This window comes from Halomonas sp. M4R1S46, from assembly GCF_025725685.1.
GTDB lineage: Bacteria > Pseudomonadota > Gammaproteobacteria > Pseudomonadales > Halomonadaceae > Halomonas.
In genome coordinates this window covers 1-112533 of record NZ_CP107008.1, presented here as the reverse complement: position 1 = coordinate 112533, position 112533 = coordinate 1, and the positions used below count along the sequence as shown (strand labels likewise).

General features: G+C 69.5%; 106 protein-coding genes and 1 other RNA gene (1 of these 107 only partly in view). 41 read left to right on the top strand and 66 right to left on the bottom strand.

Features of this window, described 5'->3' with window-relative positions:
• Positions 1–879, top strand: partial view of a uracil-xanthine permease family protein gene (locus OCT48_RS00535; protein ID WP_263590866.1) — the 3' portion only. Its footprint begins 519 nt before the window's first position; the window shows 879 of its 1398 coding nt (coding positions 520–1398); its start codon lies beyond the left edge, outside the window; it ends in the stop codon at positions 877–879.
• Positions 880–895: 16 nt separating this feature from the next.
• Here OCT48_RS00535 and OCT48_RS00530 read toward each other — a convergent pair whose 3' ends face one another.
• Positions 896–2839: an ABC-F family ATP-binding cassette domain-containing protein gene (locus OCT48_RS00530; protein ID WP_263590865.1), complete on the bottom strand. Its 1944-nt coding sequence runs from the start codon at positions 2837–2839 to the stop codon at positions 896–898.
• A gap of 53 nt (positions 2840–2892) precedes the next feature.
• Here OCT48_RS00530 and OCT48_RS00525 point away from each other — a divergent pair, with 53 nt between their 5' ends.
• From OCT48_RS00525 to OCT48_RS00495, 7 genes are all read left to right on the top strand, one after another.
• Positions 2893–3420, top strand: a complete 528-nt coding sequence (locus OCT48_RS00525; RefSeq protein WP_263590864.1) for a TIGR02444 family protein — start codon at positions 2893–2895, stop codon at positions 3418–3420.
• Between the two features lie 86 nt (positions 3421–3506).
• Positions 3507–4535, top strand: a complete 1029-nt coding sequence (gene dctP / locus OCT48_RS00520; protein ID WP_263590863.1) for a TRAP transporter substrate-binding protein DctP — start codon at positions 3507–3509, stop codon at positions 4533–4535.
• Between the two features lie 187 nt (positions 4536–4722).
• Entirely contained in the window at positions 4723–5301 is a 579-nt protein-coding gene (locus tag OCT48_RS00515; protein WP_263590862.1) for a TRAP transporter small permease, read from the top strand.
• A 30-nt stretch (positions 5302–5331) separates the two neighbouring features.
• Positions 5332–6615, top strand: a complete 1284-nt coding sequence (locus tag OCT48_RS00510; RefSeq protein ID WP_263590861.1) for a TRAP transporter large permease — start codon at positions 5332–5334, stop codon at positions 6613–6615.
• A 198-nt stretch (positions 6616–6813) separates the two neighbouring features.
• Positions 6814–7257, top strand: a complete 444-nt coding sequence (locus OCT48_RS00505; RefSeq protein ID WP_263590860.1) for a universal stress protein — start codon at positions 6814–6816, stop codon at positions 7255–7257.
• 138 nt (positions 7258–7395) lie between these two features.
• Positions 7396–8115: an FKBP-type peptidyl-prolyl cis-trans isomerase gene (locus OCT48_RS00500; protein ID WP_263590859.1), complete on the top strand. Its 720-nt coding sequence runs from the start codon at positions 7396–7398 to the stop codon at positions 8113–8115.
• 10 nt (positions 8116–8125) lie between these two features.
• The gene (locus tag OCT48_RS00495) at positions 8126–9169 is read left to right on the top strand and encodes a PHB depolymerase family esterase (RefSeq protein ID WP_263590858.1); all 1044 of its coding nucleotides are present in this window, start codon (positions 8126–8128) and stop codon (positions 9167–9169) included.
• Positions 9170–9186: 17 nt separating this feature from the next.
• Here OCT48_RS00495 and OCT48_RS00490 read toward each other — a convergent pair whose 3' ends face one another.
• Together OCT48_RS00490 and OCT48_RS00485 are read right to left on the bottom strand one after the other, a co-directional pair.
• Positions 9187–9783, bottom strand: a complete 597-nt coding sequence (locus OCT48_RS00490) for an SCO family protein (RefSeq protein ID WP_263590857.1) — start codon at positions 9781–9783, stop codon at positions 9187–9189.
• Positions 9780–10286, bottom strand: coding sequence for a hypothetical protein (locus tag OCT48_RS00485; RefSeq protein ID WP_263590856.1), 507 nt, complete (start codon positions 10284–10286; stop codon positions 9780–9782). Before OCT48_RS00485 ends, OCT48_RS00490 begins: the two co-directional genes overlap by 4 nt.
• Positions 10287–10396: 110 nt before the next feature.
• Here OCT48_RS00485 and OCT48_RS00480 point away from each other — a divergent pair, with 110 nt between their 5' ends.
• Positions 10397–11311 carry an AEC family transporter gene (locus tag OCT48_RS00480; RefSeq protein WP_263590855.1) on the top strand — a complete coding sequence of 305 codons (915 nt, stop codon included), beginning with the start codon at positions 10397–10399 and terminating at the stop codon, positions 11309–11311.
• A 180-nt stretch (positions 11312–11491) separates the two neighbouring features.
• Here the strand turns inward: OCT48_RS00480 and OCT48_RS00475 are convergent, their stop codons facing one another.
• Positions 11492–12376 carry a LysR substrate-binding domain-containing protein gene (locus tag OCT48_RS00475; protein WP_263590854.1) on the bottom strand — a complete coding sequence of 295 codons (885 nt, stop codon included), beginning with the start codon at positions 12374–12376 and terminating at the stop codon, positions 11492–11494.
• A 93-nt stretch (positions 12377–12469) separates the two neighbouring features.
• Here OCT48_RS00475 and OCT48_RS00470 point away from each other — a divergent pair, with 93 nt between their 5' ends.
• Complete coding sequence (locus OCT48_RS00470; RefSeq protein WP_263590853.1) at positions 12470–13528, top strand: DMT family transporter; 1059 nt, start codon at positions 12470–12472, stop codon at positions 13526–13528.
• On the opposite strand, the gene trmB is transcribed toward OCT48_RS00470, so the two are convergent.
• Genes trmB through thiS form a run of 3 tightly spaced genes read right to left on the bottom strand, consistent with a single transcriptional unit; the run spans position 13455 to position 15286 of the window.
• Positions 13455–14210 carry a tRNA (guanosine(46)-N7)-methyltransferase TrmB gene (trmB, locus tag OCT48_RS00465; protein ID WP_263590852.1) on the bottom strand — a complete coding sequence of 252 codons (756 nt, stop codon included), beginning with the start codon at positions 14208–14210 and terminating at the stop codon, positions 13455–13457. The genes OCT48_RS00470 and trmB overlap by 74 nt on opposite strands.
• Positions 14211–14239: 29 nt before the next feature.
• On the bottom strand, positions 14240–15037 hold the full coding sequence (locus OCT48_RS00460) for a thiazole synthase (protein ID WP_263590851.1): 798 nt from the start codon (positions 15035–15037) through the stop codon (positions 14240–14242).
• Positions 15038–15085: 48 nt separating this feature from the next.
• Positions 15086–15286 carry a sulfur carrier protein ThiS gene (gene thiS, locus OCT48_RS00455; RefSeq protein WP_183383013.1) on the bottom strand — a complete coding sequence of 67 codons (201 nt, stop codon included), beginning with the start codon at positions 15284–15286 and terminating at the stop codon, positions 15086–15088.
• Between the two features lie 98 nt (positions 15287–15384).
• On the opposite strand from thiS, the gene OCT48_RS00450 reads away from it, so the two are divergent.
• The gene (locus OCT48_RS00450; protein WP_263590850.1) at positions 15385–15786 is read left to right on the top strand and encodes a DUF423 domain-containing protein; all 402 of its coding nucleotides are present in this window, start codon (positions 15385–15387) and stop codon (positions 15784–15786) included.
• Positions 15787–15870: 84 nt separating this feature from the next.
• Here the strand turns inward: OCT48_RS00450 and OCT48_RS00445 are convergent, their stop codons facing one another.
• Both OCT48_RS00445 and OCT48_RS00440 read right to left on the bottom strand, forming a co-directional pair.
• Positions 15871–16284 (bottom strand): PaaI family thioesterase, encoded by a 414-nt coding sequence (locus OCT48_RS00445; protein WP_183383015.1) that lies wholly within the window; start codon positions 16282–16284, stop codon positions 15871–15873.
• Positions 16285–16499: 215 nt separating this feature from the next.
• Positions 16500–18686: a malate synthase G gene (locus tag OCT48_RS00440; RefSeq protein WP_263590849.1), complete on the bottom strand. Its 2187-nt coding sequence runs from the start codon at positions 18684–18686 to the stop codon at positions 16500–16502.
• A gap of 239 nt (positions 18687–18925) precedes the next feature.
• Between OCT48_RS00440 and OCT48_RS00435 the strand changes: the two genes are divergently transcribed.
• On the top strand, positions 18926–19918 hold the full coding sequence (locus tag OCT48_RS00435; RefSeq protein WP_263590848.1) for an alpha/beta hydrolase: 993 nt from the start codon (positions 18926–18928) through the stop codon (positions 19916–19918).
• Positions 19915–20400 carry a hypothetical protein gene (locus tag OCT48_RS00430; RefSeq protein WP_263590847.1) on the top strand — a complete coding sequence of 162 codons (486 nt, stop codon included), beginning with the start codon at positions 19915–19917 and terminating at the stop codon, positions 20398–20400. Before OCT48_RS00435 ends, OCT48_RS00430 begins: the two co-directional genes overlap by 4 nt.
• A gap of 16 nt (positions 20401–20416) precedes the next feature.
• Here OCT48_RS00430 and OCT48_RS00425 read toward each other — a convergent pair whose 3' ends face one another.
• Together OCT48_RS00425 and OCT48_RS00420 are read right to left on the bottom strand one after the other, a co-directional pair.
• Positions 20417–21922: a YifB family Mg chelatase-like AAA ATPase gene (locus OCT48_RS00425; protein WP_263590846.1), complete on the bottom strand. Its 1506-nt coding sequence runs from the start codon at positions 21920–21922 to the stop codon at positions 20417–20419.
• A gap of 64 nt (positions 21923–21986) precedes the next feature.
• On the bottom strand, positions 21987–22334 hold the full coding sequence (locus OCT48_RS00420) for an accessory factor UbiK family protein (RefSeq protein ID WP_263590845.1): 348 nt from the start codon (positions 22332–22334) through the stop codon (positions 21987–21989).
• 296 nt (positions 22335–22630) lie between these two features.
• Here OCT48_RS00420 and OCT48_RS00415 point away from each other — a divergent pair, with 296 nt between their 5' ends.
• The 3 genes from OCT48_RS00415 to glnK all read left to right on the top strand — a co-directional run bounded on the left by OCT48_RS00415 (position 22631) and on the right by glnK (position 24808).
• Positions 22631–22969, top strand: a complete 339-nt coding sequence (locus OCT48_RS00415; protein WP_263590844.1) for a P-II family nitrogen regulator — start codon at positions 22631–22633, stop codon at positions 22967–22969.
• Between the two features lie 37 nt (positions 22970–23006).
• Positions 23007–24326 carry an ammonium transporter gene (locus OCT48_RS00410; RefSeq protein ID WP_263590843.1) on the top strand — a complete coding sequence of 440 codons (1320 nt, stop codon included), beginning with the start codon at positions 23007–23009 and terminating at the stop codon, positions 24324–24326.
• 143 nt (positions 24327–24469) lie between these two features.
• On the top strand, positions 24470–24808 hold the full coding sequence (gene glnK / locus OCT48_RS00405; RefSeq protein WP_183383023.1) for a P-II family nitrogen regulator: 339 nt from the start codon (positions 24470–24472) through the stop codon (positions 24806–24808).
• 191 nt (positions 24809–24999) lie between these two features.
• On the opposite strand, the gene OCT48_RS00400 is transcribed toward glnK, so the two are convergent.
• The 22 genes from OCT48_RS00400 to OCT48_RS00295 all read right to left on the bottom strand — a co-directional run bounded on the left by OCT48_RS00400 (position 25000) and on the right by OCT48_RS00295 (position 47821).
• Entirely contained in the window at positions 25000–26214 is a 1215-nt protein-coding gene (locus OCT48_RS00400) for a porin (RefSeq protein WP_263590842.1), read from the bottom strand.
• 137 nt (positions 26215–26351) lie between these two features.
• Positions 26352–27986, bottom strand: a complete 1635-nt coding sequence (locus tag OCT48_RS00395) for a thiamine pyrophosphate-binding protein (RefSeq protein WP_318152538.1) — start codon at positions 27984–27986, stop codon at positions 26352–26354.
• 28 nt (positions 27987–28014) lie between these two features.
• On the bottom strand, positions 28015–29481 hold the full coding sequence (locus OCT48_RS00390) for an aldehyde dehydrogenase (RefSeq protein WP_263590841.1): 1467 nt from the start codon (positions 29479–29481) through the stop codon (positions 28015–28017).
• Positions 29482–29496: 15 nt separating this feature from the next.
• Positions 29497–30291, bottom strand: coding sequence for an aspartate dehydrogenase (locus OCT48_RS00385; protein WP_263590840.1), 795 nt, complete (start codon positions 30289–30291; stop codon positions 29497–29499).
• Positions 30292–30307: 16 nt separating this feature from the next.
• Complete coding sequence (locus OCT48_RS00380) at positions 30308–31102, bottom strand: SDR family oxidoreductase (protein ID WP_263590839.1); 795 nt, start codon at positions 31100–31102, stop codon at positions 30308–30310.
• Complete coding sequence (locus OCT48_RS00375) at positions 31099–31947, bottom strand: alpha/beta fold hydrolase (protein WP_263590838.1); 849 nt, start codon at positions 31945–31947, stop codon at positions 31099–31101. Before OCT48_RS00375 ends, OCT48_RS00380 begins: the two co-directional genes overlap by 4 nt.
• A gap of 11 nt (positions 31948–31958) precedes the next feature.
• A complete protein-coding gene (locus OCT48_RS00370; RefSeq protein WP_263590837.1) occupies positions 31959–32483 on the bottom strand; it encodes a cupin domain-containing protein in 525 nt (174 codons plus the stop codon).
• A gap of 163 nt (positions 32484–32646) precedes the next feature.
• Entirely contained in the window at positions 32647–33576 is a 930-nt protein-coding gene (locus OCT48_RS00365; protein WP_263590836.1) for a VOC family protein, read from the bottom strand.
• Positions 33577–33742: 166 nt separating this feature from the next.
• A complete protein-coding gene (locus OCT48_RS00360) occupies positions 33743–34555 on the bottom strand; it encodes an IclR family transcriptional regulator (RefSeq protein WP_263590835.1) in 813 nt (270 codons plus the stop codon).
• Positions 34556–34887: 332 nt separating this feature from the next.
• The gene (locus OCT48_RS00355; RefSeq protein WP_263590834.1) at positions 34888–36465 is read right to left on the bottom strand and encodes a sulfatase; all 1578 of its coding nucleotides are present in this window, start codon (positions 36463–36465) and stop codon (positions 34888–34890) included.
• A 62-nt stretch (positions 36466–36527) separates the two neighbouring features.
• Positions 36528–37844 (bottom strand): TRAP transporter large permease, encoded by a 1317-nt coding sequence (locus tag OCT48_RS00350; protein ID WP_263590833.1) that lies wholly within the window; start codon positions 37842–37844, stop codon positions 36528–36530.
• 46 nt (positions 37845–37890) lie between these two features.
• Complete coding sequence (locus tag OCT48_RS00345; protein WP_263590832.1) at positions 37891–38403, bottom strand: TRAP transporter small permease; 513 nt, start codon at positions 38401–38403, stop codon at positions 37891–37893.
• Positions 38404–38469: 66 nt separating this feature from the next.
• Positions 38470–39447, bottom strand: a complete 978-nt coding sequence (gene dctP, locus OCT48_RS00340; RefSeq protein ID WP_263590831.1) for a TRAP transporter substrate-binding protein DctP — start codon at positions 39445–39447, stop codon at positions 38470–38472.
• Positions 39448–39501: 54 nt separating this feature from the next.
• Positions 39502–40629 carry an FAD-dependent monooxygenase gene (locus OCT48_RS00335; RefSeq protein WP_263590830.1) on the bottom strand — a complete coding sequence of 376 codons (1128 nt, stop codon included), beginning with the start codon at positions 40627–40629 and terminating at the stop codon, positions 39502–39504.
• A gap of 219 nt (positions 40630–40848) precedes the next feature.
• Entirely contained in the window at positions 40849–42123 is a 1275-nt protein-coding gene (locus OCT48_RS00330) for an MFS transporter (protein WP_263590829.1), read from the bottom strand.
• A gap of 47 nt (positions 42124–42170) precedes the next feature.
• On the bottom strand, positions 42171–43376 hold the full coding sequence (locus tag OCT48_RS00325) for an NAD(P)/FAD-dependent oxidoreductase (RefSeq protein WP_263590828.1): 1206 nt from the start codon (positions 43374–43376) through the stop codon (positions 42171–42173).
• Positions 43377–43386: 10 nt separating this feature from the next.
• Positions 43387–44142: an SDR family oxidoreductase gene (locus OCT48_RS00320; protein ID WP_263590827.1), complete on the bottom strand. Its 756-nt coding sequence runs from the start codon at positions 44140–44142 to the stop codon at positions 43387–43389.
• Between the two features lies 1 nt (position 44143).
• Positions 44144–45175: an aromatic ring-hydroxylating oxygenase subunit alpha gene (locus tag OCT48_RS00315; protein ID WP_263590826.1), complete on the bottom strand. Its 1032-nt coding sequence runs from the start codon at positions 45173–45175 to the stop codon at positions 44144–44146.
• Positions 45176–45228: 53 nt separating this feature from the next.
• Positions 45229–45534 (bottom strand): recombinase-like helix-turn-helix domain-containing protein, encoded by a 306-nt coding sequence (locus tag OCT48_RS00310; protein ID WP_263590825.1) that lies wholly within the window; start codon positions 45532–45534, stop codon positions 45229–45231.
• Between the two features lie 3 nt (positions 45535–45537).
• On the bottom strand, positions 45538–45855 hold the full coding sequence (nirD, locus tag OCT48_RS00305; protein WP_263590824.1) for a nitrite reductase small subunit NirD: 318 nt from the start codon (positions 45853–45855) through the stop codon (positions 45538–45540).
• Between the two features lie 219 nt (positions 45856–46074).
• Positions 46075–46854, bottom strand: a complete 780-nt coding sequence (locus OCT48_RS00300; RefSeq protein WP_263590823.1) for a GntR family transcriptional regulator — start codon at positions 46852–46854, stop codon at positions 46075–46077.
• A 190-nt stretch (positions 46855–47044) separates the two neighbouring features.
• Entirely contained in the window at positions 47045–47821 is a 777-nt protein-coding gene (locus OCT48_RS00295) for a ferredoxin--NADP reductase (RefSeq protein WP_263590822.1), read from the bottom strand.
• Between the two features lie 143 nt (positions 47822–47964).
• Between OCT48_RS00295 and OCT48_RS00290 the strand changes: the two genes are divergently transcribed.
• Positions 47965–48891, top strand: coding sequence for a LysR family transcriptional regulator (locus OCT48_RS00290; protein ID WP_263590821.1), 927 nt, complete (start codon positions 47965–47967; stop codon positions 48889–48891).
• A gap of 83 nt (positions 48892–48974) precedes the next feature.
• Here the strand turns inward: OCT48_RS00290 and OCT48_RS00285 are convergent, their stop codons facing one another.
• Complete coding sequence (locus OCT48_RS00285; protein ID WP_263590820.1) at positions 48975–49403, bottom strand: host attachment protein; 429 nt, start codon at positions 49401–49403, stop codon at positions 48975–48977.
• A 225-nt stretch (positions 49404–49628) separates the two neighbouring features.
• Here OCT48_RS00285 and OCT48_RS00280 point away from each other — a divergent pair, with 225 nt between their 5' ends.
• On the top strand, positions 49629–50120 hold the full coding sequence (locus tag OCT48_RS00280; RefSeq protein ID WP_263590819.1) for a hypothetical protein: 492 nt from the start codon (positions 49629–49631) through the stop codon (positions 50118–50120).
• A gap of 62 nt (positions 50121–50182) precedes the next feature.
• Here OCT48_RS00280 and speE read toward each other — a convergent pair whose 3' ends face one another.
• From speE to hemE, 3 genes are all read right to left on the bottom strand, one after another.
• Positions 50183–51046: a polyamine aminopropyltransferase gene (gene speE / locus OCT48_RS00275; RefSeq protein ID WP_263590818.1), complete on the bottom strand. Its 864-nt coding sequence runs from the start codon at positions 51044–51046 to the stop codon at positions 50183–50185.
• Between the two features lie 67 nt (positions 51047–51113).
• A complete protein-coding gene (locus OCT48_RS00270) occupies positions 51114–51494 on the bottom strand; it encodes a VanZ family protein (protein WP_263590817.1) in 381 nt (126 codons plus the stop codon).
• Positions 51487–52563, bottom strand: coding sequence for a uroporphyrinogen decarboxylase (gene hemE, locus OCT48_RS00265; RefSeq protein WP_263590816.1), 1077 nt, complete (start codon positions 52561–52563; stop codon positions 51487–51489). The genes OCT48_RS00270 and hemE overlap by 8 nt, the downstream gene beginning before the upstream one ends.
• A gap of 140 nt (positions 52564–52703) precedes the next feature.
• Between hemE and ribA the strand changes: the two genes are divergently transcribed.
• Entirely contained in the window at positions 52704–53339 is a 636-nt protein-coding gene (gene ribA, locus OCT48_RS00260; protein WP_263590815.1) for a GTP cyclohydrolase II, read from the top strand.
• 214 nt (positions 53340–53553) lie between these two features.
• Positions 53554–54228 (top strand): PAQR family membrane homeostasis protein TrhA, encoded by a 675-nt coding sequence (gene trhA, locus OCT48_RS00255; protein ID WP_263590814.1) that lies wholly within the window; start codon positions 53554–53556, stop codon positions 54226–54228.
• Positions 54229–54323: 95 nt separating this feature from the next.
• Here the strand turns inward: trhA and OCT48_RS00250 are convergent, their stop codons facing one another.
• From OCT48_RS00250 to OCT48_RS00230, 5 genes are all read right to left on the bottom strand, one after another.
• On the bottom strand, positions 54324–55877 hold the full coding sequence (locus OCT48_RS00250; protein ID WP_263590813.1) for a Na+/H+ antiporter NhaC family protein: 1554 nt from the start codon (positions 55875–55877) through the stop codon (positions 54324–54326).
• A 253-nt stretch (positions 55878–56130) separates the two neighbouring features.
• The gene (gene djlA / locus OCT48_RS00245; RefSeq protein ID WP_263590812.1) at positions 56131–56892 is read right to left on the bottom strand and encodes a co-chaperone DjlA; all 762 of its coding nucleotides are present in this window, start codon (positions 56890–56892) and stop codon (positions 56131–56133) included.
• A gap of 25 nt (positions 56893–56917) precedes the next feature.
• A complete protein-coding gene (dxs, locus tag OCT48_RS00240; protein WP_263590811.1) occupies positions 56918–58837 on the bottom strand; it encodes a 1-deoxy-D-xylulose-5-phosphate synthase in 1920 nt (639 codons plus the stop codon).
• A 43-nt stretch (positions 58838–58880) separates the two neighbouring features.
• Positions 58881–59753, bottom strand: a complete 873-nt coding sequence (locus tag OCT48_RS00235; RefSeq protein WP_263592548.1) for a farnesyl diphosphate synthase — start codon at positions 59751–59753, stop codon at positions 58881–58883.
• A 1-nt stretch (position 59754) separates the two neighbouring features.
• Positions 59755–60039 carry an exodeoxyribonuclease VII small subunit gene (locus tag OCT48_RS00230; RefSeq protein WP_183383054.1) on the bottom strand — a complete coding sequence of 95 codons (285 nt, stop codon included), beginning with the start codon at positions 60037–60039 and terminating at the stop codon, positions 59755–59757.
• A 286-nt stretch (positions 60040–60325) separates the two neighbouring features.
• Between OCT48_RS00230 and serA the strand changes: the two genes are divergently transcribed.
• The 5 genes from serA (at position 60326) to OCT48_RS00205 (ending at position 66689) form a co-directional block, all read left to right on the top strand.
• Positions 60326–61576 (top strand): phosphoglycerate dehydrogenase, encoded by a 1251-nt coding sequence (gene serA / locus OCT48_RS00225; RefSeq protein ID WP_263590810.1) that lies wholly within the window; start codon positions 60326–60328, stop codon positions 61574–61576.
• 119 nt (positions 61577–61695) lie between these two features.
• On the top strand, positions 61696–62613 hold the full coding sequence (locus OCT48_RS00220) for a DMT family transporter (protein ID WP_263590809.1): 918 nt from the start codon (positions 61696–61698) through the stop codon (positions 62611–62613).
• Between the two features lie 185 nt (positions 62614–62798).
• The gene (locus OCT48_RS00215) at positions 62799–64154 is read left to right on the top strand and encodes an 8-oxoguanine deaminase (protein ID WP_263590808.1); all 1356 of its coding nucleotides are present in this window, start codon (positions 62799–62801) and stop codon (positions 64152–64154) included.
• A 51-nt stretch (positions 64155–64205) separates the two neighbouring features.
• Positions 64206–65552, top strand: a complete 1347-nt coding sequence (locus tag OCT48_RS00210) for a uracil-xanthine permease family protein (protein ID WP_263590807.1) — start codon at positions 64206–64208, stop codon at positions 65550–65552.
• Between the two features lie 300 nt (positions 65553–65852).
• Positions 65853–66689, top strand: a complete 837-nt coding sequence (locus OCT48_RS00205) for an IclR family transcriptional regulator (protein ID WP_263590806.1) — start codon at positions 65853–65855, stop codon at positions 66687–66689.
• A 96-nt stretch (positions 66690–66785) separates the two neighbouring features.
• On the opposite strand, the gene OCT48_RS00200 is transcribed toward OCT48_RS00205, so the two are convergent.
• Positions 66786–67622, bottom strand: coding sequence for a LysR family transcriptional regulator (locus OCT48_RS00200; protein WP_263590805.1), 837 nt, complete (start codon positions 67620–67622; stop codon positions 66786–66788).
• A gap of 252 nt (positions 67623–67874) precedes the next feature.
• Here OCT48_RS00200 and OCT48_RS00195 point away from each other — a divergent pair, with 252 nt between their 5' ends.
• Together OCT48_RS00195 and OCT48_RS00190 are read left to right on the top strand one after the other, a co-directional pair.
• Positions 67875–69638: a SulP family inorganic anion transporter gene (locus OCT48_RS00195; RefSeq protein WP_263590804.1), complete on the top strand. Its 1764-nt coding sequence runs from the start codon at positions 67875–67877 to the stop codon at positions 69636–69638.
• 142 nt (positions 69639–69780) lie between these two features.
• Positions 69781–70809 (top strand): aspartate carbamoyltransferase, encoded by a 1029-nt coding sequence (locus OCT48_RS00190; RefSeq protein ID WP_263590803.1) that lies wholly within the window; start codon positions 69781–69783, stop codon positions 70807–70809.
• A 77-nt stretch (positions 70810–70886) separates the two neighbouring features.
• Here OCT48_RS00190 and ruvX read toward each other — a convergent pair whose 3' ends face one another.
• The 8 genes from ruvX to OCT48_RS00150 form a co-directional block, all read right to left on the bottom strand.
• Complete coding sequence (ruvX, locus tag OCT48_RS00185; RefSeq protein WP_263590802.1) at positions 70887–71333, bottom strand: Holliday junction resolvase RuvX; 447 nt, start codon at positions 71331–71333, stop codon at positions 70887–70889.
• Positions 71333–71890: a YqgE/AlgH family protein gene (locus tag OCT48_RS00180; RefSeq protein ID WP_263590801.1), complete on the bottom strand. Its 558-nt coding sequence runs from the start codon at positions 71888–71890 to the stop codon at positions 71333–71335. The genes ruvX and OCT48_RS00180 overlap by 1 nt, the downstream gene beginning before the upstream one ends.
• Positions 71891–71907: 17 nt before the next feature.
• Complete coding sequence (locus tag OCT48_RS00175; protein ID WP_263590800.1) at positions 71908–72831, bottom strand: TonB family protein; 924 nt, start codon at positions 72829–72831, stop codon at positions 71908–71910.
• 16 nt (positions 72832–72847) lie between these two features.
• Complete coding sequence (gene gshB, locus OCT48_RS00170; RefSeq protein WP_263590799.1) at positions 72848–73819, bottom strand: glutathione synthase; 972 nt, start codon at positions 73817–73819, stop codon at positions 72848–72850.
• A 318-nt stretch (positions 73820–74137) separates the two neighbouring features.
• Entirely contained in the window at positions 74138–74806 is a 669-nt protein-coding gene (locus OCT48_RS00165; protein WP_263592547.1) for a S1 RNA-binding domain-containing protein, read from the bottom strand.
• A 113-nt stretch (positions 74807–74919) separates the two neighbouring features.
• Positions 74920–75651 (bottom strand): 16S rRNA (uracil(1498)-N(3))-methyltransferase, encoded by a 732-nt coding sequence (locus OCT48_RS00160; protein ID WP_263590798.1) that lies wholly within the window; start codon positions 75649–75651, stop codon positions 74920–74922.
• Between the two features lie 243 nt (positions 75652–75894).
• A complete protein-coding gene (gene secB, locus OCT48_RS00155; protein ID WP_263590797.1) occupies positions 75895–76413 on the bottom strand; it encodes a protein-export chaperone SecB in 519 nt (172 codons plus the stop codon).
• A 53-nt stretch (positions 76414–76466) separates the two neighbouring features.
• A complete protein-coding gene (locus OCT48_RS00150) occupies positions 76467–76889 on the bottom strand; it encodes a rhodanese-like domain-containing protein (protein WP_263590796.1) in 423 nt (140 codons plus the stop codon).
• A gap of 212 nt (positions 76890–77101) precedes the next feature.
• Between OCT48_RS00150 and gpmI the strand changes: the two genes are divergently transcribed.
• From gpmI to OCT48_RS00135, 3 genes are all read left to right on the top strand, one after another.
• Positions 77102–78676 (top strand): 2,3-bisphosphoglycerate-independent phosphoglycerate mutase, encoded by a 1575-nt coding sequence (gene gpmI, locus OCT48_RS00145; RefSeq protein WP_263590795.1) that lies wholly within the window; start codon positions 77102–77104, stop codon positions 78674–78676.
• A gap of 5 nt (positions 78677–78681) precedes the next feature.
• Complete coding sequence (locus OCT48_RS00140; protein WP_318152537.1) at positions 78682–79833, top strand: murein hydrolase activator EnvC family protein; 1152 nt, start codon at positions 78682–78684, stop codon at positions 79831–79833.
• A gap of 176 nt (positions 79834–80009) precedes the next feature.
• Complete coding sequence (locus OCT48_RS00135) at positions 80010–81332, top strand: S41 family peptidase (RefSeq protein ID WP_263590793.1); 1323 nt, start codon at positions 80010–80012, stop codon at positions 81330–81332.
• 78 nt (positions 81333–81410) lie between these two features.
• Here OCT48_RS00135 and OCT48_RS00130 read toward each other — a convergent pair whose 3' ends face one another.
• The 4 genes from OCT48_RS00130 to OCT48_RS00115 all read right to left on the bottom strand — a co-directional run bounded on the left by OCT48_RS00130 (position 81411) and on the right by OCT48_RS00115 (position 85918).
• Entirely contained in the window at positions 81411–82664 is a 1254-nt protein-coding gene (locus OCT48_RS00130; protein WP_263590792.1) for a UbiH/UbiF/VisC/COQ6 family ubiquinone biosynthesis hydroxylase, read from the bottom strand.
• Entirely contained in the window at positions 82661–83884 is a 1224-nt protein-coding gene (ubiH, locus tag OCT48_RS00125) for a 2-octaprenyl-6-methoxyphenyl hydroxylase (RefSeq protein WP_263590791.1), read from the bottom strand. Before ubiH ends, OCT48_RS00130 begins: the two co-directional genes overlap by 4 nt.
• 64 nt (positions 83885–83948) lie before the next feature.
• Positions 83949–85286: an aminopeptidase P N-terminal domain-containing protein gene (locus OCT48_RS00120; protein WP_263590790.1), complete on the bottom strand. Its 1338-nt coding sequence runs from the start codon at positions 85284–85286 to the stop codon at positions 83949–83951.
• A gap of 50 nt (positions 85287–85336) precedes the next feature.
• Complete coding sequence (locus OCT48_RS00115; protein ID WP_263590789.1) at positions 85337–85918, bottom strand: UPF0149 family protein; 582 nt, start codon at positions 85916–85918, stop codon at positions 85337–85339.
• 155 nt (positions 85919–86073) lie between these two features.
• On the opposite strand from OCT48_RS00115, the gene OCT48_RS00110 reads away from it, so the two are divergent.
• The 3 genes from OCT48_RS00110 (at position 86074) to OCT48_RS00100 (ending at position 87244) form a co-directional block, all read left to right on the top strand.
• Complete coding sequence (locus OCT48_RS00110; protein ID WP_263590788.1) at positions 86074–86373, top strand: cell division protein ZapA; 300 nt, start codon at positions 86074–86076, stop codon at positions 86371–86373.
• 45 nt (positions 86374–86418) lie between these two features.
• Positions 86419–86603, top strand: a non-coding RNA gene (gene ssrS, locus OCT48_RS00105) — 6S RNA.
• 8 nt (positions 86604–86611) lie between these two features.
• Positions 86612–87244, top strand: coding sequence for a 5-formyltetrahydrofolate cyclo-ligase (locus OCT48_RS00100; RefSeq protein WP_263590787.1), 633 nt, complete (start codon positions 86612–86614; stop codon positions 87242–87244).
• 357 nt (positions 87245–87601) lie between these two features.
• On the opposite strand, the gene ilvA is transcribed toward OCT48_RS00100, so the two are convergent.
• The gene (ilvA, locus tag OCT48_RS00095; protein WP_263590786.1) at positions 87602–89116 is read right to left on the bottom strand and encodes a threonine ammonia-lyase, biosynthetic; all 1515 of its coding nucleotides are present in this window, start codon (positions 89114–89116) and stop codon (positions 87602–87604) included.
• Between the two features lie 154 nt (positions 89117–89270).
• On the opposite strand from ilvA, the gene rpiA reads away from it, so the two are divergent.
• On the top strand, positions 89271–89945 hold the full coding sequence (gene rpiA / locus OCT48_RS00090) for a ribose-5-phosphate isomerase RpiA (RefSeq protein ID WP_263590785.1): 675 nt from the start codon (positions 89271–89273) through the stop codon (positions 89943–89945).
• A 4-nt stretch (positions 89946–89949) separates the two neighbouring features.
• On the opposite strand, the gene waaA is transcribed toward rpiA, so the two are convergent.
• Genes waaA through OCT48_RS00075 form a run of 3 tightly spaced genes read right to left on the bottom strand, consistent with a single transcriptional unit; the run spans position 89950 to position 93765 of the window.
• On the bottom strand, positions 89950–91248 hold the full coding sequence (gene waaA, locus OCT48_RS00085; protein ID WP_263590784.1) for a lipid IV(A) 3-deoxy-D-manno-octulosonic acid transferase: 1299 nt from the start codon (positions 91246–91248) through the stop codon (positions 89950–89952).
• On the bottom strand, positions 91248–92678 hold the full coding sequence (gene hldE / locus OCT48_RS00080; RefSeq protein WP_263590783.1) for a bifunctional D-glycero-beta-D-manno-heptose-7-phosphate kinase/D-glycero-beta-D-manno-heptose 1-phosphate adenylyltransferase HldE: 1431 nt from the start codon (positions 92676–92678) through the stop codon (positions 91248–91250). Before hldE ends, waaA begins: the two co-directional genes overlap by 1 nt.
• Complete coding sequence (locus OCT48_RS00075) at positions 92668–93765, bottom strand: glycosyltransferase family 9 protein (RefSeq protein WP_263590782.1); 1098 nt, start codon at positions 93763–93765, stop codon at positions 92668–92670. The genes hldE and OCT48_RS00075 overlap by 11 nt, the downstream gene beginning before the upstream one ends.
• Here OCT48_RS00075 and OCT48_RS00070 point away from each other — a divergent pair.
• On the top strand, positions 93764–94480 hold the full coding sequence (locus OCT48_RS00070) for a 3-deoxy-D-manno-octulosonic acid kinase (RefSeq protein ID WP_263590781.1): 717 nt from the start codon (positions 93764–93766) through the stop codon (positions 94478–94480). The genes OCT48_RS00075 and OCT48_RS00070 overlap by 2 nt on opposite strands.
• Positions 94481–94549: 69 nt before the next feature.
• Here OCT48_RS00070 and OCT48_RS00065 read toward each other — a convergent pair whose 3' ends face one another.
• Complete coding sequence (locus OCT48_RS00065) at positions 94550–95683, bottom strand: glycosyltransferase family 4 protein (RefSeq protein ID WP_263590780.1); 1134 nt, start codon at positions 95681–95683, stop codon at positions 94550–94552.
• A gap of 37 nt (positions 95684–95720) precedes the next feature.
• Here OCT48_RS00065 and OCT48_RS00060 point away from each other — a divergent pair, with 37 nt between their 5' ends.
• Genes OCT48_RS00060 through OCT48_RS00050 form a run of 3 tightly spaced genes read left to right on the top strand, consistent with a single transcriptional unit; the run spans position 95721 to position 99236 of the window.
• Positions 95721–96809: a glycosyltransferase family 9 protein gene (locus OCT48_RS00060; protein ID WP_263590779.1), complete on the top strand. Its 1089-nt coding sequence runs from the start codon at positions 95721–95723 to the stop codon at positions 96807–96809.
• Positions 96806–97579 carry a glycosyltransferase family 2 protein gene (locus tag OCT48_RS00055; protein WP_263590778.1) on the top strand — a complete coding sequence of 258 codons (774 nt, stop codon included), beginning with the start codon at positions 96806–96808 and terminating at the stop codon, positions 97577–97579. The genes OCT48_RS00060 and OCT48_RS00055 overlap by 4 nt, the downstream gene beginning before the upstream one ends.
• Positions 97572–99236, top strand: coding sequence for a sulfatase-like hydrolase/transferase (locus tag OCT48_RS00050; protein ID WP_263590777.1), 1665 nt, complete (start codon positions 97572–97574; stop codon positions 99234–99236). The genes OCT48_RS00055 and OCT48_RS00050 overlap by 8 nt, the downstream gene beginning before the upstream one ends.
• Here OCT48_RS00050 and waaF read toward each other — a convergent pair.
• Both waaF and rfaD read right to left on the bottom strand, forming a co-directional pair.
• Positions 99187–100200, bottom strand: coding sequence for a lipopolysaccharide heptosyltransferase II (gene waaF / locus OCT48_RS00045; RefSeq protein WP_263590776.1), 1014 nt, complete (start codon positions 100198–100200; stop codon positions 99187–99189). The genes OCT48_RS00050 and waaF overlap by 50 nt on opposite strands.
• Positions 100193–101149, bottom strand: a complete 957-nt coding sequence (gene rfaD / locus OCT48_RS00040; protein WP_263590775.1) for an ADP-glyceromanno-heptose 6-epimerase — start codon at positions 101147–101149, stop codon at positions 100193–100195. The genes waaF and rfaD overlap by 8 nt, the downstream gene beginning before the upstream one ends.
• 272 nt (positions 101150–101421) lie before the next feature.
• Here rfaD and glyQ point away from each other — a divergent pair, with 272 nt between their 5' ends.
• The 3 genes from glyQ to gmhB all read left to right on the top strand — a co-directional run bounded on the left by glyQ (position 101422) and on the right by gmhB (position 105189).
• A complete protein-coding gene (gene glyQ / locus OCT48_RS00035) occupies positions 101422–102369 on the top strand; it encodes a glycine--tRNA ligase subunit alpha (protein ID WP_263590774.1) in 948 nt (315 codons plus the stop codon).
• A 1-nt stretch (position 102370) separates the two neighbouring features.
• The gene (gene glyS, locus OCT48_RS00030; protein WP_263590773.1) at positions 102371–104437 is read left to right on the top strand and encodes a glycine--tRNA ligase subunit beta; all 2067 of its coding nucleotides are present in this window, start codon (positions 102371–102373) and stop codon (positions 104435–104437) included.
• Between the two features lie 203 nt (positions 104438–104640).
• Positions 104641–105189 (top strand): D-glycero-beta-D-manno-heptose 1,7-bisphosphate 7-phosphatase, encoded by a 549-nt coding sequence (gene gmhB / locus OCT48_RS00025; protein ID WP_263590772.1) that lies wholly within the window; start codon positions 104641–104643, stop codon positions 105187–105189.
• A gap of 781 nt (positions 105190–105970) precedes the next feature.
• Here the strand turns inward: gmhB and gyrB are convergent.
• The 4 genes from gyrB to dnaA form a co-directional block, all read right to left on the bottom strand.
• The gene (gene gyrB / locus OCT48_RS00020; RefSeq protein WP_263590771.1) at positions 105971–108391 is read right to left on the bottom strand and encodes a DNA topoisomerase (ATP-hydrolyzing) subunit B; all 2421 of its coding nucleotides are present in this window, start codon (positions 108389–108391) and stop codon (positions 105971–105973) included.
• A gap of 11 nt (positions 108392–108402) precedes the next feature.
• The gene (recF, locus tag OCT48_RS00015) at positions 108403–109518 is read right to left on the bottom strand and encodes a DNA replication/repair protein RecF (protein ID WP_263590770.1); all 1116 of its coding nucleotides are present in this window, start codon (positions 109516–109518) and stop codon (positions 108403–108405) included.
• Positions 109519–109556: 38 nt separating this feature from the next.
• Complete coding sequence (gene dnaN, locus OCT48_RS00010) at positions 109557–110660, bottom strand: DNA polymerase III subunit beta (protein ID WP_263590769.1); 1104 nt, start codon at positions 110658–110660, stop codon at positions 109557–109559.
• A gap of 70 nt (positions 110661–110730) precedes the next feature.
• The gene (gene dnaA / locus OCT48_RS00005) at positions 110731–112188 is read right to left on the bottom strand and encodes a chromosomal replication initiator protein DnaA (RefSeq protein WP_263590768.1); all 1458 of its coding nucleotides are present in this window, start codon (positions 112186–112188) and stop codon (positions 110731–110733) included.
• Between the last annotated feature and the right edge of the window lie 345 nt (positions 112189–112533).

Here is a 112533-nt window from a genome sequence, read left to right as displayed (position 1 = left end):
TGGCAGGTGGCGGGGGTGACCCTGGGGGTGGTGCTGGTCGTCTCGCAGTTCGCCCGGGGCTTCCTCAAGCTCTCGGCGATCATCTGCGGCATCCTGGTGGGCTACGGCCTGGCCCTGGCGATGGGCATGGTGGACTTCTCGCCGGTCCACGAGGCCGCCTGGTTCAGCGCCCCACGGCTGCTGCCCTTCGAGCTGGCCTTCCATCCCGCGGCCATCGTCTCGCTGGTGATCATCTGCGTGATCAACTCGGTGCAGACCATCGGCGATCTCTCGGCCACCACGGTGGGCGGCATGGACCGCGAGCTGGGCCGCAAGGAGCTCTCCGGCGGCCTGCTGGGCAATGGCCTGTGCACCACCCTGGGCTCGCTGTTCGGGGCCCTGCCCACCGCCTCCTACAGCCAGAACGTCGGCATCGTGGCGATGACCAAGGTGATCAGTCGCACCGTGCTGGCCCTGGCGGCGGCCTTCATGCTGCTGGCGGGGCTGGTGCCCAAGTTCGGCGCAATGATGACCACCATTCCCTACCCGGTGCTGGGCGGGGCCACCGTCACGGTGTTCGGCATGATCACCATGACCGGCATCCAGCTGCTGACCCGGGACGAGCTGTCGTCGCGCAACATCACCATCGCCAGCCTGGCCCTGGCGCTGAGCCTGGGCATCTATGCCGCGCCGGAGGCCATCGCCGGCTTCCCGGAGATGGTCCGGCTGGTCATCGGCGGCTCGCCGATCGTGGTGGCGGCGCTGGTCGCGATCACCCTGAACCTGGTGTTGCCCCGCAAGAGCCTCGACGACGAGCGCCGCGAGCGCGAGGACATCGCCGAGCAGATGCAGGCATCGCCCGAGGCGACGGGAGGCCAGCAGCGCAAGGCCTCGTCCTGAGCCGCGCCGCTTCCGGTCAGGGCGCCTGGAGCTCGGCGGCCAGCCGCTCCAGGGCCTCCTCCGCGGCCAGCCACTCCTGCTCGAGGGCCTCGAGCCGCGCGGCCAGCTCGCCCTGCTCGGCGAGGCGCGCGGTGAGCTCGTCCTTGCGCGCCTCGTCGGTGTAGAGCTCGGCCTCGGCCAGGCTCGCCTCCACGCCGGCCAGGGCCTGCTGCACCGTCTCCATCTCGCGCTCGGCCCGGTCGCGGTCGCGCTTGAGGGGCCGGAGCTTCTCGCGCAGCTCGGCGGCGGCCCGACGCGCCGCCTTGCGATCCTCCCGGGGCGCCTCGCCGGCGTCCTGGCGCTCGGCCTTCTCCACCCGCGCCTCGCGGCGCTCCTGCTCGAGGCGCGTCTTGAGCCAGGCCCGGTAGTCGTCCAGGTCGCCGTCGAAGGGGGTCACGCGGTGGTCGGCCACCCGCCAGAACTCGTCCACCGTGGCCCGCAGCAGGTGCCGGTCGTGGGAGACCACGATCACCGTGCCCTCGAAGCTCGCCAGCGCCTCGGTGAGCGCCTCGCGCATCTCCAGGTCCAGGTGGTTGGTGGGCTCGTCGAGCAGCAGCAGGTTGGGCTTCTGCCAGGCCACCAGGGCCAGCGCCAGCCGGGCCTTCTCGCCGCCGGAGAAGCGTGCCACGTCCGCGAAGACGTCGTCGCCGTGGAAGCCGAAGCCGCCCAGGAAGTTGCGGATATCGAGGTCGGCGGCCCGCGGGGAGAGCCGCTGGACGTGCATGAAGGGGGTGGCCGAGAGATCCAGGCTCTCCAGCTGGTGCTGGGCGAAGTAGCCGATGGCCAGGTGCTCGCCGGGCACCCGGCGCCCGGCCAGCAGCGGCAGCTCACCGGTCAGCGACTTGATCAGGGTCGACTTGCCGGCGCCGTTGGGTCCCAGCAGGCCGATGCGCTGGCCCGGCTGGAGGGCCAGCCTGACGTGGTCGAGCTGCACGGTGTCGCCGTCCTCGCCGGCATAGCCGAGCGCGGCCTCGTCCAGCACCAGCAGGGGATGGGAGGTCCTGTCGGCGGCGGGGATGGTGAAGTGGAAGGGCGAGTCGGCGTGGGCCACGGCGATGTCGCCCATGCGCTCGAGCATCTTCAGCCGGCTCTGGGCCTGGCGGGCCTTGGTGGCCTTGTAGCGGAAGCGCGCCACGAAGCGCTCGATCTCCTCCTTGCGGGCCTGTTGCTTGGCGGCCTCGGCCTGCTGCAGGGCCAGCTTCTCGGCGCGGGTGCGCTCGAAGGTCGAATAGTTGCCCCGATAGAGCACCAGGCGGCGACGATCGAAGTGCACGATATGGTCGCAGACGGCGTCGAGGAAGTCGCGGTCGTGGGAGATCAGCAGCAGGGTCCCGGGATAGCGGGTCAGCCACTGCTCCAGCCACAGCAGGGCGTCGAGGTCCAGGTGGTTGGTGGGCTCGTCGAGCAGCAGCACGTCGGAGGGCATGAAGAGGGTGCGCGCCAGGTTGACGCGCATCCGCCAGCCACCGGAGAAGTCCGCCAGCGGGCGGTCCAGGTCGGCCTGGCCGAAACCCAGCCCGACCAGCAGCTGAGCCGCCCGGGCCGGGGCGCTGTAGCCATCCAGCGCCTCGATGGCACCGTGCAGTTCCGCCTCGCGATGATCGTCGCCGCGGGCCCGGGCCGCCTCCAGGGCCGCCTCGGTGTCGCGCAGGACCCGGTCGCCGTCGAGCACGTAATCGAGGATGCTGCGCTCCAGCGCCTCCACCTCCTGGGCCATATGGGCGATGCGCTGGCCCCCGCTCATCTCCAGCTCGCCGCGGTCCGGGGCGAGCGCACCGAGCAGCAGGCCGAACAGGCTCGACTTGCCGGCACCGTTGGGCCCCACGATGCCCGCCTTGTGACCGGCATGCAGGGTCAGGTCGGCGTCCTCGAACAGCGCTTGGGTGCCGCGTTGCAGGGAAACTTGGCGCAGTGCGATCATGCAGGCTCCACTCTGATGCGTGAGGCTGCCGCCATGGCGACGACAACCGTGTCATGACCGACGATTCTACCGAATTGCCGTCGACTCTGCGGTCCCGCCTGGCCAACAGCCCGCTGTGGGACTTCGCCCTGGCCCTCTATGGCCGCCCAGGAGTCGAGACCGCCTGCCTGCACCTCCAGGACGACGCCGGCATCGACGTGACCGAGCTGCTCTGGCGCTGCTGGCTCTATCGGCACGGCCTGGCGACCGGCGAGGCTCCCGAGGCGGTCGGCCGCTGGCAGGCCGAGGTCACGGCACCGCTGCGCCGGCTGCGCCGTGCCCTGAAGGACGAGGCGCGTCACCGGGCGGGGGTCGCCGCCCTGCGCGAGCGCCTCAAGGCGTGCGAACTCGATGCCGAGCGCGAGGCGCTCGTCCGCCTCGAGGAACACAGCCTCGCCGGCCACGCCCTGCGCCCCCTCTCGCAGCCCGTCCCGGGACTCGAAACCGTCCTGCCTCTTGTTTCGCAACTACAGAAAAAATCGCATCTTTTTGCCTTGAGAACGTTGGAAGGCCAGCTTGACCCCTCCTGCCCCCCCAGCTAGCCTGAATTCACCTGCAACAATAAAACCATCGTTTACGCCGGGCGATATCACCTTGATTCTCCGGCCATATCAGCAGAGGAAGCTATATGAAGACGTCACACAAGCTGTTGGCCACCGCCGGCATCGGCGCCGTGGTACTGGGCATGTCCTCCGCCGCCTATGCGGACAACTGGCGCTATGCCCATGAGGAGTACGAGGGTGATGTACAGGACGTTTTCGCCCAGGAATTCAAGCGCTACGTGGAGGAAAACTCCGACCACAGCGTACAGGTCTACCGCTTCGGTGAGCTCGGCGAGTCCGACGACATCATGGAGCAGACCCAGAACGGCATCCTGCAGTTCGTCAACCAGTCACCCGGCTTCACCGGCTCCCTCATCCCCGCGGCGCAGATCTTCTTCATCCCCTACCTGATGCCCACCGACATGGAGACGGTGCTTCAGTTCTTCGACGAGAGCAAGGCCATCAACGAGATGTTCCCTGAGCTCTACGCCGAGCATGGCCTGAAGCTGCTCAAGATGTATCCGGAAGGCGAGATGGTGGTCACCGCCGACGAGCCAATCACCGAGCCCGCGGACTTCGACAACAAGAAGATCCGCGTGATGACCAACCCGCTGCTCGCCGAGACCTACAACGCCTTCGGCGCCACCGCCACGCCGCTGCCCTGGGGCGAGGTCTACGGCGGTCTGCAGACCGGCATCATCGACGGCCAGGAGAACCCGATCTTCTGGATCGAGTCCGGCGGCCTCTACGAGGTCTCCCCGCACCTGACCTTCACCGGGCATGGCTGGTTCACCACCGCCATGATGGCCAACCTGGACTTCTACGAGGGCCTCTCCGAGGAGGACCAGCAACTGGTGCAGGACGCATCCGACGCGGCCTATGACCACACCATCGAGCACATCCAGGGCCTGGCCGAGGAATCGCTGGCCAAGATCCAGGAGGCCTCCGACGAGGTCACGGTGACGCGCCTCACCGACGAGCAGATCCAGGCCTTCAAGGAGCGCGCGCCCCAGGTCGAGGACAAGTTCCTCGAGATGACCGGCGAGGACGGCAAGGCGCTGCTCGAGCAGTTCAAGGCCGACCTCGAGGCCGTGGAGGGGCAGGATCAGGGCTGATCCCGGCCCACGGCCGCCAAGCACCCACGGGAGGGGGCAGCCAAGCTGCCCCCGCTTTGTTTCCGGCCCCCGTCCATCAGCGTTCACGCAACGTTGATCCCGCGGGTGCCCCGACACGACGCGAGCCATTACGCTGCTCGACAGGGATGCCGGTTTTCCGCCATGTCCGCTGCAAGGGAGTACGGCCATGACCGACGAAGATTCCGAGAAGCACTACCGCTCCGGACTGCCGGGGTTCCTCGGCACCATCGATACCTTCATCAGCAAGGTCGAGGCGGTCATCCTCGCCGTGGGCGTGCTGTTGATGGCCACCAATACCATCACCAACGTCTTCGGCCGCTTCGTGCTCGGCTCCAGCATCTTCTTTTCCGGCGAGATCAACCGCATCCTGATCATCATGATCACCTTCGCCGGTATCGGCTATGCGGCGCGCCACGGCCGCCATATCCGCATGTCGGCGATCTACGATGCCCTGCCGGTGGGCGGCCGCCGGGCCCTGATGATCGTGATCTCGCTGTTCACCTCCCTGGTGATGTTCTTCCTGCTGTATTACTCGGTCATCTATATCCTTGACCTCTACGACAAGGGGCGCATCCTGCCGGCCCTGGGCTTCCCCATCTTCATCATCTATGTCTGGGTCCCCCTGGGCTTCCTGATCACCGGTATCCAGTACCTGCTCACCGCCATCAAGAACATGACATCCCACGATGTCTACCTGTCGACCACGGTAGTCGACGGCTACAAGGATACGGAAACGGAAGTCTGACGCAGGGCCCGGTGCCCAGGAGAGCACACCATGACAACCATAATGGTCACCACCATGATCGCCCTGCTGCTGCTGGGCTTTCCGATGATGATCCCGCTGATCACGGCGGCGGTCATCGGCTTCTACATGATGTTCAACGGCCTCGGGCAGATGGACACCCTGATCCAGCAGATGATGGCGGGCATTCGGCCGGCCTCGCTGATCGCGGTGCCCATGTTCATCCTCGCCGCCGACATCATGACCCGCGGCCAGTCGGCGGACCGGCTGATCAACATGGTGATGTCCTTCATCGGCCACGTGAAGGGCGGCCTGGCGGTCAGCACCGCGGCCTCCTGCACCCTGTTCGGTGCCGTCTCCGGCTCCACCCAGGCCACCGTGGTGGCGGTGGGCTCGCCGCTGCGCCCGAAGATGCTCAAGGCCGGCTATTCGGATTCCTTCACCCTGGCGCTGATCATCAACTCCAGCGATATCGCCTTCCTGATCCCGCCCAGCATCGGCATGATCATCTACGGGGTCATCTCCGGCACCTCCATCGGCGAGCTGTTCATCGCCGGCATCGGGCCGGGGCTGCTGATCCTGTTGATGTTCTCCGTCTACTGCGTGATCTATGCGCTGGTGCGCGACGTGCCCACCGAGCCCAGGTCCAACTGGCGCGAGCGCCTGAGTGCGGTACGCATGGCCCTCTGGCCGCTGGGCTTCCCGGTGATCATCGTCGGCGGCATCTATGGCGGCATCTTCAGCCCCACCGAGGCGGCCGCGGCCTGCGTGCTCTACGCCATCCTGCTGGAGTTCGTCGTCTTCCGTTCCCTGAAGGTGGGCGACATCTACGCCATCGCCAAGTCCACCGGCCTGATCACCGCCGTGGTGTTCATCCTGGTGGCGGTGGGCAACGGCTTCTCCTGGATCATCTCCTTCGCCCAGATCCCCCAGGCGATCCTCGAGGCCGTGGGCATCAACGAGGCGGGGCCCACCGGGGTACTGATCGCGATCTGTATCGCCTTCTTCGTGGCCTGCATGTTCGTCGACCCCATCGTGGTCATCCTGGTGCTGACCCCGATCTTCGCCCCGGCCGTGGAAGCCACCGGCCTGGATCCGGTGCTGGTCGGCATCCTGATCACCCTGCAGGTGGCCATCGGCTCGGCGACGCCGCCCTTCGGCTGCGATATCTTCACCGCCATCGCCATCTTCAAGCGGCCCTACCTGGACGTGATCAAGGGGACGCCGCCGTTCGTCTTCCTGCTGATCCTGGCCGCGGCCCTGCTGATCATGTTCCCGCAGATCGCCCTGTTCCTGCGCGATCTGGCCTTTCGGTAGCTGACCCTAAGCTTTGTCTGAAAAGTCGGCGAGCGATGGCCAGACAAGGCAAAAATCGGCGATAAGACAGACCGGGCTCGCGTGCGAGTTTACGCGGTGTAAATGAGTACTTTGACCGGGCTCGCGCACGAGCCGATTTTTAACGCCGGATGGGCGAGCGCAGGCAGTTTTCAGACAAAGCGTAGGAGGGAGGCGACGATGTTCCATCGGATCATGGTGCCGGTCGACGGCTCCAAGGGCGCCATCAAGGCGCTGGACAAGGCCGTCGGTCTGCAACGGCTCACCGGCGCCGAGCTCTACCTGCTGTGCGTGTTCAAGCACCACAGTCTGCTGGAGGCCTCGCTCTCCATGGTGCGGCCCGAGAAGCTCGAACTGCCCGACGACGTGCTCAAGGTGTACGCCACCGAGATCGCGGTGCAGGCCAAGGCCCATGCCACCGAGCTCGGGGTGCCGGCGGACAGGATCCGCGCCTTCGTCAAGGGTGGCCGCCCCTCCCGTACCATCGTGCGCTTCGCCCGCAAGCGGGAGTGCGACCTGATCGTGATCGGCGCCCAGGGCACCAACGGCGAAAAGGGCCTGCTGCTGGGCAGCGTCGCCCAGCGGGTCGCCGGCTCTGCCCACTGCCCCACCCTGGTCGTCTGAGTCCTTGCCCCCATCGTTGCTCCGACGTCGGGCCGGTTCCGCTTCCGTGCGGCGGATGCGGAACCGGCCCGGCCCTGTTAGAGTCCCAGAGATTCCTCACACCCATGGCGCCAAGGCGCCGGAGCTCAAGGTTTTTTCATGAAGAGACTGCTGACTACCGCTTCCCTGACGGCCCTGCTGACCGCCGCCCCGCTGGCCCTGGCCGCCGCGCCCGAGACCGACGAGGAGCGACTGGGCTACAGCCTCGGCGTGACCCTCGGCAAGAGCATCCAGCAGGATGTCGAGGACCTGGACATCAATACCTTTACCCAGGCCATCCGCGATGTCTTCGAGGGCAACGAGCTGGCCATGAGCGACGAGGAGATGGCCGCCGCCCTGAGCCAGTTCCAGCAGCAGGCCATGGAGGCTCGCGCCGCCGAGGCCGAGCAGAAGGCCGAGGCCAACAAGGCCGAGGGCCAGGCCTACCTCGACGAGAACGCCGAGCAGGACGGCGTGACCGTCACCGACTCCGGCCTGCAGTATCGCGAGCTCGAGTCCGGCGACGGCGCCACGCCCGGTGCCGACGACACCGTCGAGGTCCACTACGAGGGCCAGTTGATCGACGGCACCGTCTTCGACAGCTCCTACGAGCGCGGCGAGCCGGTCAGCTTCCGGGTCGGCCAGGTCATCGAGGGCTGGCAGGAAGCCCTGCAGCTGATGAGCGTAGGCGACACCTGGGAGGTCGTGATCCCCTCCGAGCTGGCCTACGGTGCCCAGGGGCAGGGCCCCATCGGTCCCCACGAGACCCTGGTGTTCAAGGTCGAGCTCCTCGACGTGACCCCCGCTGACGAGGCGCAAAGCAACAGCGGCGAAGGGTGATGCGACGCGCATGAAGCTCAAGACCGCGTTGCTGGCGGCCGGCCTCTGCCTGGGGCCGGCCGCCTCGCTTCAGGCCCAGGAAACGCCGGCCGCGCTGCCCGCCCTGGCCGTCAGCACCGAGGCGGCGAGCGTGATCGGCGTCTCCGCCGGCGGCTACATGGCCACCCAGCTCGCCGTGGCCTGGCCGTCGCGCTTCAGCGGACTCGGCGTGGTGGCGGCCGGGCCCTGGGCCTGTGCCCGGGGCGAGCTCGGCCGGGCCCTGGGCCAGTGCATGTTCACCCGCCTCGGCCCTCCCGACCTGGCGGCCATCCAGGCACGCCACCGCGACTACCTGTCCCGCGACCTGGTCGGCGCCCCCGAGGCGCTGGCCGACCTGCGCGTCTTCGTCTGGCACGGCGACGCCGACCAAACCGTCGATCCGTCCCTAGGCCGAGCCCTGGTCGATCAGTTCGAGGACTGGCTGGCGGCGCCGGACCGGCAGCTGCGGTACCGGGAAGGCGAGGGCGCGGCCCATGGCTGGCCGGTCGGCGCCGAGAGCGACGCCCCGGCGAGGACCCTGGCGGGCTGCGGCGAGGGCGGCGGCAGCCACCTGCTGGCCTGCGACCCGGCTATCGCCGAGGCGGCGCTGACCTGGCTGCACGGCGCGCCGTCGGCCGGCGCGCCGGGCGAGGCCGGCGGCCGGCTGGTGCGCTTCGATCAGTCGGACTTCGATGCCCGGGGCCTCGCCGATAGCGGTTACCTGTTCATCCCGGCGGGCTGCGAGGTGGGCGGCTGCGCGCTGACCGTGGCCCTGCACGGCTGCGAGATGAGCGCGGCGGAGGGCGACGAGGCCTTCGTCCGTTACGGCGGCCTGAACGATTGGGCGGCCGCCGACCGGCGGGTGGTGCTCTATCCCCAGGTGGCGGCGAGCCTCGCCAACCCCAAGGCCTGCTGGGACTGGTGGGGCTATGCCGAGAGCGCCTGGCAGCTCGACCCGCTGCACGACTCCCGCCGGGGCAGCCAGGTCGAGGCCCTGATGGGCATGGTCGACCGGCTGCAGGCCAACGCCGACTGAGCCGGCCGGGCCGCGGTTCAGCCCTCGCCGAGCTCCGCGTCGAGGGCCGCCTCGAGCGGTCCCGGGGTCGGGGAATGCAGGACCCGACGGCGAATCTCGCCGTCGCGGTCCACCAGGTACAGCGAGGCGCTGTGGTCGACGGTATAGGCCATGGCCGACTCCGGCGTCTCGACCTTGCGCCACACCACGCCGTAGCGCTCGGCGATCTCCTCGAGTTGGGCCTGGCTGCCGGTGGCGCCGATGAAGTCCTCACCGAAGTAGGCCAGGTATTCCTCCAGCCGGGCCAGGGTGTCGCGCTCGGGGTCCACGGAGACCATCAGCGGCACCACCCGGTCGCGTCGCTCGGGGGACATCCGCTGGCGCACCTGGCGCACCACGGCCAGGCTCATGGGACAGACGTCCGGGCACCAGGTATAGCCGAAGAACACCACCGCCAACTGGTCATCCTCCAGCTGGCTCAGGGAGAAATCGCCCCGGGTCGAGGGCAGCTCGATGGGCCCGCCGGCGGGCAGCCCCGCGTCGCGGCCGGCCTGCTGCTGGTAGGCCCACAGGCCACCGACCGCCAGCAGCAGGGCGACCCCCGCCCCCATCACGTGTCGCCATCGTCGTGTCATGGTGCCTTCCTCGTTACCTCGAAGTCGAACCAGCTTCCCAGGCCTCCCCGGGGCGTGTCCACCACCACCCGGGCGCGCCAGGGCATCACCGCCTCGGTACACAGCGCGACCTTCCCCTCGCCGCGGAACACCCCGCCACCGGCCGCCGCGAGGGGAAAGCGGTGAAGCCCCATGTCCATGTCGCGGCCGTCGAAGGTCACCACCGCGGCCTCGGCCGACGCCCCCGCCAGCTGCACCTCGAGGGGCAGCACCGTCAGGGCCTGGATGGGCCCCTTGCCGGCGAGGTCCAGGGTCAGCGTGACGCCATCCCCGAGGTCGGTCCGGCAGGGCCCGGCCTGGAGATCGCAGGACGTCGACGGCGGTGTCCACCGGACATCGTCACCGTCCAGGGAATGCCGCAGCAGGTACCACAGCGCCACGCCCAGGGTCAGCAGGGTCGTGACGATCAGCAGGCGCAGCAACGGCGGTCGCAAGGCGCGCTCGGCAGGGGCGGAAGGGGACATGGCGGTGAAGCGACGCCTCCGTCGGTGGCAGGATAGACTGGATCTTATCAGTATTCGCCCGGGCCGCCGTGTGCACGGATGTCGCAGGGCCGAGTCGACGAGGAGGCGTCATGGACGGCGTGGCACAGGCCCTGGGCCCATTGTTCCTGTTGATCCTGCTGGGGGCGGTCCTGGCCCGGCTCCAGCAGCCCGGCGGCGACTTCTGGCCGCGCATGGAGCGGCTGATCTACTTCCTGCTGTTCCCCGCCATGCTGGTCGCCACCCTGGCCGAGGCCGATATCCGCCAGGTCCCGGTGGGCCGGCTCGCCCTGGCCCTGCTCGGGGCGATCGGCGTGCTCGGCCTCTCGCTGTGGCGCCTGCGCCATCGCCTGGGGCTGGCCGCACCGGCCTTCACCTCGGTCTTCCAGGGGGGGCTGCGGTTCAACACCTATGTGGGCGTGGCCGGGGCCGCGGCCCTGCATGGCCAGGCCGGCGCCACGGTGGCCGCGGTGGCCGTGGCCCTGATGGTGCCGGCGATCAACGTGCTGTGCGTCGCGACCTTCATCGCCGCCGGCACCCTGGGGGCGGCCGGGCTCGGGGCCAGCCTCGCCGCCCTGGCACGCAACCCACTGATCCTGGCCTGCCTGGCCGGCATCGCCCTGAACCTCTCCGGCATCGGGCTGCCCGGCTGGAGCCAGGACACGGTGGCCCTGCTGGGCCGGGCGGCGCTGCCCCTCGGCCTGGTGGCGGTCGGCGTCGCCCTGCGTCCCCCGGCCCTGCTGCGCCGCGACCGGGGCGTCTGGGCCGCCAACCTGGTCAAGCTGGTGCTGATGCCCGCGGCGGTGCTGGTCCTGGCGCTGCTGCTCGACCTCGACCCGGTGAGCCGCGACGTGGCCCTGCTGTTCGCCGCCCTGCCTACCGCCACCTCGGCCTATATCCTGGCCCGCCAGTTGGGCGGCGACGCCGAGCTCATGGCCGCCCTGATCACCGGCCAGACCCTGCTCGCCATGCTGACCCTGCCGCTCTGGCTGCACCTCGCCGGCTAGGCAAATAAAAAAAGTTCTCGTTTACATTGACGCGATGAATGAGAACGATTTACTCTTGGCACATGGCGTTGATGAGGCGCCATCCCGGTCAGGGAGCTTGCCAGCCCCTGTCCCGGTTTCTCCTCCTCATTGCTAGTCACGGTCTTTTCGCCGCCCTCCGGGGCGGCTTTCTTTTTTCCGTCATTCGCGCCGCCCCAGGCGCTGCTTCAGCAGCTCGCCCAGCGCCTCCACCGCCGGCCAGGAGGCGGCGGTCACCTGTCGCCCGTAGTGCAGCTGGGCCTCGCAGGCCGGTAGCGGCGGCAGGCCCTCGGCCTCGCCCAGCTCGCGCATGGCCGGCGTCAGCCGGTCCCGCTCCAGGATGCTCACGGCCAGCCCGGCTTCCACGGCCGTCTCCACCGCATGGATGCTGGTACTGGTGAACACCGCGTGCCAGGGACGGCCGATGGCCTCCAGGGCCTCGAGCCCCAGGTGGCGATAGGGGCAGTCCACCGGGTGCAGGGCCAGCGGCAGCGGCTGATCCGGCGCCAGGGCCAGCTCCCGGGCCCCCGCCCAGACCGGGGTGGTGCGCCACAGCGGCTCGCCCCCGACCAGACGATGCGGACGATCCAGAGCCACGATCAGCGACAGCTCCCCCCGCTCCAGCCGCCTCGCCAGGTCGCCGCTGGTGGCGGTCACCGCCTCCAGCACCACGTCCGGGTGGCGGGCCAGGAAGTCCGGCAAAAGCCGCCCGACCAGTCGGCTGGCATAGTCCTCCGGCAGGCCGAAGCGCACCCGGCCACTCAGGCCCCGGCCACTGATCCGGGCCACCAGGCCGTCATGGTGGCGCAGCAGCTCCCGGGCCTCGCCGAGCAGCGTCTCGCCGGCGGCCGTGGGCGTCATGCCGCGGGGCCCGCGCAGCAACAGGCGCGTGCCCAGCCGCGCCTCGAGCCGCTTGATCTGCATGCTCAGGGCGCTGACCGTGCGATGGCGCTGCTCGGCGGCCGCGGCCAGGGAGCCGAGGCGTGCCACCACCACGAAACTGCGCAGGGCCTCCAGGTCCAGGGTGTCCGAGGAGACTTCAGCCATATTGAACGCTCGCTGAAAAAAGTTTCGATTCCCGAAAGACTCTAGGCGCCCCAGACTCTCCCCACAAGTCACCGAATGTCTCGGGGAGGTCCCATGCGCGCCTTCACACGCCTGTCGCTAACGGGGTGGCCGCGGCCGGGTGCCGCACCACTGGGCGGCCTCGTCGTGGCCGTCGGCTTCGTGCTGTGCTGGAGCAGCGGCTTCGTGGGCAGTCGCCTGGCCGTGGCCGTCGACACGCCGGCCCTGTCGCTCTATGCCTGGCGCTTCGCGCTGGCCACCCTGCTGGCGGGCTGCTGGTGGGCGCTGCGGCCCCCCCGGCGCCGGGGGCCGGGCCTGTCGCCCCGCGCCCTGGCCCGCGACGCCCTGGTCGGCAGCCTGACGGTGGGCGCCTACCTGCTGGCCATGCTGCTGGCGGTGGAGGCCGGCGTCAGCGCCGGCGTGGCGGCCCTGATCGGCGCCCTGCAACCCCTGGCGGCCACCACCCTGGCCGGCTGGTGGCTGGGCGAGCGCGCGCGTCCGGCCCAGTGGCTGGGCATGTCGGTGGCGACCCTGGGGGCCGGCTTGAGCGTACTGGACGACCTGCAGGGCGTGGGCGGCGCGCCGGCCTGGGCCTACGGCCTGCCGCTGCTGGCGGTGGTGGCCGTGAGCCTGGGCAGCGTGCTGGGCGCCCGGCGGCCGGCGGCTCTGGGAATGGAGGCGCGGCTGACCAGCCAGCTGGCGGCGGCGACGGTGGTGTTCTGGGTCGCCGCCGTGGCGCGCCAGGGAGACTGGCCGGCGCCACCGCCCCTCACCCTGGACACGCTGACGGCGCTGGCCTGGCTGATCCTGCTCGCCACCTTCGGCGGCTACGGCTTCTTCATCGAGAGCCTGCGCCGCTTCGGGGTGAGCCACAGCGCCGCGCTGGTCGCCCTGACCCCGGCGGTGACCCTGGGCTGGACGGCCCTGCTGTTCGGGGAGTGGCCGGGCGGGCTCGGCATCGCCGGCATGGGCCTGGGACTGCTCGGCGCCGGCGCCGCCCTGGTCGCGGGTCGGCCGCGGGGCCGCGGGGCCGGCGGCCACGCCGGCACCGGAAGCCCGCTCAGTCGACGCGGCGGTAGATCAGATCCCAGACCCCGTGCCCCAGCCGCTCGCCGCGGGCCTCGAACTTGGTGAGGGGACGAAAGGCGGGACGCGGCACGTAGGGGGCGGTCTCCGGCGAGGCGGTGTTGGCATAGCCCGGCGCGCCGTCCATGACCCCCGCCATCCACTCGGCGTAGGCCTCCCAGTCGGTGGCCATGTGCAGGGTGCCGCCGGGCTTGAGCCGGGTGCGCACCAGGGCGACGAAGGCCGGCTGGACGATGCGCCGCTTGTGGTGCTTCTTCTTCGGCCAGGGATCGGGGAAGAACAGCTGCAGGGTATCGAGGCTGGCCTCGGGCAGGCAGTGCTCGAGCACCGCCAGGGCATCCTCACGATAGACGCGCAGGTTGGTCAGGCCGCGCTTGTCGGCCTCGTCGAGCAGCTTGCCGACCCCGGGGGCGTGCACCTCGATGCCGATGAAGTCGGTGTCGGGATGGGTCTCGGCCTGCTCGACCAGCGAGGCGCCCATGCCGAAGCCGATCTCCACCACCCGCGGGGCCTGGCGACCGAAGAGGGCGTCGAGGTCCTGGCGGCCGTCGGCGAGCGTCAGTCCCAGCCGCGGCCAGACCTCCTCGAGGCCCCGGGTCTGGGCGGCGGTCATGCGCCCGGCGCGCAGCACATAACTCTTGATGCCCCGGCGATGCAGCGGAGCGTCGGGGCCTTCCGGGCCGGTGGTCGAGGCGGTGTCGTCGTGGTGCGGTGCGTTCATGCGCGGCATCGGATCTCGTGGGTCAGGGGAAGAAGGCGTCAGGCGTTGATACGGCCCGCCAGGGGCGAGGACGGGTCGGCGCTCTGGCGGCGCGGCATGCGCCCGGCCAGGAAGGCCTCGCGGCCGGCCTGGACGGCCTGCTTCATGGCGCTGGCCATCAGCAGCGGCTGTCGGGCATGGGCGATGGCGGAGTTCATCAGCACCCCGTCGCAGCCCAGCTCCATGGCCAGGGCCGCCTCGGAGGCGGTGCCGATGCCCGCATCCACCAGCACCGGCACGCCGGCCTGCTCGATGATCAGGCGAAGGTTGTGGGGGTTCTGGATGCCATGGCCGGAGCCGATCAGCGAGCCCAGCGGCATCACGGCGCAGCAGCCCAGGCGCTCCAGCTCGCGGGCGACGATGGGGTCGTCGCTGGTATAGACCATCACGTCGAAGCCGTCGTTGACCAGCGTCTCGGTGGCGGCCAGCGTCTCCACCACGTTGGGATAGAGGGTGGTGTCGTCCCCCAGCACCTCGAGCTTGACCAGGTTGTGGCCGTCGAGGAGCTCGCGGGCCAGCCGGCAGGTCCGCACCGCATCCTTGGCGGTATAGCACCCGGCGGTGTTGGGCAGCAGGGTGTAGCGCTCCGGCGAGACGACGTCGAGCAGGTTCGGCGCCGCGGCATCCTGCCCCAGATTGGTGCGCCGCACCGCGAAGGTCACCACCTCGGCGCCACTCGCGGCGATGGCCTCACCGGTCTCGTCGAAGTCGCGGTACTTGCCGGTGCCCACCAGCAGGCGCGAGGTGAATTCGCGGCCGGCGATGCGCAGCGGCGCGTCCTGGAAGAAGTCGGTCATGGTTGTCGTGCTCCTGTGGATCCTGGTTCGCGGGACCGCCTCGGCGCGTCAGCCGCCACCGATGGCGTGGACGATCTCGACCCGGTCACCCTCGGCCAGGCGCGTCTCGGCGTGGACGCTCCTGGGCACGATCTCCTCGTTGACCTCCACGGCGATGCGGCGGCCGGTCAGGCCGAGGGACTCGACCAGCCGGGCCACCGAGGCATCGGCCTCCAGGGTGCGGGCCTCGCCATTGAGCTGGATCTGCATGGCATCCTCTCCGGGGCTGCGGATTCGCGGGCCCACATTGTAGCGCCTCAGGGCCGGGCCGGGTACGGTAACCACGAGACGATCGCAGGAGACCCGAGATGCAGGACCGACCCTGGTGGCTGGCGGCGGCGCTGTCCGGCGCCCTGATGGTGATGGCCGGCGCCTTCGGCGCCCATGCCCTGGAGGGCAGCCTGGCCCCGCGGCTGGTGGCGGCCGTCGAGACCGGGGTGCGCTATCAGGCCTGGCACAGCCTGGCGATGCTCGGGGTGCTGGCCTGGCGCGCCGCCTGCCCGCGCCCCGGTCAGCGCCTGGCCCTGGGCCTGTGGGCGGCGGGCATGCTGCTGTTCTCGGGCTCGCTGTACGCCCTGGCCCTGTCGGGCCTGGCAGGCCTCGGCCTGGTCACCCCGCTGGGCGGCGTGCTGCTGATCGGCGGCTGGCTGGCGCTGGCCGTCTGTGTCCTCCGCGCGCCCAGCGTCAGTGCTGGTTCTCGGGAGCGCTGATTCATGTCGCGAGCGAAGAGGGGCCGGGACGCCTAGTCTGGCCGCCGCCGGAGCGCAGCCATCGAATCAGTGTTTCCCCAAGGCTCAGTCGCCGTCCGGCAGGACATAGGTCGCCGTGACCAGGGCCACCGGGGCCTCGTCGCCGGCGGAGAACAGCTGGACCTCGCCCACCGCCAGGCGCCGCCCCAGCTTGAGCAGCCGCGCGTTGGCGATGATGTCGCGGTCGCCCCGCGGACGACGCAGGAAGCGACAGTGCAGGTCACTGGTCACCGCCATCGGCTCGGGACCGACCTGGGCCAGGATCGCCACATAGAGGCAGACATCGGCGAGCCCCATCAGGGTGGGACCGGACACGCTGGCGCCGGGACGCAGGTGCTCGTCCTCGATGGCCAGGCTCATGGTGGCCCGCATCTCGTCGATGCCCTCGATGGTGCCGGAACGCTGGGGGAAGACCTCGTCGAGGAAGTCCTCGATGGCGGCGGCGGTCATCACGGTCATGGGGCGCTCCCTGCGGCAGTGGACGATGGTCCCCAAGATAGCCCAGCTGGCCGGCCGCGCACAGTCGCCACGAGCCACGAGCCACGAGCCACGAGCCACGAGCCACGAGCCACGAGCCACGAGCCACGAGCCACGAGCCACGAGCCACGAGCCACGAGCCACGAGCCACGAGCCACGAATATCAGGGTATCCCTCTACTCGCAGCCCGCCCGCGATTATCCCGCCTTGTGCACCGCGCGCCAGTGATGCAGCAGCGGCTCGGTGTAACCGGCAGGCTGCTCGAGCCCCTTGAAGATCAGGTCCGAGGCGGCCTGGAAGGCGTGGGAAGCGGAGAAGTCGGCGCTCATCGGCGTGTAGTCCGGATCACCGGCGTTCTGCTCGTCCACTACCTTGGCCATGCGTTCCAGGGTCGCCCGGACCCGGTCGGCATCCACCACGCCATGGTGCAGCCAGTTGGCCACGTGCTGGCTGGAGATGCGCAGGGTGGCGCGGTCCTCCATCAGGCCCACGTCATGGATGTCCGGCACCTTGGAGCAGCCCACGCCGTGCTCGACCCAGCGCACCACGTAGCCGAGGATGCCCTGGCAGTTGTTGTCGAGCTCCTGCTGGATCTCCTCGTCGGACCAGGTCGGGTTCTCGGCCACCGGCACGGTGAGCAGGTCGTCGAGGAGCTGTCCACGCAGGGCATGCTCACCCTGGGCCTCCAGCTCGCGCTGCACCTCGGCCACGTTGACCTGGTGATAGTGCAGGGCGTGCAGGGTGGCGGCGGTGGGCGACGGCACCCAGGCGGTGTTGGCGCCGGCCTTGGGATGGCCGATCTTCTGCTCCAGCATGGCGGCCATCAGGTCCGGCATGGCCCACATGCCCTTGCCGATCTGGGCGTGGCCGCGCAGGCCACAGGCCAGGCCGACCTGGACGTTGCTGCGCTCGTAGGCGCCGATCCAGGCGCTGTTCTTCATGTCGCCCTTGCGGATCATCGGCCCGGCTTCCATGACGGTGTGCATCTCGTCGCCGGTACGATCGAGGAAGCCGGTGTTGATGAACACCACCCGCGAGGTCGCCTCGTTGAGGCAGGCCTTGAGGTTGACCGAGGTGCGGCGCTCCTCGTCCATGATGCCCATCTTGAGGGTGTCCCGGCGCATGCCCAGCAGGTCCTCGACGCGGCCGAACAGCTCGTTGGCGAAGGCCACTTCGCGGGGGCCGTGCATCTTCGGCTTGACGATGTACACCGAGCCCTGGCGGGAGTTGCGCGGCTGCCCCGCGTCCTTCTGCAGGTCGTGCAGGGCGACCAGGCTGGTGACGATGCCGTCGAGGATGCCCTCGGGTAGCTCGTTGCCCTCGGCATCGAGCACCGCCGGGGTGGTCATCAGGTGGCCGACGTTGCGCACGAACAGCAGGGCGCGGCCCGGCAGGATCACCTCGCCGCCCTGGGGGTCGGTCCAGGTCCGGTCGCCGTGCAGGCGGCGGGTGAAGGACTTGCCGCCCTTCTCGATCTGCTCCTCGAGGTCGCCCTTCATCAGGCCCAACCAGTTGGCGTAGACGCCGACCTTGTCCTCGGCGTCCACCGCGGCCACGGAATCCTCGCAGTCCATGATGGCGGTCAGCGCAGCCTCGACGACCACGTCCTTGACCCCCGCCGGGTCGGTCTTGCCGATGGGGTGCCCGGCATCGACCTGGATCTCCAGGTGCAGGCCATGGTTGACCAGCAGGATGGCGGAGGGCGCGGCGGCCTCGCCCTGGTAGCCGACCAGCTTGCCCGGCTCCTTGAGGCCGGTCTCGCGACCGCCGTCCAGGGTCACCGTGAGATGGCCGTCACGCAGGGCGTACTTCACCGCCTCGCGGTGCGAGCCGGTCGCCAGCGGCGCGGCGCGGTCGAGCACGCCACGGGCGTAGGCGATGACCTTCTCCGCCCGCTTGGGGTTGAAGCTCTCGCCCCTCTCGGCGCCGCCCTCCTCGGCGATGGCATCGGTGCCGTAGAGGGCATCGTAGAGGCTGCCCCAGCGGGCATTGGCGGCATTCAGGGCATAGCGGGCGTTGTTGACCGGCACCACCAGTTGCGGGCCGGCCTGCACGGCGATCTCGCGGTCGACATCGGTGGTGGTGACCTCGACCTTGGCAGGCGCCTGCTCGAGGTAGCCGACCCGCTCGAGGTAGCCGCGGTAGGCCGGCATGTCACGGATCGGGCCCGGGTTCTCGCGGTGCCAGGTGTCGAGCTCCCCTTGCAGGCGGTCACGCTCGGCGAGCAGTTCGCGGTTCTTCGGTGTCAGATCATGAAACAGGGCGTCCACGCCGCGCCAGAAGTCGTCGGGGTCGACCCCCGTGCCCGGCAGGGCCTGCTCGTTGATGAAACGGTCCAGCTCGGCGGCCACCTGGAGACGGTGGCGGGTGATGCGTTGGGTCATGGGGTCGTTCTCCTATGCGTGGCGATCCGGCGTCCCCTGGCACCGAACAGCCGGACAGGGAAAGGTGACTGCGTAATGACAATTTTGTGGAAATTGCTTCCACATGTAAACCCGAAGCCGGCGGACATCCCCGCAGGGTAGACCAAAAGACGAGAGCCGGTAGTCTGACTCCCGACATTAATGAACAGTGGTTCCGCCCTCGGCAAGGCGCTAGCATGGGAGTCATTGCGGAGGACTCGATGAGCGATTTCAGCCCCCTTCAGGCCCTGGGCACGATTGCTCCGGCCGACCGAACCGGCCAGGAGCTCGAGCGCTACCTCGGGCACTATGGCCTGGCGCCACTGCTGGCCGAGCACGTGGGGCTCTACGTAGGCTACGTGGACGCCCACGGCTTCCGCCTCTGGACCCAGGTGTGGAGCCCGCCGGCCCCCATCGGCACGGCCTTCGTGGTGCATGGCTACTATGACCACCTGGGGCTGTATCGTCATCTGCTCGAGTGCCTGCTCGATCGCGGCTGGCGGGTGGTGCTCTGGGACCTGCCGGGCCACGGGCTGTCGAGCGGCGCGCGGGCCTCCATCGGCGACTTCGACGACTACGGCGACTGCCTGCGCAGCCTGCAACACTACCTGGCAGCCCGGGACCTGGTGCCCCAGCCGTGGCTCGGCATCGGCCAGAGTACCGGGGCGGCGATACTGGCCACCGACGCGCTGCGCCGGGGCGACGACGGCCATTGGGCCGGCCTGGCCCTGCTCGCCCCCCTGGTGCGCCCCTGGGGCTGGTCCCAGTCGAGCTGGCTGCACCGCCTGGTGGGCCCCTTCGTCCGCTCGGTCCCGCGCCGCTTCCGCGACAATTCCACGGACAGCGACTTCGCCACCTTCCTGCGCGAGGGGGACCCGCTGCAACCGGACCGCCTGGCCATGGAGTGGGTGGACGCCATGCGGCGCTGGATGCCCCAGCTGCTGTCCCTGCCGGCCAGCCCGGTGCCGACCCTGATCCTGCAGGGCGAGCAGGACCTGACCGTGGACTGGGAGTGGAACCTCGAGGTACTGGAAAGCAAGTTTCCCAACGCCGAGATTCACCGCCACCCCGAGGCCCGCCACCACCTGGTCAACGAGGCCGAGCCGATCCGACGGGTGCTGTTCGAGGCGCTGGAAGGCTTCATCGCCGGCCTCGAGCCCCGTTGCGTCGACCGATCGGCGCTTTCGCCGAGCCGGAGGGGCTCGGCCCCATGACGCGACGCCTGCTCCCCCTGGCGCTGCTGTTCCTGCTGCTCGTCGGCTGCGCCGCTCCCCCGGAAGCCCCCCAGAGCGTGCGCCAGGCGCTGCTGGGGCTCGGCAAGCGGGCCGCCGAGGAAGTGGCGACGTCACCGGCCCTGCCCCGCCCCACCGCCGACCAGGTCCTGCTGCTGGCCATGCCCGAGGTCGACCCCGACCTCCAGCTGGACGACACGCGCCTGCTCGAGAGCCTGAGCCGGGCCCTGCTCGGCATCGACCAGGGCCCCCAGGTCCTCGACTGGCGGCCGGCCCTGTCCGAGGGCGCCGGCCACAACCAGTGGCGCCTGGACAGCCGGCTGATCGCCAGCGGCCCGCGATTGACGCTGTCCGACCGGCAACTGCTGCCCTACCGGCTGCAGCTGACCCTGCGCCGTCCCGGCAGCGAGACGGCGCTCTGGGAGTCCCACATCGACGGCGCCCTGGACGCCTCCGCCCTCTGAGCGACGCCCCGCGCCCTCAGCCGCCGCTGAGCAGCCGATCCAGCTGGCGATAGCCGATGGCCTCGATCAACTGCTCGCGGCCGGGGTGCGGCAGCCCGGCCAGGTCGGCCAGGGTCAGGGCCACCCGCAGCACCCGGTGGTAGGCTCGGGCCGAGAGCCTGAGCCGCTCCAGCACGCCGGCCAGCCAGGCCCGGTCGCCGGGGTCGAGGGCGCAGGCGCGCTCCAGCTCGCCCCCCGCCAGATGGGCATTGAGCGCGCCCCGGGCCAGCTGGCGCTCGCGGGCCGCCAGCACCCGGGCCCGTACCGTCGCCGAGCCCTCCCCGGGCTCCCGGGAGGTCAGCTGCTCGGGCGGCAATGCCGGCACCTCCACCTGCAGGTCGATGCGATCCAGCAGCGGTCCCGACAGGCGCGCCTGATAGCGCTGGATCTGGGCCGCGGTGCACCGGCAGGCCTGGCGGGGATCCCCCAGGTGGCCGCAGGGGCAGGGATTCATCGCCGCCACCAGTTGGAAGCGTGCCGGGTAGCAGCGCTCGTGATTGGCCCGGGCGATGTGGATCCGTCCGGACTCCATGGGCTCGCGCATCACCTCCAGCACCTGGCGGGAGAACTCCGGCAGCTCGTCGAGGAACAGCACCCCGTGGTGGGCCAGGGAGATCTCCCCGGGCCGCGGTCGCGAGCCGCCGCCGACCAGGGCCACCGCGCTGGCGGTGTGGTGCGGCGCGCGGAAGGGCCGGCGACCCCACTGCTCGCGCAGCGGCAGGCCGGTCACCGAGCGCACCGCCGCCACCTCGAGGGCCTCGTCCTCGCCGAGCGGCGGCAGGATGCCCGGCAGCCGGCTGGCCAGCATGGTCTTGCCGGTGCCGGGCGGGCCGGCGAACAGCAGGTTGTGCCCCCCGGCCGCCGCCACCTCCAGCGCCCGCCGCGCCTGGTGCTGGCCGCGCACCTCGCACAGGTCGGCCCCCGGCGCCTCGCTGACCGCTGGCCGCCCCAGCCGGTGGGCAGGGATGGGCGTCTGGCCCAGCAGGTGGGCCACCACCTCGAGCAGGTGGGCGGCGGGCAGTACCTCGAGCTCGCCGGCCAGCGCCGCCTCGTCGGCGTTGGCGACGGGCACGATCAGCCGGCGCCCGGCGCGCCGTGTCGCCAGGGCCAGGGGCAGCACGCCGGTCACCGGCCGCAGGACCCCGTCCAGGGCCAGCTCGCCCACACACTCGGTGGCCTCGAGGGCCTCGGCGGGCACCTGGCCGGAGGCCACCAGCAGGCCCAGGGCGATGGGCAGGTCGAAGCGCCCGCCGTCCTTGGGCAGGTCGGCGGGTGCCAGGTTGAGGGTGATGCGTCGCAGGGGGAAGTCGAAGCCGGCATTGACCAGGGCACTGCGCACCCGCTCGCGGCTCTCCTTGACCGCGGCCTCCGGCAGCCCGACCAGGGTGATGCCGGGCAGGCCGTTGGCCAGGTGCACCTCCACCAGGACCTCGGGGGCCTCGAGGCCGAGGCCGGCCCGGGTGCGAATGATTGCCAGCGTCATCGGCGGTCCCTCGCGCGTTGTCTGCCCTCAGGCTAGACCAGCGCCGACGGGACCGCTCGATGGCTCAACGGCCGGGCTCGCCGGCGCCGGCATCCTCCTCGGGCGCGGCGGGGGTGTCCGGGGCCTCGATGGCCGGGGCCGGCGCCTCACCGTCGGCCGCCGGCCGGGAGGTCTCCAGCGCCTCCTCCAGGGCCGCGACCTGCTTCTCCAGGGCCTCGACCCGGCCACGGGTGCGCTGCAGCACGTCCATCAGGATGTCGAAGTCCTCACGAGACACCAGCTCCAGGCGGTCGAAGGCGCCCCGCACGACCTGCTGGATGCCCTTCTGCACCTCCTCGGGGGCCTGGGACGCGCCCTGCAGGCGTTCGCCGATCTGCTGAGCCAGTCGACTGATGCGATCTTGGCTGACCATGGTGTCTCTCCTGAACGATGGTGGGATGGCTGTCTGACAGGATACGCAAGGCGCTCGCGGTGCGCATTCCCCCCTACTCGCCTCTTCATGGCGCAGTTCCGCTGCGCACCGGCACCAAGACGGTGCATCACGGTCCCCGTCATGCCCCGGAGCCCCCGTGACCACCCCCTTCAAGATTTCTCCAACCCCATGAATTGACGATTTTAACCCGGACGTTGGCATGGATTACGCAGGGCTTTCGGGACATGCACCGTGCGGCACCATGCCGCTCTCATTACCTGCAGGGGAGATTAGGGATGAAGCTGATCACCGCCATCATCAAGCCATTCAAGCTCGACGACGTGCGCGAGGCGCTCGCCGATAACGGCGTGCAGGGCATCACCGTCACCGAAGTCAAGGGCTTCGGCCGCCAGAAGGGCCATACCGAGCTCTATCGTGGCGCCGAATACGTGGTCGACTTCCTGCCCAAGGTCAAGATCGAGGTCGCCGTGGACGACGGTCGCCTCGACACCGTGCTGGATGCGATCTGCACCGCGGCCAACAGCGGCAAGATCGGCGACGGCAAGGTGTTCGTGACCCCCCTGGAAGACGTCATCCGTATCCGCACCGGCGAGCGCGGCGGCGACGCCGTCTGAAGCGACTGCCCTGCCCCTTTCATGAGGAGTGACCGTCATGACTGAGTTGACCGAGCTGAGCTACGCGCTCGACACCTTCTACTTCCTGATCTGTGGCGTGCTGGTGATGTGGATGGCCGCCGGCTTCTCGATGCTCGAGGCCGGCCTGGTGCGTTCCAAGAACACCGCCGAGATCCTGACCAAGAACATCGCGCTGTTCGCCGTCGCCTGCACCATGTACCTGCTGCTGGGCTACTACCTGATGTACTCCAGCTCCGCGGGCGGCCTCCTGCCCAACCTGGGCTTCCTGCTGGGCGGCGAGAACACCGTGGCCGCGGTGACCGCCGGCGGCGACGACGCGCCCTACTACTCCATGCGCGCCGACTTCTTCTTCCAGGTGGTGTTCGTGGCCACCGCCATGTCCATCGTCTCCGGGGCCGTGGCCGAGCGCATGAAGCTGTGGGCCTTCCTGGCCTTCGCCGTGGTGATGACCGGCGTCATCTATCCTGTCTCCGGCTACTGGACCTGGGGCGGCGGCTGGCTGGCCGAGGTCGGCTTCTCCGACTACGCCGGCTCCGGCATCGTGCACATGGCCGGGGCGGCCGCGGCGCTCGCCGGCGTGCTGGTGCTCGGCCCGCGCAAGGGCAAGTACGGCAAGGACGGCAGCATCTTCGCCATCCCCGGTGCCAACCTGCCGCTGGCGACTCTCGGCACCTTCATCCTGTGGATGGGCTGGTTCGGCTTCAACGGCGGCTCCGAGCTGAAGGTGTCCGACGTGAGTTCGGCCAACAACATGGCTCAGGTGCTGGTGAACACCAACGCCGCCGCCGCCGGCGGGGTGATCGCCGCGCTGATCCTGGCCAAGCTGTGGTTCCGCAAGGCCGACCTGACCATGGCCCTCAACGGTGCCATCGCCGGCCTGGTGTCCATCACCGCCGACCCGCTGTCGCCCAGCGCCCTGGGCGCCACCCTGATCGGCGCCGTCGGCGGCCTGCTGGTGGTGATGTCCATCGTCGGCCTCGACAAGCTCAAGCTCGACGATCCGGTCGGTGCCATCTCCGCCCACGGCGTCGCAGGCATCTGGGGCGTGCTGGCGGTGCCGCTCTCCAATGACGGCGCCTCCTTCGGTGCCCAGATCATCGGCATCCTCGGCATCTTCGCCTGGGTCTTCGCCGCCAGCCTGGCCGTATGGCTGATCATCAAGGCGATCATGGGCGTGCGCGTCAGCGAGGAAGAGGAATACGAGGGCGTCGACCTGGCCGAGTGCGGTCTCGAGGCCTACCCCGAGTTCACCGTCTCCAAGGTGCACGGTGGTGGCGCCGGCCGCAGCCGGGCCGAAGGCCTGAGCCAGGCGCCGATGAGTCCCCGCACCGAATGACACCGATCGCAGCAGGCATCACGATGGCCCCCTCGCGGGGCCATTTTTTATTCCTCCCGCAGGGGGTGTATGCTCTGGCACAATGACCCCCGACAGGGATGGCGCACACCGCCATCGGATACGGACAACGCGAGGACATGACCATGAAACTGGTGACCGCCATCATCAAGCCGTTCAAGCTCGACGACGTACGCGAATCGCTCTCGGAGATCGGCGTCCAGGGCATCACCGTTACCGAGGTCAAGGGCTTCGGGCGCCAGAAGGGCCACACCGAGCTCTACCGCGGCGCCGAGTACGTGGTCGACTTCCTGCCCAAGGTGAAGCTCGAGGTGGCCGTGGATGAGTCCATGGCCGAGCAGGTGATCGATGCCATCACCCAGGTGGCGAATACCGGCAAGATCGGCGACGGCAAGATCTTCGTCACCGCCCTGGAGCAGGTCATTCGCATCCGTACCGGCGAGACCGACAAGGACGCGGTCTGACAGCTCGAAGCTCGTAGCTCGCGGGTCGAACCTCGACCAGTATCACCCTGCACTCGGCCGGTCGCGACAGCGACCGGCCGAAGTCGTCATGAGGACAAAAATGCCGGCCCGAAGGCCGGCGAGATCAAGCCATATGGCTTGCAACAAGCTGGGTCAAAGGGGAGACCACAGGCACGCGGCACCCGATGATCTCAGAAGTGGAACTGGGCGCTGGCCATCACGCGGCTGGCATCCACCTCCTCGCCGCTGACCTTCTCGAGGTCGATGTACTGATACTCGGCCCCCACGGTCAGGCGATCGTTGACGTCCCAGATCAGGTTGACATGGGAGAACTGCACGGTGTCGGTCATGCCCTGCAGGGCCGGGGCATCGTCCGGCAGGTCTTGGTTGACCAGAGAAGTGCCGATGGAGCTCGACCAGTCGGCGTTCCAGCGGTGATCCAGGGAGATGCCGTAGCTCTGCAGGTCGACGGCCTCCAGTGAGCCATCGGCCGCCAGGAAGGCATCCGGAGCCCGATACTGAGCGCCGGCAGGGGGCACATAATCCAGGTAGCTGCCCAGGCCACTACCCACCATCAGGTTGCCCTTGAGGGTGGTGCTGCCGCCCAGCGGCAAGGCCCCCTGGGCGGCCATGCCGAAGCCGGTGGCGCTCTCGTCCTGCCCGCTCACGGCGGACTCGGTGGTGAACCGGCGCACCACCCCGGAGATACCGAAGTTGCGCTTGTATTGGTAGCGCAGGGTCAGATCGGGCACCTCGAAGTTCTCGTCGACGCTGCCGCCCGCCCCCAGGTCGGAGATCGAGGACTCGGGGTTCTCCAGAGCCACCGCAAAGGTATTCGCCCCCGCTTGGTGAGAGTAGCGCACCTGCTCGGGACGCCCAGTGGCGTACCCGATGGGGCCGCCCAGCTTGAGGATGCGCGGCGTGCCCAGGAAGTGCATGAAGTTGGTCCAGGTCTGGCCGGCCAGGAAGCCATTGTACTCGCCATAGGCGTGACGCAGGTTGAACTTCTCGTCGGGCAGGAAGTGCCCTTCGAAGTAGGTGCGCAGCATCTCGTCGCCAAACCGGGTCTGGGTGCGGAAGTTCAGGCGCGATTCACTGGCGGTGAAGGTCGTCCGACCATCGGTGGCGTTGCTCTCGCTGGCGGCCGCCAGCGGGTCAGTGGAATCGCCCAGGTCGTAATCGAAATCGTAGATGGCGTCGAACTTGATGTAGCCACCGAAGGCCACATCGGTATTGGTGCCGGGAATATTGAAGGTGCTGCGGTGGTTCCAGGGCGCGCCCACCCGGCTCGGCTCGCCGGTGACGACGGGCTGCCCCGCCTCGACCACGTCGAAGGCCGAGGAACTCTGGGCCGCAAGGATACCTGCCGGCAGCAGGGCCAGCATCAGGGTCTTCTTGGCTTGCATAGGGGTCTCTCTTGATTCGTTGTTTTAAAAGTAAGCAGAAGATATGTTGTTCTGATTCATGGTCTCTTGATGTTCCCTGACGACTCCTCCCTCGGTAGTGGTGTGTGTCGCCACCGGCGAGCCGGTGACGGCGGGCATCAGTAGAGGGTCTTCTGCGGCGGGCCGGCGAACTCGAGCGGGCCCACGCTGGCCATGTCCACCTCGACAATCGCCGGGCCGGCACTACCCACGGCCTCGGCCAGCACGCCGGCGAAGTCGTCGCCTCGACTGACCTTCCAGCGCGGCAGGCCCAGGGCATCGGCCATGGCCTGGAAGTCCGGCGTGTGCAGGTCGTTGTAGTACTGGCGACCCTCGAAGTACTTGTCCTGGATGCCGCGCATCACCCCATAGCCGCCGTCGTTCATCACCACCAGGGTCATGTCCAGGCCTTCCTGGGCCAGCGTCGCCAGCTCGCCGACCATCAGCATCAGGCCGCCGTCGCCGACCAGGGTGACCACCTTCCGGCCCTGCGCGCCCACGGCGCAGCCGATGCCGGTGGCCAGGCCCTGGCCGATGGCGCCGGCCAGCGAGTGGATGTTGGTCAGCGGGCGCTCGCTGGGCAGCAGTCGGCTGCCCCAGGTGCTACCGGAGACCGTGATGTCGCGCACGAAGATGCCGTCAACGGGCAGCGACTCGCGCACCGCGTCGCAGAGCTTGGCGTATTCGCCGACCTGGTCGCGCAGCGCCCGCTCGGCGGCCTGCACGGCACGGGCAACATCGCGGTCGACCTCGGCATCGGGCTCGCGCTTTTCCTCCAGGCGATCGGCCAGGCGCGAGAGCACGTCGCCGCACTCGCCGCACAGGAAGGCGTCGGCCTGATAGTTGCGGTGCGCCGCGGCCGGGTCGACGTCGATCTGCACCAGCGGACGCGGCAGCGCCACCGAGAAGGTGCGGGTCTCGTTGCTGCGCAGCCGCGAGCCGGCCACCAGCATCAGGTCGCTGCTGGCGAACAGCTCCTCCACCGCCGGGGCACTGTGGAAGGCTCGCAGGCTGCGCGGGTGGCTGTCGGGCAGCACGCCGCGGGCATGGGTGCTGGAGACCACCGGAATGCCGGCGTCGGCCAGCCGGCGCACGGCCTCCCCCGCCTCCAGGCAGCCGCCGCCGATCCACAGCACCGGGCGCTCGGCGGCCAGCACGCGCTCGGCCAGGCCGTCGATCTCGGCCTCACTGACCGGGGCCGGGGCGGCGGGCGCCGCCGGAGCGGCCTCGACCCACTCGACCCGGCTGGCCTGGATGTCGATGGGAATCTCCAGGCTCACCGGGCCCCGCGGCAGGGTCATGGCCTCCTGGATGGCGCGGTGCAGCAGCGGCACCACCTGCTCGGGGGTGCAGGCGCGGTAGGCACGCTTGGAGCAGGCCTCGAGGAAGCCCAGCTGGTCGCGAGTCTCGTGGATGAAGCCGGCATCGCGATCCAGGTAGGCCTTCTCGACCTGGCCGGTGATATGCAGCAGCGGCGTGCCGGCGTTGAGCGCCTCGAGCATGGCGCCCACGGCATTGCCGGCCCCGGCGCCGGTGCTGGTCAGGGCCACGCCGAGGCCGCCCACCCGGGTATGGCCGTCGGCCATGGTCACGGCGCCGGCTTCGCCGCGGGACGGCACGAAGCGCACCCGCTCGCGCCGGCCGATGGCGTCGGCGATCGGCAGGTTGTGGATGGAGATCACGCCGTACACGGCCGAGACCGCGTAGGCTTCCAGGGTGCGGGCGACGGCTTCGCCCACGGTGATGGTCGTCATGATGCTTGTCCTCTGTGACCGTGGGCGCTCAGTCGCACCAGTTCATGGGGTCGTGCTCGAGGCCCAGGTACAGGCTCTTCTGCTGCATGTAGGCCTGGATGCCCTGGCGGCCCTTCTCGCGGCCCAGGCCGCTCTCCTTGTAGCCGCCGAAGGGCGTCGAGATGGCGAACTTCTTGTAGGTGTTGATCCACACCGTGCCGACCTCGAGCCGGTCGGCCAGGCGCAGGGCCGCGCGGTAGTCGGCGCTCCAGATGCCGGCCGCCAGGCCGTAGACGTTGTCGTTGGCCAGGCCCACCAGCTCGTCCTCGTCATCAAAGGGCAGCGCCACCAGCACCGGGCCGAAGATCTCCTCCTGGCAGACCGCGCTGTCGTGGGGCAGCCCCTCGATCAGGGTCGGCGGGTAGAAGCTGCCCGCGGCCAGCTCGCCCGCGGTGGGGATCGCACCGCCACAGCGGATGCGGCCGCCCTCCTCGCGGGCCCGCTCGACGTAGGCCGCCACGCCGTCGCGGTGCGCCTCGCTGATCAGCGGCCCCAGGTGCACGCCGGGGGTCTCCGGGTGGCCGACGCGCAGCTCGCGGGCGACGGTCTCGAGACGCGCCATGACCTCGTCGTAGCGGCGGCGGTGGATGAACAGCCGCGAGCCGGCGATGCAGGCCTGGCCGGCGGAGCTGAAGATGCCATAGGCCACGCCCTTGACCGCCTGCTCCAGGTCGGCGTCCTCGCGGATGATGGTCGGCGACTTGCCGCCCAGCTCCAGGGAGGTCGTGATCAGCTTGTCGGCGGCCACATGGGCCAGGTGGCGACCGGTGTTGGTGCCGCCGGTGAAGGAGATCTTGCGCACCCTGGGGTGGCGCGCGATGGCCTCGCCGATCACGCTGCCGCGGCCCGGCAGCACGCTGAGCAGCCCCTTGGGCAGCCCCGCCTCCTCGAACAGCTCGGCGAGCTTGAGGGCCATCAGCGGGGTGGCCTCGGCGGGCTTGAGCACCACGGCGTTGCCGCCGGCCAGCGCCGGGGCGACCTTCTGCATCTCGCTGGCGATCGGCGAGTTCCAGGGCGTGATGGCGGCGATCACCCCGAGCGGCTCATAGGTGCTCAGGGTCAGGAAATCGGCGTTGCGCCGGGTGGGCAGCTCGCCCTCCAGGGTCTCGCAGGCCGCCGCGAAGTAGCGCGCGGTGCCGGCGGCGCTGGCCACCAGGCCGCGGGCCTCGGCCAGCGGTTTGCCGTTGTCACGGGTCTGCAGGGCGGCGAGCTCCTCGGCCCGCTCGCGGATCAGCTCGCTGACGCGGTAGAGCACCTCGGCCCGCTCGTGGGGCAGGCGCTCGCGCCAGGTCGGGGCGCGCCAGGCCGCGTCGGCGGCGGCGATCGCCGCCTCGACGTCGTCGAGGCTCGCGGCATTGAGCTCGGCGTTCACCGAACCGTCGGCGGGGAAGCGCGACACCATAGGGGCGCCGCGACCCTCGCGCCATTCGCCGGCGATGAAGATCTTCAGGGTCATCTCGGACACCTCCGCTTAGAACGAGACCGGCTCGAGCGCCTGGCGACAGGCGCGCACCACCGAGAGGGCGGCGAGGGTCGAGGTCTTGGGATTGCTTTCCAGGGGATGGCCGTTGAGCTCGATGGTGAACTCGCCGAAGCGCCCCCTGGCATGGATGCGGTGGGTGTTGCGCGTGGCCGCCGGGTCGACGATCAGCTGCACCCGGGTGTCGCGCATGCCCACCCCGGCCAGCGCGATGGTGGCGGCGACGTTGGAATTGGCCGGGAACAGCCGCGCGGCCTCGCCGGCATCGCCCGCGAAGAACACCGTCTTCTCGGCGACGGCGCCGAGGTCGATGAGCTGCTCGGCGTGGCTGCCCTTCCAGCTGCGCGGGGCCTTGCAGGCCTCGTAGGTGACCTCGTCGAGGCCGCCCTCGCGGGCCGCCGCCAGGCCGTCCATGCCGGCCACGGCGCCGGACAGCAGTTGCATGCGTCCACCGCCCTGGCGGGCCGCGGTGGCGAGCCGCTCATACAGGGCCGCATCGGCCAGGGCACCGGTGGCCACCACCGCCAGGGTCAGGCCACGGCGCAGCACGGCCTCGCCATGCTCGGCGAGGCCCGGCTGGCCGGCGCACTCCACCACCAGGTCGGGACGCTCGGCGCATGCCTCGATGGCGGTCAGTACCTCGGCGCGGCCGGCCAGGCGGTCGCGGGTCGCCGCGGCATGGGCTTCCGGCACCACCACCCAGGCGAGCTCCATGCCCTGGGGGAGCAGGCGATGCACCTCGCGGCCCATGGCGCCATAGCCGATCATCATCAGTCGTTGGGTCATCGGATTCTCCGTCGTCTCACAGGTGGCGATTGAAGCCACCGGAGACATCCAGGGCGGCGCCGGTGGTGAAGGAAGCCATCGGGGAGGCCAGGAAGACCAGGGCACGCGCCGGTTCCTCCGGGCGGCCCAGGCGGCCCATGGGGATGCCGCGCTTCGCGGCGATGGCGCCGATCCACTGCTCCCAGCTCTGGGACGGGTCGTCGCGCTGCTCGAAGCGGCGGCGCCACTGGCCGGACTCGACCATGCCCAGCAGGATGGAGTTGACCCGGATGCCGTCGTCGATCAGCTCGTGAGACAGCGAATGGGTCATGTTGAGCAGAGCCGCCCGCGCCGCCGAGGTGGCGATCATGTGCGGCTCCGGCTGCAGCGCCAGCAGCGAGTTGACGCAGGTCAGCGAGCCGATCTCGGAGGCCGCCAGCTGGTCGCGGAAGGCGCTCAAGGGATTGATCACCCCGAACAGCTTGAGGTTGGCCTCGGACAGCCAGGCCTCCCGCGGGGTGTCGTCGAAGTGGGCCACGTAACCCTGGCCGGCGTTGGCGATCAGCATGTCGGCGCCGCCGAAGCGCTCGCGGACGGCCGCGGCGAAGGCCGCGCAGGAGGCCTCGTCGAGCACGTCGCAGGTCTCGGCCAGCAGTTCGGCGGCGGGGAACTCCTCGACCAGCGCGGCGCGGGCCGCCTCGAGACGCTCGGGGTTGCGGCCGCACAGCGCCACCCTGGCGCCGTGGGTCAACAGCAGGCGCACGGTCTCGAGGCCGATCCCGGAGGATCCGCCGGTGACCACCGCCACCCGGTCTTCGATCATGAAACTCATGGTGTCGTCCTCTCTCGGGTCCGGGTGGAAGGCGCCAGCAGCGGCCCGGCGAAGGCCGCGACGACTGCGGCGAAGGCCACGGGAGCGTCGATGTAGCTGGCGTGGCCGGCCCGCGGAATGTCGCGATAGGGCAACCCCAGCCGCTCGGCCAGGGCCCGCGAGGCCTCGGGGGTGGTGATGGCGTCCTCGTCGCCGCACAGCACCATGGCCGGCACCGGCAGCCCCCCGGGCACATAGCCCTCCAGGGCGTCGTTGGCCAGCATCCAGCTGGCCTGGGCGAAGCCCCCGACGTGCAGGCGCCGCATGCCCTCGCGCACCCGGGCGACGTCGGCCGGATCGGCACCGTCGCGCAGCAGGCGCGGGGCGCGCGCCGCGGCATAGGCCTCGTGACCCTGCTCGGCGAGCAACGTCCAGCGGCTGCGATAGACGCTGTCGCGCTTGGCGGCATCGGCGGCGCGATAGCCCAGCGCCGGGTCGGCCAGGATCACCCCGGCCAGGCGCTCGGGTCGGCGGGCCGCGAAGGCGCTGGCCATCATCGCCCCCAGCGAGTGGCCGACCAGCACGCAGCGCTCGATGCCCAGGGCGTCGAGCCAGGCGTCGAGACGCGCGGCATAGTCCGCCGCCGTGGGCTCGGCCGCGGCCAGCGGCTGGCTGTCGCCGTAGCCCGGGGCGTCCCAGGCCAGCAGGTGGTAGCCGGCTAGATAGGGAGCCAGCGGCGCCCAGGAGGCCGCCCCGGAGCTGATGCCGTGCAGCAGCACGATGGCGGGGCCCTCGCCACTTTCGCGGTAGGCCTGGCGCCCGGCATCGAGCGTCAGGTGCCGGGGTGTCATTGCCTGGGGTGTCATGGCCGGCCCCCTCATCCGTCGCGCTTGACCCTGGACAGCGGGTGATCGTCCGGGTAGGTGGGGATCTGCGGCTTGGGCGTGCCCAGCATCACGCACATCAGGGCCTCCTCCTCGCTCTCGTTGAGCAGGCCGCGGTAGATGCCCGGCGGGATGGAGACCACGTCGCGTTCCTCGAGCACCGTCTCGGTGTAGCGGTCGCCGTCCTTGAGGAACAGGCGAATGGAGCCCTTGAGGACGAAGAAGACTTCCTCGACATCGTCATGCACGTGCAGCGGCCCCTCGCACTTGGACGGCAGCACCATGGTCGAGAAGGTGAAGTGCTCGGCCGGGATGGTATTGGTGTCGTTGGCCACGCCGGTGGCGCCGGTGCCGATGTAGCGCATCTGGGCGCGACGGTACTTGGGGTCGTAGTCGGCCTGGAACTTCAGGGCGTTCCAGTCGTACTTGCGGCCCTTGAAGCGCGCGATGCGCGTTTCGATCCAGTCCTCGAAGGACAGGTCGTCGGGTTTCTTCCAGGTAGCGAACTGTTCGGACATGGTGTCTCTCCTCGGGATCGCGCGGTGGTTGGTGGTGTTCGGGGGAGGCCTCGCCGCGCGGCCGAGGCCGGATTCGGGACGAGGGGTCCCCGGGCCGGCCGCCCGCAGGCGACCGGCATCGATGGTGACGCTGGGGGCGCCGGGCCTCGGGCCCGGCCATGGATCAGGCGTCGGCCTTCTTCTGGCGCCGGGTCTCGGCGTCGATGCCGCCCTCGATGGCCCACTCGGTGAACGACTCCAGGGAGTGCTGCATCTCGCGCGGCTCCCAGGCCTCGGTCAGGTAGTCCTCGTTGGTGTAGTACTCGAAGGCACCGCCCAAGGGGCTGTTGACGTACCAGAAGTAGGCCGAGGAGATCGGGTGCCGCCCCGGGCCGATGAAGGTGCTCCACTGACGCCGGCTCATGGCCAGGCCGCCGCCGATCACCTCGTGGATGTCGCGCACCGTGAAGGCCACGTGGTTGAGCCCCGCGCCGCGATGCGGCAGCTTGAGCAGGAAGAGGTTGTGGTGGCCGCCGCGCGCCTGCATGCGCAGGAAGACGGCGCGCTCGATGTAGCGGTCGGAGACCGAGAAGCCCAGCAATTCGCGATAGAAGCGCTCACAGGCCTCGAGGTCGTCGACGAAGAACACCGCATGGCCGATGCTCGCCGGCGTGGCCCGCTCGTAGACCGGGCTCGGCTGGTCGACGCGCTTCATGTCGCCCCACTGGTTGATCGGGGTGACCTCCAGTTCGACGTCCTTGAGCCGGGTGGGCCGGATGCACACGGTCAGGCCGTTGGGGTCGCGGCACTCCAGGCTGTCGCCGTGGTCGACGAAGCCGGGCTGGTCGCGCAGGCGTTCCCGCAGCGTGTCCAGGGCCGCGGCGTCCGCCACGCCCCAGGTCATGCGGCGCAGGGTCGAGCCCTCCTCGAAGGCCGCGGGCAGCGCCGGGTCGTCGATGCCGCGCACCACCAGGCGGGCACCGTTGAGCGTCTCGAAGGACGCGGCCCCGACCTCAGCGTCGACCGGCGCCAGGCCGAAGTCCTCGACGAATTGCTTGCCGGCCTCGACGTCCTCGGCGCCGAACTCCAATGCTTCGATACCCACGATACTCATGTCGATCTCCTGCTGAATGTGACCTCGGCCGTCACTCCGGCGACGTCACGGACACAAAGGGTCCCCGTTCGCGAGGCGAAGGCTTCGCGACAGTCGTCTGGTTGCCGTATTGGCTCGTGCCGGGCGCAGGCGAGTCGAACGCCCGGCGGAATGGATCAGGGCATGTTCATCTCATCTGGCGCTGCCCTCCGGCACTGCCCTGGTAGCCCAGCAGATTGGAGATGCTGCCGGCCGCCTCGGCGACCTCGAGCCGCAGGCGGTCGCGGTCGGCTTCCGGGATCTCGTGCACCGGCACCATGATGCTGACCACCCCCTCGACCTCGCCGTCGTGGTTGAACAGCGGGTAGACGATCGAGGAGATGCCGAACTGGAAGTAGGATTCGCCGATCACGTAACCCCGCTCGCGATCCTCCTGGACCAGAGCCCAGAGCGCCTCGCGATCCGTCGGCGCACCGGGTTCGCTGTCCGGCAGGCTGTCCTCGGGATAGAGCGCCTCGAAGGCCTCGCGACTCAGGCCGGTCAGCAGCATCCGCCCCAGAGAGGTGCGATGCACCGGCAGGCGGGTGCCGACGCTGACCCGGCGGATGGTGGCGTTGGCGGCGCTGACCCGGGCCACGTAGATGACGTCGCGGCCGTCGCGAATGGCGATATGGCTCGAGCAGCCGGTCTTGTCGCGCAGCGACTCGATCACCGGCTGGCCGACCTGCACCACGTCCAGGGAGGCGACGTACTCGAAGCCCAGCCGCAGCACGTTGACCCCCAGCGAATACAGCCCGGTGGATGGATGGCGCCGGATGAAGCCCATGTACTCCAGGGTCTGGATGGCGCGGTAGGCCGTGGCCTTGGGGATGTCGACGCGCTTGACGATCTCGGCGAAGCTCATCTCCCGATGGCTGCGGCTCAGCTCCATCAGGATGATCAGGCCACGCTCCAGGCCCGGGATCAGGTACTTCCGTGCGTCCTTCTCGGTGTCGCTCATCGCGTCATCGCCTCTTGGTGTCGGGTCGGTTTCCGCGCCGGCTGGCGGGCTTCTCGCTGAGCCCTGGCGCCCTCGCGCCTACGATACCGGATCGGGACCCGGGAGCCGATTGCGCCTCGGCTTCCCTCGACGGCTTGGCGCCGCCTTTAATTCAAATATTAAACTGTATTTCTTATTTGATACAGCTTGAAGATAGACATCGGACCGCTGTTTGTCAAGGCCCGTTGGCTTCGCCTCCAGTCGCGCACAATCCATTGATTTGAAAAGGGAAAAAAGCCCCCTCTCGGGCCATTCCCGAGGACGGCACGCCCATCGCCGACGGCGCCGCGTCCTCAGGCCCGCGCCGTGGCCGACAAACGCTTGTCACGCAGCTCGGCCATCCGCCGCGCCAGTCGCTCCAGCAACATCGCCTTGGCTCCCTGGTGGGCCGAATCGGCCCACAGGTTGCGGGTCTCGTGGGGGTCCTCGGCCAGGTGATAGAGCTCGCCGCCCGCCTCGCCCTCGAACAGGCTGAGCCGCCACGCCTCGGTGACCAGGGTGGTGATGCCGCTGTCGGCGTCGCCATCGCGGAACACCTGGATGCCGGCATCCTCGATCAGCACCGGCGGCGCCGGCCGACTCTCGTCGAACAGGTCGCGCCCCTGCATGCCGACGGGCATCCTCAGGCCGGCGCGCTGCAACAGCGTCGGCGCCAGGTCGATGGCACTGCCGAGCCGCGCCGAGACGCGCCCGCCCGGTTCGGGCGAGCGAGGGTCGTGCCAGATCAGCGGCACGCGCACCACGCTCTGGAAGTGCAGGCCGAGCTTGAGCACGGTGCCGTAATCGCCCATGTAGTCGCCGTGGTCCGAGGTGAAGGCCACCACGGTGTCGTCGGCGAGCCCCCTGGCCGCGAGCCGTCCCAGCACCTCGCCCACGGCATCGTCGACCATCGAGATGCTGCCGTAGTTGAGGGCGATGATCTGGCGGAGCTGGCGCTCGGACAGGCTCAGCGGCCAGTGGCTGTCGGGCTCGTCGCGTCCCCAGCGATAGGCCGCCAGCGCCGCGTCCGGCAGGCCGGCGATCTCCTCGACCGAACGTCCCGCCGTGGCCGGCAGCACCACCTCGTCGGGGTCGTACATCGACCAGTAGCGGCCGGGGGGCGTGAAGGGGTGGTGCGGATCGGGAAAGGACACCACCAGCACGAAGGGCGTCTCGTCGTCCTGCTCGTCGAGAAACGCGCAGGCCTGGTCGGCGACGTAGGCGGTCGGATAGGAGGCCTCGGGCAGCGCCGTGCGCCAGCACTGCGGCGCCGTGACGCTCTCGTCGGGCAGGGCGTTGGCCGGCCCGCGCAGCGCGTCCGGATCGGCGTGGCGCTCGCGCAGCCAGGCGCCGTAGTGGCCCTCGACCCGGTCGCCGTGGCCGATGCACAGCCGCACATGATCGAAGCCGTAGTAGGGCGTGGGCAGCTCGAGGTCCGGCGTCTCGGCCCAGCGCCGGCGCACCTCCCAGCGGTAGGCGTCGCCGTCGCGCTGGCGGCGCAGGCTGTGCCCCAGTGCCGCGGGCAGCGTCTCGCCCTCGCCGCCCTGGTGCCGCTCGGGCGCGGGGATGTCGGTGACGTTCTGGAAATGCGCCTTGCCGATGTAGCCGGTGCGATAGCCGGCCCCGCGCAGCACGTCGGCGAAGGTCACGCTGTCCAGGTCCAGCGGGATGCCGTTCTGGCGCACGCCGTTGACCGAGGGCTGCTGGCCGGTGACCAGGCAGGCCCGGTTGGGCTGGCAGATCGGCGTGGTCACGTGGAAGCGCGTGAAACGCACCCCCGAGGCGGCCAGCCCGTCCAGGTGCGGCGTCCTGACGGTAGGATCGCCATAGCAGCCCAGGTGCTCGGCACGCTGCTGGTCGGTGATAAAGACGATAAAGTTCGGGCGTCGCATGTCGGCCTCCTCATCACGGGCCCTGGGCCTCCCGGTGGCCAGGCGGCCACCGGGGGACCGGCTCAGTCGAACATCAGCCCGACCGGCCAGGTGACGATCTCGGGGAAGGCGAAGACGATGGCGATGGCCAGGAAATCGCAGACCAGGAAGGGCACCGCGGCCTTGTAGATGCTGCCCATGCCCGTGCCCTGGGGCGCCACGGCCTTCATCACGAACAGTGCGGCGCCCAGCGGCGGCGAGGTGGAGCCGGTCTCGATGGCGATCAGGAACAGCGCCGCGAACCACAGGGGGTCGAAGCCGAACTGCTCCACCACCGGCACGAAGATCGGCAGGGTGATCATCATGATCGGCAGCGGCCCCATGAACATGCCCAACACCACGATGGTCAGCACCATGGCCAGCACGATGGTCTTGTCGCCGAACGGCAGGCCAAGCACGGCGTCCATCAGGCCGAAGGTCGCCCCGGTGAAGGACAGCAGCTGGGTGAAGGCGATGGCGCCGGCCACGATCAGCAGCACCATCACCGAGATGGCGGCGCTCTCGAACATCGAGCTCTGGAAGATGCCGAGGCTCAGGCGGCGCTTGAGCAGGGCCAGCAGCACCGTGGCCACGGCGCCGGAGGCCGCCGCCTCGGTGGGCGTGGCCAGGCCCAGGAAGATCACCCCGACCACGGCGAAGACGATGATGCCGATGGGCAGGATGTTGCGGGCCCCGGCCTCGAGCTTGACCCGCGTCGACGTGGGGGCGACGTCGAACGACGGCGCCACGTCCGGCTGCAGGGTGCAGCGACCGAGAATGTACACGGTATAGAGCACCGCCATCAGCAGGCCCGGCAGGATGATGGCGATCAGCAGCCGCCCGATCGGCAGCTCGGCCACCACGCCCAGCACCACGGCCAGCGAGCTCGGCGGGATCATGATCGCCAGGCCGGCGGAGCCGAGGACAGGCCCCAGCGACATGGGCTTCTGGTAGCCGCGCTTCTCCATCTCCGGCACCAGGCTGGAGCCCAGCAGGGCGATGGAGCCCATGCTGTTGCCGGTCAGGGTGGAGAACAGCACCCCGCCGCCCACGGCCATGAAGGCCAGCCGGCCGCGCAGCTTGCCGAACCACTTGTCGAGGGTATCCAGCAGATCGTTGGCGATGCCCGAGCGGAACATCACCTCGCCCATGATCATGAACATGGCGATGGGCACCAGGGTAAAGCTGGTCAGTGCGCCGGTGGTGTTGATCACCAGCTGTTCGACGCCGGACATGCCGCCCAGCAGCACATAGGCGCCGACCAGGTTGACGACCAGGAAGGCGAACGCCACCGGCATCCCGAGCATCATCAGCAGCAGGAGCGGTCCCATGAGCAGAAGCAGCGTCAGCCACCAGTCCATATCAGCCTCCAGGGGAGAGTGTTGTCTATGCGTGGGCCCGGCGGGCTCAGCGCTTGAAACTGTCGAGAGTCTGCGCCACGAACTGGATCGCGAGCAGCAGCATGCCGAGAGGGAAGACCATGGTGATCAGGTAGCTCGGCGGTCGCATCAGGGTGGTCTCGCGCATCCCGTACTCGAGCTGGTCGAGGGTCACCAGACCGCCGACCCAGGCGCTGTAGCCGCAGGCCACCGCCGCCAGGGCGCTCATCAGGGCGACCAGCAGGCGGCGCGGCCACTCGGGCAGGGCATCGGTGACCAGGTCGATGGCCACGTGGCGGTGCTTCTCGAGCAGGTAGGGCGCGCCGAGGAAGGTCATGTAGAGCAGCGAGTATTCGCTGAGCTCGATGACCCAGACCAGGGAATTGTCGAACAGTACCCGGGAGAGAATCTCCAGGAACACCAGGGCGGTGGCGAGGACCAGCACCAGCCCACTGAGCCAGGCCAGCCACAGGTTCAACCGGCTGACGCCACGCATGAAGGCGTTGGACGGTAGGCACTCGGCGGAAAGGGAGTCATCCATAGCGAAGGCCCCGATAGGTGGTCAGGGCCCGGCGCCCCGGAGGTGGGCGCCGGGCACGGGGAAGAATCACTCGACCAGCATGGCCTTGAGGTCGGCATGCAGTTCGGGATCCACGTCCTCGGCGAGATGGTTCCAGGCCGCCTCGATGGCGGTCGCGATGTACTCGTCGGCGGCCTCGCCGGTCAGCTCGATCTCCTGGAAGCCGGCCTCGTCCATCTGCGCATAGCCGGTGGCGATGATCTCGTCCCAGCTAGCGTCGATCTCGGGCGCCAGCTCTTCACGAAGATAGCGCTGCACCCGCGCCTGCAGGTCCTCGGGCAGTTCGCTCCAGGCCTCCGGATTGACCAGCACGTTGAAACCGGCCCGATAGTAGGGAGGGGTGATGTAGTAGTTGACCACGTCCTCGAACTGGTCGACCCACCCCAGGTTGCTCTGGGCGAAGCCGTCGATGACGCCGCGCTCCATGGCGGTGTAGATCTCGCCCATCGGCAGCACCAGGGGCTCGGCGCCGAGCGCCTCGACGAAGGGCAGGATGGTGGGGAAGACGCGGATGCGCTTGCCGGCGATGTCGTCGAGGCCGGTCACCTCGTCCTTGAAGAACAGGAAGAACTTCACGGGACTCGCCGGGATCTCGCCGAGATAGTGCAGGCCCCGCTCGGCGTGGACCTCGGTCATCCGCTCCAGGTAGCCGGACTGGGCGATCTCGTCGTAGGTCTTGAACGACAGGTTGGAGGCGGTGGCCGAGGGCACCAGGCCGGAATAGTAGCTGGGGCTGGTCAGCGCCATGTCGATGGAGCCGTTGCGTACGGCGTCGGCCAGGCGGAAGGGCGGCATTACCTCGGGGCCGCCGCGCCAGTTGATCTGCAGTTCGCCGTCGAACGTCTCGTTGATGGCCTCGACGAAGGCCTCGAAGCCGTGGGAGACCACCGCGGTCTTGGGCGTGAAGGAGACGGCGTTGAGGGTGATTTCCTCGGCCTGAGCGGCACCGGCGGCGGCCGCCAGGGACAGGCCCAGCAGGGACTTGGTCAGGAGCTGCTTGGTCATGCGGGGATTTCCTCGGGTGTTGTTATTGAAGCGTTCGGAGAGTGGCGGCCGGCGTCAGGCCAGTTCCACGCCCCAGGCATCGTAGCCGTAGACCCAGTCGGCATTTCCCTCGCCCTTGAGCCAGTCGTTGGCCCGGGAGCCGCGCTGCACCTTGGCGGTACGTTCCTTGCGGGCCGACTCGTAGCGTTCCAGCGCCGCGGCGAGGCCATCGCGGTCGACGCCTTCCAGGCAGCGCGACAGCACCACGGCGTCCTCGATGGCCATGCAGGCGCCCTGGGCCATGAAGGGCACCATGGGGTGGGCGGCATCGCCGAGCAGGGTGGCATGCCCCACCGACCAGCGTTCCATGGGCTCGCGCACGTAGAGCGCCGACTTGGTCACGCCGTCACAGGCGGCCAGCAGGGCCCGTACGTCGGGATGGAAGTCCCGGTAGACCCGGCGCAGTTCCTCGACGTCGCCGGGCAGGGTCCAGGATTCCTCGCGCCAGTCGTCCTGGGGCGTGGTGGCGAAGATGAACACCTCCTCGCCGCGGGTCAGCGGGAAGACCACCACCTGGACGTCGGCGCTCGGGCCCCACCACTTGGTGAAGGCATCCAGGTTCTCGACCTCCGGCACCGCGCTGCGCGGCACCACCGAGCGATAGGACACCAGGCCGGTGAACTCGGGCTGGTCCTCGCCGAACAGCTCGCGACGCACCGCGGAGTGAATGCCGTCGCCGCCGATCACCAGGTCGACGTCCGCGTGGCTGCCGTCGGCGAAATGGATGCGCATCGGCTCGCCCTGCTCGATGCGCTCGGCCTGCTTGCCCAGATGGAGGGCCTCATCGGGCAGGGCCTTCTCCAGTGCCTGGAGCAGGTCGCCGCGATGGATCGTCAGCTGCGGGGCGCCATAGCGCTGCTCGGCGGCCTCGCTCATGGGCAGTCGCGAGGTCTCCTCGCCGGTGTCCCAGGTGCGGCTGATGCGGTGGGTCGGGCGCGCCGCGGTCTCGCGCAGCACCTCGCCCACGCCCAGGCGATCCAGGGCGCGCACGGCGTTGGGGGTCAGGTTGACGTCGGCACCGATGCGCAGGAACTGCCTGGTGCGTTCGAAGACGATGGCCTCGTGGCCCAGTTGACGCAGCGCCAGCGCCGCGCAGAGACCGCCGACACCCCCACCGCAGATACCAATCTTCAGGCTTGTCATGCTGTTGTTACCTTTGTTGCCGTCCCGGACGGCGCGCCGCTCGGCGTGCCATATTTGAAACTCTGTTTATTATTTGATGCTAGCAAATGTAGGCCCGCCGTCGGGCTTTGTCAAACGTCACCCGGGGAGTCATGCGGAGCCGAAGAACGCCCCTCGATGAATCAACAAGATACCTGGTCGAAGAGAGGCGCCGGCCCGCTGCGAGCCGACGCCGGCCGCTCAGTAGCGGCGGATCAGGGGAAGGAGTACGACGGCGCCCAGGAAGGCCATGGCCATCATGAACATCAGGCCGGCAGTCATGTCGCCGGTGGCGACGATCAGCGCGCCGATCAGCACCGGCACCAGGGCGCCGGAGAAGTTGCCCAGGCCGTTGAAGATGCCGCCGGCGGTGGCGCTGACGTCGGAGGGGGTGGCCTTGGCCAGCAGCGCGAAGACATTGGGCGCGCCGACGCCCCACATGGCGGCACTGAACGACATGGCGGCGATCATCGCCCAGTTGGAGTCTTCGATGGACAGCACCAGCGCCAGCCCCAGGCCCGCCCCGAGCATGGCGATCGAGCACATCAGCGCGCGTCGGTCGAAGCGGTCGGAGGCGACGGCGCCGATCACCTCGCCCAGCAGCATGGCGATGAACGGCAGCGCGGAGAAGATCCCCGCCTGGTCGAGATCGATGCCCTTGTCCTGGACCAGATAGGTGGGCAGCCAGCTGTTGAGCCCCCACAGATAGGCCAGGAAGGCAACGTTGAACAGGCACATCGCCCAGAACGACCAGCGCTTGAGCAGCCGGCCGGTAGCGGCGCGGTGGGTGGCCAGCGGCACGTGCTGCCTGTCGCTGTGCTGCAGCGCCGGGGAGCGGGTGCTGACCTCGAGGCGCCGGAACACCAGGTAGACCAGCAGCATCACCGGCAGCGTCAGCAGGGCGATGGCGAAGAAGCTGGCCCGCCAGCCGAACTGCTCGACCACCCAGATGGTGAAGGGAAAGCCCAGAGTGGCGCCGATCGGCGTGCCCAGCAGCCACAGCATGGTCGCCCGGGCCTGTTCGCGGGGCGGGAAGAGCCGCTTGACGATGGTGTAGGCCACCGCGAACATCGGCCCCTCGGCGATGCCCAGCAGCACCCGCAGGCCGAGCATCAGGCCGAAATCGTCGACGAACCCCATCACCGCCATGATGCTGGCGGTGAGGATCAGCATGCCGTAGAGGCAGCTCCGCGGGCTGAAGATATCGCCGAGGAAGCCGAGGAATATCGACGAGGCCCCGTAGGACAGCAGGAAGCCGGTCATCAGCAGTCCCAGGCGGGTCGACTCGCCCTCCAGGCCCAGGTCGGCCTGGAAGGCGGGACTCGAGATCAGCACGGCGACGCTGATCTTGTCGAAGAAGGACAGGATCACGCAGGCCAGCAGGGCCAGGGGCACCAGCCAGCGCCGCGCGCCACTCGATGGCCCGGCATCGGGCAAGGCCCCGGCCGTCAGGGCCGGGGCGGCAGTATCGGACATGGGTTCACCCGTTATCGTTGTGTCGTCACGTCATCAGGGGGGCCGGCTCAGCGCAGCTGCATCAGGTTGTAGTCGGGATCGCCCAGGGCCTCGGGGGCGAGCACCCGTTCGGCGGCCAGCCAGCGCTTGCCGAGCTTGATGGCGCGCGGCTGGTCGAAGGCCACCATCTGCACCAGGCGACTCTCGTCGTCGAGATAGAAGAACACTGGCCCCTGCGGATCCGGGCGGACCACGCAATGGGGCTCGCCACTGGGCACGCCGAGGATCTGGATGTTGACGCCGTGCTGGTCGGACCACAGCCAGGCCGGCTCGTCGTAATGCGCCTCCTTGCCGAGCATGGCGTCGGCCACCACCCGGGCCTGGTTCTGGGCATAGGCCCAGGACTGCAGGCAGAGCCCCAGATGGGGATGCTGAGAGACGTCACCCGCGGCGAAGATCCTGGGATCGGAGGTGTGCCCGGCGGCATCGACGATGATCCCCTGCTCGGTCCTGAGCCCGGCGTCGCGGGCCAGCTCCAGGTTGATCTCGACGCCGACGCCCACCACCACCAGGTCGTAGGGCTCGTGGGCCTCGCCGTCGGCGGTGATCGCCACCCGGCCGTCGACCTCCTCGCTCAGCCGGATGTCCTGGCGGTCGAGTGCCAGGCCGACGCCGTGGCGCTCGTGGAGCTCGCGGATCGCCTCGGCCACCTCGGGGCCCACGCTGCGACCGCACAGCGCCGGGGCGCGCTCGAAGACGTCCACCTCGACGCCCAGCTTGCGGGCGCTGGAGGCCACCTCCAGGCCGATCCAGCCGCCGCCGATGACGCCGACCCGGCGGCTGCCCTCGAGCTTGGCCTTGAGTCGGGTGGCGTCGTCCCAGGTGCGCAGGGTCATGACGTTGGCGATGCTCGCCCATTCGGCCACCGGCAGCCGCGGCCGGCTGCCGGTGGCGATCAGCAGCCGATCGTAGGGCAGCCGCTCGCCGTCGTCGAGCACCACCTCGCCGGCCTGGCGATCGATCTCGATGGCACGGTGGGGGCGCCGCCAGTCGATATCGAGGGCCGCCAGGCTATCCGCCGGGAACAGCCGCGGCAGCGGTTCGCTGTCGGTGACCACGCCCTTGGACAGCGGCGGCCGCTCGTAGAAGTCGTGGGGCTCGTCGGCGACCACGCTCAGGCGGCCCTCGAAGCCCTCGCCACGCAGCGCCTTGCAGGCATAGCCGCCGGCCTGGCCGCCACCGATCACCACGATGTGCTGGATATCGCTTGCCATGTGCACCACCTCAGTTGAAGACGAAGCCGCCGTTGACCGGGATCACCTGCCCGGTGACGAAGGTCGACCAGTCCGACAGCAGGTAGAGGATGGTGCCGTCCACGTCGTCGGGCTGCTGTTCGCGTTTCAGGGCTCGGCCCTGGGCATAGAAGTCGTAGCGCTCCTGGGGGACATACTCGGTGGCCTCGCAGTGGGTCAGCCCCGGGGCGACGGCGTTGACACCGATCTCGCGCTCGCCGAGTTCCCTGGCCATGGCGCGGGTCATGGCGATCACCGCGCCCTTGCTGGCCACATAGGCCATCAGCCTGGGCGCGCCCCACAGGGCGGTGTCCGAGGCCAGGTTGACCACTCGGCCGCCGCCGGCCGCCTCGAACAGCGGCACGGCGGCCCGGGTCATCAGCCAGGCACCGCGCACGTTGACCGTCATCACCTTGTCCCAGAGGGCCATGTCGTAGTCCATCAGCGTCTCGCCGCCGACGCCGGTGGCGATGGCGGCGTTGTTGACCAGCCCGTCCAGGGGGCCGCCGTCGGCGAGGCGGGCCATGCCCGCCTCGATGGAGGCGGGGTCGGCCTGGTCGATGACATGCGCCTCGACCTCGGCGCCGCCCTCGCGCAGCGCCGCGGCGGTCTGCTCCAACTCGGCCTCGAGGATGTCGCTGATCACCAGCCGGGCGCCCTCGGCGGCGGCGGCCTCGGCGACGCTGCGCCCCAGGCCGCGCGCGGCGCCGGTCACCAGGATGCGCTTGCCGGAAAGCATCTGCGCCATCTCAGGCCGCCTGCTGGCGCGCGGCCAGCTGCTTCTTGGCCATCTCCAGCATCACCCGGCGCAGCCTTGAGAGGCCCACGTCGTGCTGGTAGAGGTTCTCGTGATGACGGGCGTCGGGCGCCAGGTTCTCGAGGATGATGCGATCCTGCTCCAGGACGTCCCAGTGCAGCCGTTCGAGCTTGGTGCGGTAGAAGAAGCGCCACACCTGACGCTGCCAGCCATCGACCTTGCGCACCCGCCAGAAGAACACTCGGGTGTTGTCCTTGTCCTCGGGCACGGCCATGCCGACGATCCAGAACGGGCCGCCCGGGCCGAAGCGCTGCTGATAGGGGATCGACAGGCGCAGCCACAGGGCCCCGGTGTTGCCGTATTCCACCCAGTCGAAGTTGACCCCGGTCTGGCCGGTCTTCTTGAAGATGAAGCCGCTCTCGGTGGGCTCGAGCACCATCTCGGCCTGGCGGTCGCCCTCGGCCATGGAGTGCGAATCCGAATGCAGGTAGGTGCCGTGCATGGGGTCCATGACGTTGTCGACGGCGTACTGGTAGTTGCACTTCCAGGTGGCGGTGCACAGGAAGTGGCCGTAGGTCTCGGTGTCGGTCAGCTGCTCGGGCAGCTCGAGCTCGCTGGGTTCCTCGTCGGGGGTGGTGCCGAAGTAGACGAAGATGGCGCCGTGGGCCTCCTGGATGGGGTAGCGCCGCACACAGGGCTGGCCGACCAGCGGGCTATTGCTGATCGCCGGGACATCGCAGACCTCGCCCTCGCCGTTGACCTCGACCCCGTGATACCAGCAGGCCAGGCGGTCGCCCAGATTCCAGCCCTTGGAGAGGCGGGCGCCGCGGTGGGGGCAGCGGTCCTCGACGGCATGCAGGGTGCCGTCATGGCCGCGCCACAGCACCAGGTTCTCGCCCAGGCGGGTGATGCCGACGGGGTTGCTGCCGACCTCCCAGCTGGCGGCGACGGGATACCAGAGGGAACACAGACCATTGTCCAGGTAGTCCTGGACGGCGCTGTCGACGGAGGATGCACTAGTCATGACTCGACCTCGTTGTTGATTGTGCGAAGGCGTGAACGTCGGCAACCGGGGGCTTACTGCCCCAGGACCGCCATCTCCCGAAGGAAGCTTTCCTGGGTCCAGGCATGGCCGTTGCGGTCATGGCGATCGCGCGCATTGAGGCCGTCGACCAGGGCGTCCAGCTCGGTCACTCCCTCGGCGAACACCTCCTCGAGGGCCTCCACCAGTTCCAGTTCGAAGGGGCCCGGCACGCTCTGGCGGGTCTGCCAGACGGGGTTGGCGAAGCCGCCCGGCACCTCGATGTGGCCCTGGCCGGGCTCGCTGGAGGGGATGATGCGCTGCCAGGTCTTCAGTTGGGGGTTGTAGTCTTGCTGGGCCATGCCTTAGCTCTCCTCGCTCACCTGCAGTTGAACCTCGTCGTCGATGATCCGCACCGGATAGACGTGGAGGTCACGATCGGCCGGCTCGCGCAGGCACTTGCCACTCTTGATGTCGAAGGTGGCCTCGTGGAGCGGGCACTCCACCTGGCCGTCCTCGACGAAGCCCTGGGACAGCAGGGCATAGGCGTGGGGGCAGACGTCCTCGAGGGCGTAGTACTCGCCATCGAGCACATAGACGCCGATCTCCTTGCCGTCGATCTTCGCGGAATAGGGAAAGTCTTCCTGCACCTGGTCGGTCTTGCAGACGGGGGTCCAACTCATGACGTGTTCCTCATCGATCGGGGAGTGATGGGTCATCCCTGGTCGGCTCAAATAAGAAACCATATTTATTATTTGATCCAATGCGCCCCAGTATAGGCGGGCCGCTCATCCTGTCAATACTATATAGTATTTGGCGGACAGCCCGATACACCCGGGTCCGCCCACCTGGGCGTCGGCCCGACAGACGAGACGGTCCCGTGACGCGAGGGGGTCACATGGCTAGCGCAGCTGGGTGCGCAGGGAGAGGCGGTAGTCGTTGGCGGGAATGTGCATGATCTGCCAGGCGACGGTGATGTCGTCGGCCAGCCGATAGAGGGTCTCGAGGCGCAACCCCAGGGGCGGTGTCTCGGCCAGGTCGGGCAGCATGACCCGGGCCGCGGCCTTGGGCAGGCGCACCAGGCGCACCCGGTTCTCGGCGTGGCTGACCGTCAGCCGCCCCCGGGCCTCGAGCAGGGGCAGCACGCTCTCGTGCTCCAGGGCCTCGGCCGGCATCTCGAGCAGGGAGCCGGCCATGTCGCCTCGCAGGTAGATCTCGGTATGACAGTCGAAGGCCCCGTCGATGCGGTCCTGCCGCACCAGGCGCACGTGGCCGCTCGGGCCGTCGCCCAGCAACTCGCTCCAGGCCCCCTGGCGGGTGAGCCGTTCACGCTTGAGCAGCCGGATGAAGACCATGCGGACCCGGGTCCCGTCGGGACGCAGGAAGCCGAAGGCCGGCGTGGTGATCTCGCGTCGATGGTCGCCGCCGGCGACGAAGGTGCCCAAGCGACGCTGACGATAGAGCTCACCACTTTCCACCAGGTCGCGCAGGGCCTTCTGCACGGTCCCCAGGCTCAGCGGCAGGGCGGCGGCCAGTTCCTGCTCGGTGGGCAGCCGCGTCCCTTCCGGTAGCCATCCCTCGACGATCAGCTCGATGATGGCATCACGCATGCACAGATACTTGGGCGACCTGGGGGACTGCTCGAGGTGTCGGGAGATGCGATCGGCCAGCAGGGACAGCACGGCAATGCCTTGTAGGGGACATGAAGGCGGGAATTCTAGCAGGCTTGGCCGGGGGCCATAAGCTCGACGCTCGAAGCCAGTCAGCGTACTACCAGCCGCTGCAAACGGAAGACCCCCGTAGCCTGGCCACGGGGGTCTTCTCTTCCAGCTTCAAGCTTACGGCTTATCGCTCCCGGCGAAGCCGGGTCGCTCATTTCTCGACGAAGGCACGCTCGATCACGTAGTCACCGGGCTCGCCCATGCGCGGCGAGATATTGAAGCCGAGCTCGTCGAGCAGGTCGCTGGTGTCGTCGAGCATCGCCGGGCTGCCGCAGATCATGGCGCGATCCTGCTTGGGGTCCAGGGCCGGCAGGCCGGTGTCCTCGGCGAGCTTGCCGCTGCGGATATGGTCGGTCAGGCGCCCCGTGGTGTGGAACTCCTCCCGAGTCACCGTGGGGTAGTAGACCAGCTTCTCGCTGATCTCCTCGCCCAGATATTCATGCGCCGGCAGCTCCTTGGTGATGAAGTCGGCATAGGCCAGCTCGCTCACGGAACGCACGCCGTGCACCACCACGATCTTCTCGAAGCGCTCGTAGGCCTCGGGATCCTGGATCAGGCTCATGAACGGCGCCAGCCCGGTGCCGGTGGAGAGCAGGTAGAGGTTACGCCCCGGCAGCAGGTCGTCGGTGACCAGGGTGCCGGTGGGCTTGCGGCTGACCATGATCTGGTCGCCAACCTTGAGGTGCTGGAGGCGCGAGGTCAGGGGGCCGTCGGGCACCTTGATGCTGAAGAACTCCAGGTGATCCTCGTAGTTGGGGCTGGCGATGGAGTAGGCCCGCATCAGCGGCTTGCCGTCGACCTCGAGGCCGATCATCACGAACTGGCCGTTCTTGAAGCGCAGGCTGCGCTCCCGGGTGGTCTTGAAGCTGAACAGGGTATCGTTCCAGTGATGGACGCTGAGGACTTCTTCCAGGGCGAACTTGCTCATGCCGGCTCCTATATATTCCAGAAACGCATAAATGCGTCGATATGCTTTGCAGCTGATTCTAAGAGACGCGACAATATCTGTTAAATGGATTGTATGGATAAAGCTTATCTATACTACCGATATGTCCTCATGGAGATCGCCGGATGCGCTATACCCTGCGCCAGCTCGAGGTGTTCGTGGCCGTGGCCCAGCACGAGAGCGTCTCCCATGCCGCCCGTGCCCTGGCACTGTCCCAGTCCGCCGCCAGCACCGCCCTGGCGGAGCTCGAGCGCCAGTTCGACTGCCGCCTGCTCGACCGCATCGGCAAGCGCCTCAAGCTCAATGCCCTGGGCTTCCAGCTGCTGCCCAAGGCCGTGGCCCTGCTCGACCGCGCCGAGGAGGTGGAGGAGTTGCTGCGCGGTCAACAGGGCATCGGCACCCTCGACGTGGGCGCCACCCTGACCATCGGCAACTACCTGGCCACCCTGCTGATCAGCGACTTCATGCAGCATCACCCGGGCAGCCGTATCCGCCTGCAGGTGCGCAACACCCGCACCATCATCGAGGGGGTGCGCCACCACGAGCTGGATCTGGGCCTGATCGAGGGGCAGTGCGAGGACGACGACGTCATCACCCAGCCCTGGGTCGAGGACGAGCTGGCGGTGTTCTGCTCGCCCCGCCATCCCCTGGCCGACCAGGGGCCGGTGGAGCTCGACCGGCTGCTGCGCGAAGCCTGGATCATGCGCGAGCAGGGCTCCGGCACCCGCCTGACCCTGGAGCAGGCCGCGCGGCACCGGCGCGGCCGCTTCAACACCCTGCTCGAGCTGGAACACACCGAGGGCATCAAGCGCGCCGTGGAGTCCGGGCTGGGCATCGGCTGCGTCTCCAAGCTGGCCCTGCGCGATGCCTTCCGCCGCGGCAGCCTGGTGCCGATTCCCACCCCCGAACTCGACCTGAGCCGCCAGTTCGCCTTCATCTGGCACCGTCACAAGTACCTGGCGCCCGGCATGCGCGAGTTCCTCAAGCTCTGCCGGCAGATGACCGAGGGCATCCGCCGCAGCGACCAGATCGACCTTCCCCACTATTCCTGAGCCTGCCGGACGGGTCGCGACGGGGCTTCGAGCCGCCGCGGGGCCGGGCGGCCCCCCGGCGGGAGCGTCGGGAAAGGGGCGGGTCAGCGCAGGTCGCTCACCGCCTCCTGGATATCGGCCAGGCTGGCCTTGGAGAGGTCCTTGGACAGGGTATGGATCACCAGCTTGGCGGTGGGGGGATCGAGCTTGTCACGCAGCTGGCCGAGAAAGCGCGGGGGGGCGACCAGGATCAGCTTATCCAGGGTATTCTCGACCCGGGCGCGATAGAGGCGATCGGCGACCTCCCGGGCGAAGATCGTCTCGTGATGCTGGGTCGCCACGCTCTCGCCGCCGGCGGAGCGCGCCGTCGTGGATGTCGACTCGTGGACATCCCCGCTGCGGTCGGTCACCAGATCGCCCTCGTGCAGCCGCCCTTCGGCATGCACCAGGCTATCCTTCTCTTCAAGCTTCAGTGCATCCCGGGTGAAGACCCGAGCCCTGGCGGCATCGGCCACCACGATATAGGTCGTCATAGTCGCTCCTTGATGCTGAAAGGCACGCGAAGGACTCTCCGCCTGCCTTCTCAACATTGGCAAGGCACCCCCGGAGCGTCAACTGGCGGCGTCGAGCGACACCCGGCGTCGGCGTCCGCGGACACTGCCGCCGGGCCGTCGACTGGGGTAGGATGCCCGCCCACCGGCCCGGATCGCTGGTGCCATCGCCCGGCACGCCCATCCCGCCGCCCCGGAGGATTCCCCATGCGGTCTTTCCTGTTTCCCCGTCATCCCCTGCCGCGACGCACCCTGCTGTTCTGCCACGCCGCCCTCCAGATCGGCCTGCTGATGGCCGGCGGCCTGTGGCTGGCCGCCCAGACCCCCTGGCTCGCCGATAGCGGCTGGCTGGCCGCCGCCCCCCGTCTCGCCCTGGGCGGCAGTGCGCTGCTGCTGGCCATGATCGGGCTGCGCCTGCTCGCCGAGCTGTGGCTGCTGCCCTACCACCTGGCCGGCCAGCGCGCCGGCTTCGCCCCCGCCGCCGTGGTCACCCGCTCCTTCGAGCGCCGTCCCGCGGTGCACGCCGCCGAGCAGGCCTGGACCTCGGCGGCGCAACCGGCGGAGACCGAGGACACCGTCCTCGGCAGCGCCCGGGTGACCCGTCCGGCGCCGCGCCGCCCGCGCCCCCAGGACGAGCCGACCCTCGACCTGGCCGGCGGCCAGGCGGAGCCGGTGCCGGAGCGCGAACCGCGACTGTGACCCCCGACACGACGCCCCCCGGCCGTGGCCGGGGGGCGTCGTTCAGCAAAGCGGCTCTGCCGTCAGTCTTCCAGCAGCCGGCGCATAAAGGGCGGCAGCGCCAGGGCCCCGCGATGGGCCGCGGCGGTATAGTACTCGAGGGGCATCTCGGAGGCCGCCGCGGCGGCCTCCCGGAAGCTCGTGACGTCGGCGGCCTTGCCGGCCAGGGTCACGCTCCACCAGCCCGAGGGGTAGACCGGCTGGGGAAAGGGCAGCGTGGCCACGCTGTCGAAGCCGGCCTCGCCCATGTCGCGACGCAGGTCACGGATGATCGAGCCGCTGTGATACAGCGGCGACTCGCTCTGCTGCACCATCACGCCGCCCGATCGCAGGATGCGATGGCAGCGGCGCAGGAAGTCGGTCTTGAACAGCCCCTCGGCCGGCCCCACGGGGTCGGTGGAGTCGATGATCAGCACGTCGACGCTGTCGTCGGGCGCCTCGTCGACCCACTTCACGCCGTCGGCGAACAGCAGTTCCGCGCGGGGATCGCCGTTGGATTCGGTCAGCGCCGGGAAGAAGCGCTCGGCGGCCCGGGTCACCTCCTCGTCGATATCGATCTGGGTGACCCTGTCGACGCCGGGATGGCGCAGCACCTCGCGCAGGGTCCCGCAGTCGCCGCCGCCGATGATCACCACGCGCTTGGGGTCGGCATGGGTGAACAGCGCCGGATGCGCGATCATCTCGTGATAGAGGAAGTTGTCGCGGTCGGTGAGCATCACGCAACCGTCGAGCACCATCAGGTTGCCATAGGTCTCGGTGGCATAGACCTCGAGGTGCTGATAGGGGCTCTGCACCTCGTGCAGTTTCTCGGAGACCTTCAGCGAGAAGGCGCTGCCGTGGCTGTCGAAGACTTCGGTGAACCAGCCGGAATCGAGAGACGTGCTCATCGGGGACCCTCAAGGTGACGTGTGGAGTGCCGTGGCCGCCCGTCCAGGCGGCGGCCGGCAAGGTAGCCTAAGCGCGCTCGGGAAGAAAGCCCCGGCGCAATCCGGCGAGCGCCAGCACGGCGACCGCCGCCCCCAGGCCGTTGGCCAGGATGTCCGAGACATCGCCACCGAAGCGCCCCGGGACGGGGATCTGGGCCAGCTCGATCGCCGCGCCGAACAGGACGGCAACGAGGAAGGCCAGCGGCAGGCGCAGCCCGGCGAGGCCACTCAGGCCGGCGAGCCCGGCATAGCCGAGGAAGTGGCTGGCCTTGTCCCAGGGCAGGGCCTGGGGCAGCTCGCTGGCGGGCGTCAGGCTGCCCCAGCCAACGACCAGGGCCGCCGCCACCGCCAGGCAGGCCCACAGGCGGCGCCGGTCGTGCCAGCGCCGGAGCCAGCCCGCTTCAGGCATGGGCGATGTTGCGGTGATAGGCCGGGCTCAGTTCGTGCAGAGCCTCCATGAAGGCGGTGACCCGGTCCGGATCGGTGAACTGGCTGATGCCGTGGCCCAGGTTGAAGACATGGCCGGGCCCCTCGCCGTAGCTGTCGAGGATGCGGGCCACCTCGGCGCGGATCGCCGAGGGCCGCGCGAACAGCACGTTGGGGTCCAGGTTGCCCTGCAGGGCGACGCGATGGCCGACCCGCTCCCGGGCGCCGGAGAGCTCGGTGCTCCAGTCCAGGCCCAGGGCATCGGCGCCGGTGGCCGACAGGTCCTCGAGCCACTGGCCACCGTTCTTGGTGAACAGGATCACCGGCACCCGGCGGCCCTGGTGCTCGCGGATCAGCCCGGCGACGATCTGCTCCATGTAGCGCAGCGAGAACTCCAGGTAGGCCGGCGTGGACAGCGCCCCGCCCCAGGTGTCGAAGATCTGCACGACCTGGGCCCCGGCGCGGATCTGGGCGTTGAGGTAGTCGGTCACCGCATGGGCCAGGGTGTCGAGCAGCCGGTGCATGGTGTCCGGGGTGTCGTAGAGCATGGCCTTGACGTGGCGGAAGTCCTTGCTCGAGGCGCCCTCGACCATGTAGGTGGCCAGCGTCCAGGGGCTGCCGGAGAAGCCGATCAGCGGCACCCGGCCGTTCAGCTCGCCGCGGATGGTCGAGACGGCGTTCATCACGTAGTCGAGGTCGCGCTCGACGTCGGGCACGGCCAGCGCCGCGACCGCCTCCGGGGTGCGCACCGGCTTGCGGAATTTCGGCCCCTCGCCGGTCTCGAAGTACAGGCCCAGCCCCATGGCGTCGGGGATGGTGAGGATGTCCGAGAAGAGGATGGCGGCATCCAGCGGGTAGCGCTCCAGCGGCTGGAGGGTGACCTCGCAGGCCAGGTCACGGTTGCGGCACAGGTCCATGAAGCTGCCGGCCTGGGCGCGCACCTCACGGTACTCGGGCAGGTAGCGGCCGGCCTGGCGCATCATCCACACCGGCGTGCGGTCCACGGGCTGACGCGCCAGGGCGCGCAGAAGGCGATCGTTCTTGAGTTCCATGCAGGCGCTCGTCCACGGAAAATGTGGGCATCATTGTACCCCATCATGGCGGAGCGGGCTGTGGTCGTGAGCCCGCCCCGGCTTCCTGATAGAATGGGTGAATTCCGTCGGCCACGCCCGGTCTTCCATCGAGGTACATCGTGACGATTCGCTACATCGCCGCCTCCCGGCTGCCCACCCCCTGGGCCACCTTCACCATGCACGGCTTCGAGGACGAGGCTACCGGCAAGGACCATATCGCCCTGACCCTGGGCGAGGTCGGCGATGGCGAGCCGGTGCTGGGGCGCGTGCACTCCGAGTGCCTGACCGGCGACGCCCTCTTCTCGATGCGCTGCGACTGTGGCTACCAGCTCCAGGAGGCCCTCAAGCGCATCGCCGAGGAGGGCCGCGGGGTACTGCTCTACCTGCGCCAGGAGGGCCGCGGCATCGGCCTGCTCAACAAGATCCGCGCCTACCACCTCCAGGATCAGGGCGCCGACACCGTCGAGGCCAACGAGCAGCTCGGCTTCGCCGCCGACCTGCGCCGCTACGACCTCTGCGTGCCGATGCTCGAGCAGCTGGGCATCGGCTCGCTCAAGCTGATGACCAACAACCCGCGCAAGGTCGAGGCCCTGACCCGGGCCGGCGTCGGCATCAGCGAGCGGGTGGGACTGACCACCGGCCTCAACCCCCACAACGAGCATTACCTGTCCACCAAGGCCGGCAAGCTCGGCCACATGATGGCGCTGGGCGACTTCACCCAGGCCAGCGACGTGGATATCGAACGCAAGCCCTAGAGCCTGTCGGACTTAACGCTGATCGACTGCGAATCCCGGGCTTTCGGCCAACTTCATTCGATCTATTTTGTTAAATAGCGCGCTATTCGCCTCAATAGATCGATAAATTTGACTCGAAATCCGTGATTCTCGCGGCGATCGGTCAAATCCGACAGGCTCTCGTCGGGAACCTCCGCTTCGGCACCGCCGTCGAAGTACAAAGGGAGGACCCGTCATGTATCGGCCAACCGAGCCTCCGGGCGACCCCGACTTCTCGCTCCTCGAGGAGCTGCTGCACAGCGCCAGCCACGGCCTGGGGGCGATCCTGAGCCTCGCCGGGATGGTGGCGCTGATCGTCCTGAGCAGCCGTGGCATGGCGGCCACGCCCCACAAGGTCGCCGCCGTCTCGCTCTACGGCACCACCCTGGTGCTGCTCTATACCGCCTCGACCCTCTATCACGGCACGCGCCACCCCCGCCTCAAGCGGGCCTTCCGCGTGCTGGACCACTGCGCCATCTACACCCTGATCGCCGGTACCTACACCCCCTTCCTGATGGTCAATCTCCAGGACTCCCTGGGCGAGCCCCTGCTGGCCGTGATCTGGACCCTGGCGGTGGCCGGGATCGCCCTCAAGCTGTGGCGCCCCTTTGCGCTCGGCGGCCTGCACATGGCCGTCTACCTGCTGATGGGCTGGCTGATCCTGGTCGCCGCCGGCGAGCTCGACGAGGCCCTCTCCCTCACTGGCCTCGGCCTGCTGATCGCCGGCGGGGCCTCCTACACGCTGGGCATCGTGTTCTTCGCGGTCCGGGCGATCCCCTTCAACCACACCATCTGGCACCTCTGCGTGCTGGGCGGCAGCACCTGCCACTTCTTCGCCGTGGTCACCGACGTACTGCCCTACTCTCCCTGAGGCTCCGGCCGGGCACCCTGGCCGATCGCACCGCCCCATGCACAAGCCCCCGGCGAGGCCGGGGGCTTTCTGGATCAGGCTGCGGAGGAGGCGGGTCAGTCGGCCAGCGCCTCACGCCTGCGGAGCGCGGCGTTGCCCAGCAGGCGCAGGGCCAGCGCCGCGGCCACCAGGGCGACGACACCGGCGCCGCCGCCGACCAGGGCACTGCCCGACAGACCAGCGACGAAGAAGGCCAGGATGCCCGCCACGCTGGCGGTGATCGCATAGGGCAGCTGGGTGCGCACATGGTCGATATGGTCACAGGACGCCCCCGCCGACGACAGGATGGTGGTATCCGAGATCGGCGAGCAGTGATCGCCGAAGATGCCGCCGCTCAGCACCGCGGCAATGGCCAGCGACAGCGACAGGTCCATGGCCATGGCCACCGGCATGGCGATGGGGATCATGATGGCGAAGGTCCCATAGGAGGTGCCGGTGGTGAAGGCCACGAGAGCCCCGATCAGGAACAGCAGCACCGGCACCAGGCTCGGCGCGATGTTGGCCTCGGCGAGGGTGACCAGGTAGTCGGCGGTGCCGAGTTCGGCGGTCACGCTGCCGATGGACCATGCCAGGGTGAGGATGATGTAGACCAGGGTCATGCTCTTGATGCCGTCGACCACGATGTCCATGGCCTCGCGGAAGTCGAACAGCTTCTGGGCCATGCCCATGGCGAGGCCCACCGCCACGGCCACGAAGGTCGCGATCAGGATCGACTGGCCGCCATCGGCCTCGCCCACCGCGGTGACCAGGTCGTTCTCGGGGAAGCCACCGGTCCACAGGAACAGCGGCGGGATCATCCCCACCAGCACGGCGATGGGCACCAGCATGTTGCGCTTGCGCGCCTGGTGCTCGGGCACCGTGGCCATCTCCTCGACCTCATGGCCCGAGGGCGGGGTGGCGCCCTCGGCCATCACCGCGCCAGTGGTACGGGCGCGCTCCTCGGCCCGGGCCATGGGGCCGAAGTCCCATTGGGTGACGACGATGTAGACGATCAGCCCCAGCGCCAGCCAGGCATAGAAGTTGAGGGGGATCGAGGCCAGGTAGATGAGGTACTCGGAGCCGCTGGCGTCCATCGCGGCGAGCTGGGTGCCGATCAGGCCCATCACGAAGACCACCCAGGTCGAGACCGGCCCCAGCAGGCACATCGGCGCCGAGGTGGAATCGACGATATAGGCCAGCTTCTCCCGGGATACGCCCATGCGATCGGTGATCGGCCGCATCACGCTGCCCACGGTCAGGGCATTGAAGTAGTCCTCGAAGAAGATCAGCACGCCGAGCCCCAGGGTCGCGCCCTGGGCACCCCGCCGCGAGGCCACCCGCGCCGAGATGGCGCGGGCGATGGCCTGGGCGCCGCCGGTCCGCTGCAGCACGCCGATCAGCACCCCGAACAGGCCGCAGTAGATCAGTACGGTGACGCTCCACTCGTCGCCGACGCTGGGGATGATGAAGTCGCCGAAGCTGTTGTAGAGACCGGCGGCCGGGTTGCCGCCCGCCAGCATGGTGGCACCCAGCCAGACGCCACAGAACAGCGCCGGTATCACGTTGCGCGTCACCAGTGCCAGCACGATGGCCAGCACCGGCGGCAGCAGGGAAAACAGACCGAAAGTCATCAGGGGATCTCCAGGGAATTCTTGTGGACCACCGTGCGCGGGCCCGTCAGGCCGGGGCCGGCCGCCATCGGGAGTGGCGTCCGCCGGCGGCAGCCGCGCATCCTAGGCGGCCCGGGGCGATCCGGCAACCGCGATGTCCCATCGCGAAAAGCCGCGGCCGACGAGACGAAAGTCTCGTCGGCCGCGGCGGGCGGGAGGGCGACGCGCGCGGCGTCAGGGGCCGGGCAAGCCCCGGCAGGCGGTCAGCGCCGGCTCAGGCGGTGGCCCGGGCCTTGCGGATGCGCTCGTAGGCACTGCCGATCTCGCTGGTGCGCTCCTTGGCCATCTCGCGCATGCTCTCGGGCAGCCCCTTGGCGGCGAGCTTGTCGGGGTGGTTCTCGCTCATCAGGCGACGATAGGCCTTCTTGACCTCGGCATCGCTGGCCTCGGGGTCGAGGCCCAGCACCTGGTAGGCATCCTCCAGGGAGAGGCCCTGCTCGCCCGCCGCCTCGGGGCCGCCACGCAGCATGGCCTCGATCTGGGCGATCTCGGCCTCGGAGCAGCCCAGGCCCCGCGCCACGCGCAGCAGCATGTCATGCTCGGCGGGATGCAGCTGGCCATCGGCGGCGATCGCCGCGAGCTGGACCTGCAGGAACACCTGCAACAGGGCGCGCTGGCGGCCCACCACCTGGCGCACCTTGGCCAGCTCCGCCTCCAGGTCGAAGTCGGGGGCCTTGCCGCGGGTGAAGGCGGCCCGGGCCTGAGCCCGCTGCGCCTCGCTGAGCCGCAGGCGATCCCACAGCTGCCGGGAGGCCTCCAGCTCGGCCTCGGTGACCCGGCCATCGGCCTTGCACATGCAGCCCATGACCGCGAAGGTCGACTCGAGGAACTGCGCCTGGGCCCCGGCCAGCCGGCCCACCAGGCTCTTGCGCAACCGCCGCACCAGCCAGTAGCCGAGGCCACCCCCGATCAGCAGCCCCAGGGGGCCGCCGACCAGGAAGCCGATTACCGCGCCGATCAGCATGGCCATCAACATGGCGTCTCTCCGTATCGCGTGAATCTCAGGCGGCCGCCAGGCGCGCGCGGATGGCGGCCTCGATGCCGTCGGCGTCGAGGCCGCATTCGGCCAGCAGCTCCGCCGGCTTGCCGTGCTCGACGAAGGCATCGGGCAGGCCCAGGTTGAGCACGCTCGTCCGCCGCCCCTCGGCCGCCAGCAGCTCGTTGACCCCGCTGCCGGCCCCGCCGGCGACCACGTTCTCCTCCAGGGTCACCAGCAAATCATGGTCGTCGGCCGCCGCCAGGACCGCCTCGCGGTCCAGGGGCTTGATCGAGCGCATGTTGAGGTGCGTGGCACCCAGGGCGTCGGCCACCTCCGCCGCCGGGCCATTGAGGCTGCCGAAGGCCAGCAGCGCCACCCGGGCGCCGTCGCCACCGGCCCGCCGGCGCATCTCGGCTCGGCCGATCGCCAGGGGCTCGAGGTGATCGGGGATCGCCACCCCGGGACCGGTGCCGCGCGGGTAGCGCACCGCCGCGGGGCCGGGATGGTGGTAGGCGGCACTGAGCATGGCCCGGCACTCGGCCTCGTCGGCCGGCGCCAGCACCACCATGCCGGGCACACAGCGCAGGAAGGCGAGATCCAGGGCGCCGTGGTGAGTGGGGCCGTCCTCGCCGACCAGCCCCGCGCGGTCGATGGCGAAGGTCACGTCGAGCTCCTGCACGGCCACATCGTGGATCAGCTGGTCGTAGCCGCGCTGCAGGAAGGTGGAGTAGATGGCCACCACCGGCTTCATGGCCTCGCAGGCCATGCCGGCGGCCAGCGTCACGGCATGCTGCTCGGCGATGGCCACGTCGTAGTAGCGCTCGGGATACTCCTGGGAGAAGCGGATCAGGTCCGAGCCCTCGCGCATCGCCGGGGTGATGCCGATCAGCCGCGCATCCGCCGCCGCCATGTCGCACAGCCAGTCGCCGAACACGCTGCAATACTTGCGTTTCTTCTTCGCGGGCGCGGGGTGGGTCGGCGCGAGCGGCGGCGGGGGATCGCCGTTCTTCTCCAGCTTGGTGATCGCATGGTAGCCGATCGGGTCGGCCTCGGCGGGCAGGAAGCCGCGCCCCTTGCGGGTTTTCACGTGGAGGAACTGCGGGCCCTCCATGTCGCACATGTTGCGCAGGGTGTGGACCAGGGCCGGCAGGTCATGGCCGTCGATGGGGCCGATGTAGTTGAAGCCCATCTCCTCGAACAGGGTGGCCGGGCTGACCATGCCCTTCATGTGCTCCTCGGTGCGCCGGGCCAGCTCCAGGGCGCCGGGCAGGTGCGAGAGCACCCGCTTGCCGCCCTCGCGCATGGTGGTGTAGGGCTTGCTGGCGAGGATCCGCGCCAGGTAGCTGGCGATGCCGCCGACGTTCTCGGAGATCGACATCTCGTTGTCGTTGAGCACCACCAGCAGGTTGGCGTCGACATGGCCGGCATGGGCCAGGGCCTCGTAGGCCATGCCGGCGGTCAGGGCGCCGTCGCCGATCACCGCACAGACCCGCCGCGGCTCGCCCTGGGTGCGGGCGGCCAGCGCCATGCCCAGGGCCGCCGAGATGGAGGTACTCGAGTGGCCGACGCCGAAGGTGTCGTACGGCGACTCGGCACGCCGCGGGAAGGCCGCCAAGCCGCCGTACTGGCGGATCCGCGTCATCGCCTCGCGACGTCCGGTGAGGATCTTGTGGGGGTAGGCCTGGTGGCCGACGTCCCACACCAGCCGGTCGTGGGGGGTCTCCAGGGCATGGTGCAAGGCCACCGTGAGCTCCACGACGCCGAGGCCGGCACCGAAGTGCCCGCCCGAGACGCCCACGCTGTAGAGCAGGTAGGCGCGCAGCTCATCGGCCACCTGGGCGAGCTGGGCATCGTCCATGGCGCGCAGGGCGGCCGGCGTCTCCAGGGTGTCGAGCAGCGGCGTCGCCGGACGCTCGACCGGAATGTCATCGAACAGCTTCATGTGGGCTCTGTCTGTCAGGGAAGCCGCGGCGATGCGGACTTCCTCAGTGGTCACGCTCGATCATGTATCGGGCCAGTTCGGCCAGGGGCGCGGCGGACGCGCCGAGGGGCGCGAGCGCCGCCACGCCCTCCTCGACCAGCTCGCGAGCCTTGGCCCGGGCGCCCTCGAGCCCCAGCAGGGTGGGGTAGGTCGGCTTGTCACGGGCGGCATCGGCCCCGGAGGCCTTGCCCAGGGTGGCGGTGTCGCCGGTCACGTCGAGCACGTCGTCGTGCACCTGGAAGGCCAGGCCGATGGCCGCGGCATAGCGTTCCAGGGCCGCCAGCCGCGGGTCGTCCTCGGTCACCGCGACCAGCCCCCCCAGGCGCACCGCGGCGCGGATCAGCGCCCCGGTCTTGTGGCCGTGCATGGTGGCCAGCGCCGCCACGTCGGGGTGTCCCCCCACGGCGGCCAGGTCCAGCACCTGGCCGGCGACCATGCCGTCGCGGCCGGCCGCCCGGGCCAGGGTGCCGACCATCGCCGGCAGCCGGGGATGGCCGGTGCCCGCCAGGACCTCGAAGGCCAGGGCCTGGAGGGCATCGCCGGCCAGGATGGCGGTGGCCTCGTCATAGGCGCGGTGCACCGTGGGCTGGCCGCGGCGCAGGTCGTCATCGTCCATGGCCGGCAGGTCGTCGTGGACCAGCGAGTAGGCATGGATCAGCTCGAGGGCCGCCGCCGGGGCGTCCAGGGCCCCGGCGGCGGCCCGCAGGGCACGGCCGGCGGCATACACCAGCACCGGCCGCAGGCGCTTGCCGCCGACCAGCACGCCGTGGCGCATCGCCGCCTCGAGGCGTGGTGCCGGGGCCTGCCGGGTCTCGAAGAGGGCCGCCAGGCAGGCGTCCACCCGGGCCCGGTCCGCGGCCAGTCGGGCCGCCAGCATATCAGCGTTCACCGTCGTCCTCCGCCGGCGGCGCGAAGGGCTCGAGGTCGACGCCGCCGCCCTCGCCCTCGGTCAGGGTTCGCACCTTGAGCTCGGCCTCGTCGAGACGCCGCTGGGCATCGCGGGTCAGGCGCACACCCTGCTCGAAGGCCTCGAGCGAGCCCTCCAGCGACAGCTCGCCGGATTCCAGTCGCTCGACCAGCGTCTCGAGCCGCTCGACGGTCGCGGCGAAGTCCGCCGGCGCCTCGCCGGCATCGCCCTGGTGCTGCCTGTCCTGTCCCGCCATGGCTCCCCTCGTCGCTCGCTCCCACCATGAGGGCGACAGTATACACGCTCCCCGGGGGGGGTCGTCTGCCCCATCGCCACGGCCGGGGCGGCATCCGCCGGGCCCTGCCATGCAGAGGGCTCATGGCCGCAGCGCAGCATTTTCATCTTGGGCACATCGGGCTGTGGTAGCATATGGGGCCTTGTTTCGAGCCTGGCACCCTGCCGGAACCCTGTCGTTCCCGGGCTTGCGGGCTCACCTTCCTGAACCGATAGCGGCGCGCACCGAAGAAGGGGTTGATTCGACCATGGCCAAAACGTCCCTGGACAAGAGCAAGATCAAGATCCTGCTGCTCGAGGGCGTCCACCAGAGCGCGGTGGACAATTTCCTCAACGCCGGGTACACCAACATCGAGCACCTGCCGACCTCGCTGGACGAGGCCACGCTGATCGACAAGATCCGCGACGTCCACTTCATCGGCATCCGCTCGCGCACCCAGCTCAACGAGCGTGTCTTCGCGGCCGCCGAGAAGCTCGTGGCCGTGGGCTGCTTCTGCATCGGCACCAATCAGGTCGACCTCGACGCCGCGCTGGCTCGCGGCATCCCGGTCTTCAATGCCCCCTACTCCAACACCCGCTCGGTGGCCGAGCTGGTGCTGGCCGAGTCGATCATGCTGCTACGCGGCATCCCCGAGAAGAGCGCCAGCGCCCATCAGGGCGGCTGGCTGAAGTCGGCGAAGAACGCCCACGAGGCGCGCGGCAAGACCCTGGGCATCATCGGCTACGGCAGCATCGGCGCCCAGCTCTCGGTGCTCGCCGAGTCGCTCGGCTTCGACGTCATCTTCTACGACGTGGTCGCCAAGCTGGGCATGGGCAACGCCCGCCAGGTGGCCAGCCTCGAGGAGCTGCTGGCCCGCGCCGACGTGGTCAGCCTGCACGTGCCGGACCTGCCCTCCACCCGCTGGATGATCGGCGAGGAGCAGATCGCGCTGATGAAGCCGGGCGCCATCCTGATCAACGCCTCCCGGGGCAGCGTGGTGGTCATCGAGGCCCTGGCCGAGGCCCTCGAGGCCGGTCGCCTCAACGGCGCCGCGGTCGACGTCTTCCCGGTGGAGCCCAAGGGCAACAACGAGGAGTTCGTCAGCCCCCTGCGCGGCCTGGCCAACGTCATCCTCACCCCGCACATCGGCGGCTCCACCCTCGAGGCCCAGGAGAACATCGGCATCGAGGTCTCCGAGAAGCTGGTGACCTATTCCGACAACGGCACCACCGTCACCTCGGTGAACTTCCCCGAGGTCGCCCTGCCGGCCCACCCCGGCAAGCATCGCCTGCTGCACATCCACGACAATGTCCCGGGCGTGCTGTCCGAGATCAACCGGGTGCTTTCCGAGAACGACATCAACATCCTCGGCCAGTACCTGCAGACCAACGAGCGCATCGGCTACGTGGTCATCGACGTCGACAAGGACTACGGCCCCAAGGCCCTGGATGCGCTGAGCCGGGTCGAGCACACCAAGCGGGTCCGGGTGCTCTACTCCGAAACCAGCTTCGAGGGCTGAGTCCCTCGACCGCCGCACCGACACGCCGCCGCGTCATCGACGCGGCGGTTTTTTTCGTGTTAATGATTAGCTAACGACGTTTTTCTGCCCTTCGACTCATCTTGCTCGAGGACCCCGCCATGCCGACCGGACCGGCGTATCTCATCGTGGTGCTGGTGTGGGCCACCACGCCGCTGGGCATCAAGTGGAGCGCCGAGGCCGGGGCGCCCATCGGCAGCGTGATGCTGCGCATGCTGATCGCGCTGCTCGCCGGGGCGCTGATCCTGGCCGTGCTGAGACGCGGCCTGCGCCGTGACCGCCGGGCGCTGACCAGCTATGCCGCCGCGGTGCCCGGGGTGTTCGGGGCCATGGCACTGAGCTACCACGCCTCCCAGCAACTGCCCTCGGGGCTGCTCTCGGTGATGTTCGGCATGGCCCCCTTGATCTCGGGGCTGATCCTCCAGGCGCTGCCCGGCGCCCGGCAACTGCGCCGCTGGCACTGGTTCGGCTGCGCCCTGGGCGTGGTGGGGCTGGGGGTGGTGTTCCTCGACGGCCTCGACGTGGGCGGCGGCCAGCTCGGCGCCCTGGCCATGATGCTCGCCGCGGTCACCCTGTTCAGCGGCAGCGGCATCGCCGTGCAGCGCGTGGCGGCCGGCCTCGGCCCGCTGGAACAGACCGTCGGGGCCCTGGCGTTGAGCCTGCCCTGCTTCCTCGCCCTGTGGCTGACCAGCGGCGAGCCGCTGCATATCCCGCTCAGCGAGCGGGGCCGCGGGGCGGTCCTCTACCTGGCGGTGTTCGGCTCGCTGATCGGCTTCCTCTGCTATTACCTGATCCTCTCGCGGCTGCATGCCGCCACCGTGGCCCTGGTGACCCTGATCACCCCGATCCTGGCGCTGGGGCTCGGCATGGCGTTGAACCAGGAACGGCCCTCGGCCTCGATGCTGCTCGGTGCCGCCCTGATCCTGGTGGCCCTCGGCGCCTACCTGTTCGGCGATCGGCTGACTCGCCTCAAGGCCGCGGCGCCGGCACGAGAGCAGGATCCCACCGAGCAACGTTGAGCCTTCACCTTGACAGTCGCGCAAAACCCTCTCACTTTGTACACAATCCATATAGAATATTGGATTACACACTACGTACACATAACGTCGAAGGCACCTGAACCAAGGCTCTGGTCCGACGCGAGACTTGGGTAACCCTTTGCCCATGGCAGGGGCCGCCACGCGCGGACACCCGGGAGGACGGCATGACCCCGCAGCAACAGACCCTATGGATCCGACACCCCTGCGCCTGCAGCGATGCCCGCGCCGCCGGCGGCGTGGTGGTCCGCGGCTCGCACATCGTCGAGGCGGTCCCCGCGGGCGCCACGCCCGCCACGCCGGTCGACGCCACCTTCGACGCCTCCCGGCACGTGCTGCTGCCGGGCCTGGTGAACACTCACCACCATTTCTACCAGACGCTGACCCGGGCCTATTCACCGGCGCTGAACCAGGAACTCTTCCCCTGGCTGACGACGCTCTACGAGGTCTGGGCGAACCTCGACGAGGCGCAGCTGGCGGTGGCCAGCGAGCTGGCCATGGTCGAGCTGCTGATGTCGGGCTGCACCACCGTGGCCGACCACCACTACGTGTTCTCCGGGGCACTCGAGCACGCCATCGACGTCCAGGTGGAGACCGCCCGGCGGCTCGGCGTGCGCGCCGCCCTGACGCGGGGCTCGATGAGCGTGGGCCGCGACGACGGCGGCCTGCCGCCACAGTCGGTGGTCCAGGACGAGGCCACCATCCTCGCCGAGAGCGCGCGGCTGATCGACGCCTACCACCAGCGCGGCGACGGCGCCATGACCACCATCGCCCTGGCGCCGTGCTCGCCCTTCTCGGTGAGCCGCGAGCTGATGCAGGACAGCGCCCGCCTGGCCGAGGAGAAGGACGTGCGCCTGCACACCCACCTGGCGGAGACCGAGGACGAGACGGCCTACTGCCAGCGGCTGTTCGGCATGCGCCCGCTGGACTACCTGGAGGCCGTGGGCTGGCTCTCGGCGCGGACCTGGCTGGCCCACGGCATCCACTTCGACGACGCGGAGGTGGCCCGGCTCGGCGCCGCCGGCACCGGCATCGCCCACTGTCCCTCGTCGAACATGGTGCTGGGCTCGGGGCTGTGCCGCACCCTGGAGCTGGAGGCCGCCGGCTGCCCGGTGGGCCTGGCCGTGGACGGCTCCGCCTCCAACGATCACTCCAACCTCGCCGAGGAGATGCGCCAGGCGCTGCTGCTCGGCCGGCTGCGCTACGCGCCGAGCCGGGTGACCCACGACGACGTGATCCGCTGGGCGACCCGGGGCTCCGCGGCCTGCCTCGGCCGCGCCGACATCGGCGGCCTCGCGGCCGGCCAGCAGGCCGATCTGGCCCTGTTCACCCTCGACGAGGCGCGCTTCTCCGGCGCCGAGAACCCCATCGCCGCCCTGCTGCTGTGTGGCGCCCACCGTGCCGACCGGGTCATGGTCGCCGGGCAGTGGCGGGTGACCGAGGGCCAGCCGGTGGGGGTCGACCTCGACGCCCTGCTGGCCCGCCATGACCAGGCCGCCCGGGCGCTGAGGCGCGCTCGCTAGGGCGGCGGGACACCCCCAGGTTTCCAACAACGACAACAGGAGAAACCACCCATGTCGACGACCGACACCGCCACCGAGCCCACCTCGCCGAAGGTGCGCTCCACCCATGACGTCAATGCCATGCCGCCGCTCGGCCGGGCCATCCCGCTGGGGCTGCAGCATGTCCTGGCGATGTTCGTGGGCAACGTCACCGTGCCCATCATCATCGCCGGGGCCGCCGACCTGCCGGCGGACCAGACGGCCTTCATGATCCAGGCCGCCATGTTCGTGGCCGGGGTCGCCACCCTGGTGCAGTCCCTCGGCCTGGGGCCGATCGGCGCCCGCCTGCCCATCGTCATGGGCACCAGCTTCGGCTTCGTGCCGGTGCTGATTCCCATCGCCGTGGGCATGGGACTGCCCGCCGCCCTGGGCGCGGCGCTGTGCGGCGGGATCGCCATGGCCCTGGTGGGGCTCTTCCTGCCCTGGGTGCGCTTCCTCTTCCCGCCGGTGGTCACCGGCACCTTCGTGATCATGCTCGGCACCCTGCTGATGCCGGTGGGCTTCGCCTACGCCGGCGGCGGCTTCGGCGCCGAGGACTTCGGTGCTCTGCACAACCTGGTGCTGGCCGGGCTGGTGCTGCTGGTCACCCTGGGCCTGCACCAGTTCGGCCGCGGCATCTGGTCGGAGACCGCCCCGCTGGTCGGCCTCATCGTGGGCTATGGCAGCGCGGTGGCCTTCGGGCTGGTGAGCTTCGGCGAGATCGCCGCCGCCGACTGGATCTCGCTGCCCATGCCACTGACCATCGGCCTGGAGTTCCACCTGGCCGCCATCCTGCCGGTGGTGCTGCTGGCGGTGGTGACCTGCGCCGAGTCGATCGGTGACATCGTCGGTACCACGGCCGGCGGCCTGGACCGCGAGCCCACCGAGAAGGAACTCTCCGGCGGGGTGATGGCCGACGGCCTGGCCAGCGTCTTCGCCGCCATCTTCAACGCCTTTCCGCAGATCAGCTTCAGCCAGAACGTCGGCATGGTGGCCCTGACCGGCGTGGTCAGCCGCTTCGTGGTGGCCATCGGCGGCGTCTTCCTGCTGCTGGCCGGCCTGCTGCCCAAGCTCGGCGCACTGGTCTCGAGCATCCCCAACGCGGTGTTGGGCGGGGCGGTGCTGATCATGTTCGGCATGATCGCCAGCGCCGGCATCAAGATGCTGTCCCATATCGACTTCAACAAGCGCAACATGGTGATCATCGGCGTCTCGCTGTCGGCGGCGGTGGGCCTGCCGGCCCAGGAAGGCCTCTACGCCGGGCTCGCCGAGAACGTCCAGGCGATCATCGAGTCCGGCCTGATCCCCGGGGCGCTGTGCGCCATCCTCCTCAACCTGGTGCTGCCCAAGCACGACCGCACCTTCCGCGACGACGTCTGAGGCGTCTCACTCACTCGCCGACCGCCCCGCCCGGGGCGGTCATAACCAGGTGGCCAGGGTCTCGATCACCACGCGCTCCTGGCCCCTCGGCAAAGCCGCCGCCACCTGTCGAAGGTCAGGCAGGGGGCGCAGATGCCGAACAGCCACCACGTCTCCCACCCGGACATCCGCCACTACCCCCGGCAGGGCCGCGACAAGGCCCGCCACGCCTGCTATGGAAACCATTTCCGAAGGCAAGACAGCTCGCCCGTGACAGGGTATGCTGGGGGTCTGGGAGACATCGACGCGGGAGAGCAGGCAGTGAGTGAAGTCAAGCGCAGAACGGCGGGACGCCCGGCATCGGGAAAGAGCAGCGGTGGCCACAGCCAGTCCCTGGTGCGCGGCCTCAACCTGCTGGAACGCCTGGCGGGCAGTCCCGGCGGCCTGGCCCTGTCCGAGATCGCCGAGCAGTCCGAGCTCGCTCCCTCGACCACCCACCGCCTGCTCCAGGCCCTGCAGAGCCAGGGCTATGTCACCCAGGACAACGAGCTCGGCGTGTGGAAGATCGACGTCAAGACCTTCCGCATCGGCAACAGCTTCCTCGAGGCCCGCGACTTCGTCGGCACCAGCCGTCCCTTCCTGCGCCGGCTCACCGCGCTGACCGGGGAGACCGCCAACCTGGGCGTGCGCGACGGCAGCACCGCGGTCTTCCTGGCCCAGAGCGAGTCGCCGCAGATGATGCGCATGATCACCCGGCTGGGCTCCCGGGCGCCGCTGCATGCCTCCGGCGTGGGCAAGGCCCTGATGGCCTGGCTGCCCGATGACGAGCTGGCCCGGGTGCTCGAGGAGCGCGGCCTGGCCCGGGTCACCACCAACACCATCCACGATCCCGCGACCCTGGACGCGAGCCTGGCCGAGATTCGCCGCCAGGGCTACGCCTGCGACCGCGAGGAACACGCCATCGGCCTGCACTGCGTGGCGGCCTGCATCCACGACGAGCATGGCGTCCCGCTGGCGGCGATCTCCGTCTCCGGCCCGGTGGCGCGGATCCCCGAGACACGCCTGATCGAACTCGGCGAGCTGGTTCGCGAGGCCGCCGCCGAGATCACCGCCCGGCTCGGCGGCCGCATTCCCCAGGCGGACGAACTGCCGGCCTGAGCCCGCTGGCCACCGACAGGGACCTGCCGGCCATGGCCGAGGCCCTGGTGGGATGGTGCCATGATGGCACCTCGCACAGCATGGCCTCGATGCGCCTCACCGCAGCCGCTTGAGCAGTTCCCGGATCAGCTCGCGGTGTTCGCCGTGCAGGCGATAGGCCACATAGGCCTTGAGTTCGATCATCGGTGCCTCTTCGACGACGAACAGCCGCTGCCGGCGACACCAGGGCGCCACGATGTCCCGCGGCAGGTAGGCGGCGCCGCCGCACTCCAGCAGCAGGTTCAGGGCGATGCGCCCGCTGTTCACCCGCCCCCGGGCGAGCAGCCGCTGCGGGAAATGGCTCTCGTGGACGCTGGCGAAGGCCGTCCCCCACTCCACCCGGATGTAGCCGTCGCCGACCGCCCGTTCGGCGTCGATGTCGGGGTGAGTCGAGACCATCACCAGGGGGATGGTCGCCACCTCCTCGACGCCCACCCCGCGCATCCGCGGCGTGTCGTAGAGGAAGCCCACATCGATCATGCTCTGCTCCAGCTTCTCGACGACCCGCAGCGGCGTGCTCTCCTCGGCGCGCACGCCCAGCGTCGGGTAGGCGCGGTAGATGCTCGTGAGCCAGTCCTGCAGGAAGATGTCCCAGAGGCTGGCGACCCCGGCCACCACCAGGCGCCGCTGGTGCCGTTCGCTGAGTGCCGTGTCCTCGTAGGCCCGCTCCCAGGCGCCGAGGATGAAGCGCGCATGGCGCTCCATGCGCTCGCCGGCCGGGGTCAGGCCGATCCGGTGATGGCCGCGGGTGAACAGCGCCAAGCCGAGGTGCGCTTCCAACTGACGGATGCGCGCGCTGACGGTCGACGGCGAGACGCTGAGGCTCTCCGCCGCCTTGCCGAAGTTGCGCAGCCGGCCGACCTCGAGGAAGGTTTCCAGCAGTTGGGTATCCATGGCAGCCACCTTCGATTTTTCTGTTCATGAAGGCCAAAAAATTTTGTTTTTCAGCATGCCAGCTTTTCCTTAGGCTGTGTCCGAAAAGTCGGCGAGCGAAGGCTAGACAAGGCAAAAATCAGAGAAGAAGCGGAGTTTACAGACCGTAAATGAGCATTCTGAGCTGATTTTTAACGCCGTATAGCCGAGCGCAGGCACTTTACAGACATGGCCTAGCCTGACTTCCCCACGCTCACCCCGAGGTTGTCATTCATGGCGTCCAGACTCTCGCGTAGCCTGCCCTTCCTGAGCTGGGGCCGTACCCTCGACCGCCGGATGCTCGGCGCCGACCTGATGGCCGGCCTCACCGGCGCCATCCTGGTGCTGCCCCAGGGGGTCGCCTATGCCTTCATCGCCGGCCTGCCGCCGGAGATCGGCCTCTACTCCGCCATCGTCGCCGCCAGCGTGGCCGCGCTGTTCGGCAGCTCCTGGCACATGATCTCCGGCCCCACCGCCGCGCTGTCGATCGTGCTGGCCAGCGTGATCGGCAGCCTGGGTACCTTGACGCCCTCGGAATACCTCGCCGCCGCCCTGACCGTCACCCTGCTGGTCGGCGTCATCCAGCTGGCGATGGGACTGCTGCGGCTGGGCAGCCTGGTGAGCTTCATCTCCCACACGGTGGTGATCGGCTTCACGACGGGGGCGGCGATCCTGATCGCCACCAGCCAGCTGAAGCACCTGCTCGGCGTCTCCATCGACGGCCAGGGCTTCCTGATGGAGCTGGCGGCCCTGGCGCAGACGCTGCCCGAGACCAATCCCTACGCCCTGGCCATCGGCCTGATCTCGCTCGTGACCTCGGTGGTGACAAGACGGATCCACCGCCGCTCGCCGCACCTGCTACTGGGCCTGGCCGCCGGCAGCCTGGCCTGCTGGCTGCTGGACGGCGAGGCCCACGGGGTCGCCCTGGTCGGCGCCCTGCCCGGCACCCTGCCGCCGCTGTCGCTGCCCGAGCTGTCGCCGGACAGCTTGCGTACCCTGACCTCCGGCGCCTTCGCCATCGCCCTGCTGGGACTGATCGAGGCCGTCTCGATCGCCCGCGCCATCGCCCTGCGCTCGTGCCAGGTGATCGACGGCAACCAGGAGTTCATCGGCCAGGGGCTGTCCAACATCGTCGGCGGTTTCTTCTCCTGCTACGCCAGCTCCGGCTCCTTCACCCGTTCCGGTGCCAACTACGACGCCGGCGCCCGCACCCCGCTGGCCGCGGTGTTCGCCGCCGCCCTGCTGGCGCTGATCCTGGTGCTGGCCCCGGGCATCACCGCCTACCTGCCGCTGCCCGCCATGGCCGGTGGCATCCTGCTGATCGCCTGGAACCTGATCGACGGTCACCATATCGCCCACCTGGTGCGCGCCAGCCGCCACGAGGCGATGATCCTGGCGGCGACCGTCGCCGCCACCCTGCTGGTCGCGCTGGAGTTCGCCATCTACATCGGCGTGCTGCTGTCGCTGGTGCTCTACCTCAAGCGCACCTCGCGCCCCACCGTCATGGAGGTGGCGCCCCGCCAGGACCACCCGCGCCGCCACATCCGCAACGTCGCGCGCTACGACCTCGCTCAGTGTCCCCAGCTGCAGATCCTGCGCATCGACGGTTCGCTGTTCTTCGGCGCCACCGACCACGTGCAGCGCCGCCTGCGGGCGCTCAGTGCCGCACCGGGCACCCGGGTGCTGATCATCGGCAAGGGCATCAACTTCATCGATACCGCCGGCACCGAGATGCTGCTCCAGGAGGCCCAACGCCTGCGCGACCAGGGCGGCGAGCTGATGCTCAGTTCGCTCAAGGGCACGGTGCTGGACGAGCTGCGCCGCCGCGGCGACCTGGCCCGCCTCGGCGAGGAGCGCATCTTCGAGACCCCCGAGGCGGCGATCGGCGCCACCGCCCCGGTGCTGGACCCGGCGGTCTGCCGGCGCTGCCACAAGCGGGTCTTCACCGAGTGCGGCCCGATGCCTCCGGAGGAAGACATCCTGGCGCGACAGGGGTAAGCCACGGGGCCTGCCCGGGCGAGGCAAGCCCACGAGGGGCGCCGGCGACGACTCGAGGTGGGGACACCCGCGCGAGAGGCTGAAGCCGGCGGCCACGGGAGGTACACTAGCGGCCGTCCCCACCGCCAGCCGAGGCCCGCGCATGAGTTCCCACCTGCTCTCCGTCGATTCCCTGTCACGCGACGATGTCGATCACCTGATGCGCGTGGCGGCACGCATGGAACCGATCGCTCAACGCCGCAAGGTCACCCGGGTGCTGGAGGGGGCGGTGCTCGGCAACCTCTTCTTCGAGGCCAGCACCCGCACCCGGGTCAGCTTCCACGCGGCCTTCTGCCGGCTGGGCGGCAGCGTCTGCGACACCACCGGCTTCACCTTCTCGTCCATGGCCAAGGGCGAGTCGCTCTACGACACCAGCCGGGTGATGAGCGGCTACTGCGACGCCATCGTGATGCGCCACCCCGAGCAGGGCTCGGTGGCCGAGTTCGCCAAGGCCACCAAGGTGCCGGTGATCAACGGCGGCGACGGTCCCGGCGAGCACCCCAGCCAGGCGCTGCTCGACCTCTACACCATCGACAAGGAGTTCGCGCGGCGCGGCAAGACGCTGGCCGGGGCCCATGTCCTGCTCACCGGTGACCTCAAGTACGGGCGCACCGTGCACTCGCTGATCAAGCTGCTGTCGCTCTATGCGCCGATGGGCCTCACCCTGGTCTCGCCGCCGGGCCTGGAGATGCCGCGCCACCTGATCGACCTGGTCGCCTCCCGTGGCCATCGCGTCGAGACCCGCGAGAGCCTGGCCAGCGACTTCGCCGATGTCGACGTGGTCTACACCACCCGCATCCAGAAGGAGCGCTTCACCGCCGAGATGAGCGAGGGCTTCAGCCTGTCGCGGGACTACACCGTGGACAAGGCCTTCCTCGACGGCCGCTGCAACGACCACACCATCGTCATGCACCCCCTGCCCCGCGACAGCCGGCCCGAGGCCAACGACCTTGACGTCGACCTCAACGGCGACCCGCGCCTGGCGATCTTCCGCCAGACCGACAACGGCATCCCGGTGCGCATGGCGATCTTCGCCACCCTGCTGCAGGTCGAGGATCTGGTGGAGCAGGACCTGCGCGACGTGCGCTGGTTCGTGCCGGCGACCGTCGGCGTGGACGACGCCCGCGACTGAGCGTGAGCGGCCCAGCAGGGTCAGCCTGAAGGCGAGCCAGACAGGAACCGGGCCGGCGAATGCCGGCCCGATGTCGTTCAGGGACGGGGCGGCAGCCCCTCGGCCCGGGCCAGCCAGGCCTCGAGGATCAGCACCGCGGCCAGGCCGTCGACGCTCTCGTCGCGGTAGTTGCCGCGGTGGCCGGCCTCCCGGGCAATGCTCTTGGCCTCGCGGGTGGACCCCCGCTCATCGGCCATCTCGCAGGGGATGCCGTAGCGGCCGCACAGCCGCTTGCCGAACTTGCGCGCCCGGGTGCTCATCACGCTCTCGCTGCCGTCCATGTTGACCGGCAGGCCGACCACGAACAGGTCCGGTCGCCACTCGTCCACCAGCCGCGCCACCCGGGCCCAGTCGGGGATGCCATCGCGGGCCGGCAGGGGCTCCAGGGCGCGGGCGCTGCGGGTCAGCTCGTTGCCCACCGCCACGCCGATGCGCCGGGTGCCGAAATCGAAGCTCAGGATCAGGCGCTGACCCGGTTCAGCCATTAACTATGTCCTGCCTCGCGGGTCATCAGGTTCAGGTCGATGCCCAGCAGGTTGGCGCTGGCGCCCAGGCGCTGCTCCGGCGGCACGTCGAAGAGGATGTCGGGACGTCCCTCCACGGTCAGCCAGGCGTTGTCCTTGAGCTCGGCCTCGAGCTGGCCGGACTCCCAGCCGGCGCAGCCGAGACAGACCAGGAACCGCTCGGGGCCGCGCCCGGCGGCCAGCGCCTGGAGGATATCCAGGGAGGTGGTCAAGGCGATGTCGTCGGCCACCTGGAGGCTGGAGTCCCAGGCCTCGCTGTCGCCGCGGTGGAGGATGAAGCCGCGATCCTTGTGCACCGGGCCGCCATAGTAGACCGGGGCATTGAGGTGGGGGCTCTGGCCGGCCTCCAGCTCGAGCTGCTCGAACAGGGCGTCCAGGGTCAGCTCCAGGGGCCGATTGACGATCACACCCATGGTGCCGTTGTCGTCGTGGTCGCAGAGATAGCTGAGGGTGCCGGCGAAATTGGGGTCTTCCAGGTGCGGCATCGCCATCAGGAAGTGGTTTTTCAAGCTTTGCATGGGACTCCCCGGCGGGGTTAGTGCACGCCGTAGTGGTTGCCTTCGCCGAACCGCCAGATACGGGTGATGGACAGGCTGTCCAGGTCGCCCATGCCCGCATCGAAGGGACGATAGGGCGCGGCGCCATGGACGGTGTCCAGCGCCGCCTGGTCGAGCTCGGCATGTCCCGAGGATTGTATCACCTCTGCCCGGCGAACCTGACCGTCACGACCGATCACCACGCGAATCCGCAGCTGGCCGTCGAGCTCGCGGGGGGCGGGGTGCACGCGGTTGCCGTAGTCCTCCACCCGTCGGGTCCAGTCATCGATGTAGCGGGCCTCGGCGGCCTGCTGGGCGGCCGGTCGCGGCCGCCCGGCGGCGTCCCCGGCATGGTCGGCGGACAGGCCCTGCTCGCGGATGCTGGAGGTCGCCTGGGCCAGCAGGTCGCGGCCCGAGGCGGAGGGCGCCGTGGTCGACGGCGTGGCGGGGGCCTCGGCGGGCCGGGGCGCGCTCTCCCGCGGGTCGGGGGTGACCCGGTCCTCGCTGGGCCGCTCGGCGGCGGGAGGCGCGGTCTCCTCGGGGGTCGCCTCGTTGACCTGGCGGGTCGGGGTCTCGGCCTCGGCCGGGGTGGCGGGATCCACGGCCCGTTCCGCCGCCTGGTGGTCGGGAAGGGTCTCCATCGGCGCGGCCCGGGCCTCGGCCGGGGGCGACTCGGCGACCTCGCCGGCGGCCCGCTGGGCGGCCTCGGCCAGCGCCTCGGCCGTCACCGGGGCCTCGGTGGCACGGCTCACCAGCACCACGTCGAGGCTGGTGCGCTCCGGCGGCGACGGCGCGAACTGGCGGCTCGCCACCACGCCGATGATCGCCAGGTGCAGCAGCAGCGACACCGATACCGCCAGCCAGCGCCGGTGGGGGCGAGTGACCGGCGCGTAGCGGATGGGGTCGCTGACGGGCGCTGCCATGGCGGCTTGCCTCCGCTCAGCCCCGAGCGCGCTCGGCGAGGCGATGTTCGACGGCATTCATCAACAGCCCGGCGATATCGGTGTCGCGCTGGTCGTCGATCTCGCGCACGCAGGTCGGGCTGGTGACGTTGATCTCGGTGATGTAGTCGCCGATCACGTCGAGGCCGACGAACATCAGGCCCTTCTCGCGGATCATCGGCTGCACCTGCTCGATCAGCCAGCGGTCGCGGTCGGTCAGCTCGCGGCTGACCCCCTGGCCGCCGGCGGCCAGGTTGCCGCGGGTCTCGCCGGCCATGGGCACCCGGGCCAGGCCGTAGGGCACCGGCTCGCCGTCCACCAGCAGGATGCGGGTGTCGCCGGCCTTGATCTCCGGCAGGTAGCGCTGGGCCATGATCTGCCGCGTGCCCCGCTCGGTGAGGGTCTCGATGATCGCGCCCAGGTTCCGGCCGTCGGGGAGGACGTGGAAGATGCCGCTGCCGCCCATGCCGTCCAGGGGCTTGAGGATGACGTCGCCATGCTCGGCGTGGAAGGTCCGCAGTTCGGTGTCCCGGCAGGACACCAGGGTCGGGGCGCAGCATTGGGGGAACTGCTGGGCGAAGAGCTTCTCGTTGCACTCCAGCAGGGCGCGGGTCGGGTTGACCACCAGCACGCCCTCGCGCTCGGCGAAGCCCAGCAGGTGCACGGCATTCAGGAAGTGGCCGTCCACCGGCGGGTCCTTGCGCATCAGGATGACGTCCAGCTCGGCCAGCGGGCGCGCCGCGGCCTCGCCCAGCGCGAACCAGCGCTCGGGGTCGCGGAACACCTCCAGTGCGCTGAGGCGGGCATGGGCCCGGCCATCGCGCAGGAAGAGATCCTCCTGCTCCATGTAGTACAGCGACCAGCCACGATCCTGGGCGGCCCACAGCATGGCCAGGCTGGAGTCCTTCTTGTAGCTGAGGTCGGCGATGGGATCCATCACCACACCGACCCTGAGGGGGCGTTCGCTCATCGATCTACTCGTCTGCGCCGGGCATGCTCGGCAGGGAATGGAGGCCTGCAGTATGCCGCATGGCCGCAGCGGACTCCAAGGCGATCGGCCCTGCAGGCATCAGCATGGCGAGAAGCGCCGGGGACAGGTCGAAGAGGGGGTCCTACGCCAGGGGTGAGGAGCACGGCTCCGAACGGGCTGGCCATGGATGGCCAGCACCGGACCGGCAAGCGGAGCGGGACGCGAGAGCGCAGCAGGGCGTCGGTAGCGCCCAGGGAGGGGGTCACAGCGCCCCCTCGCAGGCCTGTCGCCGGACAAGCTCCGGTTCGAAGATGGTGCTCAGCCTTGGTCGCCACCGGGAACGAAGCGGATGCCGCCGGCCTCGATGACGATGCGGCGCTGCTTGTAGAGCCGGCCGATGGCCTGCTTGAAGGCGTTCTTGCTGACCCCGAGGCGCGCCTTGATGGCCGCAGCCGGGCTGGCGTCGGAGAGCGGCAGGTAGCCGCCGCTCTCGCGCAGCGCCTTGAGCACCGCCTCGCCCACCACGTCGAGGCGCGCCGGCCCCGGCGGCAGCAGCGACAGGTCCAGCCGGCCGTCGTCGCGCACCCGCTTCACGTGGCCTTCCAGGCGCTGGCCGCGGCGCAGCGGCCGAGTCACGTCGTCACGATAGAGCAGCCCCCAGAAGCGATGGTCGACCACCGCCTTGTAGCCCAGGTCGGTCTGCTCGGCGATGACCAGCTCCACGGCGGCGCCGGCGGCGAGTCCTTCGGCATGATCGGACAGGTAGCGGTCGAGCCGCTGGGTGGCGACCGGCCGGCCACGGTCGTCCTCGCGGATCATCACCAGCACCCGCTTGCCCACCGAGGGCCGGAAGCGCTGCTCGCCGTAGGGCAGCAGCAGGTCTCGGGCGTGCCCCCAGTCGAGGAAGGCGCCGGTGTCGTTGACCGTCACCACCGGCAGGTAGGCCACCTCGCCGATGCCCGCCTTGGGCTCACGGGCGCGGCGCATGGGTTCCCGGCGGGGCGTGCCGGCGCGGCGATCACGGAAATCGGACATGGGGCGGATCCCGGAGAGAGTGTCCCGCCATTATGGGCGCGGGCCCTGGGCGGGAAAAGCGTCGATCACAGGTCGCCGAAGCGATCCTGAAGCAGGGTCAGCGCGACCACCGGGGCGGTCTCGGTGCGCAGGATGCGCGGGCCGAGGGAGAGGGCCGCGAAGCCGGCGGCACCGGCGGCCTCCACCTCGGCCGGGGAGAGGCCGCCCTCGGGGCCGATCAGCAGCGCCGCCGAGGCGGTCGTGGCCTGGCGGTCGAGCGCCCCGGGGGTCCCGGGATGCAGCACCAGGCGCAGGGCCTCCTCGCGTCCGGCCAGCCAGTCGGCGAGGGCCAGGGGCGGGTGCACCGGCGGCAGGGTGGCGCGGCCGCACTGCTCGCAGGCGCTGGCGGCCACCGCCTGCCAGTGGGCGAGCTTCTTGGCCGCGCGGTCGCCCTTGAGGCGCACGTCGCCGTGCTCGGTGTAGAGCGGCGTGATGGCGGCCACCCCCAGCTCCACGGCCTTCTGGATGGCGTAATCCATGCGGTCGCCCTTGGAGACCGCCTGCCCCAGGTGCACCGCCAGCGGCGACTCGCCGCGGCCCTCGTGCAACGCCTCGACCCGGGCCACCACGCGCTTGCGGCCGGCCTCGACCAGCACCGCCTCGGCCTCCACGCCGGCGCCGTCGAACAGCACCAGGGGCGCACCCTCGCCCAGGCGCAGGACCCGCGCGACGTGGCGCGCGGCCCCCTCGGGCAGGACGACGTCGCCGCCGGCGGACAGCGCGGCGGCGACGTAAATACGTGGAGCCTTTATCGCCATGGGCTGAGAGATTCTGCGCTCGTTCGGTTAACGCGATGAGCTTTCCCGGCAACAAGGCTCAGCGAGGGCGCTGTGAACCCATCCTTGGGCGCTACCGACGCCCTGCGGCGCTCTCGCGTCCTGCTCCGCTTGCAGGGCCAGTGCTGGCCACCCATGGCCAGCCCGTTCGGAGGAACCTCCTCACCCCTGGCGTAGGACCCTCGCTCCGCCTTGTCCCCGGCACTCATCTCTCGTAGCTGTCGCTTACTGGGTGGCCTGCTCGCCCTGCTGCTGCTGGGCCTCGCGCTGCTTCTTCTGGGCGTAGATCGCCTCGAAGTTCACCGGCGCCAGCATCAGCGGGGGGAAGCCGCCACGGTTGACCAGGTTGTCGATGCACTCGCGGGCATAGGGGAACAGCACGTTGGGGCAGAAGGCGCCCAGGGTGTGGTCCAGCTGCGCGCCCTCGATGCCGCCGATGCGGAACAGGCCGGCCTGCTCGATCTCGGCCAGGAAGGAGGTGGTGCCTTCCTCGCTGTGGGTCACCTGGGCAGTGACCTTGATCACCACCTCGTACAGCTCCTCGCCGACCTTCTGGTGGGTGGTGTTCAGGTCCAGGCCGACCTTCGGCTTGAACGGCTGCTGGAACACCGCGGGGGAGTTCGGCGCCTCGAAGGAGAGGTCCTTGACGTAGATGCGCTGCAGGGCGAACTGCACCTGGGGCTTGTCCTGCTGGCCGGCGGCCTGGCCGTTGGCGCCGCCGCTCTGGTTGTTGTCTTCCGCCATGGGAAAGGGTCCTTTGGGTCGATGATGAGAAGATGAAAAAGTGCAGGCGGTGGTTACTTCTTGACCACCGGCAGGCTGTCGGCCTGCCACTGGGTCATGCCGCCCCGGAGCTTGAAGACGCGCTCGAAGCCGGCCTTGGTCAGCTTGGCCAGGGCGGCGCCGGAGCTCTGTCCGTGCTTGCAGACCACGATGATCGGCTTGCTCTTGAACTTGTCGAGCTCGCTCATGCGCTCGTCGAGCCGGCTCTGGGGAATGTTGCGGGCGCCGGCGATATGGCCGGCCTTGAAGTCGCCGGACTCGCGGATATCGAGCACCACGGCATCCTCGCGATTGACCAGCTGGGTGGCCTCGCTGGCGGACACGCCGCTGGCGGTGCTGTTGCGGACCTCGTAGAGGATCCAGGCAACCAGCACCAGCAGGAAGGCGCCCACCAGCAGCGGATGGTTCTGCACGAATTCGAACAGCTGATCGATCATGGCTTGGGGTAACTCTTTTTCGGGTGCACGGTGAACGGGGCCGGCGACCGCCGACGGGCGGCCAGTATACATGAAGCCCGCGGCCTTCGCGGACGGCCAAAATGACGCCCGGTGGGACCGTGCGATATGATGCCGCAAGCTGATGCAAGTCGCGACCCCATGACGACCGCCAGGCCGTCGTGCCGTCGCGCCCAACAAGAGGCCCAGACTCCATGACCGACGCTTCGACCCCGACGCCCCGCCCGGTGGCACTGATCATCCTCGATGGCTACGGCTACAACCCCGACGCCGCCGACAACGCGATCCTGGCGGCACGGACCCCGGTGATGGACCGGCTGTGGGAGCAGCAACCCCACGCCCTGGTGCATACCGATGGGCGTTACGTGGGCCTGCCCGACGGCCAGATGGGCAACTCGGAGGTCGGTCACATGAACCTCGGGGCGGGGCGCATCGTCTATCAGGACTTCACCCGCATCACCAAGGCCATCGAGGACGGCGACCTGGAGCGCAACGCGATCCTCACCGACGCCCTCGATGGCGCCGCCACCGCCGACAAGGCCGTGCACCTGATGGGCCTGCTGTCGCCGGGCGGCGTGCACAGCCACGAGGACCATATCCTGGCCATGGCCGAGCTGGCCGCCCGTCGCGGCGCCCGGCGCATCTACGTGCATGGCTTCCTCGACGGCCGCGACACCCCGCCCAAGAGCGCCCTGGCCTCCCTGGAGCGCACCAACGCCCGCCTCGCCGAACTGGTCGGCGAGGGCAACGGCTGCGTGGCCTCGATCATCGGCCGCTACTATGCCATGGACCGCGACAACCGTTGGGACCGGGTGGAGAAGGCCTACCGGCTGATCACCGAAGGCGAGGGCGAGTACACCGCCGTCAGCGCCGAGCAGGGCCTGCAGGAGGCCTATTCCCGGGAGGAGACCGACGAGTTCGTCGGCGCTACCGCCGTGACCGTCGACGGTCGGCCGGTGGCGGTCGAGGACGGCGACGCGGTGCTGTTCATGAACTTCCGTGCCGACCGCGCCCGGGAACTGACCCGCGCCTTCGTCGAGGACGATTTCGCCGGCTTCGAGCGTCGGGCACGGCCGCGGCTCGCCGGCGGCAGCCTGGTGACCATGACCCAGTACGCCGCTGACATCCCCGCGCCGGCCGCCTTCCCGCCGGCCGACCTGCCCAACACCCTGGGCGAGGTGATGGAGCAGCGCGGCCTCACCCAGCTGCGCATCGCCGAGACCGAGAAGTACGCCCACGTGACCTTCTTCTTCTCCGGTGGTCGCGAGGCGGAGTACCGGGGTGAGACCCGCATCCTGGTGCCCTCGCCCCAGGACGTGAAGACCTACGACGAGAAGCCCGAGATGAGCGCCGTGGAGGTCACCGACCGCCTGGTGGAGGCCATCGAGTCCGGCGCCCACGACCTGATCGTGTGCAACTACGCCAACGGCGACATGGTCGGCCATACCGGTGACTTCGCTGCCGCCGTGGCGGCCATCGAGGCCGTGGACGCCTGCGTCGGCCGCGTCGTCGAGGCCATCGAGAAGGTGGGCGGCGCCTGCCTGATCACCGCCGACCACGGCAACGCCGAACAGATGGTCCATCCCGAGACCGGTGCCGCCCAGACCGCCCACACCACCTTCGACGTGCCGCTGATCTATGTCGGGCCCCGCCCCGTCCGACTGCACGACGACGGCCGGCTGTGCGATCTCGCCCCCACCCTGCTGACCCTGATGAACCAGCCGGTCCCCGAGGAGATGACGGGCCGGGTGCTGATCGACGACGCGTGAGGGCGGTGTCGCGCCCACCCACCGGGGCCGCCCGATGGCTGCCCCTGTTACTGTGGCTGGGCCTGGCCCCGGCCCTGGCCGCACCGACCGGGGAGCAGGAGGCCCGGGCGCGGCTCGATGCCATCGGCGAGCGCATCCAGGCGGTGACGGAGGAGCTGTCCGCCACCGGCCGGGCCCGCGACGCGGCCAGCGAGGCGCTGCGCGAGGTCGAGACCGCCCTGGCCGAGACCCATCGTCGGCTGGATGTGCTGCAGGCCGAGCGGCGGAGTCTCACCCGGGAGGTCGCGGACCTGGAGGCGCGCCGCGAGGCGCTCCAGGCGGAGCACGACGACCAGCTGGCCGCCCTCGGCGACCAGCTCGACGCCCTCTATCGCCTGGGCCTCACCCCCCAGCTCAAGCTGCTGCTCAACCAGGACGACCCGGCCCGGCTGGACCGCCTGCAGACCTACCTCAACCATCTCGCCGAGGCCCGCCATGCGCGGCTCGACGAGATCGCCCGGCTGGAGGCGGCACTGGCCGACAACCGCCGGACCCTGGACGCCCGCGGCGAGCGGCTCGAGACCCTGGCCAGAGAGCTGGAGCGGCGCAGCGCCGAACTGGCCTCGCGCATGGACGAGCGCGAGGCCCTGGTGGCCGAGCTCGACCAGCGCTACGCCTCCGAGGAGGCGCGCCTGACGGCGCTCGACCAGGACCGGGCCCACGCCGAGCGCGTGCTGCGCCGGGTGCAGGAGCGCCTGGCAAGGCTGCAGCAACCGCCGCCGTCGACGGCCATCGCCACCACCCGGGGCGAGCTGCCCTGGCCGGTGCAGGGCGAGGTGGTGTCCGGCTTCGGCGGGGGCCGCGGCGTGCATCGCAACGGCCTGCTGATCCGTGCCGCCGAGGGCGCGCCGGTGGAGGCGGTGCACGCCGGCCGGGTGGTGTTCGCCGACTGGATGCGCGGCTTCGGCAACCTGCTGATCATCGACCACGGCGACCGGGTCATGACCCTGCATGCCCATCTCCAGCACTTCGCCGTCCAGGTGGGTCAGGCGGTGTCCCGGGGCGACGCCCTGGGCGCGGTGGGGGCCTCGGGTGGCCAGTCCGCCCCCGGCCTCTACTTCGAGGTACGCCGCAACGGGGAGCCCATCGATCCCAGCGGCTGGGTCGCCCGGCGCTAGGCGCCTGTCGGATGTGACCGATCGTCGCGAGACGCTCGGGTTTCGCGACGAGCGTATCGAGCCGATGAGGCGACTCGCCCGCTATGTAACGAACCAGGCTCCCGGGCCCGCTATTCCATTGCCGGGCGCGGCCACGCTATGCTGGACGCCCCCATACCGGAACTGCGAGAGCCTGCATGCCCTTACGTCCCGCCGGCCTGACCGCCCCGCTGCGGCGCCTGAGTTCGGCGCTGGTCCCCGTCGTCGCCCTGCTGTCCCTGTCTCTTCCCGCCGTCGCGGCTGCCGAGGAGGATCTCCCGGTGGCCGAGATCCAGTCCTTCGCCGAGGTCTTCGAGCGCATCAAGCGGGCCTATGTGGAGGAGGTCGACGATGCGACCCTGCTGCGCAACGCCACCCGCGGCATGCTCAGCGAGCTGGACCCCCATTCCACCTACCTGGATGCGGAGGCCTACCAGAGCCTGCGCGAGTCCACCGAGGGCGAGTTCGGCGGCGTGGGCATCGAGGTGGGCAAGCGTGACGGCCAACTGACCGTGATCACCCCCATCGACGACACCCCGGCCTCCCGGGCCGGCCTCCAGGCCCAGGACATGATCCTGCGCATCGACGACACCCCCACCGAGGGGCTGTCGCTGCAGGAGGCCGTGGAGCTGATGCGCGGCGAGCCGGGCACCACCATCCGCATGACCATCATGCGCCAGGGCGAGGACGCGCCCCGCAGCGTCGAGATCGAGCGCGAGATCATCCGTACCCAGAGCGTGCGCCATGAGCGGCTGGCGCCCGGCTACGGCTACCTGCGCATCAGCCAGTTCCAGTCCCGCACCGGGGGGCAGGTCATCGAGGCCCTCGAGGCGCTGACCGCGGACGGCCCGCTGGAGGGCCTGGTGCTGGACCTGCGCAACAACCCCGGCGGCGTGCTCCAGGCCGCCGTGGACGTGGCCGATACCTTCCTCGACAGCGGCCTGATCGTCTACACCGAGGGGCGCCTGGCGGACAGCGCGATGCGTTTCTCCGCCGGTCGCCAGACCGCCGCGCCCGCGGTGCCGCTGGTGGTGCTGATCAATGGCGGCAGCGCCTCGGCGGCGGAGATCGTCGCCGGCGCCCTCCAGGACCAGCGGCGGGGCGTGGTGATGGGCACCGAGAGCTTCGGCAAGGGCTCGGTGCAGCAGATCATGCCGCTGGGGGACGGCGAGGCCCTGAAGCTGACCACCGCCCTCTACTTCACGCCCAACGGCCGCTCGATCCAGGCCCAGGGTATCGTCCCGGACGTGGAGGTGGTCCGCGGCCGCCTGGAGCTCGCCGAGGGCAACGGCATGCGCGTGCGCGAGGCCGATCTCGAGGGCCACCTGGCCGGCGAGCGGGAAGGCTCCGAGGCGGACGCGACCAGCGACCGCCTGCGCGACGATTACCAGCTCGGCGAGGCCCTCAACCTGCTCAAGGCGCTGAACGTGCTGAGCCAGCGGGATGTCCCGGTGACCGAGGCCCCCGAGCCGGCCGAGTGACGAGGCGCCCGTCGGCCGAGGGCCGCATTCGCCACGAGTCGTCGGCTGCGCTCGCAGGCTCGCTTACCCGACCTCCGACTAGCGGCAGGAGGCCGGCAGGCGACCACGGCGACCGGTGGCCTGCTGCATCAGCAGTCGCTTGAGCGGGGCCAGCCGATCGACCCCGACGAGGCCCAGGTTGCGGGCCAGGGTCAGCGCCGGGTGGCGAGTGCCGAACAGCAGCCGGAAGCCATCCATCAGCTTGAGCATGGCGGCGTTGTCGCCGCGCCGCCGCCGGGCATAGCGGGCCAGCCAGGCCTCGCAGCCGGGGGCCACGCCCCGTCGGCGGCCCTCGAGTAGTTCCTCGGCCAGCACCGCGACATCCATCAGCCCCAGGTTGACCCCCTGGCCGGCCAGGGGGTGGATGCTGTGGGCGGCATCTCCCACCAGCGCCAGCCCCGGCAGCACATAGCGCCGGGCATGCCGCTGGGTCAGCGGCACGGCCTGGGCGCGGTCGATCACCGTCACCACCCCGAGCCGTCCCTCGATCGCCGTCTCCAGTGCCTGGCCCAGGGCCTCGGCGGAGAGGTCGGTCAGCCGCATGGCCTCCTCGGGGGAGGTCGACCAGACGATGGAGCAGTAGCCGGCATCGTCGTCCAGGGTCAGTGGCAGGAAGGCCAGCGGCCCCTCGGCCAGGAAGGCCTGGCGGGCCACGCCGCCATGGGCACGGGCGGTACGCACCGTGGTGACCACCGCCGCGTGGCCGGTGTCATGGGCCTCGACCTCGATGCCGGCCAGCTCGCGCAGCGGCGAACGGGCCCCGTCGGCGGCCACCACCAGCGGCGCGGCCAGCCGCTCGCCCCCGGCCAGCACCACCTCTCGCCCGCGGTCCGTGGCCTCCAGGCCGGTCACCCGGGCCCCGAAACGCCGCCGCACCGTCGGCAGTGCGGCCAGGCGAGCCTCCAGGGCCGCCACCACCACGTCGTTCTCGACGATATGGCCCAGCACCGGCAGCCCCGCCTGGTCGGCGGAGAAGTTCACCTCGCCGGTGCCCTCGGCGTCCCACACCTGCATGTGGCGATAGGGGGTGACGCGGCGCGCACGCATCCACGACCAGGCACCCAGCCCGTCGAGCAGCCGCTGGGACACCGGGGTCAGGGCGCTGACCCGCAGGCCGGGCTGGCCGCGCCCCGCCGCGGCGGCATCGAGGGGCCCCTCCCGGGCGTCCAGCAGGGTCACCGGCACGCCCGCCTGGCCGAGCAGGCAGGCCAGGGTCGCGCCGACCATCCCGCCGCCGACGATGATCACCTCGCCCGCTAGCGCGGGAACGTCTTCCTGTCGCGGTGTGCTCATCGTTCCACCCCCATGGCCCGCCGGGCCAGGGTCCGACGCAGCGGCCCCACCAGATTGAGCCCCACCAGGCCCGCGGCACGCGCATGGGACAGCACGGGGCTGTCGAGCCCGAACAGCCGCACCAGGCCATCGCTGAAGCGGATGACGCCGTGGCGATCGCCGGCACGTCGGGCCTCGAAGTCCGCCAGGGTCGCCGGGCTGCCCGGCGCCTCGCCCCGGGTCGCGCCGGCCTCGATGGCCGCCACCAGGTCCATGACCCCGCGCAGCGCCAGGTTGAAGCCCTGGCCGGCCACCGGGTGCAGCGCGTGGGCGGCGTTGCCCAGCATCGCCAGCCCCGGCCGGGTCGTCTCCCGGGCGGTGACCAGCGAGAGCGGATAGGCGTGCCGGCGGCCCACCCGGCGAAAGCGGCCGGCCCGGTCACCGAAGGCCGCCTGCAGCTGGGCCAGGAAGTCGCCGTCCTCCAGCGCCAGCCGGGGCCGCTCGCGGCCGGCTGCGTGGGTCCAGACCAGTTCCATGGCCTGTCCCTTGAGCGGCAGCAGGGCGATGGGGCCGGCCGTGGTGAAGCGCTCGTAGGCCATGCCGTCATGGGGACGGTCGACCTCCACGCTGGCGATCAGCGCGACCTGGTCGTAGGGACGCTCCCGGCTCTCGATGCCGAGCCGCTCCTTGAGCCCCGACCGGCCCCCGTCGGCGAGCACCGTCAGGCCGGCCTCGAGCCAGGCGCCGTCGGACAGGCCCAGCCGATGGCCACCGGCCACCGGCTGGATCGCCTCGACCCGGGCCGGGCAATGCCAGGCGAGGGGCAGCTCGCCGAGCCGGCGGTGCAGCACGCGCCCCAGCCAGGCATTGGGAACCACCTGGCCGAGCGCCTCGCCACCCAGTTCCTCGGCGCGCAGGCGGGTTGCCCCGAGTCGGCCCTGCTCGCTGACATGGATGCAGCGGATGGGCGCGGCTTGCTCCGCCATCGCCGGCCACAGCGCCAGCTCGGCGAAGTGGCGCACCGAGCCCTGGGCGATGGCACTGGCGCGGGCATCGAAGCTCGGCTGCCAGGGGGCGTCCAGCTCCGCCGGCAGGGGAGCGGCCTCGATCACCGCCACCGTCAGGCCCAGCCGCCGGATCAGCGGCGCCAGGGCACAGCCCAGGCTGGCCCCGACCAGCCCGCCGCCGATGATGGCGATATCCACGCGACGCGGGGCCTTGCCTCCGGCCGACTCGCTCATGCGACACCCTCCATTATTCCGTAACGTACATTACATAAAGACAACTGACCGATCGATCAGCCGGTCATTCTTTCGCCATCAGGGCTTCGATATCGGCCACCCGCTTGGGGGCCGAGGCGGTGAGCACCTCATGCCCGTCGGGCGTCACCGCCACGTCGTCCTCGATGCGGATGCCGAGGCCCCGGAAGGGCTCGGGCAGGTCCTCGTCCTCGGGCACGTAGAGCCCCGGCTCGATGGTCAGCACCATGCCCGGCACCAGGGGACGGGGCTCGCCGTCCAGGTGGTAGCTGCCCACGTCGTGGACATCGAGCCCCAGCCAGTGGGAGGTGGCGTGAGGGAAGAAGCGGCGGCAGGCATCGGCCTCGAGGCAGGCCTCCAGCTCGCCCTCCAGCAGCCCCAGGCGCAGCAGCCCCGCCGTGAGCTCCCGCACCACCCCGCGATGGATGCCGACCAGTGTGGCGCCCGGGCGCACGGCCGCGATGGCTCGCTCCTGGGCCTCCAGCACCACCTCGTAGAGGGCGCGCTGGGCCGCGTCGAAGCGTCCGTCGACCGGGAAGGTGCGGGTCACATCGCCGGCATAGAGATCGAACTCGGCGCCGGCATCGATCAGCACCAGCTCCCCGCCCCGCAGGGGCTCGCGATTCTCGATGTAGTGCAGCACACGGGCATTGGCGCCGCCAGCGACGATGCTGGCATAGGCCGGGCCGCTGCCGCCCTGCCAGCGGAACTCGTGCTCGAGGTCGGCCTGCAGCTGGTACTCGGCGCGGCCGGCGCGGGCCGCGCCCATGGCGCGACGGTGGGCGAGGCCGGTGATCTCGCCGGCATGGCGCATCAGCGCCAGTTCGGCGGCGCTCTTGACCAGGCGCAGCTCGTGAATGGGCCCGGCGATGTCGGCGAAGGACAGCGGAGCCCGCGCCCCGCGACGCGCCCCGGCCAGCAGGCTGCCGCGAATTCGCTCGGCGAGGCGCAGGGCCTTGCCGTCGCCCAGCGGCAGGTAGAGGGTGGTGCGACCGTCCAGCAACTCGGTGAGGCGCGCGTCGCGTTCGGCGTTCTCGAAGGCCTGGTCGATGCCGTGGTGGCACTCGGCCCCCCGGGCGCCGAGACGCCGGCCGGTCCAGGTCTCCATCTCGGGATCCCGATCCTGGCAGAACAGCACGCTCTCGCCGGCTTCCCGGCCAGGCAAAAGCAGCAGCAGGGCGTCGGGCTCGGGAAAGCCGGTCAGGTAGTGGAAGTCGCTGTCCTGGCGGAAGGCGAATTCGCTGTCCCGGGAACGGGTCACCAGCGAGGCCCCCGGCAGCAGTACGGCGGCCTCCGGCGGCAGCTGGGCCATCAGGCGGCAACGGCGCTCACGGAACTCCTCGAGGCCGATGGGGGCGGGACGGGGCAGGGGATCGGCGGACATGGCGGCTCCTCGATGGGGATGGACGGCGGCAGGGCGGGGCGGCACGGGCCTCAGTGCTGGGGGCCGGGGTCGTCCGCCTGCTCCACCTGGGGCTGGCCGGGGTGCTGCTCGGTGTAGAGCAGCATGGCCGCCATGCGTGCGTGCTCGGTCAGGGCGAAGAGGTCGTTCTCGTTCTCGGCGCTGTCGTCGATATCGGTGTCGATCGCGGAGAGCCCCTGGAGATCGTCGATGGCCTCCCGCAGCGATTCGGACCACCCCTGGCGCGTGGCCTCGCCGGCATCCTGGAGCACCTCGAGGAAGCCCTGGGTCCATTCCTTGAGGCCCTGGGCCCGCTCGGCCAGCGAGAACAGCTCGTCCGGCAGCAGCGGCTCGAAGTTGAGCTCGCTGCCGGCCAGCGCCTCCAGGGTCTGGCGCCGCCAGCCCAGCAGGCGCTCGGCGGCGGCCTCGTCCCGCGGCTGTTCGACCCCCAGGCTGAGGCAGACCGCCTCCAGCCAGGCTTCGGCGCTGAGGTCGTGCAGCGCCAGGGAGGCGCACAGGCGACCATCGAGGAAGGCCGGCGACTGCATGCTGCCATGCAGCAGGAAGGTGTCGGCGATATCGGAGAAATCCTGGCGTTCGTTGATCAGTGACATGGAACCGTCCGTGCTGGAGCCGCGCGGCGCGTTGACCGCCTGCAAACGGCTCTCTTATAGTGGCTTGATATTCGTGATGCCCACGATGTTAACGCATCGGGGCCCCATGGCGCGCACCTGCAATGGCGCGTGCCGCGGCCCCCGCCGGAGACCCCATGACCGACGCCTCGCGGCCCACCACCGAGATCAGCCTGCTGGAACGCCAGTACGTCATCGCCTGTCCCCCCGAGGAGCAGGACAAGCTGGAGCGCGCCGCCCGCTACCTGGATCGCGCCATGCAGGGCATCCATGCCCAGGGCAAGGTGGTCGATCGGGAGAAGATCGCCATCATGGCCGCCCTGAACATCACCCACGAGCTCCTCGAGGCCCTGGACGAGCGCCGCGCCGGCGAGCACAGCCTGAGCGAGCTCAGCCAGCGCCTGGAGCGCGCCCTGGCCGACGCCCCCGGTCGCTGAGGATTCTTCACTTTGGCCCGGCCGGCGGCTCTGCTAGGATGGAGACGTTCCCTGGGGTGTGCGCCAGTCGTTATAGTCCCTCGAGCCTATGAGCAATACCCAGGGGGCCAAATGCTAGCCGAGCCCGTGTGCATGTCCGTGCGACGGAAAGCCTGACGGTTCGGCTGCGGCCACCCACCTTGAACCACTGGGTTCAAGGGCCAGAACGACAGCGGCACTCTGGGGAACCTCATCCGACATGACCGACATGCAGGATATCGCCGCACCCGTGACACGAGACGACGCCCGCCGCCGCCTGCGCCGCGACCTCAGGCATCGTCGCCGTGCCCTGAGCGCCAGGCAGCAACGCGAGGCCGCCACCCGGCTATGCCAGCGCCTGCGCCGGCTGCCGGAAGTCCGTCACGCCAAACGCGTGGCCCTCTACCTGCCCAACGACGGCGAGATCGACCCCACCCCGCTGATGCGCTGGCTGCACGCCCGCAACGCCCGCGTCTACCTGCCGGTGCTCCGGCCGCTCACCCATAATTCCCTGTGGTTCGTCCACTACCATCGCGGCACGCCCATGGTGACCAACCGCTTCGGCATCCCCGAGCCCTGCACCCGCCATGGCGCCCACCGGGCACGCCGCCGGGCGCCCTGGACCCTCGACCTGATCCTGTTGCCGCTGGTGGGCTTCGACGACCACGGCCAGCGCATCGGCATGGGCGGGGGCTTCTACGACCGCACCCTGGCCTTCACCCGCCGCCCGGGCCCCCGCCCGAGGCTGATCGGCCTGGCCCACGACTGCCAGCGCGTCGCACGGCTGCCCGTGGCGCCCTGGGACGTGCCGCTGGACGCCATCGTCAGCGATACCCGTATCCTGCGGCCCTGAGGCGGCGACCACGCCCGGTAACGCAAAAGGCGGCCGATGCAGGGCATCGGCCGCCTTTTGCCATCCAGGCCCGGGACTCAGTTGCCGGCCAGCGCCTGGGCATAACCGGTCGCCACCACCCCGATCCCGAAGATCAACACCAGCGTCATGACAAGATCGGGCTTGCGCTTCATCCCTCGACTCCCTTCGGCCACCATCATGTTCGGGTCGCAATCAGGCGACAGCCTCGTCGCCTGTCGACGACGGAAGCCTAGCGAAAGGTCCCGGACATGACAACTATCATGCTCAACGCATGAGAAAAATCATGCCAGGGATGATCCGCCATCCGGGGTATGTCAGCGCTCACCCCGGCTCGCCTCAGGCCATGAACAGGCGATAGGCGGGATTGTCGGATTCCTTCCAGTAGCGATAGCCGATGTCGTCGAAGTATTCCTCGACATGGGTGCGGTCGCCGTTGGGCACCTGCATGCCCACCAGCACCCGCCCATAGGCCGCCCCATGGTTGCGGTAGTGGAACAACGAGATGTTCCAGTCCTGGGGCAGGTGGGTGAGGAAGTTCATCAGCGCACCGGGACGCTCGGGGAACTCGAAGCGATAGACCTCCTCGTCGAAACGCTCCTTCGGCCGTCCGCCCCCCAGGTGGCGGATATGCAGCTTGGCCAGCTCGTTGTCGGTGAGGTCCTCCACCGGGTAGCCGGCCTCGCGCAGCTTGTCGATCACCGCCTGGCGATCCTCCCCGCCGGGCTTGACCTGGACGCCGACGAAGATGTGCGCCTGCGCGGGATCGGCATAGCGATAGTTGAACTCGGTGACCATGCGCTTGCCGATGGTGCGGCAGAACTTCTTGAAGCTGCCCGGCTTCTCGGGGATGGTCACCGCCAGGATCGCCTCGCGCTGCTCGCCGAGTTCGGTGCGTTCGGCGATGTGCTGCAGGCGATCGAAGTTGGTGTTGGCCCCGGAGTTGATGCAGACCAGGGTCTCGCCCGACACGCCGGTCCGCTGGATGTACTTCTTGAGGCCGGCCAGCGACAGGGCGCCGGAGGTCTCGGAGACCGCCCGGGTCTCCTCGAAGATGTCCTTGACCGCCGCGCACATCTCGTCGGTGTTGACGGTAATGACGTCATCCACCAGGTCCCGCATCACCGCGAAGGGCGCCTCACCGATCTGGGCCACGGCGACGCCCTCGGCGAAGACCCCGACCTGGTCGAGGATCACCCGCTCGCCGCTGTCCAGGGCCGCCTTGAGGCAGGCGCTGTCCTCCGACTCCACGCCGATCACCTTGATCTCGGGGCGCAGGTACTTGACGTAGGCGGCCACGCCGGCGATCAGGCCGCCGCCGCCCACCGGCACGAAGATGGCATCCAGGCGGCCGGCGTGCTGGCGCAGGATCTCCACGGCGATGGTGCCTTGCCCGGCGATGACGTCGATATCGTCGAAGGGCGGGATATAGGTATAGCCGTGCTCGGCGATCAGCTCCTGGGCATGGGCGGCGGCCTCGGCGAAGGCATCGCCCTTGAGCACCACCTTGGCGCCCCGGGCGCGCACGGCGGCCACCTTGATCTCGGGGGTGATGCGCGGCATGACGATCACCGCCTTGACGCCCATCAGCTTGGCGGCCATGGCCAGGCCCTGGGCATGGTTGCCCGCCGAGGCGGCGATCACGCCCTTGGCCTTCTGCTCGTCGGTGAGCTGGGCCATCTTGTTGTAGGCGCCGCGAATCTTGAAGGAGTGGACCGGCTGCAGGTCCTCGCGCTTGATCAGGATCTGGTTGTTGAATCGGCGAGAGAGGAAGGGGGCCGGGGAGATCGGCGTTTCCCGGGCGGCCTCATAGACCCGGGCCTGGAGAATCTTCTTGACGGTGGCTTCGAGCATCCTGATATCCCAATGGGGTGACGCGAGAGGGCCGCTGACGCGGCATGAAGGGAACCCCTATTGGTAGCATTCCGGCCACCGTGGCGTCCAGCACGCGGCCGCGCCATGCCCTATAATGGCGCGGCATTCGCCACCCACCAACAGCGAGCAGGACATGACCCAGGACGAACTCAAGGACGCCGTGGCGGCCGCTGCCCTCGACGAGATCCGCCCCCTCCTCGGACGCGATGTCGTCATCGGCGTCGGCACCGGCTCCACCGCCAACCGCTTCATCGACCGGCTGGCCACCCTGCGCGGTGACTTCCGCGGCGCCGTGGCCAGCTCCGAGGCCAGTGCCGAGCGCCTGCGTGGCCATGGCATCGACGTCTTCGAGCTCAACGAGACCGGCACCCTGCCCGTCTATGTCGACGGCGCCGACGAAGTGAACGCTCACTTGCAGATGATCAAGGGCGGCGGCGCGGCCCTCACCCGGGAGAAGGTCGTCGCCGCCTGCGCCGAGCGCTTCGTGTGCATCGCCGATGCCTCCAAGCTGGTCGAGCGGCTGGGCGATTTCCCGCTGCCGGTGGAGGTGATCCCCATGGCGCGCTCCTACGTCGCCCGGGAACTGGTCAAGCTGGGTGCCGACCCGGTCTACCGCCAGGGCGTGATCACCGACAACGGCAACCGGATCCTCGACTGCTTTGAATTCATGATCGACGACCCGGTGGCCATGGAGGCCCGCCTCAACGCCATCGCCGGGGTGGTGACCAACGGCCTGTTCGCCGCCCGTGGCGCCGACGTGCTGCTGCTCGGTACCGACCAGGGCGTCGAGCGCCGCATGCCGCAGTAAGCGTTCACTCCGCGGGCAGCAGGCGCTCCAGGCCTTCCAGGGTACGGGCCAGGGCGCCGCGGTTGGCCTCGACCACCGCCCGCCCGGCGGCGGCGAGCCGCTCGCGCGCCGCCGCATCGCCGAACAGCCGATCCAGCTCGCCGACCAGGGCCTCGGCATCGGCGACCTCCACCAGCGCCTCCCGCTCGCGCAGCGCCTCGGCCACATCGGAGAAGTTGGCAAGCTCGGGCCCGGTCAACACGGGCACCCCCATGGCGGCCGGTTCCAGGAGGTTGTGGCCGCCCACCGGCACCAGGCTCCCCCCGACGAAGGCCAGGTCCGCCGCCCCGTAGAGGGCCGCCAGTTCGCCCATGGTGTCGCCCAGATAGACCGCCGTCTCGCCGATGGGGAGCTCGTGCCGGGCGCGGCGCGCCGTGGCCAGCCCCCGGGCCGCGCACAGCTCGGCCACGGCGGCGAAGCGCCGGGGGTGGCGCGGCACCAGGATCAGCAGCGCCTCGGGGCGCGTCTCGCGCAGCCGTGCATGGGCCTCGAGCACCGCCTCGTCCTCGCCGGGATGGGTCGAGCCGGCCACCCATACCGGGCGCTCGCCGAGCTCGCGACGCAAGCGCTCACTCACCTCGCGGGCCGCCTCGTCAGGGGCCAGGTCGAACTTCAGCGAGCCGGTCACCCGGATCGCGTTCGGCGCCATGCCCAGCGCCCGGAACCGCTCGGCGTCCGCCGACGACTTGGCCCCCAGCCAGCTCACGTGGGAAAGGGCCTCGGCCATCAGCCGGCCCAGGCGCCGGTAGCGGCGGAAGGCCCGCGGCGAGAGCCGGCCGTTGACCACCGCCACCGGCACGCCCCGGCGGTCGCAGGCCGCCAGCAGGTTGGGCCAGAGCTCGGTCTCGAAGAAGATGGCCAGCCGCGGGCGCAGTCGGTCGACGAAGCGTCGGGCCGCGCCGGGGAAGTCCAGGGGCACGAAGTGATGACTCACTTCGCCGCCATCCCGCCGCTCGGCGGCCTTCTCCACCAGCGCCAGGCTGCGTTCGGCGCCGGTGGCGGTCATGGTGGTGATCACCAGGCGGTGTCGCGGGTAGCGCCGGCAGAGGGCCTCGATCAGCGGCCGGGCGGCCTGGACCTCCCCCACCGAGGCGCAGTGCAGCCACAGGGTGTGCGTGGCCGGGGAGGCCGTCGGGATGGCGCCGAGGCGCTCGGCCCGGGGACGGCCGGGCAGCTGTTCCCGCCAGACCCGCCGCCAGATCAGCGGCGACAATGCCAGCAGGGCGACGGAGTAGAGTCGCCGTGCCCAGGGATGTCCCGTCATCAGGTCTCGCGGTCGAGGATGGTGGCGATCATCGCCGTGGTGGAGACGCCGTCCTCGAAGCCGAGCACCGTCACCTCGCCCCCGGCGGCGCGCACCGCCTCGCCGCCGGCGATCTGCTCGGGTCGGTAGTCACCGCCCTTGACCAGCACGTCGGGCAGCACCGCCTCGATCAACCGCTGGGGGGTGTCCTCGGTGAAGGGCACCACCCAGTCGACGGCGCCCAGGCCGGCCAGCACCTGCATGCGCCGGGCCAGGGGGTTGATCGGCCGCGAGGGGCCCTTGAGCCGCGCGATGGAGGCATCGTCGTTGACCGCCACGATCAGCCGGTCGCCGAGCTGGCGGGCGTGCTCGAGATAGGCCACGTGGCCGGCGTGGAGGATGTCGAAGCAGCCGTTGGTCATCACCACCCGCTCGCCGCGGGCCTGGGCGGCGCGAACCGCCTCGCACAGCGGCGCCTCGCCGATGACGCCGAACTCGGCCAGCTTGTCGCCGTGCAGGGCGGTGTAGAGCTCGGCGATGGACAGCGTGGCGGTCCCGGGCTTGGCGACCACCAGGCCGGCGGCCAGGTTGGCCAGGGTCATGGCCTCGGGGAAGCCGTGGCCGGCGGCGAGCGCCAGGCCCAGCACGCCGATCACCGTGTCGCCGGCACCGGTCACGTCGAAGACCTCCCGGGCCCGGGTCGGCAGGTGCAACGGCTCGTGGTCGGCGCGGATCAGGGTCATGCCCTTCTCGCTGCGGGTGATCAGCAGCGCCTCCAGCTCCAGCTCGGCGCGCAGGGCCTGGCCCTTGGCGGCCAGGGTGGCATCGTCGGGGCAGGCGCCCATCACCGCCTCGAACTCGGCCAGGTTGGGGGTGATCACGCTGGCCCCGCGGTACTTGCGGAAGTCGCCGCCCTTGGGGTCCACCAGTACCCGCTTGCCGGCACCGCGCACCGTGGCGATCAGCCCCTCGACATCGGCCAGGGTGCCCTTGCCGTAGTCGGAGAGGATCACCAGGTCGGCACGGGGCAGGGCCTCCTCGACCCGCAGGGCCAGGCCGCTGGTATCGACCTCGCCGAGGCCCTGCTCGAAGTCGAGGCGGATCAGCTGCTGGTTGCGGCTCATGACCCGCAGCTTGGTGATGGTCGGCACCTCGCGGCTGCGCGCGAAGTGAGTGCTCACCCCGGCATCCTGCAGGCGGCTCTCCAGCCGGTCGGCATTCTCGTCGTAGCCCACCAGGCCGGCGAGCCCCGCCTGGGCGCCCAGGGAGGCGATGTTGAGGGCCACGTTGGCCGCGCCGCCCGGGCGGTCCTCGGCCTCGTCGACCCGCACGACCGGCACCGGGGCCTCGGGGGAGATGCGGGAGGTGCCGCCATGCCAGTAGCGGTCGAGCATGACGTCGCCCACTACCAGCAGGCGCGAGCGCTCCAGGGCGGTCAGATCAAGCTTCATCGGAAGGCTCCGTTTCCTTGCGGGTCGAGGAGGCAGCGAGCAGCGCCTCGAGGTTGCGGATGACGTCGTCGGCCCGGATCAGCGACATGGCATCGGGATGGCGCACCCGCTGGCCCCAGGGCAGCGTCTCGGGGTCCTCGTGCAGGTAGGTCGTCACCGCGTCGGGATAGCGGTTGACCACGAAATCGCGCCAGCGATAGGGGCCGGCGCGATCGGGGTTGGTGGTGGCGAAGAGGCCGACCACCGGGGTGTCGAGGGCGTTGGCCATGTGGACCGGGCCCGAGTCCGGGGCCACCACCGCCCGGGCCCGGGCGATCAGCGCCAGCAGGCCCTTCAGCGAGGACGCGCCGATGGCGTCGATCACCGCACCGGGCTGGCTGAGGGACTGGATGCGGCTGCCCATCTCGCGTTCCTGGGTACTGCCGCCACCGGTGAGCACGGTCGTCAGTCCATGCTGCACCCAGGCATGCTCGACCACCGCCGCATAGCCCTCGGCGGACCAGTTGCGGAAGTTGCGCAGGCGCGGGTTGGCGCAGGGGCTCATCAGCATGTAGGGGATGTGCCCGGTCAACCCGGCGGCTTCCTCGAAGGCGGCCTCGGGGATCGCCAGGTCCCATTGCGCCGACAGGTCCTTCACGCCGAGCAGCCGGGCGAAGTCGAGGAAGGAGTCCACCACGTGGGCGCGGGGATGCGGTGCCAGCTGGCGATGGGTGAACCAGTGCTGGGCATCCTTGGCCCGGGCCTTGTCGTAGCCGACGCGCACGTCCGCCTTGAGGCCCAGCGAGAGGACGCTGGCGCGCAGCGCCTGCTGCATGTGCAGCAGGACGTCGAAGCGGGTGTCCGCGAGCTCGCGCCACAGCGCGCGCATGCCGGCGATCCCCGAGGCCTTGTCGTAGACCACGAACTCGACCCCGGAAAGGCCGGCCAGTAGACTGTGCTCGCCCTTGCCGATGATCCAGGTGATGCGCGCCTCCGGCCACTGGCGCTGCAGGGCACGCACCGTCGGCACCAGGTTGCAGACATCGCCCAGGGCGGAGAGACGCAGCACGCCGATGTGCTCGGGTCGGACGGGCAGAGGATGCTTCATGCGATTGGCAACGTATCGAACGGGAAAGGTTTTCATTCTATATGATGCGGACAGTTTATGTGACGCCGACGAGGCGCCACAAATCGGTCCACACAGCCTCGATCCCGCCCACTGGCGCCGCACGGGCCGGGTGGTGGGCGAGGCACCCGGGCGCGGCGCCAGCCTGTTCCTCGAGGCCGGCGCGGAGCAGTGGGTCCTGCGTCCCTACCGTCGCGGCGGACTGGTCGCCCGGGTGAGCGATGCCCGCTACCTGTGGACCGGGCGGGAGCGGACCCGCGCCTTCCGCGAGATGCGCCTGACCGCCGAGCTCTTCGCCCTCGGCCTGCCCGTGCCCCGGCCGGTGGCCGCCGGCGTCACCCGCCACGGCCTCACCTACGAGGCCGCCCTGCTGACCGTCCGCGTGCCCGGCGCGCGGGCCCTGGCCGAGCGCCTGGCCAGCGGCGCGGCCGATGCGGGCCTGCTGCGGGAGGTGGGCCGCACGGTGCGCCGCTTCCACGATGCCGGCCTCGACCATGTCGACCTCAACGCCCGCAACCTGCTGGTGGCCCCCGACGACGGTGTCTGGCTGATCGACCTGGACCGCTGCCGGCGGCGGCCACCCGGCGCCTGGCGGGAGGCCAACCTCGACCGGCTGGCTCGCTCGCTGGTCAAGTTCGACGCCGGGGAGGCCATGGCCGACATCCGCCAGGGCTACACGGCGCCCGCGCCCGCCTGAGACGCCACGGGAAGGCCAGGAGTTGCCGGGACAGCGACGGCAGATTCGATTCTGGCCAAGCTCGAGCGCTTAGGCAGCGGACTCGCCGGCGTATTCTCCCACCAGCGCACGAACATGGGCCTCGAGGGTGAAGGCCTCGAGCACCCGCGCCCGGCCGGCCTGGCCCAGCCGATGCTGCAGTGCAGCATCGGCACTCAGCTCGCCCAGGGCCGCGGCCCAGGCGTCGGGGTCCTCGGGGGCGGCCAGGCGTCCGGTGGTGGCATCGACCAGCTCGGGTATCGCCCCGCTGTCGGCCCCCACCACCGGCCTGGCGGCGGCCATGGCCTCGATCACGGTGAGGCCGAAGGCCTCGTTGCGCGACGGCACGCAGACGATATCCAGGGCCGCGAGACAGCGCGGCAGGTCGCCTCGAAAGCCGGCGAAGCTGATCCGCGCGGTGAGCCCCAGGGCCGCCACCCGCTCGCGCAGCTCCGCCACGAAGGCCTCGTTGCTGCCCTCGCCGGCGGCAAGCCCCCCGATCAGCACCCCGTGCCAGGCCAGCTCGGGCCGTGCCTCAACCAGCCGCGCCAGCGCCTCGACCCAGACCGCCTGCCCCTTGCCCGGGGTGATCCGCCCCGGCAGGCCGATGGCCACCGCGCCCTCCGGCACGCCCAGTTCGGCGCGCAGTGCCCGGCGCTCGTCCGCGGCGAGGCCGGCGACATGGGCCGACGGATCGATGCCGAGGTAGAGCCGGCGGATGCGCTCGGGGGGCAACGGCAAGGCCCGGAGATTGCGGGCCCGCGTGGTCTCGCTGATCGAGAATAACCGCGTCAACCGTCCGTAGGCCCAGCGGTGGTAGGGGTCCCGCTTGGGCCGGGTGACGCCCATGTGGTCGGTGAAGAACAGCCGCAGCCCCGGGCGCAGCGTGGTCAGCAGCGCCCCCAGGCGCAGATCGCTGGACTTGTGGCAGTGCACGACGTCGATCTCGTGGGCCTTCAGGTAGGCCAATATCCGCCCGACCCGCCACAGCGCCTTGCCGCGGGACGGCACCGTCAACGGCGTGACGCCCGCTGCCTCGAGGCTGGCCGCCACCCGGGAGCCTTCCAGCGCCAGGCCGTGGGCCTCCCACCCCTGGCGGGCCAGCTCGGGTATAATCCGGGCAGGATACATTTCCAGTCCGCCCCAGCCGTTCGAGAGGCAGAGCTGCATGACCTTGGGTCTCAAGGCATCCTCCATTCGGTGTCGGGGCTCGGGAGCCCAGATGACGAGTTTCTCCGCTCAACGGCCGCCGCGCCTGCTGGTGGTGCGCAACGACAAGCTCGGCGACTTCATGCTGGCCTGGCCGGCGCTGGCCGGCCTCAAGGCCGCCGCGCCGCGGCCCCATGTCAGTGTGCTGGTCCCGGACTATACCGCCCCCCTGGCCCGCGCCTGCCCCTGGGTCGACGAGGTGATCCTCGACCCGGGCGACGGCGCCGGCCGCGAGGCCCGACGCGCGCTGCTGGCCCGCCTGAAGGCAAGGTCCTTCGATGCCTTGCTGACGCTGTTCTCCACGCCGCGCATCGGCTGGCTGGGCTGGCGAGCCGGCATCCCGCTGCGCCTCGCGCCGGCCACCAAGTGGGCGCAGCTATTCTACAACCACCGCATCCCCCAGCGCAGGTCGCGCTCGGAGAAACCCGAGTACGTCTACAACCTGGAGCTCGCCGAGGCGCTGATGGACGCCCTGGCCCTGTCGCATCCGCCCCGGCCGGCACCGCCCTACTGGCCGCTGTCCGCGGCGGAACGGGCGGCGCAGCGGGATGCCATCGCCGCGAGCCTGGGCCTCGAGACCGAGCGTCCCTGGCTGTTCCTGCATGCCGGCAGCGGTGGCTCGGCGGTCAACCTGACGGCCGAGGCCTATGCGACGCTGGCGCGGGACGTGGATGCCCGCCTGCGCGCCACGGGTGTGGCGCCGGCCTGGGTGCTGACCGCCGGCCCCGGCGAGGAAACCCACGCCGAGACCCTCGCCGCCAGCCTGCGAGAGGCCGGCCTGGCCGCCCACCGCCTGCCGCCGAGTCCGGGGCTCGAGGCCTTCGCTCGCCGTCTCGCGGCGGCGGACCTGTTCATTGCGGGCTCCACCGGGCCGCTGCACATCGCCGCCTGCCTGAACCGCCCCACCGCCGGATTCTACCCCTCGCGGCGCTCGGCGACGCCGCTGCGCTGGCAGACCTGCAACAGCGAGGACCGGCGCCTGGCCTTTTGTCCCCCCGACGACGCCCACGAGGCGGACATGACGGCCATCGACCTGGACGACGCCGCGACGCGCATCGCCCGACAGCTGCAACCTTCCCCCATCAGCGAGCCTCACCCATGACGTCCATCACCGGCATCATCATCACGCTCAACGAGGCCGACAACGTCACCGACTGCGTCGCCTCCCTGCAACGGACCTGCGACGAGGTGATCGTCGTCGATTCCGGCAGCCGGGACGATACCGTGGCGCTCGCCGAGGCCGCCGGCGCCAGGGTCATCCATCAGCCCTACCTGGGCGACGGCCCCCAGAAGGCCTTCGCCGTGCCCCAGGCACAACACGACTGGATTCTGGCGATGGACGCCGACGAGCGCCTGGACGACGACGCGGTCGAGGCGATCCGCGGCCTGCCCCTGGACGACCCGCGCACGGCCTATCGCTTCCGGCGCCGCAACTTCGCCGGCCGCCACTGGATCCGCGCCGCGGGCTTCTATCCGGATCCGGTGACCCGGCTCTACAACCGCACCAGCGCCGGCTACCTGCCGAAGAAGGCGCATTCCTCGGTCCAGGCCCCCAGGGTGGTGGACCTGGATGCCCATATCCGCCACTTCACCTACCGCGACCTGTCCCACTGGATCACCCGCATCGATGCACTCTCCAGCCGCGATGCCTGGGCCATGAAGGAGCGCGGCAAGCCCCCCTCGCGGTATCGCCCCATCCTGCACGCGGCCAGCGCCGGCTTCCGCAAGCTGATCCTCAAGGGCGGCCTGCTCCAGGGCCCAGACGGCTTCACCGTGGCCATGACCACGGCGTTTCACGCCTACATGAAGTATGCCAAGCTGAACGAACTGTACGAGAACGAGAGCGCGACCTCCGACGCCGACGATGCTTGATCGCTTCCTCTCCCCCCGGCTCCAACGGCCGCGCTGGTGGGCCCTGCTGACCCTGGGCCTGGCCCTGGGCTTTACCGCCGTCACCGTGACTCGCCTGCCGACCCTGGCGATGTGGCCGATCGCCGCCGCCTGGCTGTGGCTGGGCCGCACCCTGCGCTGGGGCGCCTCGCCGCCGGACGCGTCGGCGCCTCGCCGCTGGCCCTGGTCGCTGGTGCCGCTGATCCTGTGGGGCCTCTACGTCTATCTGGCCGACAGCTTCGGCATCGTCGACCTGGGCGCGGTCTTCTTCCATCTCCAGGCGGGCATCGGCGAGCACGGCGGCGGCGAGCGACTGGTCGTCGCCGCGCTCTTCACCCTGGCCATGCTGCTGGTGCTGGCGGCCTTCACCTGGCTGGTGCGCGTCGACCCGCGCTGGCGACGCCGGGAACGCCTGCTGGCCGTGGTCCTGCTGGTCGGCAACCCGCTGCTGATCGATCTCGGTCAGCGTGGCGCGGCCATCGTCACCGAGGACGGCGCCTGGCTGGATCGCCGCTACGTGCCGCCGGTGATCCGCGCGGCACCGGCCGAGCCGCCCAACCTGCTGATCTTCTATCTGGAAAGCCTGGAGCGTACCTACGCCGACCGCGAACGCTTCGGCGACGCCTATGCGCCGCTCGCCGAGCTGGGCCGGCGCGGCGTGGTCTTCGAGGGCGTGCGCCAGCTCGACAACACCGGCTGGACCATGGCCGGCATGATCGCCAGCCAGTGCGGCACGCCGCTGATGCCCGCCGGGCTGCTCCACGACAGCCAGTTCGAGCCCCTCGAGCGAGTCGTCCCGGGGGTCAACTGCCTGGGCGACCTGCTGGATGCCCAGGGCTATGCCCTGAGCTATCTCGGCGGCGCCAGCACCCGCTTCGCCGGCAAGGGGCGCTTCTATACCGACCATGGCTTCGATCGGGTGAGGGGGCGCGAGACCCTGGCGCCGCGCCTCGACGATCCGGACTACCTGAACAGCTGGGGCCTCTATGATGACAGCCTCTACGGCTTCGTGGAGGAAGAGGTGCGCCGCCTCGAGGCCGAGGGGGGGCCCTGGGGGCTAGTCAGCCTGAGTCTCGGCACCCATCCGCCCAACGGCTTCCCGGCACGCGACTGCCGCAAGCGGCAGGGGACGTTCGACGGCGTGGATATCCTCTACTCGGTGGAATGCTCGGCCTGGCTGGTGAGCCGCCTGGTGCGCCGCCTGGAGGCCGAGGGACTGCTGGAGGATACCCTGGTGGTGATCGCCAGCGACCACCTGACCATGCGCGTCTCGGCGTGGGACCGGCTGATCGCCGGGCCCCGCGCCAATACCTTCATGCTGATCGGCAATGATCTCCCGCCCCGCCGCATCCGGGTCGAGGCCTCGACCATGGACGTGCTGCCCACGGTGCTGGAAGCCATGGGGTTCTCCCTCGACCGCCACCGGGCCGGCCTCGGCGTCTCGCTGCTCGCCCGCGACCCGACCCTCGTCGAGGAGCACGGCCTGGAGACCCTCAACGCCCGGCTCAAGGAGGAGACGGCCCTGCAGGCGCGCCTGTGGCAGGGCCTGGACATCCGTCCGCCCTTTCCCCCGTCGGAGTTCCCGCCGCCTAGGTCGACAGCAGCGCCCGGAGCACCCGGGACGGCGTCAGCAGATTGAGGCAGTTGGTATGGCCCAGCGGACAGGTCCGCTGGAAGCAGGGGGAACAGTCCAGCGCCAGGTAGTGGATCACGGCTTCCTCGGTGAGCGGCGGCGTGTACGCCGGGGAGGAGGAACCGTAGAGGGCCTGGACCCGGGTGCCCGCCGCGGCGGCCACGTGCATCAGGCCGGAATCATTGGTCACCGCCTGGCGGCAGTCGGCGAGCAGGTCCACGGCATCCGCCAGACGGGTCTTGCCGCACAGGTTGTGGACGTGCGCGAGGCCGGTGGCGATGGTGTCCCCGGCCTCCGCCTCCTTGGGGCCGCCCAGCACACGCACCTCATGCCCCTCGGCCACCAGCGCCTCGGCCAGTTCCCGGAAGTAGGCCAGCGGCCATTGCTTGGCCGGGCCGTACTCGGCACCGGGCATCATGGCGATGGCCGGTCGCGTCCCCAGCCCGTGCTCGGCCTGCAGGGCCGCCAGGTTGGCGTCGTCGCGGCGCAGCACCGGCCGCGGCACGGCGAAGTCGCCCCGCGCGGCCTCCTCCGCCGGCAGGCCCAAGGCCACGAAGCGCTTGACGGTCTGGTCGAGTACCGTCTTGTCGAGCTCGCGACGATCGTTGAGCAGGCCATAACGCTGCTCGCCGAGGAAGCCGGTACGGCGGGGAATGCGCGCCAGGAAGGGTACCAGCGCCGACTTCCAGGAGCGCGGCAGGACGATGGCGCGATCGAAGCGCCCGCGCAGCCCGGCCGCCAGCCGACGCCGCCCCGACCAGCCGACCTCGCCGTGACCCACCTCCAGGGCGGCGACCTCGTCGACCTCCGCCATCCGCTCGAGAATCGGCCGCGACCAGGCCGGCGCCACCACGCCGATCCGCGCCCCGGGACTGCGTCCGCGGAGGGTCTTGAACAGGCTCTGGGCCATGACCATGTCGCCGACCCAGGACGGACCGACGACCAGGATACGCTCGCCAGGCTCAGGCATTCAGCCACTCCAGGTAGGCTCGCACGCCCTCGGCGACGGTGCGGAACTCGCGATCATAGCCGGCCTCGCGCAGCCGAGCGATGTCGGCCCTGGTGTAGCTCTGGTAGCGGCCCTTGAGCTCCTCGGGAAAGTCGATGTACTCGATCCTGCCCTGGCCGTAGTAGTCGATCACCGCCTCGCCGATGGCCTTGAAGGGCTCGGCGCGGCCGGTGCCCAGGTTGAAGATGCCGGAGGCCTCGGGGTGGTCGAGGAACCACAGGTTGACGTCGACCACGTCGCCCACGTAGATGAAGTCGCGGCTCTGCATGCCGGCCTCATAGCCGTCCCAGGCACCGAACAGCTTGAGGTCCTGGCCGGCGCTGACCTGGGTGTGGTGGTGGTAGGCGACACTGGCCATCTTGCCCTTGTGCTGCTCGCGGGGGCCGTAGACGTTGAAGTAGCGGAAGCCCACCACCTGGCTCTCGAACTCGTCGTGGCGGGCGCGCACGTACTGGTCGAACAGCAGCTTGGAGTAGCCGTAGACGTTGAGCGGCTTCTCGTGCTCGGGCTCCTCGCGGAACACCTCGCTGCCGCCGTAGGTGGCCGCCGAGGAGGCATAGAGGAAGGGAATGCCCTTGAGCTGGCAGAAGTGCAGCAACTCCTTGGAGTACTCGAAGTTGTTCTCGAGCATGAAGCGGCCGTCCCACTCCGTGGTGTCGGAGCAGGCCCCCTGGTGGAAGATCGCCTCGATGGGCGGCAGGTGCGCGTTCTCGCCGTTGAGGGCGGCCCGCATCCGGGCCAGGAAGTCGTCCTTGTCCAGGTAGTCGCCGAGGGTACAGTCGGCGAGGTTGATGAACTTGGTGCCGTCGCGGAGGTCATCGACCACCAGCACGTCGTCGCGGCCGCGGGCATTGAGTGCCTTGACCAGATTCGAGCCGATGAAGCCGGCTCCGCCTGTCACTACGATCATGGGGATTCCTCTCTATGCGGTTGAGACCATTGCGGTTGGCCGATGAAGCGGGGCGCCGGGGACGGGGCGAAGAGAGGGTCCTACGCCAGGGATGGCGTCGGTAGCGCCCAGGGAGGGGTTCACAGCGCCCTCTCGCAGCCCCGTCGACGGATCAGCCCCGAGCACTCGCTCGACGGCGATGGCCCCATGTATTCCAGGCTGCGCCTATAACCGATCTGCCCGTGATTGTATACTTGACGGCTCGTGAATTCATGGCCAACGGTGCTTCCGCAATGACACAGTCGACGCCAGACGTGACAACCTTCCAGGGCCTGATCCTGGCCCTGCAGCAGTACTGGGCCGAACAGGGCTGCGTGGTCCTCCAGCCCCTGGACATGGAGGTCGGCGCCGGGACCTTCCACCCGGCCACCTTCCTGCGCTCCATCGGTCCCGAGACCTGGAATGCCGCCTACGTGCAGCCTTCCCGTCGCCCCACCGACGGCCGCTATGGCGAGAACCCCAACCGCCTGCAGCACTACTACCAGTTCCAGGTGGTGATGAAGCCGTCCCCGGCGGACCTGCAGGACCTCTATCTCGGCTCCCTGAAGCGTCTCGGCCTCGACCCCCTGGTGCATGATATCCGTTTCGTCGAGGACAACTGGGAATCGCCCACCCTCGGCGCCTGGGGCCTGGGCTGGGAAGTCTGGCTCAACGGCATGGAGGTGACCCAGTTCACCTACTTCCAGCAGGCCGGCGGCCTGGAGTGCTATCCGGTCACCGGCGAGCTGACCTACGGCATCGAGCGTATCGCCATGTACGTCCAGGACGTCGACAGCGTCTACGACCTGGTCTGGACCGTCGCCCCGGACGGCACCCGAGTCACCTACGGCGACGTCTTCCTGCAGAACGAGCGCGAGCAGTCGACCTACAACTTCGAGCACGCCGACGTACCGGCCCTGTTCGGCGCCTTCGACCACCAGGAAGGCGAATGCGCCAAACTGATCGAGGCCGGCCTGCCGCTGCCCGCCTACGAGCAGGTGCTGAAGGCCTCGCACACCTTCAACCTGCTCGATGCGCGCCACGCTATCTCGGTGACCGAGCGCCAGCGCTACATCCTGCGCGTGCGTACCATGGCCCGTGACGTGGCCCACGCCTACTACGAATCGCGCAAGGCCGCCGGCTTCCCGCTGGCCCCCGAGGCCCTGCGCCGCGAACTGCTTGCCGAACAGGGAGACGCTTGAGATGGCAGCCGATACCTTTCTGGTCGAACTGGGCGTCGAGGAACTGCCGCCGGGAGCGATCGACGACCTCTCCGATGCCTTCGCCGAGGGCCTGAACCGCGGTCTGGCCGAGGCCGATATCGCCCACGGCGAGGTGACCGCCTACGCCACCCCGCGCCGCCTCGCCGTGCAGGTCAAGGCGCTGGCCGACAAACAGCCGGACCGCGAGGTCGAGCGCCGCGGCCCTGCCCTGGCCGCCGCCTTCAAGGAGGGCCAGCCGACCAAGGCCGCCGAGGGATTCGCCCGTTCCTGTGGCGTGTCGGTGGACGAGCTGATCCACCTGGAGACCGCCAAGGGCACCTGGCTCGGCTACCGCGAACAGCAGCCGGGCGAGGCCACCACCGCGCTGCTGCCGGGGATCGTCGAGAAGGCCATCGCCGCCCTGCCGGTGCCCAAGAACATGCGCTGGGGGGCCTCACGGGTGGAATTCTCCCGTCCCGCCCACTGGCTGGTGATGCTCTACGGCGACCGGGTCGTCGCCGCCAGCGCCCTGGGCCTCGAGGCCGGGCGCACCACCCGCGGTCATCGTTTCCACGCCCCGGCCCCCATCGAGCTTTCCCATGCCGACGACTACCTGGCCACCCTGGAGCAGGCCTGGGTGCTCGCCGATCGCGAGACACGCCGCGAGCGCATCCGCGAACAGGTGCTGGCCGAGGCCGAGGTACAGGAGGCCCAGGCGGTGATCGACGAGGACCTGCTGGTCGAGGTGAGCGGCCTGGTGGAATGGCCGGTGGCACTGACCGGTAGCTTCGACGAGCGCTTCCTCGAGGTCCCCGCCGAGTGCCTGATCTCCTCGATGAAGGCCAACCAGAAATACTTCCACCTGCTGGATGCACAGGGTCGACTCAAGCCCCAGTTCATCACCATCTCCAACATCGACAGCCAGTCGCCCGAGCTGGTGATCCAGGGCAACGAGAAGGTCATCCGCCCGCGGCTGGCCGATGCCGCCTTCTTCTACGACACCGATCGGCAGCGTCCGCTGGCCGACCGGATTGGCGAGCTCTCCAGCGTGGTCTTCCAGCAGAAGCTCGGCACCCTGGCCGACAAGGCCCATCGCAGCGCCGCCGTGGCCGCCTTCATCGCCGGTCGCATCGACGGCGAGGTGGCCCATGCCCGACGCGCCGCCGAGCTGGCCAAGTGCGACCTGGTGACCGAGATGGTCCTGGAGTTCCCCGAACTGCAGGGCATCATGGGCCGCTACTACGCCACCCATGACGGCGAGGACGCCGAGGTCGCCCAGGCCCTGGAGGAGCAGTACCTGCCGCGCTTCGCCAGTGACGCCATCCCCCGGACGCCCACCGGCCTGGCGCTGGCGCTGGCCGACCGCCTCGATACCCTGACCGGCATCTTCGGCATCGGCCAGCGCCCCAGCGGCACCAAGGATCCGTTCGCCCTGCGCCGTTCCGCCATCGGCGTGCTCAACATCCTGATCAAGGGCGAGCTGGATCTGGACCTGCGCGAGCTGCTCGAACTGGCCGCCGCCCAGCACCAGGAGCTGCCCTACGCCGAGGGCCTGGTCGACGAGGTGCTGACCTACATGCTCGACCGCTTCCGGGCCTGGGGCCGGGACGAGGGCATCGAGGCCGAGGTCTACCTGGCCGTGCGCGCCCGGCCCGTCACCAAGCCGTTGGACTTCGCCCGTCGGCTCCATGCCGTGCATGCCTTCGCCCGCCGCGAGGAGGCCGCCGCCCTGGCCGCCGCCAACAAGCGCGTCTCCAACATCCTCTCCAAGCAGGGGGATGGCGTCAGTGCCCGGGTGGACCCCGCCCTGCTTCAGGAGGCGGCCGAGAAGGCCCTGGCCGAGGCGCTGGCGCGTTGCCAGGAAAGGGTCGCCCCGTTGTTCGCCGAGGCGCGCTACAGCGACGCCCTGGACGTACTGGCGACCCTGCGCCGGCCGGTGGACACCTTCTTCGAGCAGGTGATGGTCATGGCCGACGACGAGGCGGTGAAATCCAATCGCCTCGCCCTGCTGGCGAGCCTGCAGGCGCTGTTCCTCGAGGTTGCGGACATCGCCCTGCTCCAGCAGTGACGGCGCGCCTGCATGGCCGGGCCGGCGAGGCGACTCGCCGGCCTTTTTTTCATCCCTCGCCTGGGCATGTTTCACGTGAAACAGCCACGCTCCGAGCCCTTCCCCTCTGGGCCTCTCGCGCCGACCGGCATGCCCTCTTGGCAGCACATGTTCCACGTGAAACACTCGCTCGTGCCTACTTGTTCCCTGCTTCAGGTTCTCCCATGCCCACACCCGACAAGCTGGTCATCCTCGATCGCGACGGCGTCATCAACCAGGACTCCGACGATTACGTGAAATCCCTGGATGAATGGCTTCCCTACCCCTCCGCCATCGACGCCATCGCCCGCCTGTCGCGAGCCGGCTGGACGGTGGCCGTCGCTACCAACCAGTCCGGTATTGCCCGGGGCTACTACGATGAGGCCACGCTCGCGGCCATGCACGATCGACTGGAGGCCCTGGTCGAGGCAAAGGGTGGCGAGATCCGGAGGATCGTCCATTGCCCGCACGGCCCCGACGATGGCTGTGACTGCCGCAAGCCCCTGCCGGGCCTTCTGGAACAGATTCGCCAGGACCTCGGGATGGCCTCCCTGCGGGGAGCCTGGATGGTCGGTGATAGCCTGCGTGACCTCCAGGCGGGGGAAGCCGTCGGCTGTCATTCGGTACTGGTACGCACCGGCAAGGGAGAGCGGACACTGGCCAGGGGGAAGGGGCTCGAACGGGCTTGGGTCTTCGCGGACCTCGCCGCCTTTGCCGACTGGCTGCTGGCCTAGATAGCAACATGACTAATATATGAATCTCCCCGCCGGGGACCATGATCGAGCAAGGGGGGGGAGTCGCGTCCCCCACCCTCTCGCACGATCGGGCATACGGTTCCATACCACGGCGGCTCCTGCCCCCCATTATTGGGCTGAGCTTCGTTCCGCTGAATTCGCTCCCGGTGTGCTCTGAGCGCTTCGACAGTCTTTGGGCTTCCGGCCCGCCATACAGTTAGCGAGAGCCCTCCGGGGAGGCTTCTGCTCGTACACATCAGAGAGCACTCAACTATCCACTCGTGACAGGTTCCGTCCTTCAGCTCTTGGTTAGAAAGCCTACTATGGCCTCTGCTGACTCCTGTTCGCCCATCCCGACACCTCACGGTGCCGGTAGACAATGGCAGGCGAACAGGTCTCCCAGGGTAAGACGCGCGACCTTCCTCCCATCTACCCGCCGCATCTACTTCCACATCATCTGGATAGCTATTGGGGTTCGAGTTTCATGGCCTTCTCACCCAGATGTGACTGCCTCGTATGCGGTTCCTGTTCGTCGGGCCAGGAGTTTGCCTACAGCTTCCTTCAGATTCCGCCTCGCGACGGACACCCTTGCTGTTCAGCTAATGGTTCCCGCCATCAGGGTCCGTAGGGGACTCTCACCCCCAAGTCATCCAGCCAACCACCACGGCTGGCCGGATAGCGCGTGAACGGCGCTGCGCGCCATGAAAAAGGCCGGCTTGCAGCCGGCCTCTTCAAATGGCGAACGGGGGGATGTTCCACGTGAAACATCCACTCTCGGGCGTCACACGTCCAGGTTGGCCACCAGGGCATTGCGCTCGATGAAGTCCCGGCGTGGCTCGACCTCGTCACCCATCAGGGTATTGAACATCATGTCCGCCGCCACGGCATCCTCGATGGAGACCCGCAGCATGCGGCGGGTGCCGGGATCCATGGTGGTCTCCCACAGCTGGTCGGGGTTCATCTCGCCCAGCCCCTTGTAGCGCTGGATGGACAGGCCGCGCTGGGCCTCGTTCATCAGCCACTCCAGGGCATCATAGAAGCTGCCGATCGGCTTCTGGCGATCGCCCCGGGCCACGAAGGCGCCCTCCTCGACCAGGCCATCCAGGGTCTCGCCGAGCCCGGCGATGGCCCGGTAATCGGCACTGGTGAAGAAGTCGACGCCCCATACGTAGTCGGTGGTAACGCCATGGGCGGTGAGGCTCACCGCCGGCAGGTAGAAACCGCGTTCGGCGTCCTCCTCCAGGCGGAAGGTATAGCGGGGCCCGCCCTCGTAGGCGACGATGGCGTCCATCTCGGCCTGCAGGTACTCGATCCAGTTCTGCATGGTCACGCGATCGCGCAGGCTGGTCTCGCCCTCGAGGCAGGCCGCATGCACGATCTTGCGCAGCACCACGTCCGGGTAGACCCGTGACAGGCGGTCGATGCGGCGCATGACGTCACGGTACTGATCGACCAGCGACTGCAGCTGTTCCCCGCCGATCCCCGGGGCGTCGGCGTTGACGTGCAGACGTGCCCCGTCCAGCGCCGTGGTGGTCAGGTAGTCGGTCAGTGCCTGCTCGTCCTTGAGGTAGCTTTCCTGCTTGCCGCGCTTGATCTTGTAGAGCGGCGGCTGTGCGATGAAGACATGACCGCGCTCGATGAGCTGCGACATCTGACGGAAGAAGAAGGTCAGCAACAGGGTGCGGATGTGCGAACCATCCACATCGGCATCGGTCATGATGATGATCGAGTGATAGCGCAGCTTGTCGGGATTGAACTCCTCCCGGCCGATGCCGCAGCCAAGCGCCGTGATCAGGGTGCCTACCTCGGCGGAGGACAGCATCTTGTCGAAGCGTGCCTTCTCCACGTTGAGGATCTTGCCCTTGAGCGGCAGGATTGCCTGGGTACGGCGATCCCGGCCCTGCTTGGCACTCCCGCCGGCCGAGTCCCCCTCGACCAGGAAGAGTTCGGAGAGGCTGGGATCCTTTTCCTGGCAGTCGGCCAGCTTGCCAGGCAGGCCGGCGATATCCAGGGCCCCCTTGCGACGGGTCATGTCGCGGGCCTTGCGCGCCGCCTCGCGGGCCCGGGCCGCATCCAGCATCTTGTTGACGATGGCCTTGGCCTCGTTGGGCTTCTCGACCAGGTAGTCCGCAAACTGGCGACCCATTTCCTGCTCGACCGCCGTTTTGACCTCGGATGAGACGAGCTTTTCCTTGGTCTGCGAGGAGAACTTGGGATCGGGCACCTTCACCGAGATGATGGCCGTGAGCCCCTCCCGGGCATCGTCCCCGGAGGTGTTCACCTTGGTCTTCTTGAGCAACCCCTCGCTATCGATGTAATGGTTGAGCGTGCGGGTCAGGGAGGCCCGGAAACCGGCCAGGTGGGTACCGCCGTCTCGCTGGGGGATGTTGTTGGTGTAGCAGAAGATGTTCTCGGCGAAGGTGTCGTTCCACTGCATCGCCACCTCGACACCGACGCCATCCTCCCGCTCGACGATGAAGTGGAAGACCGGATTGAGCACCGTCTTGTTGGTGTTCAGGTGGTCGACGAAGGCCCTGAGCCCGCCCTCGTAGTGGAACAGCTCCTCCTTACCGCTGCGCTCGTCCATCAGCCGGATCGCCACGCCGGAGTTCAGGAAGGAGAGCTCCCGCAGCCGCTTGGCGAGCACATCATAGTGGAACTCGATGTTGTGGAAGGTGGTTGGTGACGGCTTGAAGTGCACGCGACTGCCGGTCTGCTCGGTCTTGCCGACCACGCTGAGCGGGCCCGCCGGAACGCCATGGTGGTAGATCTGCTCATGGACCTGGCCCTGACGCCAGATGGTCAGCTTGAGCTCCTCGGAAAGCGCATTGACCACCGAGACACCCACCCCATGCAGGCCCCCGGAGACCTTGTAGGAATTGTCGTCGAACTTGCCGCCGGCATGCAGCACGGTCATGATCACCTCGGCCGCCGAGACCCCCTCGCCCTCGTGGATCTCGGTGGGGATCCCGCGCCCGTTGTCACTCACCGTGACCGATTCATCGGGGTGGATCACCACCCGGATCTCGCTGCAATGGCCGGCCAGGGCTTCATCGATGGAGTTGTCCACCAGCTCGAACACCATGTGGTGCAGGCCCGTCCCATCATCGGTGTCGCCGATGTACATGCCGGGCCGCTTGCGTACCGCATCCAGGCCCTTGAGAACCTTGATGCTCGATGAGTCGTAAGCCTGTTCGCTCATTGACTACTCCGTCATGAAGTCTGTCTGTCCATTGGCAGCAGCTGCCCCTGCCCCGTCCCGGCATGTTTCACGTGAAACATCGCTACCGGGGTCTGTGCACTCCACAGGTCGGCCAGAGCATCCGGATCGACGCTGGTGATGAACGCCTGGCAGCGCATCCGCTCCAGCCATTCGCAGAAGATGCGGCGATGCGCGCTGTCCAGCTCGGCGGGGAGATCGTCGATCAGGTAAACACAGGAAAGGCCGGTGGCCTGCTCCAGCAGGCGGCCCTGTGCCAGCTTGAGGGCGCTGACCACCAGCTTCTGCTGGCCGCGAGACAGCACCTCGACCGCCGGCCGCTTGCCTAGGCGGATCCCGAGATCGGCCCGTTGCGGCCCCTGCTGGGTGAAGCCCATCTGGCGATCGGTGTTCCTGCCCTGGCGAAGGACCTCGGCCAGGGGGCGCTTGCGGTCCCAGCCTTGCGAGTAGCGCAGCTCCAGGCTCGGCAGGCTGATCAATCCCTCCAGCGTCTCCGCGAACACCGGCTGGAAGGCAGCCATCCAGTCACGGCGCAAAGCGTCCAATCGCTCGCCCCAAAGCACCAGTTCCTGCTCCCAGGCGTTCAGTGAAGCATCGCTCATTCTACCATGCCTGAGGAGGGCATTCCGATGTTTCAGCGCGCGCCGGAAGCGTCGCCAGGCATCCAGAAAACCCTGTTTCACGTGAAACACGCCCCAGTCGAGGAACTCCCGTCGCCCCGCCGGCGACCCCTCGAGCAGACGGAAGGCATCCGGGTTGATCAGCTGCAGCGGCAGCACCTCCACCAGCCGGGAGACACGCTCCAGCTTCTCGCCGCCCAGGCGCATCTCCAGCTCGCTGGCGTCGCGGCGACGTCGCACGCCGATACCCAGAGGCGGGTCGCCGGCCAGTCGCCCATGAAGGGTCACACTCTCGCCATCGTGGGCGATGGCATGGCGCAACTGGCGCGTGCGGAAGGACCGCCCCATGCCAAGCACATGGATGCCCTCCAACAGGCTGGTCTTGCCACTGCCGTTGTCACCGACGAAGAGGTTGATGCGAGGGGAAGGATGCAGCTCCAGGGCCTGCAGGTTGCGCAGGCCCTGGAAAGCGAGACGATCGAGGGGCATGGCCGGGGGGCTACTCGCCAATGGCGTGTACGGCGCGCTCAGAGGCGCATCGGCATGACGACATAGAGGGCGTCGCCGCCGCCAGGCTCTTCCATCAGGGCACTGCTGTTGGGGTCGGCGAGCGTCATCTGCACCCGGTCCTCCCCGAGCACGTTGAGCACGTCGACCAGGTAGCCGACATTGAAGCCGATCTCCATGGCCGGGCCGCTGTACTCGATGGCCACGTTTTCCTCGGCCTCTTCCTGCTCGGGATTGTTGGCCATCACGCGCAGGTTGCCTTCCTCGAGGTTGAGCCGCACGCCTCGGTACTTCTCGTTGGAGAGGATGGCCGTGCGCGACAGCACCTGGCGCAATTCGGCCCGCTCGGCGATGAACACCTTGTCGCCGCCGCGCGGCACCACCCGCTCGTAGTCGGGGAACTTGCCATCCACCAGCTTGGAGGTGAAGGTGAAATCCCCCGTATGGGCACGCACATGGGTGGCACCCAGGGTCAGGCTGACCGGCTCGTCACCGTCGTCGAGCAAGCGCACCAGCTCCATCACGCCCTTGCGTGGCACGATCAACTTCTGGGCGGGTTCGACACCGATATCCGCCGGGCGGGAACACACCGCCAGGCGATGGCCGTCGGTTGCCACCGTGCGCACCAGGTTGGGCCCGAACTCCAGCAGCATGCCGTTGAGGTAGTAACGCACGTCCTGCTGCGCCATGCCGAAGGAGGTGGCATCGATGAGGTGCTTGAGGGTGCCCCGCGGCAGGCTCAGCTCGACGCTGCTCTGGCCATCCTCGATGTTCGGGAATTCGGCCACCGGCAGGGTCGACAGGGTAAAGCGCGACCGGCCACTGCGCAGCACGGCACGCCCCTCTTCCAGGGATAGCTGGATCTCCGCCTGGTCGGGCAGCGACTTGCAGATATCCATGAGCTTGCGAGCCGGCACGGTGGCAGATCCCGCCTCCTCCACGAGACTGGCCGCGGTGCGCCCGATCAGCTCGACTTCGAGGTCGGTACCGGTCAGCGAGACCTGGTCCTGGTCGACCTGGATCAGCACGTTCGACAACACCGGCAGGGTCTGGCGGCGCTCCACGACGCCGGCTACCAGCGTCAACGGGCGCAGCAGCGCTTCTCGGGAGATGGAAAATTTCATGTCGACTCCACTTCTGGTCCTGGAGAGATTGCGGCCGGCGACCCGACCGGTCGATCAAATATTAATAAAATCAACTGGTTAACAGACGCAGCAGATTCTTGTAGTCCTCGCGGATGTCCGCGCTCTCTTCCTGAAGCGCCTGCACCTTGCGACAGGCATGCAGCACCGTGGTGTGATCGCGCCCTCCGAAGGCATCGCCGATCTCGGGCAGGCTGTGATTGGTCAATTCCTTGGCCAGCGCCATGGCGACCTGCCGGGGCCGCGCCACCGAGCGCGAGCGGCGCTTCGAGAGCAGATCGGCCAGCTTGATCTTGTAATACTCGGCCACGGTGCGCTGGATGTTGTCCACCCCCACCTGCTTGTCCTGCAGGGCCAGCAGGTCCTTGAGGGATTCACGAATGAAGTCCTGGGTGATCGGCTTGCCCATGAAGTGGGAGTCGGCGATGACCTTCTTGAGCGCGCCCTCCAGTTCCCGGACATTGGAGCGGATCTTCTGGGCGATAAAGAAGGCCGCGTCATGGGGCAGATCGACCTTGGCCTGATCGGCCTTCTTCATCAGGATCGCCACCCGGGTCTCGAGCTCCGGCGGCTCGATCGCCACCGTCAGCCCCCAGCCGAAGCGGGACTTGAGCCGCTCTTCCACACCGCTGATTTCCTTGGGATAGCGATCCGAGGTCAGAATCATCTGCTGACCGCCCTCGAGCAGGGCATTGAAGGTATGGAAGAACTCCTCCTGGGAGCGCTCCTTGCCGGCGAAGAACTGGATATCGTCGATCAACAGGGCATCGACGCTGCGATAGAAGCGCTTGAAGTCGTTGATGGCGTTGAGCTGCAGGGCCTTGACCATGTCGGCGACGAAGCGCTCGGAATGCAGGTAGACCACCCGGGCGTTCTCGCGTCGGCCCGCCAACGCATTGCCGACCGCATGCATCAGGTGGGTCTTGCCCAGGCCGACCCCGCCATAGAGGAACAGGGGGTTGTAGGCTCCTCCGGGGTTCTCCGAGACCTGGCGGGAGGCGGCGCGTGCCAGCTGGTTGGACTTGCCCTCGACGAAGGTCTCGAAGGTGAAGTTGGGGTTCAGGCCGCTGTTGTGCTTGAGGCTACCCTCTACCTGGACCTGGCGCTCTCCTCCGGCACGGCGTGCGCCCTCGCCCTCCTCCCGGAGCTGAGCGATCTCGCGCTCATCGGCCACGTCTCCGCGGGGAGGCGTCTGCACGGCCGGCGCCCGGGGCACGGCGGATACCGGGTCCCCGAGTTCGCGGGGCTGGGGCGCCGCCGCCCGGCGACTGCCCACCGTCAGGACCACCTTGGGTGGCTTGGCCGGGGACAGCTCCCGCATCAGCTCGCTGATGCGCTTGGCATACTTGTCGCTGACCCAGTCGCGCACGAAGCGATTGGGCGCCAGCAGGCGCAGCTGATTGGATTCCCCTTCCTCCGCCTGCAGCGGACGAATCCAGGTGTTGAACTGCTGGGAGTTCAGTTCGTCCTGCAGGGTATCCAGACATTGTTGCCAGAGAGCGAGCGACACGCGACCTCACCATTCGGTTGAAGAACGACCGCATATTGTATCGTCCTGCCGCCTGGTTATCCACATGGAGCACGGCCCCGAAAAGCGCTGTGGAAAACCTGCTGTTGTCTCAGGGACACCCTGGGCGCCGAACGTGGAGAACCCTGTGCCTGTGGACAGCCCACGGATCGATCCACCGTCCATCAACAGCTTGCGGGCCGGGCATCCCCCCATCATCCACAGCTCTATCTCTTCCATAGCCGATTGAATCGACTGCGCCATTCTAACTTGTCCACAGCAACTTTCCCCACTAGTAATAACAGGACACAGTAGAACTCCCCTATCAGTAATGGTAATGCCTCCGAG

Coding starts and splice junctions, on each gene's coding strand:
- OCT48_RS00530 (WP_263590865.1), bottom strand. CDS start 2,839: ATGATCGCACTGCGCCAAGTTTCCCTGCAACGCGGCACCCAAGCGCTG.
- OCT48_RS00525 (WP_263590864.1), top strand. CDS start 2,893: ATGACCGACGATTCTACCGAATTGCCGTCGACTCTGCGGTCCCGCCTG.
- dctP (WP_263590863.1), top strand. CDS start 3,507: ATGAAGACGTCACACAAGCTGTTGGCCACCGCCGGCATCGGCGCCGTG.
- OCT48_RS00515 (WP_263590862.1), top strand. CDS start 4,723: ATGACCGACGAAGATTCCGAGAAGCACTACCGCTCCGGACTGCCGGGG.
- OCT48_RS00510 (WP_263590861.1), top strand. CDS start 5,332: ATGACAACCATAATGGTCACCACCATGATCGCCCTGCTGCTGCTGGGC.
- OCT48_RS00505 (WP_263590860.1), top strand. CDS start 6,814: ATGTTCCATCGGATCATGGTGCCGGTCGACGGCTCCAAGGGCGCCATC.
- OCT48_RS00500 (WP_263590859.1), top strand. CDS start 7,396: ATGAAGAGACTGCTGACTACCGCTTCCCTGACGGCCCTGCTGACCGCC.
- OCT48_RS00495 (WP_263590858.1), top strand. CDS start 8,126: ATGAAGCTCAAGACCGCGTTGCTGGCGGCCGGCCTCTGCCTGGGGCCG.
- OCT48_RS00490 (WP_263590857.1), bottom strand. CDS start 9,783: ATGACACGACGATGGCGACACGTGATGGGGGCGGGGGTCGCCCTGCTG.
- OCT48_RS00485 (WP_263590856.1), bottom strand. CDS start 10,286: ATGTCCCCTTCCGCCCCTGCCGAGCGCGCCTTGCGACCGCCGTTGCTG.
- OCT48_RS00480 (WP_263590855.1), top strand. CDS start 10,397: ATGGACGGCGTGGCACAGGCCCTGGGCCCATTGTTCCTGTTGATCCTG.
- OCT48_RS00475 (WP_263590854.1), bottom strand. CDS start 12,376: ATGGCTGAAGTCTCCTCGGACACCCTGGACCTGGAGGCCCTGCGCAGT.
- OCT48_RS00470 (WP_263590853.1), top strand. CDS start 12,470: ATGCGCGCCTTCACACGCCTGTCGCTAACGGGGTGGCCGCGGCCGGGT.
- trmB (WP_263590852.1), bottom strand. CDS start 14,210: ATGCCGCGCATGAACGCACCGCACCACGACGACACCGCCTCGACCACC.
- OCT48_RS00460 (WP_263590851.1), bottom strand. CDS start 15,037: ATGACCGACTTCTTCCAGGACGCGCCGCTGCGCATCGCCGGCCGCGAA.
- thiS (WP_183383013.1), bottom strand. CDS start 15,286: ATGCAGATCCAGCTCAATGGCGAGGCCCGCACCCTGGAGGCCGATGCC.
- OCT48_RS00450 (WP_263590850.1), top strand. CDS start 15,385: ATGCAGGACCGACCCTGGTGGCTGGCGGCGGCGCTGTCCGGCGCCCTG.
- OCT48_RS00445 (WP_183383015.1), bottom strand. CDS start 16,284: ATGACCGTGATGACCGCCGCCGCCATCGAGGACTTCCTCGACGAGGTC.
- OCT48_RS00440 (WP_263590849.1), bottom strand. CDS start 18,686: ATGACCCAACGCATCACCCGCCACCGTCTCCAGGTGGCCGCCGAGCTG.
- OCT48_RS00435 (WP_263590848.1), top strand. CDS start 18,926: ATGAGCGATTTCAGCCCCCTTCAGGCCCTGGGCACGATTGCTCCGGCC.
- OCT48_RS00430 (WP_263590847.1), top strand. CDS start 19,915: ATGACGCGACGCCTGCTCCCCCTGGCGCTGCTGTTCCTGCTGCTCGTC.
- OCT48_RS00425 (WP_263590846.1), bottom strand. CDS start 21,922: ATGACGCTGGCAATCATTCGCACCCGGGCCGGCCTCGGCCTCGAGGCC.
- OCT48_RS00420 (WP_263590845.1), bottom strand. CDS start 22,334: ATGGTCAGCCAAGATCGCATCAGTCGACTGGCTCAGCAGATCGGCGAA.
- OCT48_RS00415 (WP_263590844.1), top strand. CDS start 22,631: ATGAAGCTGATCACCGCCATCATCAAGCCATTCAAGCTCGACGACGTG.
- OCT48_RS00410 (WP_263590843.1), top strand. CDS start 23,007: ATGACTGAGTTGACCGAGCTGAGCTACGCGCTCGACACCTTCTACTTC.
- glnK (WP_183383023.1), top strand. CDS start 24,470: ATGAAACTGGTGACCGCCATCATCAAGCCGTTCAAGCTCGACGACGTA.
- OCT48_RS00400 (WP_263590842.1), bottom strand. CDS start 26,214: ATGCAAGCCAAGAAGACCCTGATGCTGGCCCTGCTGCCGGCAGGTATC.
- OCT48_RS00395 (WP_318152538.1), bottom strand. CDS start 27,986: ATGACGACCATCACCGTGGGCGAAGCCGTCGCCCGCACCCTGGAAGCC.
- OCT48_RS00390 (WP_263590841.1), bottom strand. CDS start 29,481: ATGACCCTGAAGATCTTCATCGCCGGCGAATGGCGCGAGGGTCGCGGC.
- OCT48_RS00385 (WP_263590840.1), bottom strand. CDS start 30,291: ATGACCCAACGACTGATGATGATCGGCTATGGCGCCATGGGCCGCGAG.
- OCT48_RS00380 (WP_263590839.1), bottom strand. CDS start 31,102: ATGAGTTTCATGATCGAAGACCGGGTGGCGGTGGTCACCGGCGGATCC.
- OCT48_RS00375 (WP_263590838.1), bottom strand. CDS start 31,947: ATGACACCCCAGGCAATGACACCCCGGCACCTGACGCTCGATGCCGGG.
- OCT48_RS00370 (WP_263590837.1), bottom strand. CDS start 32,483: ATGTCCGAACAGTTCGCTACCTGGAAGAAACCCGACGACCTGTCCTTC.
- OCT48_RS00365 (WP_263590836.1), bottom strand. CDS start 33,576: ATGAGTATCGTGGGTATCGAAGCATTGGAGTTCGGCGCCGAGGACGTC.
- OCT48_RS00360 (WP_263590835.1), bottom strand. CDS start 34,555: ATGAGCGACACCGAGAAGGACGCACGGAAGTACCTGATCCCGGGCCTG.
- OCT48_RS00355 (WP_263590834.1), bottom strand. CDS start 36,465: ATGCGACGCCCGAACTTTATCGTCTTTATCACCGACCAGCAGCGTGCC.
- OCT48_RS00350 (WP_263590833.1), bottom strand. CDS start 37,844: ATGGACTGGTGGCTGACGCTGCTTCTGCTCATGGGACCGCTCCTGCTG.
- OCT48_RS00345 (WP_263590832.1), bottom strand. CDS start 38,403: ATGGATGACTCCCTTTCCGCCGAGTGCCTACCGTCCAACGCCTTCATG.
- dctP (WP_263590831.1), bottom strand. CDS start 39,447: ATGACCAAGCAGCTCCTGACCAAGTCCCTGCTGGGCCTGTCCCTGGCG.
- OCT48_RS00335 (WP_263590830.1), bottom strand. CDS start 40,629: ATGACAAGCCTGAAGATTGGTATCTGCGGTGGGGGTGTCGGCGGTCTC.
- OCT48_RS00330 (WP_263590829.1), bottom strand. CDS start 42,123: ATGTCCGATACTGCCGCCCCGGCCCTGACGGCCGGGGCCTTGCCCGAT.
- OCT48_RS00325 (WP_263590828.1), bottom strand. CDS start 43,376: ATGGCAAGCGATATCCAGCACATCGTGGTGATCGGTGGCGGCCAGGCC.
- OCT48_RS00320 (WP_263590827.1), bottom strand. CDS start 44,142: ATGGCGCAGATGCTTTCCGGCAAGCGCATCCTGGTGACCGGCGCCGCG.
- OCT48_RS00315 (WP_263590826.1), bottom strand. CDS start 45,175: ATGACTAGTGCATCCTCCGTCGACAGCGCCGTCCAGGACTACCTGGAC.
- OCT48_RS00310 (WP_263590825.1), bottom strand. CDS start 45,534: ATGGCCCAGCAAGACTACAACCCCCAACTGAAGACCTGGCAGCGCATC.
- nirD (WP_263590824.1), bottom strand. CDS start 45,855: ATGAGTTGGACCCCCGTCTGCAAGACCGACCAGGTGCAGGAAGACTTT.
- OCT48_RS00295 (WP_263590822.1), bottom strand. CDS start 47,821: ATGAGCAAGTTCGCCCTGGAAGAAGTCCTCAGCGTCCATCACTGGAAC.
- OCT48_RS00290 (WP_263590821.1), top strand. CDS start 47,965: ATGCGCTATACCCTGCGCCAGCTCGAGGTGTTCGTGGCCGTGGCCCAG.
- OCT48_RS00285 (WP_263590820.1), bottom strand. CDS start 49,403: ATGACGACCTATATCGTGGTGGCCGATGCCGCCAGGGCTCGGGTCTTC.
- OCT48_RS00280 (WP_263590819.1), top strand. CDS start 49,629: ATGCGGTCTTTCCTGTTTCCCCGTCATCCCCTGCCGCGACGCACCCTG.
- speE (WP_263590818.1), bottom strand. CDS start 51,046: ATGAGCACGTCTCTCGATTCCGGCTGGTTCACCGAAGTCTTCGACAGC.
- OCT48_RS00270 (WP_263590817.1), bottom strand. CDS start 51,494: ATGCCTGAAGCGGGCTGGCTCCGGCGCTGGCACGACCGGCGCCGCCTG.
- hemE (WP_263590816.1), bottom strand. CDS start 52,563: ATGGAACTCAAGAACGATCGCCTTCTGCGCGCCCTGGCGCGTCAGCCC.
- trhA (WP_263590814.1), top strand. CDS start 53,554: ATGTATCGGCCAACCGAGCCTCCGGGCGACCCCGACTTCTCGCTCCTC.
- OCT48_RS00250 (WP_263590813.1), bottom strand. CDS start 55,877: ATGACTTTCGGTCTGTTTTCCCTGCTGCCGCCGGTGCTGGCCATCGTG.
- djlA (WP_263590812.1), bottom strand. CDS start 56,892: ATGTTGATGGCCATGCTGATCGGCGCGGTAATCGGCTTCCTGGTCGGC.
- dxs (WP_263590811.1), bottom strand. CDS start 58,837: ATGAAGCTGTTCGATGACATTCCGGTCGAGCGTCCGGCGACGCCGCTG.
- OCT48_RS00235 (WP_263592548.1), bottom strand. CDS start 59,753: ATGCTGGCGGCCCGACTGGCCGCGGACCGGGCCCGGGTGGACGCCTGC.
- OCT48_RS00230 (WP_183383054.1), bottom strand. CDS start 60,039: ATGGCGGGACAGGACAGGCAGCACCAGGGCGATGCCGGCGAGGCGCCG.
- serA (WP_263590810.1), top strand. CDS start 60,326: ATGGCCAAAACGTCCCTGGACAAGAGCAAGATCAAGATCCTGCTGCTC.
- OCT48_RS00220 (WP_263590809.1), top strand. CDS start 61,696: ATGCCGACCGGACCGGCGTATCTCATCGTGGTGCTGGTGTGGGCCACC.
- OCT48_RS00215 (WP_263590808.1), top strand. CDS start 62,799: ATGACCCCGCAGCAACAGACCCTATGGATCCGACACCCCTGCGCCTGC.
- OCT48_RS00210 (WP_263590807.1), top strand. CDS start 64,206: ATGTCGACGACCGACACCGCCACCGAGCCCACCTCGCCGAAGGTGCGC.
- OCT48_RS00200 (WP_263590805.1), bottom strand. CDS start 67,622: ATGGATACCCAACTGCTGGAAACCTTCCTCGAGGTCGGCCGGCTGCGC.
- OCT48_RS00195 (WP_263590804.1), top strand. CDS start 67,875: ATGGCGTCCAGACTCTCGCGTAGCCTGCCCTTCCTGAGCTGGGGCCGT.
- OCT48_RS00190 (WP_263590803.1), top strand. CDS start 69,781: ATGAGTTCCCACCTGCTCTCCGTCGATTCCCTGTCACGCGACGATGTC.
- ruvX (WP_263590802.1), bottom strand. CDS start 71,333: ATGGCTGAACCGGGTCAGCGCCTGATCCTGAGCTTCGATTTCGGCACC.
- OCT48_RS00180 (WP_263590801.1), bottom strand. CDS start 71,890: ATGCAAAGCTTGAAAAACCACTTCCTGATGGCGATGCCGCACCTGGAA.
- OCT48_RS00175 (WP_263590800.1), bottom strand. CDS start 72,831: ATGGCAGCGCCCGTCAGCGACCCCATCCGCTACGCGCCGGTCACTCGC.
- gshB (WP_263590799.1), bottom strand. CDS start 73,819: ATGAGCGAACGCCCCCTCAGGGTCGGTGTGGTGATGGATCCCATCGCC.
- OCT48_RS00165 (WP_263592547.1), bottom strand. CDS start 74,806: ATGCGCCGCGCCCGTGAGCCCAAGGCGGGCATCGGCGAGGTGGCCTAC.
- OCT48_RS00160 (WP_263590798.1), bottom strand. CDS start 75,651: ATGGCGATAAAGGCTCCACGTATTTACGTCGCCGCCGCGCTGTCCGCC.
- secB (WP_263590797.1), bottom strand. CDS start 76,413: ATGGCGGAAGACAACAACCAGAGCGGCGGCGCCAACGGCCAGGCCGCC.
- OCT48_RS00150 (WP_263590796.1), bottom strand. CDS start 76,889: ATGATCGATCAGCTGTTCGAATTCGTGCAGAACCATCCGCTGCTGGTG.
- gpmI (WP_263590795.1), top strand. CDS start 77,102: ATGACCGACGCTTCGACCCCGACGCCCCGCCCGGTGGCACTGATCATC.
- OCT48_RS00135 (WP_263590793.1), top strand. CDS start 80,010: ATGCCCTTACGTCCCGCCGGCCTGACCGCCCCGCTGCGGCGCCTGAGT.
- OCT48_RS00130 (WP_263590792.1), bottom strand. CDS start 82,664: ATGAGCACACCGCGACAGGAAGACGTTCCCGCGCTAGCGGGCGAGGTG.
- ubiH (WP_263590791.1), bottom strand. CDS start 83,884: ATGAGCGAGTCGGCCGGAGGCAAGGCCCCGCGTCGCGTGGATATCGCC.
- OCT48_RS00120 (WP_263590790.1), bottom strand. CDS start 85,286: ATGTCCGCCGATCCCCTGCCCCGTCCCGCCCCCATCGGCCTCGAGGAG.
- OCT48_RS00115 (WP_263590789.1), bottom strand. CDS start 85,918: ATGTCACTGATCAACGAACGCCAGGATTTCTCCGATATCGCCGACACC.
- OCT48_RS00110 (WP_263590788.1), top strand. CDS start 86,074: ATGACCGACGCCTCGCGGCCCACCACCGAGATCAGCCTGCTGGAACGC.
- OCT48_RS00100 (WP_263590787.1), top strand. CDS start 86,612: ATGACCGACATGCAGGATATCGCCGCACCCGTGACACGAGACGACGCC.
- ilvA (WP_263590786.1), bottom strand. CDS start 89,116: ATGCTCGAAGCCACCGTCAAGAAGATTCTCCAGGCCCGGGTCTATGAG.
- rpiA (WP_263590785.1), top strand. CDS start 89,271: ATGACCCAGGACGAACTCAAGGACGCCGTGGCGGCCGCTGCCCTCGAC.
- waaA (WP_263590784.1), bottom strand. CDS start 91,248: ATGACGGGACATCCCTGGGCACGGCGACTCTACTCCGTCGCCCTGCTG.
- hldE (WP_263590783.1), bottom strand. CDS start 92,678: ATGAAGCTTGATCTGACCGCCCTGGAGCGCTCGCGCCTGCTGGTAGTG.
- OCT48_RS00070 (WP_263590781.1), top strand. CDS start 93,764: ATGCGATTGGCAACGTATCGAACGGGAAAGGTTTTCATTCTATATGAT.
- OCT48_RS00075 (WP_263590782.1), bottom strand. CDS start 93,765: ATGAAGCATCCTCTGCCCGTCCGACCCGAGCACATCGGCGTGCTGCGT.
- OCT48_RS00060 (WP_263590779.1), top strand. CDS start 95,721: ATGACGAGTTTCTCCGCTCAACGGCCGCCGCGCCTGCTGGTGGTGCGC.
- OCT48_RS00055 (WP_263590778.1), top strand. CDS start 96,806: ATGACGTCCATCACCGGCATCATCATCACGCTCAACGAGGCCGACAAC.
- OCT48_RS00050 (WP_263590777.1), top strand. CDS start 97,572: ATGCTTGATCGCTTCCTCTCCCCCCGGCTCCAACGGCCGCGCTGGTGG.
- waaF (WP_263590776.1), bottom strand. CDS start 100,200: ATGCCTGAGCCTGGCGAGCGTATCCTGGTCGTCGGTCCGTCCTGGGTC.
- rfaD (WP_263590775.1), bottom strand. CDS start 101,149: ATGATCGTAGTGACAGGCGGAGCCGGCTTCATCGGCTCGAATCTGGTC.
- glyQ (WP_263590774.1), top strand. CDS start 101,422: ATGACACAGTCGACGCCAGACGTGACAACCTTCCAGGGCCTGATCCTG.
- glyS (WP_263590773.1), top strand. CDS start 102,371: ATGGCAGCCGATACCTTTCTGGTCGAACTGGGCGTCGAGGAACTGCCG.
- gmhB (WP_263590772.1), top strand. CDS start 104,641: ATGCCCACACCCGACAAGCTGGTCATCCTCGATCGCGACGGCGTCATC.
- gyrB (WP_263590771.1), bottom strand. CDS start 108,391: ATGAGCGAACAGGCTTACGACTCATCGAGCATCAAGGTTCTCAAGGGC.
- recF (WP_263590770.1), bottom strand. CDS start 109,518: ATGCCCCTCGATCGTCTCGCTTTCCAGGGCCTGCGCAACCTGCAGGCC.
- dnaN (WP_263590769.1), bottom strand. CDS start 110,660: ATGAAATTTTCCATCTCCCGAGAAGCGCTGCTGCGCCCGTTGACGCTG.